Origin of the sequence: Allopseudospirillum japonicum (genome assembly GCF_900108915.1) — a bacterium.
Classification (GTDB): Bacteria; Pseudomonadota; Gammaproteobacteria; order Pseudomonadales; family Halomonadaceae; genus Pseudospirillum; species Pseudospirillum japonicum.
The window spans coordinates 115,343-203,771 of the sequence record NZ_FNYH01000004.1 but is presented as its reverse complement, the minus strand read 5'-3'; the positions used below and the strand labels follow the sequence as shown (position 1 = coordinate 203,771).

General features: G+C 45.8%; 82 protein-coding genes and 4 tRNA genes (1 of these 86 only partly in view). 49 read left to right on the top strand and 37 right to left on the bottom strand.

The features are described from left to right. Nucleotides 1-135: 135 nt before the first annotated feature. Nucleotides 136-1,020 carry a 23S rRNA (guanosine(2251)-2'-O)-methyltransferase RlmB gene (rlmB, locus tag BMX05_RS06005; protein ID WP_245710456.1) on the bottom strand — a complete coding sequence of 295 codons (885 nt, stop codon included), beginning with the start codon at nucleotides 1,018-1,020 and terminating at the stop codon, nucleotides 136-138. A gap of 15 nt (nucleotides 1,021-1,035) precedes the next feature. Then, nucleotides 1,036-3,699, bottom strand: coding sequence for a ribonuclease R (gene rnr / locus BMX05_RS06000; protein ID WP_093309057.1), 2,664 nt, complete (start codon nucleotides 3,697-3,699; stop codon nucleotides 1,036-1,038). A 141-nt stretch (nucleotides 3,700-3,840) separates the two neighbouring features. Here rnr and BMX05_RS05995 point away from each other — a divergent pair. From BMX05_RS05995 to BMX05_RS05975, 5 genes are all read left to right on the top strand, one after another. Beyond that, nucleotides 3,841-3,927 (top strand) — tRNA-Leu (locus BMX05_RS05995). Between the two features lie 99 nt (nucleotides 3,928-4,026). Then, nucleotides 4,027-4,113, top strand: a tRNA-Leu gene (locus tag BMX05_RS05990). Nucleotides 4,114-4,163: 50 nt separating this feature from the next. After that, a tRNA-Leu gene (locus BMX05_RS05985) sits at nucleotides 4,164-4,250 on the top strand. A gap of 118 nt (nucleotides 4,251-4,368) precedes the next feature. Continuing rightward, a complete protein-coding gene (locus BMX05_RS05980) occupies nucleotides 4,369-6,714 on the top strand; it encodes a 1-acyl-sn-glycerol-3-phosphate acyltransferase (RefSeq protein ID WP_093309056.1) in 2,346 nt (781 codons plus the stop codon). 5 nt (nucleotides 6,715-6,719) lie between these two features. Next, on the top strand, nucleotides 6,720-7,988 hold the full coding sequence (locus tag BMX05_RS05975) for an MgtC/SapB family protein (RefSeq protein WP_093309055.1): 1,269 nt from the start codon (nucleotides 6,720-6,722) through the stop codon (nucleotides 7,986-7,988). 55 nt (nucleotides 7,989-8,043) lie between these two features. Here the strand turns inward: BMX05_RS05975 and BMX05_RS05970 are convergent, their stop codons facing one another. Beyond that, nucleotides 8,044-8,517: an Rrf2 family transcriptional regulator gene (locus BMX05_RS05970; protein WP_093309054.1), complete on the bottom strand. Its 474-nt coding sequence runs from the start codon at nucleotides 8,515-8,517 to the stop codon at nucleotides 8,044-8,046. Between the two features lie 402 nt (nucleotides 8,518-8,919). Between BMX05_RS05970 and BMX05_RS05965 the strand changes: the two genes are divergently transcribed. Beyond that, nucleotides 8,920-9,213 carry an Rdx family protein gene (locus tag BMX05_RS05965; protein WP_093309053.1) on the top strand — a complete coding sequence of 98 codons (294 nt, stop codon included), beginning with the start codon at nucleotides 8,920-8,922 and terminating at the stop codon, nucleotides 9,211-9,213. Between the two features lie 10 nt (nucleotides 9,214-9,223). On the opposite strand, the gene BMX05_RS05960 is transcribed toward BMX05_RS05965, so the two are convergent. The 15 genes from BMX05_RS05960 to iscR all read right to left on the bottom strand — a co-directional run bounded on the left by BMX05_RS05960 (nucleotide 9,224) and on the right by iscR (nucleotide 22,722). After that, nucleotides 9,224-9,748: a HugZ family pyridoxamine 5'-phosphate oxidase gene (locus BMX05_RS05960; protein WP_093309052.1), complete on the bottom strand. Its 525-nt coding sequence runs from the start codon at nucleotides 9,746-9,748 to the stop codon at nucleotides 9,224-9,226. Between the two features lie 69 nt (nucleotides 9,749-9,817). After that, on the bottom strand, nucleotides 9,818-10,210 hold the full coding sequence (locus BMX05_RS05955) for an RNA-binding S4 domain-containing protein (protein ID WP_093309051.1): 393 nt from the start codon (nucleotides 10,208-10,210) through the stop codon (nucleotides 9,818-9,820). 1 nt (nucleotide 10,211) lies between these two features. Further along, on the bottom strand, nucleotides 10,212-10,880 hold the full coding sequence (locus BMX05_RS05950) for an HAD-IA family hydrolase (protein WP_093309050.1): 669 nt from the start codon (nucleotides 10,878-10,880) through the stop codon (nucleotides 10,212-10,214). Nucleotides 10,881-10,901: 21 nt separating this feature from the next. Further along, on the bottom strand, nucleotides 10,902-12,425 hold the full coding sequence (der, locus tag BMX05_RS05945) for a ribosome biogenesis GTPase Der (protein WP_093309049.1): 1,524 nt from the start codon (nucleotides 12,423-12,425) through the stop codon (nucleotides 10,902-10,904). 115 nt (nucleotides 12,426-12,540) lie between these two features. After that, complete coding sequence (gene bamB, locus BMX05_RS05940; protein WP_093309048.1) at nucleotides 12,541-13,689, bottom strand: outer membrane protein assembly factor BamB; 1,149 nt, start codon at nucleotides 13,687-13,689, stop codon at nucleotides 12,541-12,543. Between the two features lie 54 nt (nucleotides 13,690-13,743). Next, nucleotides 13,744-14,394 (bottom strand): YfgM family protein, encoded by a 651-nt coding sequence (locus tag BMX05_RS05935; protein WP_093309047.1) that lies wholly within the window; start codon nucleotides 14,392-14,394, stop codon nucleotides 13,744-13,746. 30 nt (nucleotides 14,395-14,424) lie between these two features. Further along, on the bottom strand, nucleotides 14,425-15,708 hold the full coding sequence (gene hisS / locus BMX05_RS05930; RefSeq protein ID WP_093309046.1) for a histidine--tRNA ligase: 1,284 nt from the start codon (nucleotides 15,706-15,708) through the stop codon (nucleotides 14,425-14,427). Nucleotides 15,709-15,768: 60 nt separating this feature from the next. Further along, the gene (ispG, locus tag BMX05_RS05925) at nucleotides 15,769-16,866 is read right to left on the bottom strand and encodes a flavodoxin-dependent (E)-4-hydroxy-3-methylbut-2-enyl-diphosphate synthase (protein ID WP_218138992.1); all 1,098 of its coding nucleotides are present in this window, start codon (nucleotides 16,864-16,866) and stop codon (nucleotides 15,769-15,771) included. A gap of 27 nt (nucleotides 16,867-16,893) precedes the next feature. Further along, complete coding sequence (locus BMX05_RS05920) at nucleotides 16,894-17,880, bottom strand: RodZ domain-containing protein (RefSeq protein WP_093309044.1); 987 nt, start codon at nucleotides 17,878-17,880, stop codon at nucleotides 16,894-16,896. Continuing rightward, complete coding sequence (gene pilW, locus BMX05_RS05915) at nucleotides 17,873-18,640, bottom strand: type IV pilus biogenesis/stability protein PilW (RefSeq protein ID WP_177166808.1); 768 nt, start codon at nucleotides 18,638-18,640, stop codon at nucleotides 17,873-17,875. Before pilW ends, BMX05_RS05920 begins: the two co-directional genes overlap by 8 nt. Nucleotides 18,641-18,721: 81 nt before the next feature. Continuing rightward, a complete protein-coding gene (rlmN, locus tag BMX05_RS05910) occupies nucleotides 18,722-19,885 on the bottom strand; it encodes a dual-specificity RNA methyltransferase RlmN (protein WP_245710491.1) in 1,164 nt (387 codons plus the stop codon). Nucleotides 19,886-19,982: 97 nt separating this feature from the next. Beyond that, nucleotides 19,983-20,411 carry a nucleoside-diphosphate kinase gene (gene ndk / locus BMX05_RS05905; RefSeq protein ID WP_093309041.1) on the bottom strand — a complete coding sequence of 143 codons (429 nt, stop codon included), beginning with the start codon at nucleotides 20,409-20,411 and terminating at the stop codon, nucleotides 19,983-19,985. A gap of 311 nt (nucleotides 20,412-20,722) precedes the next feature. Beyond that, nucleotides 20,723-21,046 carry a HesB/IscA family protein gene (locus tag BMX05_RS05900; protein WP_093309040.1) on the bottom strand — a complete coding sequence of 108 codons (324 nt, stop codon included), beginning with the start codon at nucleotides 21,044-21,046 and terminating at the stop codon, nucleotides 20,723-20,725. 23 nt (nucleotides 21,047-21,069) lie between these two features. Next, on the bottom strand, nucleotides 21,070-22,209 hold the full coding sequence (locus BMX05_RS05895; RefSeq protein WP_245710454.1) for a cysteine desulfurase family protein: 1,140 nt from the start codon (nucleotides 22,207-22,209) through the stop codon (nucleotides 21,070-21,072). Nucleotides 22,210-22,242: 33 nt separating this feature from the next. Then, nucleotides 22,243-22,722: a Fe-S cluster assembly transcriptional regulator IscR gene (iscR, locus tag BMX05_RS05890; RefSeq protein WP_093309038.1), complete on the bottom strand. Its 480-nt coding sequence runs from the start codon at nucleotides 22,720-22,722 to the stop codon at nucleotides 22,243-22,245. A gap of 343 nt (nucleotides 22,723-23,065) precedes the next feature. Between iscR and BMX05_RS05885 the strand changes: the two genes are divergently transcribed. The 3 genes from BMX05_RS05885 (at nucleotide 23,066) to BMX05_RS05875 (ending at nucleotide 27,514) form a co-directional block, all read left to right on the top strand. Then, nucleotides 23,066-24,022, top strand: a complete 957-nt coding sequence (locus tag BMX05_RS05885; RefSeq protein WP_093309037.1) for a putative metalloprotease CJM1_0395 family protein — start codon at nucleotides 23,066-23,068, stop codon at nucleotides 24,020-24,022. A gap of 203 nt (nucleotides 24,023-24,225) precedes the next feature. Beyond that, the gene (locus tag BMX05_RS05880) at nucleotides 24,226-27,036 is read left to right on the top strand and encodes a bifunctional diguanylate cyclase/phosphodiesterase (protein WP_093309036.1); all 2,811 of its coding nucleotides are present in this window, start codon (nucleotides 24,226-24,228) and stop codon (nucleotides 27,034-27,036) included. Between the two features lie 25 nt (nucleotides 27,037-27,061). Beyond that, entirely contained in the window at nucleotides 27,062-27,514 is a 453-nt protein-coding gene (locus BMX05_RS05875) for a hypothetical protein (protein WP_093309035.1), read from the top strand. A gap of 18 nt (nucleotides 27,515-27,532) precedes the next feature. On the opposite strand, the gene dnaB is transcribed toward BMX05_RS05875, so the two are convergent. The 5 genes from dnaB to rpsF form a co-directional block, all read right to left on the bottom strand. Beyond that, a complete protein-coding gene (gene dnaB, locus BMX05_RS05870) occupies nucleotides 27,533-28,930 on the bottom strand; it encodes a replicative DNA helicase (protein WP_093309034.1) in 1,398 nt (465 codons plus the stop codon). 112 nt (nucleotides 28,931-29,042) lie between these two features. After that, complete coding sequence (gene rplI / locus BMX05_RS05865) at nucleotides 29,043-29,489, bottom strand: 50S ribosomal protein L9 (RefSeq protein WP_093309033.1); 447 nt, start codon at nucleotides 29,487-29,489, stop codon at nucleotides 29,043-29,045. A gap of 33 nt (nucleotides 29,490-29,522) precedes the next feature. Then, entirely contained in the window at nucleotides 29,523-30,371 is an 849-nt protein-coding gene (locus BMX05_RS05860; protein ID WP_093309032.1) for a hypothetical protein, read from the bottom strand. 78 nt (nucleotides 30,372-30,449) lie between these two features. Beyond that, the gene (gene rpsR / locus BMX05_RS05855) at nucleotides 30,450-30,677 is read right to left on the bottom strand and encodes a 30S ribosomal protein S18 (protein ID WP_093309031.1); all 228 of its coding nucleotides are present in this window, start codon (nucleotides 30,675-30,677) and stop codon (nucleotides 30,450-30,452) included. 31 nt (nucleotides 30,678-30,708) lie between these two features. Beyond that, nucleotides 30,709-31,134 carry a 30S ribosomal protein S6 gene (gene rpsF, locus BMX05_RS05850; RefSeq protein WP_093309030.1) on the bottom strand — a complete coding sequence of 142 codons (426 nt, stop codon included), beginning with the start codon at nucleotides 31,132-31,134 and terminating at the stop codon, nucleotides 30,709-30,711. A 610-nt stretch (nucleotides 31,135-31,744) separates the two neighbouring features. Between rpsF and BMX05_RS05845 the strand changes: the two genes are divergently transcribed. From BMX05_RS05845 to BMX05_RS05835, 3 genes are all read left to right on the top strand, one after another. After that, nucleotides 31,745-33,667: a PrkA family serine protein kinase gene (locus tag BMX05_RS05845; protein WP_093309029.1), complete on the top strand. Its 1,923-nt coding sequence runs from the start codon at nucleotides 31,745-31,747 to the stop codon at nucleotides 33,665-33,667. A 134-nt stretch (nucleotides 33,668-33,801) separates the two neighbouring features. Next, nucleotides 33,802-35,085 carry a YeaH/YhbH family protein gene (locus BMX05_RS05840; protein WP_093309028.1) on the top strand — a complete coding sequence of 428 codons (1,284 nt, stop codon included), beginning with the start codon at nucleotides 33,802-33,804 and terminating at the stop codon, nucleotides 35,083-35,085. Continuing rightward, nucleotides 35,082-36,608 carry a SpoVR family protein gene (locus BMX05_RS05835; protein WP_093309027.1) on the top strand — a complete coding sequence of 509 codons (1,527 nt, stop codon included), beginning with the start codon at nucleotides 35,082-35,084 and terminating at the stop codon, nucleotides 36,606-36,608. Before BMX05_RS05840 ends, BMX05_RS05835 begins: the two co-directional genes overlap by 4 nt. 70 nt (nucleotides 36,609-36,678) lie before the next feature. Here BMX05_RS05835 and BMX05_RS05830 read toward each other — a convergent pair whose 3' ends face one another. Next, entirely contained in the window at nucleotides 36,679-37,860 is a 1,182-nt protein-coding gene (locus BMX05_RS05830; protein ID WP_093309071.1) for an acetyl-CoA C-acyltransferase, read from the bottom strand. 213 nt (nucleotides 37,861-38,073) lie between these two features. Here BMX05_RS05830 and BMX05_RS05825 point away from each other — a divergent pair, with 213 nt between their 5' ends. From BMX05_RS05825 to BMX05_RS05810, 4 genes are all read left to right on the top strand, one after another. Next, on the top strand, nucleotides 38,074-38,655 hold the full coding sequence (locus BMX05_RS05825) for a TetR/AcrR family transcriptional regulator (RefSeq protein WP_093309026.1): 582 nt from the start codon (nucleotides 38,074-38,076) through the stop codon (nucleotides 38,653-38,655). A 292-nt stretch (nucleotides 38,656-38,947) separates the two neighbouring features. Beyond that, the gene (locus BMX05_RS05820; protein WP_093309025.1) at nucleotides 38,948-40,621 is read left to right on the top strand and encodes an AMP-binding protein; all 1,674 of its coding nucleotides are present in this window, start codon (nucleotides 38,948-38,950) and stop codon (nucleotides 40,619-40,621) included. Between the two features lie 81 nt (nucleotides 40,622-40,702). Continuing rightward, nucleotides 40,703-41,464 carry an SDR family NAD(P)-dependent oxidoreductase gene (locus BMX05_RS05815; protein ID WP_093309024.1) on the top strand — a complete coding sequence of 254 codons (762 nt, stop codon included), beginning with the start codon at nucleotides 40,703-40,705 and terminating at the stop codon, nucleotides 41,462-41,464. A gap of 69 nt (nucleotides 41,465-41,533) precedes the next feature. Beyond that, entirely contained in the window at nucleotides 41,534-42,691 is a 1,158-nt protein-coding gene (locus BMX05_RS05810) for an acyl-CoA dehydrogenase family protein (protein WP_093309023.1), read from the top strand. Nucleotides 42,692-42,753: 62 nt separating this feature from the next. On the opposite strand, the gene BMX05_RS05805 is transcribed toward BMX05_RS05810, so the two are convergent. After that, the gene (locus BMX05_RS05805) at nucleotides 42,754-44,133 is read right to left on the bottom strand and encodes an RNA-guided endonuclease InsQ/TnpB family protein (protein WP_093309022.1); all 1,380 of its coding nucleotides are present in this window, start codon (nucleotides 44,131-44,133) and stop codon (nucleotides 42,754-42,756) included. Nucleotides 44,134-44,210: 77 nt separating this feature from the next. On the opposite strand from BMX05_RS05805, the gene tnpA reads away from it, so the two are divergent. The 3 genes from tnpA to folK all read left to right on the top strand — a co-directional run bounded on the left by tnpA (nucleotide 44,211) and on the right by folK (nucleotide 45,798). After that, entirely contained in the window at nucleotides 44,211-44,666 is a 456-nt protein-coding gene (gene tnpA, locus BMX05_RS05800; RefSeq protein WP_093309021.1) for an IS200/IS605 family transposase, read from the top strand. Nucleotides 44,667-44,837: 171 nt separating this feature from the next. Then, complete coding sequence (gene folB, locus BMX05_RS05795) at nucleotides 44,838-45,227, top strand: dihydroneopterin aldolase (RefSeq protein ID WP_093309020.1); 390 nt, start codon at nucleotides 44,838-44,840, stop codon at nucleotides 45,225-45,227. 1 nt (nucleotide 45,228) lies between these two features. After that, nucleotides 45,229-45,798 carry a 2-amino-4-hydroxy-6-hydroxymethyldihydropteridine diphosphokinase gene (gene folK / locus BMX05_RS05790; protein WP_093309019.1) on the top strand — a complete coding sequence of 190 codons (570 nt, stop codon included), beginning with the start codon at nucleotides 45,229-45,231 and terminating at the stop codon, nucleotides 45,796-45,798. On the opposite strand, the gene BMX05_RS05785 is transcribed toward folK, so the two are convergent. Beyond that, nucleotides 45,752-46,927 (bottom strand): tRNA nucleotidyltransferase/poly(A) polymerase-related protein, encoded by a 1,176-nt coding sequence (locus BMX05_RS05785; protein WP_093309018.1) that lies wholly within the window; start codon nucleotides 46,925-46,927, stop codon nucleotides 45,752-45,754. The genes folK and BMX05_RS05785 overlap by 47 nt on opposite strands. Before the next feature lie 246 nt (nucleotides 46,928-47,173). Between BMX05_RS05785 and BMX05_RS05780 the strand changes: the two genes are divergently transcribed. The 5 genes from BMX05_RS05780 (at nucleotide 47,174) to trmA (ending at nucleotide 51,568) form a co-directional block, all read left to right on the top strand. Next, entirely contained in the window at nucleotides 47,174-47,815 is a 642-nt protein-coding gene (locus BMX05_RS05780) for an LPP20 family lipoprotein (protein WP_093309017.1), read from the top strand. Between the two features lie 70 nt (nucleotides 47,816-47,885). Then, nucleotides 47,886-49,106, top strand: coding sequence for a flagellar assembly protein T N-terminal domain-containing protein (locus BMX05_RS05775; RefSeq protein ID WP_093309016.1), 1,221 nt, complete (start codon nucleotides 47,886-47,888; stop codon nucleotides 49,104-49,106). Nucleotides 49,107-49,172: 66 nt separating this feature from the next. Further along, nucleotides 49,173-49,249, top strand: a tRNA-Ile gene (locus tag BMX05_RS05770). A gap of 317 nt (nucleotides 49,250-49,566) precedes the next feature. Further along, nucleotides 49,567-50,424, top strand: coding sequence for a glutamate racemase (murI, locus tag BMX05_RS05765; protein WP_177166807.1), 858 nt, complete (start codon nucleotides 49,567-49,569; stop codon nucleotides 50,422-50,424). A gap of 22 nt (nucleotides 50,425-50,446) precedes the next feature. Then, nucleotides 50,447-51,568, top strand: coding sequence for a tRNA (uridine(54)-C5)-methyltransferase TrmA (gene trmA / locus BMX05_RS05760; RefSeq protein WP_093309014.1), 1,122 nt, complete (start codon nucleotides 50,447-50,449; stop codon nucleotides 51,566-51,568). 715 nt (nucleotides 51,569-52,283) lie between these two features. Here trmA and serS read toward each other — a convergent pair. From serS to BMX05_RS05735, 4 genes are read right to left on the bottom strand one after another with little or no spacing between them, the layout of a single operon-like run. Then, a complete protein-coding gene (gene serS, locus BMX05_RS05750; protein ID WP_093309012.1) occupies nucleotides 52,284-53,555 on the bottom strand; it encodes a serine--tRNA ligase in 1,272 nt (423 codons plus the stop codon). A gap of 42 nt (nucleotides 53,556-53,597) precedes the next feature. Then, nucleotides 53,598-53,981 carry a fluoride efflux transporter CrcB gene (crcB, locus tag BMX05_RS05745; RefSeq protein ID WP_093309011.1) on the bottom strand — a complete coding sequence of 128 codons (384 nt, stop codon included), beginning with the start codon at nucleotides 53,979-53,981 and terminating at the stop codon, nucleotides 53,598-53,600. 10 nt (nucleotides 53,982-53,991) lie between these two features. After that, nucleotides 53,992-54,684, bottom strand: a complete 693-nt coding sequence (lolA, locus tag BMX05_RS05740) for an outer membrane lipoprotein periplasmic chaperone LolA (protein ID WP_093309010.1) — start codon at nucleotides 54,682-54,684, stop codon at nucleotides 53,992-53,994. Nucleotides 54,685-54,687: 3 nt separating this feature from the next. Then, nucleotides 54,688-55,440, bottom strand: a complete 753-nt coding sequence (locus tag BMX05_RS05735; protein ID WP_093309009.1) for a DNA translocase FtsK 4TM domain-containing protein — start codon at nucleotides 55,438-55,440, stop codon at nucleotides 54,688-54,690. Between the two features lie 198 nt (nucleotides 55,441-55,638). Here BMX05_RS05735 and cysB point away from each other — a divergent pair, with 198 nt between their 5' ends. The 3 genes from cysB (at nucleotide 55,639) to BMX05_RS05720 (ending at nucleotide 58,546) form a co-directional block, all read left to right on the top strand. Continuing rightward, on the top strand, nucleotides 55,639-56,610 hold the full coding sequence (cysB, locus tag BMX05_RS05730; RefSeq protein WP_093309008.1) for an HTH-type transcriptional regulator CysB: 972 nt from the start codon (nucleotides 55,639-55,641) through the stop codon (nucleotides 56,608-56,610). A 74-nt stretch (nucleotides 56,611-56,684) separates the two neighbouring features. Beyond that, on the top strand, nucleotides 56,685-57,887 hold the full coding sequence (trpB, locus tag BMX05_RS05725) for a tryptophan synthase subunit beta (RefSeq protein WP_093309007.1): 1,203 nt from the start codon (nucleotides 56,685-56,687) through the stop codon (nucleotides 57,885-57,887). 113 nt (nucleotides 57,888-58,000) lie between these two features. After that, nucleotides 58,001-58,546, top strand: coding sequence for a hydrolase (locus BMX05_RS05720; protein ID WP_093309006.1), 546 nt, complete (start codon nucleotides 58,001-58,003; stop codon nucleotides 58,544-58,546). 51 nt (nucleotides 58,547-58,597) lie between these two features. Here the strand turns inward: BMX05_RS05720 and hslO are convergent, their stop codons facing one another. The 3 genes from hslO to BMX05_RS05705 form a co-directional block, all read right to left on the bottom strand. Further along, nucleotides 58,598-59,476, bottom strand: coding sequence for an Hsp33 family molecular chaperone HslO (hslO, locus tag BMX05_RS05715; protein ID WP_093309005.1), 879 nt, complete (start codon nucleotides 59,474-59,476; stop codon nucleotides 58,598-58,600). Between the two features lie 14 nt (nucleotides 59,477-59,490). Beyond that, nucleotides 59,491-59,781, bottom strand: coding sequence for a late competence development ComFB family protein (locus BMX05_RS05710; RefSeq protein ID WP_093309004.1), 291 nt, complete (start codon nucleotides 59,779-59,781; stop codon nucleotides 59,491-59,493). A gap of 90 nt (nucleotides 59,782-59,871) precedes the next feature. After that, a complete protein-coding gene (locus BMX05_RS05705) occupies nucleotides 59,872-61,878 on the bottom strand; it encodes a cation:proton antiporter (RefSeq protein WP_245710452.1) in 2,007 nt (668 codons plus the stop codon). 780 nt (nucleotides 61,879-62,658) lie between these two features. On the opposite strand from BMX05_RS05705, the gene BMX05_RS05695 reads away from it, so the two are divergent. The 3 genes from BMX05_RS05695 (at nucleotide 62,659) to BMX05_RS05685 (ending at nucleotide 65,136) form a co-directional block, all read left to right on the top strand. Further along, nucleotides 62,659-63,207, top strand: a complete 549-nt coding sequence (locus BMX05_RS05695) for a hypothetical protein (RefSeq protein WP_093309002.1) — start codon at nucleotides 62,659-62,661, stop codon at nucleotides 63,205-63,207. Nucleotides 63,208-63,238: 31 nt separating this feature from the next. Next, on the top strand, nucleotides 63,239-64,231 hold the full coding sequence (locus BMX05_RS05690; RefSeq protein WP_218138991.1) for an FRG domain-containing protein: 993 nt from the start codon (nucleotides 63,239-63,241) through the stop codon (nucleotides 64,229-64,231). Nucleotides 64,232-64,920: 689 nt separating this feature from the next. Beyond that, nucleotides 64,921-65,136: a DUF2256 domain-containing protein gene (locus BMX05_RS05685; RefSeq protein WP_317622218.1), complete on the top strand. Its 216-nt coding sequence runs from the start codon at nucleotides 64,921-64,923 to the stop codon at nucleotides 65,134-65,136. On the opposite strand, the gene BMX05_RS05680 is transcribed toward BMX05_RS05685, so the two are convergent. Next, a complete protein-coding gene (locus BMX05_RS05680; protein ID WP_093309001.1) occupies nucleotides 65,115-65,990 on the bottom strand; it encodes an alpha/beta fold hydrolase in 876 nt (291 codons plus the stop codon). The two genes, BMX05_RS05685 and BMX05_RS05680, sit on opposite strands and share 22 nt — an antisense overlap. A 108-nt stretch (nucleotides 65,991-66,098) precedes the next feature. Between BMX05_RS05680 and pabB the strand changes: the two genes are divergently transcribed. Together pabB and BMX05_RS05670 are read left to right on the top strand one after the other, a co-directional pair. Continuing rightward, nucleotides 66,099-67,457 carry an aminodeoxychorismate synthase component I gene (pabB, locus tag BMX05_RS05675; RefSeq protein ID WP_093309000.1) on the top strand — a complete coding sequence of 453 codons (1,359 nt, stop codon included), beginning with the start codon at nucleotides 66,099-66,101 and terminating at the stop codon, nucleotides 67,455-67,457. A 24-nt stretch (nucleotides 67,458-67,481) separates the two neighbouring features. After that, a complete protein-coding gene (locus BMX05_RS05670; protein WP_093308999.1) occupies nucleotides 67,482-68,345 on the top strand; it encodes a hypothetical protein in 864 nt (287 codons plus the stop codon). A 149-nt stretch (nucleotides 68,346-68,494) separates the two neighbouring features. Here BMX05_RS05670 and BMX05_RS05665 read toward each other — a convergent pair whose 3' ends face one another. Beyond that, the gene (locus BMX05_RS05665; RefSeq protein ID WP_218138990.1) at nucleotides 68,495-68,698 is read right to left on the bottom strand and encodes a PA3496 family putative envelope integrity protein; all 204 of its coding nucleotides are present in this window, start codon (nucleotides 68,696-68,698) and stop codon (nucleotides 68,495-68,497) included. 136 nt (nucleotides 68,699-68,834) lie between these two features. Between BMX05_RS05665 and BMX05_RS05660 the strand changes: the two genes are divergently transcribed. The 17 genes from BMX05_RS05660 (at nucleotide 68,835) to phaC (ending at nucleotide 86,661) form a co-directional block, all read left to right on the top strand. Beyond that, the gene (locus BMX05_RS05660) at nucleotides 68,835-69,041 is read left to right on the top strand and encodes a DUF4177 domain-containing protein (RefSeq protein WP_093308998.1); all 207 of its coding nucleotides are present in this window, start codon (nucleotides 68,835-68,837) and stop codon (nucleotides 69,039-69,041) included. A 101-nt stretch (nucleotides 69,042-69,142) separates the two neighbouring features. Then, the gene (locus BMX05_RS05655) at nucleotides 69,143-69,355 is read left to right on the top strand and encodes a hypothetical protein (protein ID WP_093308997.1); all 213 of its coding nucleotides are present in this window, start codon (nucleotides 69,143-69,145) and stop codon (nucleotides 69,353-69,355) included. A 134-nt stretch (nucleotides 69,356-69,489) separates the two neighbouring features. Further along, nucleotides 69,490-71,124: a CTP synthase gene (locus BMX05_RS05650; protein WP_093308996.1), complete on the top strand. Its 1,635-nt coding sequence runs from the start codon at nucleotides 69,490-69,492 to the stop codon at nucleotides 71,122-71,124. A gap of 6 nt (nucleotides 71,125-71,130) precedes the next feature. Then, complete coding sequence (kdsA, locus tag BMX05_RS05645; protein ID WP_093308995.1) at nucleotides 71,131-71,997, top strand: 3-deoxy-8-phosphooctulonate synthase; 867 nt, start codon at nucleotides 71,131-71,133, stop codon at nucleotides 71,995-71,997. Between the two features lie 108 nt (nucleotides 71,998-72,105). Then, complete coding sequence (gene eno, locus BMX05_RS05640; protein ID WP_093308994.1) at nucleotides 72,106-73,398, top strand: phosphopyruvate hydratase; 1,293 nt, start codon at nucleotides 72,106-72,108, stop codon at nucleotides 73,396-73,398. 175 nt (nucleotides 73,399-73,573) lie between these two features. Then, nucleotides 73,574-74,935 (top strand): NAD(P)/FAD-dependent oxidoreductase, encoded by a 1,362-nt coding sequence (locus tag BMX05_RS05635; protein WP_093308993.1) that lies wholly within the window; start codon nucleotides 73,574-73,576, stop codon nucleotides 74,933-74,935. 12 nt (nucleotides 74,936-74,947) lie between these two features. Beyond that, on the top strand, nucleotides 74,948-75,271 hold the full coding sequence (locus BMX05_RS05630; protein WP_093308992.1) for a hypothetical protein: 324 nt from the start codon (nucleotides 74,948-74,950) through the stop codon (nucleotides 75,269-75,271). Nucleotides 75,272-75,474: 203 nt separating this feature from the next. Beyond that, nucleotides 75,475-75,858: a hypothetical protein gene (locus BMX05_RS05625; protein ID WP_093308991.1), complete on the top strand. Its 384-nt coding sequence runs from the start codon at nucleotides 75,475-75,477 to the stop codon at nucleotides 75,856-75,858. Nucleotides 75,859-75,935: 77 nt separating this feature from the next. After that, entirely contained in the window at nucleotides 75,936-78,230 is a 2,295-nt protein-coding gene (gene metE / locus BMX05_RS05620; protein WP_093308990.1) for a 5-methyltetrahydropteroyltriglutamate--homocysteine S-methyltransferase, read from the top strand. A gap of 75 nt (nucleotides 78,231-78,305) precedes the next feature. Continuing rightward, the gene (locus BMX05_RS05615) at nucleotides 78,306-79,853 is read left to right on the top strand and encodes a 2-isopropylmalate synthase (RefSeq protein WP_093308989.1); all 1,548 of its coding nucleotides are present in this window, start codon (nucleotides 78,306-78,308) and stop codon (nucleotides 79,851-79,853) included. An 18-nt stretch (nucleotides 79,854-79,871) separates the two neighbouring features. After that, entirely contained in the window at nucleotides 79,872-80,678 is an 807-nt protein-coding gene (locus BMX05_RS05610) for a hypothetical protein (RefSeq protein ID WP_093308988.1), read from the top strand. An 89-nt stretch (nucleotides 80,679-80,767) separates the two neighbouring features. Then, nucleotides 80,768-81,295, top strand: coding sequence for a ribosomal protein S18-alanine N-acetyltransferase (gene rimI / locus BMX05_RS05605; RefSeq protein ID WP_093308987.1), 528 nt, complete (start codon nucleotides 80,768-80,770; stop codon nucleotides 81,293-81,295). Between the two features lie 9 nt (nucleotides 81,296-81,304). Continuing rightward, nucleotides 81,305-82,402 (top strand): chorismate synthase, encoded by a 1,098-nt coding sequence (aroC, locus tag BMX05_RS05600; RefSeq protein ID WP_093308986.1) that lies wholly within the window; start codon nucleotides 81,305-81,307, stop codon nucleotides 82,400-82,402. Next, a complete protein-coding gene (locus BMX05_RS05595) occupies nucleotides 82,402-83,589 on the top strand; it encodes an MFS transporter (RefSeq protein ID WP_093308985.1) in 1,188 nt (395 codons plus the stop codon). Before aroC ends, BMX05_RS05595 begins: the two co-directional genes overlap by 1 nt. 79 nt (nucleotides 83,590-83,668) lie before the next feature. After that, nucleotides 83,669-83,929 (top strand): DUF6489 family protein, encoded by a 261-nt coding sequence (locus tag BMX05_RS05590; protein WP_093308984.1) that lies wholly within the window; start codon nucleotides 83,669-83,671, stop codon nucleotides 83,927-83,929. Between the two features lie 411 nt (nucleotides 83,930-84,340). Next, nucleotides 84,341-84,712 (top strand): phasin family protein, encoded by a 372-nt coding sequence (locus BMX05_RS05585; protein ID WP_093308983.1) that lies wholly within the window; start codon nucleotides 84,341-84,343, stop codon nucleotides 84,710-84,712. An 83-nt stretch (nucleotides 84,713-84,795) separates the two neighbouring features. Next, complete coding sequence (gene phaC, locus BMX05_RS05580; protein ID WP_093308982.1) at nucleotides 84,796-86,661, top strand: class I poly(R)-hydroxyalkanoic acid synthase; 1,866 nt, start codon at nucleotides 84,796-84,798, stop codon at nucleotides 86,659-86,661. 145 nt (nucleotides 86,662-86,806) lie between these two features. Here the strand turns inward: phaC and BMX05_RS05575 are convergent, their stop codons facing one another. Both BMX05_RS05575 and BMX05_RS05570 read right to left on the bottom strand, forming a co-directional pair. After that, on the bottom strand, nucleotides 86,807-88,219 hold the full coding sequence (locus BMX05_RS05575; RefSeq protein ID WP_093308981.1) for a hypothetical protein: 1,413 nt from the start codon (nucleotides 88,217-88,219) through the stop codon (nucleotides 86,807-86,809). 44 nt (nucleotides 88,220-88,263) lie between these two features. After that, nucleotides 88,264-88,429: the end of a tRNA dihydrouridine synthase gene (locus BMX05_RS05570; protein WP_093308980.1), read on the bottom strand. The gene runs 851 nt beyond the window's last position; 166 of the gene's 1,017 nt are visible here — the last part of the coding sequence; the start codon falls outside the window, past its right edge — the gene reads right to left on this strand; it ends in the stop codon at nucleotides 88,264-88,266.

Sequence of the window (88,429 nt, the reverse complement as noted above, 5' to 3'; positions counted from 1 at the left end):
TGGAGCGACTGGAGCGGGGACAGCGGCCTAAGCCACTGTCTAGTGAAGGCGTGACGAAACAGGAAGGTTCTCGGGGTGACTCAAGAACCCTCGCCTAAAGCGCGAAGCGCGGCGGGCGGGGAGTGTCAGTGGGAGTTAATGACTTGCTTGGAGGAGTTGTCGCTGGCGCACGAGCTCATATAAACAAACGCCAGTGGCTACAGAAACATTTAAGCTGCTGACTTGGCCACACATAGGGAGCTTGACCAAAAGATCACACTCTTCACGGGTTAAGCGGCGCATACCTTTACCTTCAGCGCCCATCACTAGGGCCAAACCTTGTTGTACCGGCACTAGGGTACGGGCATAAATATCTTGTTCGGCTTCACCTGCAGTCCCTATAATCTGCAGATGAAATTGCTTTAATAAACGCAAAGTCCGCGCAAGATTAGTCACCCTAAAAACAGGCACCAATTCAGCGGCACCGCAAGCGACCTTACGCACTGTCATATTGACAGGCGCACTCTTATCCTTGGGCACAATCACCGCTTGCACCCCTGCTGCTTCTGCGGTACGCAAACAAGCCCCGAGATTATGCGGATCTGTGACCCCATCTAATACCAAGATCCAAGGCTGACGCTGTGCCAACAACCAAGTTTCTAGATCTGCTTCCGTCAAGGGTGCTTGCGCACGACAAGCCGCGACAATACCTTGATGTGTACACCCAGGTAACCAAGCATCGATTTGCTGGCGAGTCACCAAGGTTACACTAGCGCCTGCTTGTTGTACTTGGGCGATTAAGGCTTGGTATTTGGCTTCTTGCTCACGGCCTTCTTGTACCCAAAGCCCTTGGACCTTTTGGGCATACGTTTGCAAATAAGCCGTCAACGCATGCATGCCAAAAATCACTTCCTCTTGTTCACGCCAAGGCGCTGATTTTTCTGCCTGTTTTGCTGCAACGGCTTGATGTTTACCTGTATGTTGGCGAGCTTTTGCCTGCCTTGGTGGGCGTTTACCGCTAACCGATGTTTTCACGTGCACTGATGATGTCCTAGATTAAGGGGCTTTTTTGGTTTTTTTCTTGCAAGATTTTTTGGCCTCAGCTTTTTTCTTTTTTGGCTTTTTTTTCTTGCTTGCCTTGGGCTTATGCACTTCTTGAGCTTTTGTGGCCTCGGCAGCTTTTTCGGCTTTTAAACGCGCGCGTTCATTTTTACCCAGACGTTTTTTCTTCTTTTTCTTTACTGGCGGCGTATCGGCAGCAGCCAAAATGTCAATTAGCAAAGGATACTGAATTTCTTCAGCGCTTGCTGCTTGCGTGTGTTTTTGAGCAGGAGTTTCGCTTGGCGTTGGCTTATTTGTGGTTTTATTAGCACGTCTTGGTGTTTTAGGGGTTGGTGTTTTACTTGCTATGGGTGTTTTTGCCGGACGTCTGGTGCGAGTACTCAGGGGATTTTGTACGAGGTCAAAATCAATTTTGCGCTCTTCCAAGTTGACGTTAGCAACCCGAACTTGTAAATGGTCACCAAGGCGGAAGCTACGCCGCGTATGTTCGCCAACAAGACGTTGTTTATCCGCTTTAAATTCATAGTAATCTGCGGGTAAATTCGAAATGTGAATTAAGCCTTCCACATAGATAGCATCAAGGCGTACAAAAAGCCCAAACCCTGTCACGGTCGTGACTGTCCCTGGGAAGCTTTCACCAATATAAGCACTTAAATATTCGCACTTAAGCCAATCTTCCACATCTCGAGTCGCCTCATCCGCACGGCGTTCGGCCATAGAAACATGCTCGCCTAGCACAAGTAAAGTTTCAAAATCATAGGGATAACTGAGATGCTGTGCTTTAACTGGCTGATTTTCACCTCGCAATACATGAGCGCTTGCTCGTTGCGAGTCAAGCACACTGCCAATCGCGCGATGTACTAACAAATCCGGATAACGGCGAATCGGTGAGGTAAAATGCGCATAAGCTGGGTAAGCTAAGCCAAAGTGGCCTTCATTTTCTGGGGAATACACCGCTTGGGATAAAGAACGCAATACCATACTTTGGATAATTTCGCGGTCAGGACGCTCGCTAATACGCGCCATTAAAGCTTGGTAATCCTGCGGGCTGGGTTGTTCGCCCCCACCCAGCGTTAAGCCTAACTCTGCAAGAAAACCTTTCAAACCTTCTAATTTTTGCGCTTTGGGGCCTTCATGGACACGATACAAGCCTGGGATTTTATGCTTGATCAAAAAACGTGCTGCAGCAACATTTGCGCATAGCATACATTCTTCAATGAGCTTGTGGGCATCATTACGTTCTACTGGGATAATGCGTTCAATTTTACGCGCTTCACCAAAAACAATGCGGGTTTCTTGGGTTTCAAAATCAATCGCCCCGCGTGCTTCACGCCCTGTACGTAAGATTTGATATAAAGCATGTAAAGCCTGTAGCGGTTTGACTAGCTTAGGATAAGCTTGGCGGAAATCTTGTGCACTTGCTGAATCTGGCTCGGTCAATAATGCGCCCACCTGAGTGTAGGTCAGGCGTGCATGAGAACGTATTAAAGCGCGATAAAAACGGTAACGTGACAGATTACCGCGCGCGCTGATATTCATCTCACAAACCAGCGCATAGCGATTTTGTTGCGGATTAAGCGAGCATAAACCGTTAGATAAGGCTTCAGGGAGCATAGGCACGACTTGCCCCGGAAAATACACTGAGGTACCTCTTTGATAGGCTTCCTTATCCAAGGGGGAATCCATCTCTACATAGTGAGAAACATCCGCAATGGCAACATAGAGTTTCCAACTCCCGGAAGGCTGGCGCTGACAATAGACAGCATCATCAAAATCTTTGGCGTCCTCACCATCAATCGTCACTAGCGGCAAATCGCGTAAATCAATCCGTCCATCGGTTATCTGGTCGGGAACGTTTTGTGCAAAACTGGCCGCTTGTGCCAAGACCTCTGGTGAGAAAGTATGAGGGATATCATAAGTACGTAACGCCATTTGAATCTCTAGGCCTGGATCCATCGCATGACCAAGCACTTGGATGACCTCCCCCATAGGGGCTTGCTGAAAGTCAGGCTGACGGTGCAGCTTGATTTCAACCACTTGACCATCAAGCGCATCCAAACTCGCACCGGCAGGGATTAACACGGTATGGCGTAACCGTGGGTGATCAGGCACTACTTCCCCAAAGGTTTCTTTTTGATAATAGTGACCAACCAGCTTCTGGGTATGACGCGCAACAATCTCAACCACGCGTGCTTCTTGACGTCCACGACTGTTGTAATGCGGACTTTTGTCTTGAATTAAAACTTCATCCCCATCAAATAAACGCTGCATCTCATATGGGGATAAATAGTAATCTTGGCGCTCTTGTTTAGGTGCAATTCTCCCTTGGCTATCCATAGGCAAGACAAAACCATAACCCTCTTTGTGAGCCTGTACACGGCCACGAATCAGATGCATCTGTTCAATCAAGCCAAAGGCTTTGCGTCGTGTTCTGAGTAGTTGTGCATCACGACACATGGCCATCAAACGCCTGCGTAAAGCTTCAATTGCTTCAGGCGCTTCCAATCCAAACCCTGTACAAAGCTGCTTATGTGTGAGGGGTTTACCTGCTTGTTGTAAAGCCACCAAAATGTACTCCCTGCTCGGTACAGGGTGTGTGTAAGTTTGCTGCTCACGTTCAGCAGCTGGGTCTTGATTCAGTGGCCAAGTCACTGTCATAAATTTGATCTCATCCATTATTTTGCAAAAATTCTGTGCGCGTGCACTTGCTGATAGGCACGTAGGCTTTTGTTCGGCGTCATCTTCGATTAAAAAAAAGTTGCATAGGTAGCAAACTTACCTATAATACGCCTCCGAGTTGCCCAGATGGCGGAATTGGTAGACGCGCTAGCTTCAGGTGCTAGTATCCGTACGGATGTGGAGGTTCAAGTCCTCTTCTGGGCACCACTTTAATTCTGTTTCGATGTGAGAAGTCTAACTGCTTCTTAGTGTCGTGCCTAGTATTGAAGTCTAATTCCTTGATGTCACAAGTATTCAGTCTAACAAGCCCAGATGGCGGAATTGGTAGACGCGCTAGCTTCAGGTGCTAGTATCTGTACGGATGTGGAGGTTCAAGTCCTCTTCTGGGCACCAAATTTATCTTAAGATAAATTGCCTGACGAACTGAATATTTGCTCTAGTATGCCCAGATGGCGGAATTGGTAGACGCGCTAGCTTCAGGTGCTAGTATCCGTACGGATGTGGAGGTTCAAGTCCTCTTCTGGGCACCATCTTCAAAAAATCTCTCTCTATTTCCTTGGCTCAACAGCCTGCTAGGCTTATTGATCGAGCCTGTTATCATGCAATACAAGATTCCCGTTTATCCGTTTGGCTAGGGTGCCTGTTTGCATGAAATTTTTCTCCTCATTTGCACATCGAATCGCCGCTTGGCGTGCACATCGCGTGGTTCATCGTTGGTCGATCACACATTATGCTTATACGCCGAGCAAAACACTGCCGCTTTCTGCAGAGAGTCCCTGCTGTCATTTGCACCTCTATGTTGGGCTGGATCCTTGCAGCAATTTGCCGATTTTAGCCAAGCTGTGCCAACAAATGACAGGGCTGACACCTTGTACGCAAACACAAGATCTAGACCCACACGCATCCCAGATCGCTTACGTTTTGTCCTATCAGCAGCAAGATTTAAAACAATGGCGCGCGCTGTTGCAATGGATCCAAGCACATCCGCAAGTGAAAGTGAGTGTCCAAAGTGTGCATCTGCATTGGGGACGTAATGCCAATGCGTTAGCTAGCTGGCCTGCTCCTTTGCTTAGGTATACATATGCCCATTTTTCCTGGATGCGCCTTCAACACAGCAGTGGTCGACGTTTATATGTGCAGTGGGGACGTCCTTGGCCGCTTAAGTTAACGCAAAATGCCGATATTATTGCGGAAGTCGGGCGCTTAGGGCGCTTTTGTCGTTGGCAATTTCACTTAATGCGCCGCCAGCTATTGGGTGCACCTGCGCCCGATACGGCCCGTAGTTTATCGCAAATTCTCACTTATCCACCTTTGCAAGCCGATTTGGCCTTGCATGCAAGTACCCCCGAATTAGTTCAAAAAAAACTACAGCATTATTTTACCGAGATTCGCGCGGCTTTAAGCTGGCCATGGATTCGGCGTTTTGAAACCAGTTTAACTTGGTTATGGCAAACAGCTTACCAAGGTATTGAGATACAAGGCGCACAAGATTTACCGTCACTGGCTGCCTCACACACTCTTGTATATGTGCCTTGCCATCGCAGCCACATTGATTATTTACTTTTATCTTATGTGTTGTTTCATCAAGGGTTGGCGGTGCCTTATGTAGCGGCTGGCGTGAATCTTAATATTCCTCTCCTTGGTCCGTTATTAAGACGTGGTGGTGCCTTTTTTATGCGGCGTAGTTTCCGTCAGCAGGGTACCTATCCACAAGTCTTTGCTGCTTATTTAACCAGCCTACTAGCGCGCGGTCAGCCAATAGAATTTTTCATCGAGGGAGGGCGTTCCCGCAATGGACGTTTATTAACTCCACGTTTGGGATTAGTGTCTATGTGTGTGCGTGCTGCTTTACTCAAACCAAAGCGCCCACTTGCTTTTATACCCGTGTATATCGGGTATGAAAGTGTGTTCGAATTGCCTGCTTATTTACAACAATTGCAGGGTTTACCTAAGCGCAAAGAATCCTTACCCCATTTATTGGCGAGTGTGATGCGCTTGCGCCCCCCTTTAGGACAAGTCCAAGTGAGTTTTGGCCAACCTCTGGTGCTGGATGCATTTTTGCAACAGCAAACTCCCGAGTGGCGTGCTTACAAAGGTCAAGGTATTCCTGAGGACAGCGTGCCTGCCTTTTGGTCGGCCAGTCTCCAGCGTTTGGGGGATGAGCTACGTTTGGGAATTGCAGCCGCGACTCAAGCACAAGCCATTGATTTACTTGCACTGGTATGGACAAGCTTCACTTATACGCAGGCAAGCCAATTAACGCCAACACAACTTGATATTGTGTGGGATGATTACCGAGGCTGGTATCCTCAGTATGCCAAAACTAGCTATCAAGATGCCTGCCAAGCAAGTTTGCATCCTATCTCCTACACTCTACCTGATACCGATCTCTATCAAAGGCTGGCATATCACAAAAATGCGCTGGCGCCGCAACATCTTCTCCGTGCTCATCTTTGGTTGTATTTACACAGCCAAGGGGGGCAAGCAAGCGAATTGGCGACTTTAGCAGCCTTAGAAAAGCTTTGGCCTCATTTGCAAGCAGAATGGCCTTTGCCACCGTTGAAGCTGCAAACACTTCGCTCAACTGTGGCTGCTTGTCCTTGGATCAACCAGCAAGCACAAGATTATCAGCTTTTAGTCACTGATGCGCATCAAGTGATTGGGCAAAGTTTGCAGGGGTTAGTGTATGCCACTTGGATACGCTTTTATTTGTTGTTAATCGCTTCTCAAAACTATCCCAAAGATCAACAACAAGCCCAAGCCTTCGCCTTGCAAGCTGCACGTGCTTGGGCACAAAAAATACACGGGCCTTGGGTGGATTATGGGGATGCGTACTTGCTACAACAGCAAGCACAACAGATACAAGCAACCGTCGCACAGTATGGTTACTTCAGCTTAAGAGGTTGTTTGCAATTTTCAGGGATTCTCACCAGAAAGCAACGTCGCGCACTGCGACAGCATGTTCAGGCTTTGCTTGATGCCCATGGAGGTTAATACAGATGCAAGAGACACTCAATCAAGATCTAGGATTACTCGGTGTGGCCTTGGCAATTGGCTTGTTAGTCGGCGTAGAACGTGGTTGGCAGTTACGCCATAGCGAAGATGGCCAAAGGGTCGCCGGTTTACGTACTTATGCCTTAATTAGTTTATTAGGTGCTGTCACCACGTTGATTGCAAAAGATGTAGGTGCTTGGATGCTAGGCGCGGCTTTTTTAGGATTAGCGGGTGTGCTAGTGATGGCCTATCAACATAACCCACACCATACCAAAGATATCAGTGTCACTTCCTTAATTTCCGCCTTACTCACCTTTGCTTTAGGCAGTCTGGCCGCTTTAGGCTATGTGATGGAAGCATCAGCCACGGCCGTAGTTGCGACTTTAGTTTTAGCATTAAAAACTGTATTGCACCGCTGGTTATGGTTGATCGAGCGCCAAGAGTTATGGGCCGCTTTAGAGCTTCTTTTGATTTCCGTGGTGATTTTGCCCATCTTGCCTGATCGTGGTATGGGGCCTTGGCAGGCACTCAACCCTTACGAAATTTGGTGGATGGTGGTGTTGATTTCCAGCATTTCTTTTGTTGGTTATTTCGCCATGAAATTTGCTGGTGCTCAGCGCGGACTGATGGCAACCGCTTTATTTGCTGGTTTGGTTTCTTCTACCGCCTTGACATTACAATTTGCGCGACTTGCGCGTGAAGATGAACGCCTACACCCAATTTTAGCCGGTGGCATTTTATTTGCCTGCGGCACCATGTTCCCACGTGTGTTATTAGTCGCCAGTGTGATTAATCCTGAGTTATCCGCCTCCTTAGCCATGCCCATGCTCTTGATGGGGGCCTTTGTCTATTTACCTGCCATTTTCTATTGGTGGACAGGTAGCCAAACTTTGATTACGGATGTGAAACGCCCTGCAAATCCTTTATCTCTCACCTCTGCACTTATGTTTGGTGCCTTGCTAGCAGGGATTTTATTACTCTCGCAAGGGTTGCAACTTTGGTTGGGCGAGGCAGGGATTTTATTAGTGGCTGCAGCATCTGGCGTAGCGGATGTTGATCCTATCAACTTATCCTTATCACGCATGAGCCGTGATGGTGGTTTAGGGCTAGATATTGCTGTGCTAGGGATTGTGATTGCAGCTTCAGTGAATTCCTTGCTCAAAGCCTCTATGGCAGGGGTTTTAGGTGGGAAAGGTTTAGTACAAAGAGTGTCTATCCCCTTATTTTTAGCCGTGGTGAGTGGTTTACTGGCCGCTTGGTGGTTGAGTTTCTAAGTGTCAACAGGTTATCCCCCCAAATTGGGGGGATGGCAAGCAAGTTACCGCATGATTAAGACGCATCCATAATTTGTAGCGGTAAGACTTCATCAAAAGAGGCATCGAGATTTAAAAGCACTCGCATATCTTGAGGATTACGCAATAAATCCTGCAAAGTATACTCGTCAACCACCTGTAAAAAAGCTTCGCGTGCACGCGCTAAAATAGGTTTAAGTTCACACGCACCCGTTAAAGGACAATAAAGCTTATTACAATTGACAATGTCTAAGCTGGTTTCAAAATCACGGATCACTTGGCCTAAGTTAATAGTTTGGGCTTCACGCTCTAAACGTAAACCACCGTATTTACCGCGTACCGTTTGGATATAATCCATTTGTCCCAATTTGTGGACAATCTTCATTAAGTGATTACGCGAGATATCAAAGTGCTGGGCAATATCACTGATGGTGACTAACTCATCAGATTTTTGGATACCCAGAAACATTAATACGCGCACCGCGTAATCTGTTTGTCGGGTGAGTTGCATACCTAAGCTTCCTCCATTTAGGGTGTGCAAAATATGTTGCTACCTAATCCCGTCAAGTTTCTCAAATAAGAAGGCTTGGGGGTGCTCAAATTCAAGTGTACCTCGGTTAACTTGATTTTTATTCGCCAATAGATTTTTAGATAGATATAAAAAAATCATAAACTAGCATCCTGTAATAGCAAAAAATCAGAGTAAACGCCTATATATCTAGAACAGGGATTTAGGCTACAACTTTAGTTATCATATCGCTAAAAGTGGCCATCGAACAGCATGATTTTGTATGCAAAGCAGTAAAAAGTTTACATAGATGTTGTCTTTTTACTCAACACTGAGTCTTTTAGAGGGGAAAACGTAAAAGAAATGCAAACATACGTATCTACGCAGCCAGAGACTACTGCGACTATGAGACCTAAGGCAAAAATTGAAATTCACTATTGTTGTCAATGCCAATGGTTATTACGTGCAGCTTGGATGGCACAGGAACTCTTATCTACCTTTGCCGACGATCTTGAAAGTGTCGCTTTAGCTCCAAAAAGTGGGGGGACTTTTGCTATTTACTATCAGCAAGGCGAGGATGTCCCTGTATTGATTTGGTGCCGTCGTCGTGATCAGGGGTTTCCACCGATTAAAGCCCTCAAGCAAAAAGTACGGGATCTGCTGGATCCAGAACGCTTCCTTGGGCATTTAGATCGGTAGAAACACCAACTCATTTACCTGTATTTTGTTGCCATTTTGACCAGTCAGATCCTTGCAAATCAAAAGCCTTGCCAAAGCCTTGTACATAATGGATCTGGTGTGCATCTAATCGAAATAAATAAAAATCTGGTAACTGACGCAACATAGAAACCAAGGTGCCGTGGCGTTCGCGTAATGCATCGAGCTGGCGACCGTAAACGGCATCCTCTTGTGCAATCGCAGTAGCTATCCCTTGGTAAATCAAACGCTCGCGTGCATAAATTTGTTTACTGGCGCTTTCGTCTGCAATCAACATCCAAGAAACATGCGGGGATTTCAATAAGTTTCGAGTATGTTGTGCCAACTCACTAATAAAAATATAAAAACAACCGCGACTTTCAGCGACAAAAGGCGTGTAGCTGACCCAAGGCAATTGTCCTTCACCCAGTGTTGCCAGCTGCAGGCTTTGGACATTTGCCAGCAAGCTATCAACCTTATCAAGGAGATTGTCATCGGGTGTTTTGCTCATTTCCGTAGTGGTTTGTGTCGGTTCCATGCGAGACCTCAGCCATGGCAAAATAAAATAAAGTGAACTCCCGCTTCAATCGCGACAGATAACAAAATATTAAGGTGTTTGCTGTTGCCATTGTTCCAATTGGCGACGCTGTTTTTTATTAGGGCGCTGACTTGTTTCTGGTGCCAGCCCTAACTCACGAGCTAGACGCCTTTGCTGTGCTGCCTGTTGACGCTTTTGTTGGCTTGCAGGCGTCTCTTGATACAGGGTTTGTGCCTCTGTTGCTGAGCGTCTTTGTTCACTAACAGCCAATATTTCTACTTCAAGCTGGTCCCAACCTTGAGGGAGGTGCAATAAAGCCCCAATTTCCACTTCCTTGCTTGGCTTGGTTCTGTTGCCTTGGTAGCGTACTTTGCCACCTTCAATGGCTGCTTTAGCAAGGGTGCGTGTCTTAAAAAAGCGTGCGGCCCAGAGCCATTTATCTAAACGGACTTTAGTGCTCATTTTAATCACCTTGTGTTCTCTGTGGCAGTAAGCTAGCAAAGGCATGCACTGCTGGGTATTCGCTTAGTTCGCGTTTTGGTGAACGCATATCGGGCTGTGCGATGGTAAGCAAATAGCGAATACCAAAGGCTTGCGCGCTGGCAAGCACGTCTTCGTTATCATCAATCAGTAAGGTATGCTGAGGATCAAAACCAATTTGGGTTTGCAATGCGTGCCAAAACTCAGGCGCTTCTTTGGCAACACCTAGATCTGCTGAGCTCACCACATGGTCAACATAAGGCTGTAAATCCACTAACTCTAGCTTGAGCGCTAAACTCTGCCGATCCGCATTGGTCGCTAGCGTCACTCTCGGATGGGCCTCTTGCAACCAGCGCAGAAAATCTAAGGCATCGCTACGAAAGCCAATCAGGTGTTGCACCTCGCGTTTTAAAGCCAGAATATCTACATTAAATTCACGACTCCAATAACTTAAATCATACCAAGCCAGTTGCCCTTTTTTTGCCATCAAACGTTGAATGACAGATGAATGTGCTTGTGCAGCCTCAAGTTGATGTAGCTGTGCATAGCGACGTGGTAAGTGCTCCAGCCAGAAATGGCTATCAAAATGCAAGTCTAATAAGGTGCCATCCATATCGAGTAAAACGTCTTGAATTTTGTGCCATTCCAGCATGAATTTGTCTCCTAAAACGGATTATTTACGACGTGCACGGCGTTCTGCGCGAGCTTCAGCAGTGCGCTTAAGCTGACGTTTTTTGGCCGCGTCTCGGCTATCTTTGACTTGTGGATCGAAGGGATTATCACCACTGCGGAATTCAAAACGCAAAGGTGTTCCTTTGATTTTTAAAATCTTACGGAAGGTATTCATTAAATACCTCTTATAACTATCGGCAAGCACTTGGGTTTGATTACCGTGTACCACAATTAAGGGCGGATTTAGGCCACCTTGGTGTGCATATCTCAGTTTAATCCGCCGCCCTTTGACTAACGGTGGTTGATGTTCTTGGACAACATCTTCGAGCAAACGGGTTAAACGATTGGTACTCCAGCGAGAGAAGGCACTACGAAATGCCTGATCGATGGAAGCATATAAGTGGCCAACATTGGTGCCATGTAGTGCAGAGATAAAGTGAATATCCGCATACTCAACAAAGCCCAAACGACGTTCAATATCTTGCTTGAGTTCTTGGCGTGCTTCTGGGGTCATACCATCCCACTTGTTGACGGCAATCACTAGGGCACGTCCTGATTCAAGAATAAAATCGAGTAGATGCAAGTCTTGCTCTACTAAACCAACCCGTGCATCTATCACCATCACAGAAACATGACTATCACGCACGGCCTGCAAGGTTTTGATAATCGAGAATTTCTCCGCAACCTCAGAAACATATTTACGCCGCCGAATCCCTGCAGTATCCACAAGTAAATATTTGCGTTCATCACGTTCATAAGGGATTTCTATCGCATCCCTTGTCGTACCCGGCTGATCAAAAACAACCACACGTTCTTCACCCAAGATACGATTAATGAGCGTGGATTTACCGACATTCGGGCGTCCAACTACACTGATGCGAATTTGCTCTTCATCAAGATTGAGTTCACGTTTAAAAGGATCTGCCGCTGCATCCATCTCTGGTTGAGCTTGTTCTGCCAAGGCTTGTGCTTTGCGTTTACTCGTATACAAAGATTCTGCTTGCGCTTGCGCTAGCACTTCTGCCATGGCTTCTGGGCGCAAATCTAACAAAACGTTTTGAATCATTTGGGTCACACCGCGCCCATGCGCAGCCGCAATCGCTACAGGCTCGCCAAGGCCTAGTGCGTAAAACTCAGCACTGTAAGTATCTGCATCCAAGCCGTCCGTTTTATTGACTAGTACCCAAGCTTGTTTACCTTGCTGACGTAAATGTTGCGCAATCATCTCGTCTGCTGCTGTCATGCCTGCACGTGCATCCACTAAAAATAACACGGCATCTGCTTCTTGAATGGCGAGTAAAGATTGGCCTGCCATCAAAGCGTCTATACCTTGCTCATCCCCACTAATACCACCGGTATCAATCAGTAAATAGGGAATCCCACCAACACGGCCTTCACCATATTTGCGATCACGGGTTAAACCGGGTAAATCAGCAACCAGCGCATCACGGGTGCGTGTTAAGCGGTTAAATAAGGTAGATTTGCCCACATTAGGGCGCCCAACTAGGGCAATAACCGGATTCATTATCTTGATCTCGTTCGTACTTAAACTGTATTTGTGCTTAGACTGAAAAAGGCAAACTCGTCATGTTTGAGTTTGCCTTACAATCATTCAGCGCGTGCCACACAAGGGGCAGACGTTAAGGTTGGTTTGTTGCGAATTTCCAAAGATGCAAATCACCTTCAGTCGACAGGCTGATCACTTGATCTTTCCAGCGTAATAAAGGGGCCTGAATGGGCGCATCCGCTTGTTGCGCACGTGCGACAAGGCGTCCATCTTCTGTCGCAAGGACATGGAGATACCCTTGGTAATCACCAACAGCAAGATGCCCACTGTCGAGGAAAACTGGCGCACTTAGACCACGTCCGCTTAATTGATCTTGAATCCATAAAGTACGCCCAGAATAAGCATCCAAAGCAACTAGATGACCGGCTTCGTTAACATACACTAGGGTACCTGAGTCAACGGCTGCACTTAAATAACTCGAGGCTTCCACTGCCCAACGCGGTTCACCGGTCAAAGGATCAACGGCGGCCACTTTACCTCGGTAACCTGTGGTATATAAAGTGCCTTGACTGAGTTGCGGCTGTCCACTGATATCTGTCATTTTCTCAATATCTGTGCGTCCTTGTGGCCAGCTAATACGTACATCCCAGCGTACATAACCATTACGATTATCTAAAGCCAGTAATTTACCTTCAGGCGTACCAACATAAGTGAGTAGGTTGGTCACTAAAGGCGTACGTTCAGCACGCAAACTCAGGCGGCTCGCTTGTTCACTATGATGCCAAGCTAATTTACCTGTGAGACGTTTAAACGCCCAAACATCACCAGAGACACTTTGTACCACAACTAAATCTGCATTTGCTTGTGGTGCACCTAAGACCTCAGCCTTAAGTGCCGTTTGCCAATCAGTGGCGCCTGTTTGTGGGTTTAGCGCGTACAACTGGCCATCTGCAGAAACTACAAAAACTTGTTGGGCATCGGCATACACACCACTGCTAATAGGTGTTTGTAAATCCTGTACCCAAATTTTTTGCCCTTGCGCAAGATCCCAAGCATACACCTGCCCCTGTGCATCCGCAGCATACAAAGCATCCGCATATAAGGCCATTTGGTGCACATAGCCCCGCCCTTGGCTCCCTTGCGTTTGCCAGCTTTCTTGTAAATCGAGCTGCCATTCTGCCTGAATTTTTGCCAGCGGGGTCGGTGGGTATTCAGGTTCAGGTGTTGATGCACAGCCACCGAGTAGCATCAGTAGACCAGTACCTAGGATCAGATTACGCATAAGGATAAACTCCAGCTTTCACGCCTAGTTATCGCAACTAGGCCAAGTCGAGGATTAGGCCGCAGGGGTGGCGCTTTCAGTGACTGGCGGCGTCAAATTATCACGCTTAATCGACAGCCAAGGGTGCGTATTTTGTGCATTGGGATATTCAAGCGCTTTACTATAGGCTGTGTAAGCACCTTGCGAATCACCTTGTGCAAGCAAAATATCTCCTTGAATGGCGAAACGTTCTATCTGTAAAGCTTCCAGCTTCACGCCTTCCAATAGTTGCAACGCACCACTTGTGTTCTCTTGTGCTGCCAAGATACGCGCTTGTCTTAAGATAGCAACTTCCTTGATTAAAGGATTTTGACTAGAAGCCTGCACAGCTTGTAGCCTTTGTTGTGCTGTTGCTAAATCATCCTGAGTCACAGCCGCTTGTGCTTGTAAAAGCAAAATTTGATCTGCATATAGGCTGTTTGGGTAGTCAGTTAAAATGGCCTGTGTTTGTTCTTTCAGGTCGTCTAAAGACTGACCTGCATTGAGCTGGCTGATCACCTGTTGATAAGCATCCGAGGCCGTTTCCAACTTGCCAACTTGCCAATCTTGATAGCCACGCCACGCCATGCCAGCACCAACACCAATAGCAATAATCAAGGCCCAAGATTTGCCTTGCGTATTCCACCAATGCTTGATGGCTTCTAACTGTTCTTCTTCGGTACGCATATTAATCCTGTTTTGCTTATCCTGCTGTGATTAGGGGCGCAAAGCTTGTTGTAAATAGGCAGCGACTTCGCTAACAGCAAGGGTCTCTTGCTCTGTTTGATGACGCAAAGGTTTAATATTGACCACACCTTCGGCCACCTCCTGCTCACCTAAAATCAAGGCGATTTGCGCACCACTGCGATCGGCTTTCTTTAATTGATTTTTGAAACTGCCACCACCACAATGGGTTTGGATACGCAAGCTGGGCACTTCGCTACGTAGACGCTCTGCAAGCAAAAATGCATGTTCATCTATTCCAGCACCAACTGCCACCAGATAAACATCCAAATGTCGATCTAAGTGTGCTGGAAAAGCTGCCAAAGTGTCTAACAATAGGAGCAAACGCTCAACCCCCATCGCAAAACCAACTGCAGGGGTTGCACGCCCACCCAATTGTTCAACCAAACCATCATAACGCCCACCAGCACATACCGTCCCTTGCGCACCAAGGGCTTGCGTTGTCCATTCAAAAACGGTTTTGCCGTAGTAGTCCAGTCCACGTACCAAGCGCGGATTGATCACATATTGAATCCCAGCGGCATCCAATAACGAACATAAGCCTTTAAAATGGCTTAAACTTTCTTCATCAAGATAATCATGAAAGTTAGGCGCTTGATCTAAAAGCGCTTGGGTGCTGGCAATTTTAGAATCTAAAATCCGCAGTGGATTGGTATGCAGGCGCTTTTGGCTATCTTCATCCAAGGCAGCAAGGTGTTGGGTTAAATAAGCGACAAGTGCCGTTTTATATGCTTGGCGAGCCTCTGCTGAACCCAAGGTATTGAGCTCTAAAGTTAGGGCTTGGCTAATACCGAGTTCTTGCCATAAACGTGCACTCATTAAGATCAATTCCACATCAACATCTGGCCCTTGTAAGCCAAAGGTTTCTACCCCGATCTGATGAAACTGACGATAGCGGCCTTTTTGTGGGCGTTCGTAACGAAACATAGGCCCCATATACCAAAGCCGTTGCGTTTGGTTATATAAAAGGCCGTGTTGCTCACAGGCACGCACACAGCTAGCGGTACCTTCTGGACGCAGGGTAAGGCTTTCACCATTACGATCTTCAAAGGTATACATTTCTTTTTCGACAATATCGGTAACTTCACCAATAGAGCGTTTAAATAAAGCCGTCTGCTCTAAAACAGGCATGCGTATTTCACGATAGCCATACCGTGCAACCAAGTCACTGACTTTCGTTTCCAAATACTGCCAACGCGCAGACTGTTCAGGCAAAATATCATTCATACCGCGAATGGCTTGTACTTTTTGTGCCAAAACTAGATTCTCCAAGCAATCAAATCACTGTAAATTGTCAAAGGCTGTCTCAATAGAGGGTTAACCTTTGGCGATCAAGGCGTCTTGTTGCGCTACCTGTTTGCGAATGCGCGCCTCTAGCGTGTCTAAAAGTGCTGCATTATCCACCTTAGATTCAGGCTGCCCTTGGGCATAAATCAAATTCGGTGTCCCACCGGTGAGACCAATATGAGCTTCGCGTGCTTCTCCAGGGCCGTTGACAACACAACCAATAATGGCAACATCTAAAGCCGTGCGTACATCTTCCAGACGGGTTTCTAACGCATTGACTACAGAAATCACATCAAAATTTTGGCGTGAACAACTTGGGCAAGCAATAAAATTGATCCCACGACTACGCAAGCGTAAACTTTTGAGTAAATCAAAGCCGACTTTCACTTCTTCTACAGGGTCTGCTGCTAAAGAGATGCGCAAAGTATCACCAATCCCTTCCATCAAGAGTAGGCCCAAGCCCACCGCAGACTTGACTGTGCCTGAACGTAAACCACCGGCTTCCGTAATTCCCAAATGTAAGGGTTGCTCGATTTGCGAGGCAATTTGCCGATAAGCGGCTACCGTCATAAAAATATCAGACGCTTTAAGGCTTAACTTGTAATTTTGAAAGTCCAAGCGATCTAAAATATCAATATGACGCATGGCGGACTCAACCAAAGCTTGGGGGGTTGGTTCACCATATTTTTTTTGTAAATCTTTTTCTAAAGAACCAGCATTGACACCAATACGAATAGGTATATTGCAATCGCGAGCGGCACTTACAACAGAACGGACTCTATCTTCACGGCCAATATTACCGGGATTAATACGCAGACAGTCCACGCCTAACTCAGCGACACGCAAGGCAATTTTATAATCAAAGTGGATATCTGCCACCAAAGGAACTTCCACCTGTTGGCGAATCTTGCCGAAGGCTTCTGCAGCGTCTAAAGTTGGTACAGAAACCCGCACAATATCCGCACCAGCTTGTTCAAGACTGCGGATTTGCGCCACTGTCGCTGGCACATCGCATGTTTCCGTGTTGGTCATACTTTGCACACTAATAGGGGCATCGCCACCAACAGGCACCTTTCCGACATAAATTTTACGCGATTGACGTCGTTTGATAGGAGATGGAGTTTGCATACTCAGCTCAGTGAATCCATAAGTAAATTAAGCGCCTACATTAAAACGCGCGGTTCCATTGGCACGGACATGCTCTGCAACAGAAATTTCTTCGCCCTGATAATACACACGCACACCGCCACCATTACCAATATTCAAGTTAAAGGGTGCGCGACCTTCTAAAGTCACTTCTTCACCTTGCTGACGGATACCTGAAAGTAGAGTTTTATTATCAGCATCTTTAATCTGTAGCCAGCAGCGTTCTTTAAAAACCAAAACCAGTTTGTTCTGTGCATTAGCCGCTGCCGCTGGACCTTGAGTATTTTCTGGTGCCGCTGATGCTTGATCTGTCGCAGTTTCCTCAGTCTCTGGTGTGGCAGGTGTTTCTTCTGTTGTCGCTTGCGCTTCCTGTGTGGTACTGACTTCCGTTGCCTCTGCATCCGCTGTTGCCTCCTCCTCTGTCACCGAAGGATTCGCTGGATCTTGTGCAATTTCTGGGTTAGGAGTGGCTTGCGGGCTTGTCACAGGTTCAAGGATAGTGCGCCCATCTAGGGTATCGACAGCAATCGGTGCATTATTATCATTAAGCATGGCAACCACTTCGCTTGGATTGCGGCTTTGCCACCAGAAAACAGCTAAACCCACAACCACCACAACGACCAGCAAGGTCATAATTTTGGGGGCCCAAGTGCTTTCTTCACGTTCTGGCTTGATGCTTTGTAAAGGGCTATGTTGGGGTTCTGCATCTTGTTCGGCGAAATAGTGGTAATAGGCCGTCATGATTTCATCAGGGCCGATATCTAACAAGCGCGCATACGTGCGCAAATAACCACGCACGAAAGTTTTGCCAGGCAAAATATCAAATTCATGATTTTCTAATGCAGGGACATACGAGGGTAATAGATTCAGTTTCTGGCAAACTTCTTCTTGTGTCCAGCCACGTGCTTCACGGGCAGCACGTAAAATTTCTCCAGGACGCTTAATCTCAGGTGTGGATGATTCCTGTGTAGATGGGGCTTCCGTTTTTTCACTCATGATGCAAGGAATCCTTATAGTGTAAATACTCAGGTGAATCTGGATAAACTCGGGCAAGATGCTTAATCACCTGAGAAAGCAAAGCAGGGGTTTGTGGCAAGGCATCCGCAATTTGGATGCCTAAACCTAACCCCTCAGCATCCACATTGCCCAAGTGATAATAATGCTGAAAATGCTTCCAAGCGGTGACATAGTCATGATCTTGAGAATATAAACGTGCTAACTGCAGATGTACACGCGAATTCTGAGGTTCTAACTGAAGTGCACGGATAAAGGCCGCTTGTGCCGCTTGGGTACGTCCTCGTTGTAATTGACAAAGACCAATGTTTTCAAAAATACGTGCCCGCTGTGGATAGAAAGTGTCTTGGGATGCGCGTTCAAATTCAGCACAAGCAAGCGCATATTTTTGTTGTCGATATAAAAAAACACCGTAATTATAACGTGCCAAGGTAAATTCTGGTTGTGCTTTAAGTGCTTGCTGAAAATAAGTTTCAGCCAACCGAGATTCTTGTTCGGTTTGATAAATCAGCGCCATCCCTTGCAAAGCTTGTGCGTGTTGCGGGTTGGATTCCAAAACACGTGCAAAGGCGTAGCGAGCACGTTCTAAGTCTTGTTTTTGCAAATACCCAATGCCTAAGGCGGTATAGGCTTCTTGCACATTTTGAGCGCTTTGTAACTTTGGAGAAGGTGCCATAGAGCCACAAGCACCTAGACTGATACTCAAGAAAAGTAAGCTGATATAAGCGAAAATCTTGATCATCAGGTTCTCCATGTCGTAGACAGCTTGGTTAAACACAAGACGTTAAACGCAAAATACAAGTATCAGGTCACGCGGTTATTTCTAGGGCGCGGAAGTCGCGATGACCTGCTGATATTTTGCACTGCGTCGTGTTTTATCCTGCACTTGACCTACTAGTTGCCCACAAGCGGCATCAATATCATCACCACGGGTGGAACGAATCGTAGCCGTATACCCAAGATCGTACAAGGCTTGCTGGAATGCCATCACACGGTTACGAGAAGGCTTTCGATACTGAGTATTTGGGAAAGGGTTAAAAGGAATCAGATTAATTTTGCACGGTAAGCTTTGCAAGCGCTGTGCTAACACCTTGGCATCTGTGACGCTATCATTGACGCCATCAATCAAGGTGTACTCTATGGTGATCACACGCTTATCCCCACATTTTTTTAAGTAACCTTGGCAAGCTGTGATCAAAGCATCAATGTTGTATTTTTTGTTAATCGGTACTAGCTCATTTCTTAGTTCATCGGTTGCCGCATGTAACGAGATAGCCAAAGAAACATCGATGTCATCACCAAGGCGCTCAATCATAGGCACCACTCCAGACGTCGACAAGGTGACACGGCGCTTTGATAAACCGTAGCCTTTATCGTCCAGCATCAAACGCATGGCATCGAGTACAGGTTCATAATTCAGTAAAGGCTCGCCCATTCCCATCATCACCACATTGGTCACTGGACGGTTACTGGTATCTTTACGTGGCCCAAAGGAACGCTGCGCGACCCAAACTTGGCCAATAATTTCAGCCGCAGATAAATTACGCTGAAAGCCTTGTTTACCTGTGGAGCAAAAGCTGCAATCAAGTGAGCACCCGACTTGTGAGGACACGCATAAGGTCCGCCGATGACTTTCCGCTGGAATTAACACGGTTTCAACATAGCTGCCAGCATCCACCTCTAATACCCATTTGCGCGTGCCATCTTCTGAATAGTGGTGGTACACCACCTTAGGCGCACGAATTTCGGCAACCTCGCTCAGGCGTTGACGCAACCCCTTACTTAAGTCCGTCATTTGACTAAAATCATCGACCCCATAATGGTGCATCCATTTAAGCACTTGAGTCGCACGGAAACTTTTCTCGCCTAAAGTTTGAAAAAAGTCGATTAACGCTTGGGGCGTCATGCCAAGAAGATTCGTTTTCTCTGTGGTCGCAGAGGCAAGATCTGCAGCATCAGTGGCTAAAGATAAGGAAGAAGACGGCATAGACATAAAGGTATCTTTAATTGGGCAGGAGGAAACCGAAGAGCCAAGGCCAAAACCTAATCTAGACTAGATTTTGGCCAGATGATGCAGTTGTTAATTAGTCGCGCGGACAGATTTCATCATCACTAAAGAAGTAGGCCACTTCGCGTTCTGCAGAGGTGGCAGAATCTGAACCGTGAACCGCGTTGGCATCAATAGAAGAAGCAAAATCAGCACGAATACTGCCTGCCGCTGCTTTTTGCGGATCAGTCGCGCCCATCAGTTCACGGTTGCGCGCAATGGCGTCTTCACCAGCCAGTACTTGAACCATCACTGGACCGGATGTCATAAAATCAACCAAGTCTTTAAAGAAAGGACGCTCTTTATGCTCCGCATAAAAACCTTCGGCTTGCTCACGTGATAGATGCTGCATTTTAGCCGCAACGATGCGCAGACCTGCTTTTTCGAAACGAGCATAAATTTCACCAATGACATTTTTTGCAACGGCGTCAGGTTTGATAATAGATAAAGTATGTTCAACAGCCATGAGTTGATCTCCATATAAAAAACCGGTGCGCACCTAGTTCAAGCAGCGCCCAAGAAAAGAAAGTATAGCATTGGGACCTTGGGTAATTGAGATTTCATCCCTATTTTACTGGCATTTTGATACTCACCAGTGTTGACACGCTTATTAGGATGTCAATACAGGAAAAAAGTGCGTATCTTTTGCAAGGAGGTCAACAAAATCACACAAGCGTCCTGCCGAAACAATTTAAGGCCGGCATTATACGCTGTCCCATCCCAAAAGCCTATCAAGTAGGAGGTAAGACGCTCATTGGGTTTTGAGCTCACGCGAGGTCAGATGTTAAAACTTTCACCACAGCCGCATTCATCTTTGACATTTGGGTTATTAAAACGGAAAAAGCGATTTACGCCTTCTTGGACGTAATCAACCTCAGTACCATCAATTACCTTGAGGCTTTCCGTATCGACAAGTACTTTGACCCCTTCTTGCTCGAAAACTTGATCTTTTTCATCTATATGTTCAGCAAAATCAAGAACATAGGCATAACCAGAACAACCGCTCGGTTTCACTTTGATACGCAAACCTATACTTTGGGTTTGCTGCTGTAAACACTGCTGAACATGTGCTAATGCGCTGGATGTTAAACGAATGCCCATGAGAAAACTCCTTTAATGATGGATTATGAACCTCTTAAGCGCTTGACGGCTGCTTTTAATTGCTCACCTGCAATCTGAATTTCTTGCACCTTGGTATAGCGGCCCATACTAAGACGGATAGACGCCAATGCTTGTTGGCGTGTTAAGCCGATGGCGGTTAATACATAAGAAGGGTCTAACGTGGCTGAATTACAAGCAGAGCCTGTAGACAGTGCTAATTCAGGCACAGCCATCAGTAGCGCTTCTGCATCAATACCCGCAAAAGTTAGACTGACAATATGGGGAGCTTGGTGATTTTCATCGGCCCCGTTGACTTGCCAATCATGCAAATCAGATAAGATCTCTAGCAAGGTCTGTCTTAGCCTATACGCATGCGCATGGTCTTCTTGATAGCAAGTGTGTGCAAGCTGCGCTGCCTCTCCCATACCGACTAATTGGTGGGTTGCCAGCGTTCCTGAACGCATCCCTCTTTCATGCCCACCACCATGCATTTGCGCTTGCAAACGTAAGCCTCTGCGTACAAATAAAGCACCAACCCCTTTAGGGCCATACATTTTATGAGCACTTATTGATAGAAGATCTATCCCTTGCAACGCTTGCAAATCGAGTGGAAATTTACCTACGGCTTGTGCAGCATCCACATGAAAATGCGCCGGATGAGAAGCCAGATGTGCGCTGATATCCGCAATAGGGTTAAGGCTACCCAATTCATTGTTGACATACATTAAAGAGACCAACAAGGTATCTTCACGCAAAGCTTCAAGCACTTGCTGTGTTTGAATACGTCCTTGGGCATCTGGCGCTAGATAGGTCACTTGATAGCCTTGCTGTTGCAATACTTTGCAAGGATCTAAAACCGCTTTGTGCTCAATTTGAGAGGTAATCAGGTGACGCTTCTGTGGAAATTGCGCAGCTAAACCTAAAATTGCCAGATTATTCGCCTCTGTAGCCCCAGAAGTCCACACCAGCTCACGAGCATCGGCCTTAATCAAATCGGCAACTTGCGCGCGCGCGTGTTCGACGGCTTGTTCTGCTTGCCAACCTAACATATGCGAACGTGATGCAGGGTTAGCAAAACAACCTTCTAAGGTCATAAATTGCAGCATTTTTTGCGCAATTTCTGCACTTATCGGTGTAGTTGCAGCATAATCTAAATAAATCACCTCAAGCTCCTTGTTATCTCTGTAAATGACACATTAAGAAGAGGATAACAGAGAAATTGGGGTAAATTGATCCTGAGATGCCAGTTTGTGAGCTGAAGTGCGACACCCTTGTTGTTGCTGTTCGACCAGCTCGGCCAAGGTAATGGCGCTGAGAAAATCATGAATTTGTCGGCTAAGACGACACCACAGGTGGTGCGTTAAACAGGTATCACCTTGGCGACAATCACCACGCCCATTACAACGAGTTGCATCAACCGATTCATTAACTGCATCAATCACTTGTGCAATAGAAATGGTATCACTTGAGCGGCTCAAGCGATAACCCCCTCCCGGGCCACGAACACTGATTACAAGATGCTGACGCCTTAATTTCGCAAAAAGCTGTTCTAAATAAGAAAGAGAAATTTCTTGGCGGCGAGAAATATCTGCCAAGCTAATCGGGCCGGACTCTGCATTCAGTGCCAAATCCAGCATGGCGGTGACTGCATAGCGTCCTTTAGTGGTCAGTCGCATAAGGGAATACCTGTTGTGCTCATCAAGATGGGTCATAAAATTGCGGCTTATTAACAGGCATTATGCTAAGACCTAGTATTATGGTCAAGTTTATCAAAAAACTTGTGTGTATAAGCTATCTTTTATTGGTAGGAGCTTACATCTTCTTGTGAAAAATAGAGTATACTTAGCATCAGACGCATGCGAGAGGCATCCCAGAATTTTATGCTAAGTGCATGCATAGGTGATTTAGGTAACTTATCCGCGCTAAAAGGCTCAAGATTGATCAGTTTTGGTCGTTTTATAGGGAAAGATTTCTTTTGCGAGCCTAACTTTAGGGCGACTAACTTACGAGGCCCGCCCCATGCGTGCTACATCCACAGGTAACGACAATTATTACATGCAGCTTGTTCGCCGCTACCAACAAACGCCTCAGGTCACTCCAGCACATAAAGCTGGAGCCAATCAGGCTGCCTCGGCAAATCAAGTGGGTTTTCAGCAAGCTGTTCAAGCAATCTCTAGTTCATCACAAGCGCAGGAAGTGCAAAATACACGTCATACTAAAGATGCAAGTGCCGCTAAGGGTATCAGCACAAAAACTAGTGCCACTGATAGTCAAGCGCAGGAAGCGGCCACTTATGGCCGTTTTTCTGATGATGAGCTAGAACAAAAACGTCAAGCCTTAGCAAAACAGCAACAGCAAATTGAGCAAGAGCAAGAAGCGATTGTGCGCGAACTCGCCGCGCGTGATGCTGAGGTACGTCGCCACGAGCAAGCCCATGCTGCTGCAGGCGGTGAACTTGCTGGTTCACCTCAATATGATTATGTTGAAGGCCCAGATGGGCGTCAGTATGCTGTCAGTGGTGAGGTTGACATTCAGTTCTCGCCTGTCAGTGGTGATCCGGAAGCGACCTTGCGTAATGCTGAAAAAGTCATGCAAGCCGCTTTGGCACCAGAGCAACCCTCATCGCAAGATAGACGTGTGCACGCCGAAGCCCAAGCAGTCGTCAGTCAAGCACGTGCTGAAATAGCACGCCAGCGTACAGAACAGCAAGCGTTACATGGTCGTGCTGGTGCATCTTTTACCTTCTCCGGCACACCGGTTGAGTCTGCGAGCGCAAACAAACAAGAAGACGCAGGTTTACCGAGTATCCAGTTTGCACGCAAACGGCCACAATCTTTGCAGGTAGCAAGTATTCGTCCTGCTTTTCCTAACGATGCCTATTCACCTCTAGGGCAAATTCTCTTTTCGCACCTTGTAGGTATGTCAGGCGCACGCATGCCTTATCCTTCGGGTAGTTTGCTCAATTTATCCGCGTGATATTTGATAAGTTCACAAATTGATGCAGTATCAACCCTTCTTTTCTATTGGGTATTTGCTAGCATGCTGCACGCATGTTTTCTAAGTCGACTAAATTCAGGACAAGGCCCTTGTGTGCCCTTTTGCAGATGGACTCTTTGCTTAGGTAGGAAAACGGGAACCAACGATTGAAACCTTCTCAAGACAAGAGCCTTAAGTTATCTATGTGGTCTTTGCGAACCCTTACCCCTTTTTTAGCCGTCACCTTGTGCAGTATTGCTGCGTTAGTGGCGATTTTACTTGTGGCTGCCAGTCGTTTAGACCAACAGGCGGCACAAGAAACGGCCCATCGTCTAGAGGTGGCTTTGCAAGAAGTGCAAGCGAGTTTGCGTGCCCAAGCACAACAGGGAGCAGCTTGGCTAAGTTTATTACCTGATACCCCATCACCAGCTGCTGTCAATCCACGTTTACAAGCAAGTATGGGATCCACGTGTTTATTATTGCTCGATCGAGAACTGAGCTTATTAGCACGTTATACTTGCGCTCCTGAATATAAGCATATCCAGAAATTACCACCACTCAAATATACGGCACCACAGCAAGGCAGTTTATTAATAGAAGCAACCCCCTATTTATATGCTTTGGCTCCTGTACCTGCACAAGATGCGCGGCGACAATTACTACTTAAATTACAAGTAGTTGATACATTTTGGTTACAACATCTACAAGCAAATTATCGACTTCCTGAATTGCAGTTCAGCACCTTTCGCCCAAGACTTAAAGACATGCAGGGCCATGCCTTATATTCACCAAGTCAAGATGTGGTCGGTTATCTGGTATACACACGTCCTACACCGGGGCGTGATTTAGTACGCAGTGTACTGATGCCCTTATTTGCAGGCATCTTGTTGATTATGAGCATTGCATTAATCATGGCGCGCCAAATGGCCCAATTAGTGCGCCAACGTGAGAAAAGCCAAACACGTTTACGTCATGTGATTGATCTTGTCCCTCATATGATTTATGCCCGTGACAAATACGGACGCTTTATTCTGGCCAATCATGCCACGGCAAAGCTTTATCATTGCTCACCTAAACAAATGATAGGGCGTACTGTCGGTGAGCTAACCAATGATCAAGAAGCCCACCAGCAAGCCCAGCGCAGCGATCGCCAAGTCTTGGATACAGGACAAGCGCGCAATATGGAAGAAGAACGTATTCGCAATGCGCAAGGTGAAGAACGCTTATTTCATACGAGTAAATTAATTTATCAGGATGATTTAGGTTTTAATTCCGCAGTGTTAAGTGTGTCGATTGATGTGACGCAACAACGTCAGCAAGAACTCAAATTACGCTTACTTTCCAATGCGTTAGAACACAGCGGTAGTGCTATTTTGATTGCTGCGCGCCAAGGTGAAATCCAGTATATCAATAATCGCTTTGCCGCTTTAACTGGCTATGCCCCAGAAGAAGTCACAGGCCAGCCCATTCAGCATTTATTTAATGCCAATACACGCCCAGAAGCACGTATGCGCATTTGGCGCAATTTACGCAAATATGGTCATTGGCGAGGTGAGGTACAGTTTCAACGCAAGGAAGGTGCACCTTACTGGTCTATGGTTTCCATCTCCCCTATACGTAATCGCAAGCAAGAAATTACCCATTACGTCGTAGTGAGTGAAGATATCAGCGAACTAAAGCGCGCCCATCAACAGATGGAAAAACTGGCTTTTTATGACACTTTAACAGGATTAGAAAACCGCCGTTTATTCCGCGAGCGTCTCAAACAAGCCATACGCGCGGCAAAACGTACCCGTGAACAGGCCGCGCTGTTATATCTCGATTTAGATCGTTTTAAACGCATCAATGACACCTTGGGCCATGATGCAGGGGATCAGCTTTTAGTCACAGTGGCGCAACGCTTACGCCGTTGTGTACGCAGTTCAGATAGTATTGCGCGTTTAGGTGGTGATGAATTTACGGTACTTTTGCCGCAGCTCCAGCATTTAGAACATGCGGCCATTGTGGCAAGAAAAATCATTGCCGCGTTAACCGATCCAATTCAACTGGGAAATCACAATGTGATTGTAACTACCTCGATTGGAATCACTTTGGCCCCAAATGATGGCGATGATATCACTGAGTTAATGAAAAATGCTGATTTGGCTATGTATCGCGCTAAAAGCGAAGGCCGCAATAATTATCAATTTTTCACCGCAGAGATGAACTTGCGCGCTTCTGAACAGCTGATGCTAGAAAGCGAGTTACGTCATGCGTTAAAGCGCCACGAATTTAGCCTAAGATACCAGCCACAAATTAGCTTATCGCAAGGACGTGTCGTCGGTTTAGAAGCTTTAGTACGTTGGGAGCATCCTGAGCGCGGCACTATTTCCCCTTTAGATTTTGTGCCTGTCGCCGAGGAAACTGGCCTCATTGTCGAGTTAGGCTATCAAATTCTTGAGCAAGCTTGCCAAGATGCAGTGAAGTTCCAACATTTACTGGGAGAGCCAGTATATATGGCTGTCAATATTTCACCACGCCAGTTTAGAGATATTGAGTTAGTGGAAGCCATTCGAGCCATTTTGCAGCGTACTGGGCTCAACCCGCATCAACTAGAGCTAGAAATTACCGAGTCCACCTTGATGGAGCAAATTGATCAAAGTTTACCTATGATGCATGATTTGGAGCAGTTAGGCATTTCTTTATCTATTGATGATTTTGGAACTGGTTATTCTTCTTTAAGTTATTTAAAGCAACTGCCTGTACATTCCTTGAAAATTGATCGCTCCTTCATTCAAGAAATTCCACATGATCAAGATGATATGAGCATTATTAGTGCAGTCACTGCAATGACGCAAAAACTAAAAATTGCGGTCGTTGCCGAAGGGGTAGAAACACGCGAGCAACTTGATTTTCTGGCAGACCATCAATGTGATTTGATTCAGGGTTATTTATTTAGTCCGCCAGTCACAGCACAAGAGTTGGCGGAACGTTGTGTTCAAATCCGTCAGCAGTTACAACAATGGCAGGCTTAAACCCTTATTTTTGGAGATCAATTGAATGAATCAGGTGCATTTTAAACAGGCTGCTTGGCCGAATCAGCAAGGGCCTTACTGGGCGTTATATGTCAGCACACAGGAAGATTTTTTACTGGCTTTACAAGAAGGTGAGCCTGTCTATCATTTAGGGGTTTTTGCTGATCAAGCGACTATCGCAACCATGCAAGCACGCTATTTGCAGGAAGCAAAAACCTGTATTCAAGTACGCCTAGATGATCAAGACGTCCAAGCTTGGCTAACGCAAGATGCACCTGCCCCCGCACCTGTAGGTCATTTTGGGACGGCTTTTAGTGGATATGTGATTCGAACGCTAACAGAAGATTTACAGGCATTAGAGATTTTTTATACTGCGGATCTGCACCAAGAAACCTTGGGAGCAGATCAAGCACCTATCATGTGGCAACGCATGTATCAGCATTATGATACCCGCCGTCTGCGTTGCGCTTTATGTTAAAAACGCAAGGTGAGATCTTTATTGATAAGCTTGTGCATAATCTTGCAAACTCTCATCTGCCAGATTATCAAAGCGGGTAAACTGGCCACAGAAGACTAAATGTACGGTTCCTGTTGGCCCATTTCTTTGTTTACCAATAATAATTTCTGCTAGTCCTTTATTTTCTGGATTATCCTTATTGTAAACTTCATCACGGTACACAAAAGCAATCAAGTCAGCATCTTGCTCAATTGCACCTGATTCACGTAAATCCGACATCATAGGGCGTTTATTTACCCTTTCTTCAACCTTACGACTGAGCTGGGATAAAGCAACCACAGGGCATTTAAACTCTTTGGCAAGACTTTTCAGCGCACGCGAAATTTCGGAAATTTCTGCTGTACGGCTTTCCGCACCTGGTACCTGCATCAGTTGCAAATAATCGACCATAATCAAAGCAGGGTTTTGCCCTTGCTCACGGGCAATACGGCGTGTACGGGTAAATAAATCGTTTGGACTTAAACCAGCAGACGCATCCACAAATAAAGGCTTGCCCTGCAACATATTCATCACGCTGGTGATTTTAGGCCAGTCGTTATCTTCTAGCTGTCCTGTACGTACACGCGTTTGATCAATCCGCCCTAAAGAGGAAAACATACGCATCATCAGCTGCTCGGCAGGCATCTCTAAAGAAAAAACCACCACAGGAGCACTGGTATGCAGGAGGGCATTTTCAACCAAGTTCATCGCAAAGGTTGTTTTCCCCATGGACGGACGTCCAGCAATAATCGCTAATTCACCTGCTTGCAGTCCTGAGGTCATGCGATCTAATTCATCAAATCCAGTACCCAGCCCAGTTAAACCACCTTTTAATCGGTACAATTCATCTAAACGATTAATCGTACTAGCTAAAAGCTCAGACATGCCTAAAGCTTTATTCTGCTGCGATTTTTGCTCATTTAACGCAAAAATGCGCCTTTCTGCTTCATTGAGTAAGGTTTCTGCACTCGCGTTATTATAGTTTGCTGCTTGATCTGCAATTTCATTCGCTGCTTTTAATAAGCTACGTACGAGATAATATTCATGGATAATATCCGCATATGCACTAATATTTCGTACACTGGGTGTATTTTCGATTAGAGCACTTAGGTAATTCATACCACCTATTTGTTCGTCTTGTTGCTTATTTTTTAAATAATCAAAGACAGTAATCAAATCGACGGCTTTTTGTGCGCTAATTAAATCAGCAATAGCTTGATAAATTTGGCGATGTTCTAAACGATAAAATTCGTGGCTACTAATTTTTTCTTGTACCTGCTCCCAAACCTCCTCATCAATCAAAAGTGCGCCTAACACAGATTGCTCAGATTCCATTGAATATAAAGGTGTTTTGCTAGGATGAGCGGCGGTCGGCATAAGCGAATGCTGAGCATGCATAAAAAATCACCTTTTTGGGTCATCAGGCAAGACAAAAAAAGGCATAGACGAAAATGTCTATGCCTTTGAGTGTTTCCACTATGTGCGATTAGTAAAAATCGCTTAGTTGAAATTATTCAGCAACAACGATCACACGCACCAAGGCATCAACTTCTGGGTGTAAATGAACACGGATATCGTACTCACCTACAGTGCGAATAGGACCGTCAGGCATACGCACTTCACTTTTCGCTACTTGGATACCTGATTGGCTCACAGCTTCTGCAAGATCACGTGGACCAATAGAACCAAACAATTTGCCTTCATCACCGGCTTTTGCAGAGATCGACAATTCGATTTCGTTCAAGCCTTCTGCGCGTGCTTGGGCGTCTTCAAAGCGCGCACGAGCAGCTGCTTCGAGTTCTGCGCGACGCTGATCAAAGCCTGCTTTGTTTTCTTCAGTGGCAGGCACTGCTTTACCGTAAGGCAATAAGAAGTTACGGCCATAGCCATTTTTTACTTTAACGACGTCGCCTAAGCCGCCTAATTTACCTACTTTCTCGAGTAGAATAACTTCCATCTCGTTAACCTCTCGTTTGCTCCTAACAAACTGCTATTTGGATACACGGCCGCGAAAATCGACCCAAGTATCTATTACAGCTGCCAGAATCAATAACAGAATAAGGGGAGGCCCTACAAAGAAGATGCCTGCATATACAAGCACGATCCAGGTACTTCCCATGTCTTTGATCGTTAATACACCGTGCACCAAAGCAAGCCCTGCCAAAATCAAAGGGATGCTTAACAAAGGTATTAAAAATACCCCAGAAGCTCCCAAACTAGGCGCGAGCAATATTACCAAAACTAAAGTGAGCATTTGCCAAGACTTAAGGCGCAGTGCTTTAAATTCTGTGCCAAAGCCACCTGGGTTAAACAAATGCGCCTGCCAGTAACGCGCTAGCATCAAGCTAGCGAGCAAAAAGATCAACTGTACAGCACTGATTAACCCTTCAATGATGCCAGCAAGTGCAGTTTGCACATCAAAGCTAGCACCCAAGCCAAGCTCAGACCAATCCCCAACGGCTTGTGTCTGTAAGTTTTGCAATAAGGCTTGCATGACCTCAGGTGTTAACCACTGGATGTTTATGGACACTAAAGCCATGTAAGCCGTGGCTAACATCAAGGTTTGCGGCCAACTAATGCTTGCACGCAAGTACACGGCTAATAGCCAAGCACCCAGCACCATAATTAAGGTCGTTGGGTCGCCTTGTTGCCACCAATACAGGCTAGGTAACAAGGCAGCTGCCAACAAGTTTGCACCTTTGGCTGCCCCCTGACGCAGACTGACCAAAGCCACAAGGGCAGCGCTAAGCCAAAACATAAAGGGTATAGCCGCGGATAAAGCAGCAATAAACATCCCTTGAAGCGGGCTTTTGAGTGCAAACTCGGCGAGTACTCGCATGATAAGCCTAAGCTGGTAACTTGCGCCTTTAGGAAATTAGCTGCCTAAAGTGCGCAGAACTTGCCTGAATTCAGGTGTTTATAGGTGACGATCAGTGTAAGGCAACAAAGCCAAGTAACGTGCACGTTTAATTGCAGTGGCTAATTGACGCTGATAACGTGCTTTGGTTCCTGTAATACGGCTAGGAACAATTTTACCTGTTTCTGTGATGTAGCCTTTCAAAGTTTCGATATCTTTATAATCGATTTGCTGAACGCCTTCAGCGGTAAAACGGCAGAACTTACGACGACGGAAAAAACGTGCCATGAGTTACTCTCCTAAAGTTAAGTGGATGGGATTAATCGTCAGACGCGTCTAAATCGTCGTCTTCGTCTTCATCGTCATCATCGCCTGCAGCAGCGGCACGTGCTTCTGCACGGTCGTCACGCTTACGCTCATCACGTGCAGGTGCAGACATGATAGGAGAGGCTTCAGTAACGGCTTCATCCGTGCGCAGGATCATGTTACGGATGATAGCGTCGTTATAACGGAAAATATCGCTAAGCTCATCAACAACATCACCTGTTGTTTCTACGTTCATCAAGACGTAGTGCGCTTTGTGCAATTTGTTGATTGGGTAAGCAAGGTGGCGACGGCCCCAATCTTCCAAACGATGTACTTGACCACCAGATTCAGTCACCATGGTAGTGTAACGTTCGATCATCGCTGGAACTTGTTCACTCTGATCAGGGTGAACCATAAATACGATTTCGTAATGACGCATTATAACTCCTTGCGGTTTTGCAGCTTCTTTTCCCTAACAAACCTTGCTAGCTAGCAGAGATGGTGTGAAGGTAAAGAAGCAAGGAGGGAAGATAACCTGTAGACGGGATACGTAGGACAGATTACAACCGAATTCGAAAATTGCGGAACCTAGCTTCAAGCAAGGTACCCTAATAAAACAGCGGCGGCAATTCTAACTAGCTCCTGCAAGGAGTGCAAGTGTTAATCGAGTTGCTAAAAAAGCAGCTTGCTTGCCTCAAGCGATTTCTACCCGAACAAAGTGTCATTTAGTAGATATCTTTTTCTTTAACTCTGTACAAGTGCTCAATTAATGCTACATTCATAACAATCATCAAGAGTTTTAATGATAACTTCATTAACAATAGTGCCATACAATCGTGCTAGCTTGATGAGTTGACTTGTTCACCCTATCGTGATGATCAACCTAGAAAGCAGTTAGAATTCTTTTCTAGTTGGTTTCTAGTGAGCCAATGCTCACCGAGCCTTGTGTTCTACCTATAGCAGATCCACAGACAATTTATGGTTCCTTAGGCTAGTTGCAAGCGCCCTTTTGCCTGTAGACGCAGCCGAGGCCATCGAGGAGGCGACTTATGAGCATCTTTGAGCATTTTCAAAACCGCTACGAGCGTACCTGCCAAGAAGAATATTCATTGCAAGAATATTTGCAATTATGTCGTGATAATCCAAAAGCCTACGCCAGTGCGGCAGAACGCTTGCTGATGGCCATTGGTGAGCCAGAAGTGATTGATACTTCACGGCACCCACGGCTATCGCGTATTTTTTCTAATAAGGTGATTCGTCGTTATCCAGCCTTTACTGAATTTTATGGCATGGAAGAGGCTATCGAACAAATTGTGTCTTACTTCCGCCATGCAGCGCAAGGTTTGGAAGAACGCAAACAAATTCTATATTTGTTAGGGCCTGTCGGTGGAGGCAAATCCTCGTTAGCAGAACGTCTTAAAGCTTTAATGGAACACGAACCCTTCTATGCTTTAAAAGGCTCCCCTGTTTACGAATCCCCTTTAGGTCTTTTTGATGCAGAAGAAGATAGCGATTTGCTCTTTAATGAATATGGCATTGCCAAGCGTTATTTACGTGCCATTCCTTCCCCTTGGGCAGTCAAGCGCCTGCGTGAATTTGGTGGCGATATTAGCCAATTTCGTGTCGTTAAAGTGTATCCCTCACGGATGAATCAAATTGCGGTCGCTAAAACCGAGCCTGGTGATGAAAATAACCAAGATATTTCCTCTTTGGTGGGTAAGGTCGATATTCGTCAATTAGAACATTACGCACAAGATGATCCAGATGCTTATAGCTTCTCAGGTGGCCTATGTCGTGCCAACCAAGGGTTACTTGAGTTTGTCGAGATGTTCAAAGCCCCCATTAAAGTCTTGCATCCTTTGTTAACAGCCACGCAAGAGGGCAATTACAATCCAACCGAAGGCATGGGTGCTATTCCTTTTGATGGGATTGTCTTGGCCCACTCTAACGAAAGTGAATGGCAAAATTTTAAAAATAATAAGAAAAATGAAGCCTTTCTTGATCGGGTTTATATCGTCAAAGTGCCGTACTGTTTACGTGTCAGCGATGAAATTAAAATCTATCAAAAGTTACTAGAGACCTCTTCTTTGAAAGAGGCACCGTGTGCTCCTGATACCCTCAAAATGCTGGCGCAATTTTCTGTATTATCACGACTGAAAGATCCAGAAAACTCCAGTATTTTCTCGAAAATGCGCGTCTACGATGGTGAAAATTTAAAGGATACAGATCCTAAAGCGAAATCTATTCAAGAATATCGAGATGATGCCGGCGTCAATGAAGGAATGAACGGTTTATCCACCCGTTTTGCCTTTAAGATTTTGTCACGTGTTTTTAACTTTGACACCACAGAGGTCGCTGCTAACCCTGTGCACCTTTTGTACATTTTGGAGCAGCAAATCGAGCAAGAGCAATTTCCCGAAGAAACACGCGAACATTATGTACGTGTGTTAAAAGAGTGGTTAGCACCGCGCTATATCGAGTTTATTGGTAAAGAAATCCAGACCGCTTATCTAGAATCTTATAGTGAATATGGACAAAATATTTTTGATCGCTATGTCACTTATGCCGATTTCTGGATTCAAGATCAAGAGTACCGAGATCCAGAAACTGGGGAGCTTTTCGATCGTAGTGCTTTAAACGAAGAGCTAGAAAAGATTGAAAAACCAGCAGGGATTTCTAACCCAAAAGACTTCCGCCATGAGGTAGTGAATTTTGTCCTTAGAGCACGGGCACAAAATAACGGCCACAACCCCAGCTGGCAAAGCTATGAAAAACTCAAAAGTGTCATTGAACACAAGATGTTCGCTAACACAGAAGAATTGCTGCCGGTCATCTCCTTTAATGCGAAAGCTTCTACATCGGATCAGAAAAAGCATGAAGATTTTGTCGCTCGTATGAAGGCACGTGGCTATACCGAAAAACAAGTGCGTTTGCTTTCCGAGTGGTATCTGAGAGTGCGTAAATCCCACTAGGCCGCAAACATAAAGGGGCAGGCTGGCTGACCAAACTGCTCCTAAAAGGTTGGTATCAAGGCGCTGCTACCAAAGTACACAAGCAAAAATGTCAATATAAGGTGCAGCTACTTTGGGCAGGGGGAGCAAAATGTATGAGTTATATTGTCGATCGTCGCCTGAATGGGCGCAATAAAAGCGCCGTGAACCGTCAACGTTTTTTGCGGCGTTACCGAGAGCATATTCGTAAAGCGGTAGCAGATGCAGTCAATCGGCGCTCTATTACAGATATGGAGCGTGGTGAAGAAATCAGTATTCCAACACGTGAAATTGATGAGCCCAATTTTCAGCATGGACAAGGTGGGCGTCGTCAATATGTACATCCTGGCAACCGTGAGTTTCACGCAGGTGATCGTATTGCACGTCCTCCTGCAGGTGGGCAAGGCCAAGGCGGTGGCGGTGGTTCTGGATCTGCAAGTCCCGATGGTCAAGGAGAAGATACCTTCGTATTTTCACTGACTCGGGAAGAATTTTTAGACTTTCTGTTTGATGACCTAGAATTGCCCAATCTTGAGCGTACCGAATTGGCGCAAATTGAGCATACACGTCAAGTCCATGCTGGCATTATTCGTGAAGGAACACCCTCACGAATCAATGTAGTGCGTTCTATGCGTTCTGCTTATGGCCGACGTTTAGCCATGGGTTCTAGTCTACGCCAAGCCCTGAAAGCCGCTGAACAAGAGTTGGCACACTTGCAAGCGCAAGCGCCTGTCGATCTCCAAGCAGTCGCTGAATTGGAACAACAAATTGCACACTTGCAAAAGCGTTTACAGAAAATCCCGTTTCTTGACACCTATGATTTACGTTACAACCATTTTGCACAAGAGCCGGTGGCATCCAGTCAAGCGGTCATGTTTTGCATTATGGATGTTTCAGGTTCGATGACTCAAAACCACAAAGACATTGCTAAACGCTTTTTTTTATTACTGTATCTATTTTTAGAGCGCCATTATGAACGCATTGATTTAGTTTTCGTGCGTCACCATACCAGTGCGCGTGAAGTGAATGAGCAAGATTTTTTCTACTCACGTGAGACCGGCGGTACTATTGTTTCCAGCGCCCTCAAGCTGGTCAATGAGATCATTGATAAACGGTATCCTACCAGCTTATGGAATATTTACTGTGCACAGGCTTCCGATGGTGATAATTGGGATGATGATTCCAGCCAGTGTGCCAGCTTATTAGAAGAGGCTTTGCTGCCCAAAGTACGCTATTTTGCTTATGTAGAAATCACGCCGCACGAACATCAAGCATTATGGCAAGAATACGAGCAAATCCGTGCCCAGCATCCAGAACGTTTTGCGATGCAACAGATTGTGGACCAAAAAGACATTTTCCCAGTATTTCGTGAGCTCTTTAAGCGGAGGGCCAGTCTATGAGTCCAACGTCTTATACTACCAAGAAAGACAAACAACCACTGTCTAACACCTCTGAGTGGACCTTTGAACTGATCGAAGCCTATGACCAAGCTTTTGCTCGTTTAGCGCGTGAGTATGGTTTAGACACTTACCCCAACCAAATTGAGATTATCTCCAGTGAACAAATGATGGATGCTTATGCAGCAATTGGGATGCCTGTAGGTTATCATCATTGGTCTTTTGGTAAGCATTTTCTTTCTGTAGAGCAATCTTACAAACGTGGACAAATGGGACTTGCCTATGAGTTAGTGATTAACTCTAATCCTTGTATTGCCTATCTGATGGAAGAAAATACCCTGATGATGCAGGCTTTAGTGATTGCACACGCGTGCTACGGTCATAATAGTTTCTTCAAGAACAACTACTTATTCCAAACTTGGACTGATGCCAGTGCCATTATTGATTACTTGATGTTTGCGCGCCAATACCTGAGTGAGTGTGAGCAAAAATATGGTGTCGATGCCGTAGAAAATTTGCTCGATGCCTGCCATGCCTTGCAAAATTATGGGGTAGATCGTTATAAGCGTCCTGTACCCATTTCTGCAGAAGAAGAACGTAAGCGTCAAGCCGAACGTGAAAACTATCTACAACAACAAGTGAATGCTTTATGGACGACGATTCCGCAAGCTAGAGATAAACAAGCGGATGCTCAATCTCCGCCACGTTACCCCACAGAGCCGCAAGAAAACCTTCTTTACTTTATTGAAAAAAATGCACCCTTATTGGAACCTTGGCAACGTGAGGTGGTGCGTATTGTGCGCAAAATCGCACAATATTTTTACCCACAACGACAAACGCAAGTCATGAATGAGGGCTGGGCGACCTTTTGGCACTACACCCTAATGAACCGCTTATATGATGATGGCTTGGTCACTGAGGGGTTTATCCTTGAATTTTTGCAATCACATACCAGTGTGATTTATCAACCGCCTTTTGATAGTCCTCATTATTCAGGGATTAATCCTTACGCACTAGGCTTTGCAATTTACACGGATATTAAGCGTATCTGCGAGCAACCAACAGAAGAAGACCGACAGTGGTTCCCCGAAATTGCTGGGGCAGATTGGTTAGAAACCCTGCATTTTGCGATGCGTCATTTTAAGGATGAGTCTTTTATTTTGCAGTATCTCTCACCCAAGGTGATGCGTGATTTGCATCTTTTCTCTGTGTTAGATGATGATCAAAAAAGTGAGCTCGAAATTAGCGCGATTCATGATGAGATGGGGTATCGAGAAGTGCGGCGTTTGTTAGCCAGTCAATATAATTTGAGTTTGCGTGAGCCTGATATTCAAGTGTGGAATGCCGACATTCGTGGCAATCGCTCTTTAACTTTACGACACCAGCGTAGCCAACGGCGCCCGTTAGATAAGCATACTTTTGCCGTGTTGCGACATATCCATGCGCTTTGGGGTTTTCCAGTACATTTGCAAAGCTGTGAAGGTGAAGAAGTAATCGTTAAATACCAATATCCACATAGCCATTAAAGGCTTTTGTGATCCTACCTATAAAAAACCGCTTACTTTGAGTAAGCGGTTTAGGCAGATCAAAATCAGCTTAAAGCAATTCAATCGCAACGGCAGTGGCTTCCCCGCCACCGATACATAAAGAAGCAATCCCTTTACGCTTACCTTCTTGTTGCAAGGCATACATCAGGGTCACAAGAATACGCGAACCGGTAGACCCGATAGGATGGCCTTGCGCACAAGCGCCTCCATAAATATTGACTTTTTCATGAGGAATATTTAGCCCATCCATAGCCAACATGGTAACAACAGCAAAGGCTTCGTTGATTTCAAATAAATCAACGTCATCTAGGCTCCAGCCAGCTTTGGCAAGTACTTTTTCAATCGAGCCAATTGGTGCCAAGGTAAACTCGGACGGCTCACGTGAATTAGTTGCGTGTGCGACAATACGCGCCATAGGCGTAAGACCACGGGCTTTTGCAGTGGATTCACGCATCAACACAAGCGCAGAAGCACCATCAGAAATCGAACTGGCGTTCGCTGCGGTCACAGTACCATCTTTTTTGAATGCAGGACGCAAACTAGGGATTTTCTCAATGTTGGCATTGTGTGGCTGCTCATCATCCACCACTTGCACGTCACCTTTGCGTGTGCTGACAGTGACAGATGCCGTTTCTGCTTTTAACTTACCTTGCTCAATCGCAGTTTTTGCACGATTGAGGGATTCAATGGCAAATTGATCCATAGATTCGCGTGTGTAACCGCGCTCATCAGCGATATCTTGGGCAAACACCCCCATCAACTTGCCTGTACGCGCATCTTCCAAACCATCAAGGAACATATGATCTTTGATTTCACCATGCCCTAAACGCAAGCCAGCACGCGCTTTAGTCATCACATAAGGCGCATTACTCATGCTTTCCATACCGCCTGCAACCATGATGTCATTGGTGCCAGCTTTGATCAGATCGTGCGCTAACATGACGGCTTTCATGCCAGAGCCGCACAATTTATTGATTGTGGTTGCACCTGTTTCTACAGGAATACCGGCTTGCATCATCGCTTGACGCGCAGGGCCTTGTTTTACACCACCGGGCAAAACACAGCCCATAATCACTTCTTGAATATCTGCCGGTTGCAAACCAGCACGTGCAATGGCTTCTTTAATAGCAACTGCGCCTAGTTCAGGTGCCGTCATGCTAGCAAAACAACCCATCATACCGCCCATAGGAGTACGCGCACCTTGTACAATAACGATGGCATCTTCTTGCATAAAAACCTCTTTAATCTTCTGATGATGAATAACAGCCATAATGACATTATTTCCATGACGTATACGTTAACGTCAAGCATTAATACCTAAATCACTGAATACAAGCTTGAGCTGAACCTTGGCTTATCCCAGTCAATAGGTTGACCTCTACCAGTGGACTATGCTTAATTTTAAACACTTTTTATCTAAAACCGAGCAAGCGCTAGAATAAGAATGACTCTAACTAATAACTCAAAACGACGCAAGGAGCTGGTTGCCATTGCAGCTCGCCTCTTTTTTGAACAAGGCTATGAGCGCACTACAGTGCGAATTCTCGCTGAGGCGATGGGGATTAAATCAGGCAGCCTCTTTCACCATTTTACTGACAAACAGGCCATTTTATGTGCAGTGATTGAAAGCGGCATGCAATCTGCCATGCAAATTGCTCACGAAGCTTTGGAAGGTGTACAAGATCCACAGGATAAACTTTTGGCCTTGACCAAGGCGCATTTAAGTACCTTGCTCACAGATAGAAATGCACATGTGGTTGCCTTGTATGAATGGCGCAGTCTCACGCCTGAGTCCCTGCATCATTTAGTAGGCTTACGTGATGAATATGAAAGTTTATGGCGTAGTGTGATTCAGGAATGTATCCAAGCCGATGTGCTGCACGGGGAAGAGAGTGTTGTAAGACACTTTGCTTTAGGTGCTTTAAATTGGACAGTGCAATGGTATGACCCTCAAGGTCAGCGCACGCCAGATGACCTGGCATTGGCTTTGGTGAACTTATTGATGGATCGAACGCATTTCAACTAGAGCATCTTGGCTTTTACATTAAAATACGTTAGATTGAAGCCAAACCAAGCGCTTGCTAGTTTGAATAGGGTGCCCATTAACCCTAGCTTAGGGTACCTTGCAGGCTAAAAATCTCTTGGTACATCCAAAGTATCCCTTGGCCAGCAAAATTTGATCTTAAAGGGGGCTTGCGTCCCCTTTTTATTTAGCGTTAGATTGACGTTAACGTTAAAGTCATTAAGCTTTGACGCCTTTTTCCGGTACTGCGGATAACAAGAATAATAGACCTACAGCATCTTCTAGGAGAGAGCAGATGACGCTAAATACAACACACTATGCCGCCTTTATGGCAGAATTTTCCCTTGATTCAGTAGAAGCTTTGATGCAAGGGAGCTTAGAGCAGGGCTTTAATGCTTATGTGGAATGTTGTGCTAAGCATATAGAAGCAGGTAAAGCAGAACGTATTGCTTTGCACTATGAAGGGCTAGAAGGTCGCCAGCAAAGCTATACCTTCGCGGAGTTAGACGCTAAATCCGCGCAGATGGCCAATTTATTGCAATCGCTTGGGGTGCAAAAGGGTGACCGTGTTGCCTGTATGCTCTCACGTACACCAGAGTTGTTATTTACTGTACTAGGTGCATGGCGTTTGGGTGCTGTCTATCAGCCTTTATTTACCGCTTTTGGTTATGAAGCATTGGAATATCGCTTAGGTCAAGCACAAACCAAGGTTGTACTCACTGATCCTGCCAATCGTGACAAATTCAAACCAATTAGCCAGCTCCCTAAGATGGTGCTTGTGGGCACAGAAGCAGAAGCACAAAACTGGGGTGATGTACACTTTGCAAGTGCTTTTGCAGAACAATCTACCGTATGCGAACCTGTGATTGTCAGTGCAGAAGATCCTTTCTTACAAATGTTTACCTCAGGTACCGTAGGTAAGGCAAAAGGGGTTGCGGTACCGACAAAAGCCTTGCTCGCTTTTTATCTCTACATGCGTTACGCCATTGATTTGCGTGATAACGATGTCTATTGGAATATGGCCGATCCAGGTTGGGCATACGGTTTGTATTATGGTATTACTGGACCTCTACTTTTAGGTGTAGGCACCCACTTTAACGAAGCCGGCTTTACTGCAGAAAACACTTTAGATTTCCTAGTTCAACGTAAGATTACCAACCTAGCTTCTGCACCAACTGCGTATCGGATGATGAAATCCAGCGGTATTTTCGAAGGCCAAACGGATCAGCTGCAATTACGTGTAGCTAACTCCGCTGGTGAGCCTTTGAATACCGAAGTGGTCAACTGGGTTGCAGATGTGTTGGGCTGTTCAGTGATGGATCAATATGGTCAGACTGAAACTGGTATGACCTGTTGTAACCATCATGCACTTGAGCATGAAAAGCATGTCGGCGCTATGGGCGTCCCTTTACCGGGTTATCGCCTTGCAGTTTTGGATAACGAATTTAAAGAATTGGGTCCAGGCCAAGAAGGTGAGCTTGCCATTGATATGGAAAATTCACCGGCTTTCTTCTTCCAAGGTTACACTTGGCAAGAGAAAAAACCCTTCCACGGTAAGTATTATCTGACCGGTGATGTCGTTTACGAGCGTAATGATGGGACTTTCTGGTTTGATGGCCGTGATGACGACATTATCACCACCGCGGGCTATCGCGTTGGCCCAACCGATGTAGAAAATACTGTACTAGAGCACGAAGCTGTCGCCGAATCGGCCGCAGTGGGTAAACCAGATGATTTACGTGGCCACATTATCAAATCTTATGTGGTGCTTAAATCCGGCTATCAAGGCTCAGATGCCCTCGTCAAAGAAATCCAAGCTTTAGTACGCGAACGTTTAGCCACCCATGCCTTCCCGCGTGAAATAGAATTTGTTGCGGAACTTCCTAAGACCCCAAGTGGTAAAATCCAGCGCTTTATGCTACGGAATCAAGCCGCTAATGAAGGTGTCATTAAAAACCCACAGGCATAATGAACAGTCGTTGAGGATGCTGCGGCATCCTCACACAATCAATTTGATATTCACTTTCCCCTCGCTTTGGAGACCTCAAGGATGCAAATTGCACAAGGTACATTTTTAGTGACAGGCGGTGCTTCAGGTTTAGGTGGTGCGACAAGCCGTCACCTCGTTGCACAAGGTGCGAATGTTGTTATTGCGGATATTAATCGTGAAGGGCAAAAATTGGCCGCAGAGCTCGGCGAGCAAGCCAGTTTTATCTGTACTGATGTGACTTCAGAACAAGATGTACGTAACGCCGTGAATCTGGCTGTGGAAACTTATGGTCGTTTAGATGGCGTAGTGCACTGTGCAGGTATTGTAGTTGTGCAAAAGGTCCTTGATCGCGAAGGCAATCCTGGCGATTTAGAACAGTTTGCCCGCGGCATCAAAATCAATCTTGTTGGCACTTTTAACGTGAATCGCTTGGCTGCTGCGGCTATGGCTAAAAATCCTGCACAAGATTCAGGCAGCAAAGGCGTGATGATTAATGTCGCTTCAATCGCCGCTTTTGATGGTCAAGTGGGACAAGCCTCTTATTCAGGCTCCAAAGCTGGGGTTGTTGGTATGACGTTGCCCCTTGCGCGTGAACTTTCACGTCATGGCATTCGCGTGATGACCTTAGCACCTGGGGTCTTTGAGACACCTATGATGAGTGATATTCCCGACGAAGCCGTACAACAGCTTTCTGCTGCGGTTCCCTTTCCGAAACGTCTCGGTAAACCCGATGAGTTCGCTCGCTTGTGTGCGCACATTATCGAGAATGACTACCTCAATGGTGAAGTCATCCGCTTAGATGGTGCCATTCGTATGGTGTGATACCTGTGCCAATAAAAACCTCTCGCACAAAGAGGCTTTTGCTCTAGATGACCGATTGAGGAAATACGCATGGATTTAGCTTTAACCCAAGAACAAAGCATGATCCAAGAAACCGCGCGCCGCTTTGCTGAGGATGTCCTCGCACCGCGCGCTGCGGATTTGGATCGTACCCAAGATCTGCAAGTATTAAAAGATAACCTGAGCCAGTTGGCTGAATTAGGCTTTATGGGCCTGAATGTAGATGCAGATTACGGCGGCACGCAGGCAGGTGCAGTTGCCTTTAGCCTTGCCGTCACTGAGGTGGCGCGCGCGTGTGCTTCCACTGCGGTCACTATGTCTGTGACCAATATGGTAGGCGAAGTCATCCAAGCAATAGGTTCAGAAGCACAAAAGCAAACTTATCTGCCTAAATTATGTTCAGGCGAATATGCTGCAGGTAGCTTTTGTTTATCTGAGGCGGAAGCCGGTTCTGATCCTGCCAATATGAAAGCAACTGCAACCCGTGACGGTGACGCTTGGATACTCAATGGTGCCAAGCAGTGGATTTCTAGCGCGGAATATGCAGGTGTTTTTGTTGTCTGGGCAGTCACTGATAAACAAGCCCCAAAAGGCAAAGGGATTTCCTGCTTTTTAGTACCTGCAGATACCCCAGGCATTCGTATTGGTAAAGCCGAAGATAAAATGGGCCAGAAAGCCTCGGCAACGAATGAAGTAGTGTTCGAAAATTGCCGCATTCCCGCTGATGCCTTGATGGGTAAGGAAAATGATGGTTTCCGCATTGCAGTAGCCGAGTTAGCTGGTGGACGTATTGGTATTGGCTCTCTTGCTTTAGGTATTGGCCAAGCGGCGATGGATTATGCCCGTCAATATTTGCTAGAACGCAAACAATTTGCTCAGCCTTTGGCAAACTTCCAAGGATTGCAATGGATGTTAGCCGATGAGTACACGAATTTAGAAGCCGCCCGCATGTTGCTGATGAATGCCGCTTGGCGTAAACAATCCGGCTTAAGTTTTGCTAAAGAAGCCTCGATGGCGAAAGTTTTTGCCTCGGAAAAAGCCAATGCAGCCTGTTACACCGCACTACAGATGTTAGGCGGTAATGGATATATCAAGGAATATCCATTAGAGCGTTTTACACGCGATGCTCGCGTGACTTCTATTTATGAAGGTACTAGCGAAATTCAACGTGTCATTATTGCGCGTGAATTACTACGTGAAATTAGCTAGTGGGCACGTTTGATGTGTGTGAACTACTCGCAGCTAAAGCAGCGAGCTTCCAAGATAACGGCCTAAGCCGCTAACTTTTCTTTTTTGACGCTTCGTTGGACACTGCTAGTCGAGCTTTTGGCTCGGCTAGTCTTACGATTGCCTCCACGTCCACTATCTGACTTGAGTTGTAAAACCCCATCGTCAGACAACACGGTTCCAGTGTCTAAAATTAGATTTATAGCCCGTTTCTTAATGACCAATGATGCGTTGTTATCCGCATTGTCAGTATTGCCACAGTGACCGCACACAAATAATTCTTGTGATTTACGGTTGTCGGGGTGAGTGTGATCGCACTTAGCGCACTCCTGACTGGTATACGGGGCGGGAATTTTGAATACGGCTTTACCCGCTTGGTAAGCCTTGTATTGGGTGTAGGTTTCTATCATGTGCCAACCAACGTTTAGGATAGACTTGTTTAGTCCTGCCTTTTGCTTGGCTTTGTTCGATATGTATCGACCTTGCTCGTCCTTCCTAGCCTTTGGCTTGCGCGTCATGCGTGAGGTACTTAGTGCCTCGAAAACAATAACCTTTGCTTTGCAATCGACTAGTGAACGACTTGCCTTATGTGCGAAATCGTTACGGATGTTCGCCTTTTTTGCATGATGCGTGGCAATGCGATGCTTGGTTTTATTTCGGCGGCTTGAGCCTTTTTGCTGGCGTGCTAGCTTGCGTTGAAGTCGCTTAATGTAGCGGTCAGATTTGCTCATATGCTTCTTCTGGTTATCGCAGAAGTCGAACGTCATTGAGCCAGCATGAGCAGGAATCGCAACACCACGGTCTACGCCGATAGTGTATTCTTCCAAATACTCTTTGGTTGAGCCTTGCAGGAAGGCTAAGTGTTCAGCGTTGCTTAATAACTCTGACTCATCCTTTTCGTTCTCGTAGCAGAAAGACACATAATATTGACCACGTTCTTTACGCACATAAAGCGAATTCGGGATCTGGAACTTAGCATGTGCTTTAAACGACAAGTAGCCAATATTATTGGTCTTTGTACCGATAAATAGACGTAGGTTTCCATCTTCGCAACGGTCGAAACGAAATACCTCGCGAGTAAGGTAGAGACTACCGCGATCAGTTTTAGGTTTGCGCTTAGGTCGCCCACACGCACCTTTCATGAATTTTTGATAAGTCTGATACCAGTTAACCGCACTGTTGCGGATAATCTGGCTAGGACATTTGTATAGCCACGGCGTGAGCTCTTTGGATTTGAACTGAGAGGTTTTCTGATCAATCGGTGCATAAGTGCCAATCGGGTAATACTTCCTTGCAAAAGTGCGATAATACCTTTCCTCATCCACTTTGGCATTCCAAATGCTACGCGCACAGCCCATCCACTGGCTTAATACCAGCTTTTGGCCTGATGTAGGGTTAGCGCGTAGCTTGATGCCAGTGAGCACGGTGTTTCTCCTTTATTGATTTCTGTGCGAATGCTATTACACTGCGCTTACGGTTGTCAATCTAGTATGAGGTTGTTATGTACGAGTGGAGAACTGGTAGAAGCTGCCTTTTTAAGAATAACGCACATCTAGTGTTTGTTACTAAATACAGGCGCGGTGTGTTCACTAAAGAGATGTTGGATAGAACGAAAGAGATCATGGAAGAAACCTGTCAACAAATGGATTGCGAGCTTTTAGAGTTTGATGGTGAGCATAACCATATCCACATGGTGATCTCTATTCACCCAAAGGTGGCGGTGTCTAACCTCGTCAGCAAGCTAAAAGGGAAGTCGTCATACACGCTTAGACGTGAATACTGGGATCGCATTAAAACCATGCTTTGGGGTAATCACTTTTGGTCGCCTAGTTATTGTGTCGTGTCATGTGGTGGCGCGAGTTTGGATGTTGTTAAGCAGTACATCGAAAATCAAAATACACCGCCAAGTGAAAGAGCCGTTAAAACTTCTCGCGCTTTAAGTCAAATAAAAGACTAATGACCTCTTGCTTGACTCGCCCTTAAAAGGGCGAGATTGCGCAAGCTTAATGTTCAACCCAAATCCCGTGCCAATGCACGGGATTTTTTTGTCTCTGTGTTAAGGTCGCCTATCGGCCACACCTTGGGTAGAATAATGCCCTGGTTTTAATTCCACAGACGCTAGGGCATTATGGATACTATTTTTATTGAAGGCTTAAAGGTCACGACCTTGATCGGGGTGTATGATTGGGAACGTACTCATACCCAAGATTTACAAGTCGATATTGAGATCAACACAGATTTAACAACGGCTGCTCAGACCGATCAACTCACAGATACCTTGGATTATGCCGCAATTGCACAAGGCGTGCAGGCACTGGGCGCAAACAGCCAGTTTGAATTACTAGAAAGTTTAGCGCTTGCCATCATTGATAAGATCTTTACCTTCGAACACACGCCTATCCGTATTGAATCTATAAAAGTATGCATTCATAAGCTGGGGTTAGTGCCCGATACCCAAAGTGTAGGCGTGCGTTTAGTCCGCGAACGCGCACAGATTTTGGCCGCAACAAGGATTTAAAATGACACAAGTGTATTTAAGCTTGGGCACCAACCTACAACCTCAGCATCATTTACGCTGTGCCCTCGATGCTTTACATGCGCGTTTTGGTGAACTAGCGCTTTCGCCTGTCTATCAATGTGCGCCTGTGGGTGTCAGTGGTGCCGATTTTCTTAATCTAGTGGTTGGTTTGCATACCCAAGAGGCCATCTTTAGCCTATATAGCTACACCAAAGCGGTAGAAGCGTATTATCGACGTACGGAGCCCAAGCACACCAAGACTTATACACGCGCTTTAGATATTGATCTGCTCACCTATGGCGAGACTTGTGCCTATCAAGATGGACGCCAACTACCTTGCAAAACTATCTTACAATATGACTTTATCTTACGCCCCTTAGCAGATTTAGCTCCGCACGAGTATCTACCAGGTCAAGATGCCACTTATGCGCAACTCTGGCAAACCGATGCACATCCTGAGCAAAAGCTCCAGCAAATCGATTTTCATTGGCAACCTGCACACCTTTGGCCACAAGATCCCCAACTTATTGCTTATCTAGCTGAGCTAACCAAAGCGCCTGTATACACTTAAGCCTTGCCTGCTGTAAGGCATTTCCTAATGCGGCACCTTGATAACCTAACGCCTGTAATTGTTTAACCTGAATCGCTTGTGCTTGTTGATAACTGTTTTGTAGCTGATCGAGTATTTGCGGATGATCGGCCCATAAAACGCGCATCCAAGCCAAATATTGCTGGAATCTTAACGGCTTGCGCCATGCGTCTACATGATTTAAACAAGCAAAAGCCCAGTCTGCACCTGCATGCGCTTTCAGCGCTGTTTTAGGTAAGGTTAAATCCGCAAAAGTTTGCAGAGTATAGGTATAAAACCACTGGCTATGCAGGGCAAATTGGCGAATATGCTTGGGTACCTTTAGCCTTTCTTGTACCTGCTGCCATGCGGGTTCCGGCATACACAAACCGAGGCCAGCCCATAAAGCGGCTAGATGCTGCGCCTGGTCGCGACCATAGGCTTGTGCTTGAGTCGGTAGCACATGCAAAAAATCGGTATAGCGCTGCAAAGCAGTTAGATCAAGCTCGGGCCAGTAAAGCGCTTGCGCATCCACTTGCGCTAATACTTGAAAATATACCTCTGGCGAAGGACTTAACAAGGCTTTGCAGGTTTCCTTCCAGACACGTTCTTGGGCAAGGTGTGCCAACTCACCTTGTGCGACTAAAGCTCGCATCAAAGCCAGAGTTTCCGGTGCGATTGTAAATCCTAAATGTGCATATCGAGCGGCAAAGCGTGCCACTCTTAATACGCGCAAAGGATCTTCAATAAAAGCTTCTGAGACATGGCGCAAAATCCCTGCCTGCAAATCTGCATAGCCTTGATAAGGGTCGATTAACTTGCCTGTATCACTCAGTGCCATAGCATTAATAGTTAAATCGCGACGCTGCAAATCCTGTTCTAGAGAAACATCTGGTGCAGCATAACAAGTAAACCCATGATAACCATGACCTTGCTTACGTTCCGTACGTGCTAGTGCGTATTCCTCCTTCGTTTTAGGGTGCAAAAAAACTGGAAAATCTCGGCCAACCGCTTGATAACCTTGTGCAATTAAGGCTTCCGGTGTCCCACCAACGACCACCCAATCACGCTCCTGTACTGCTAACCCTAATAATTGATCGCGTACAGCACCGCCAACCAAGTAAACTTGCATAGCACCCCCTAAAAATTAATTTTTTCTATCCATGGCCGTTAAATAAAGACTTATCAAGAAATCCAGATACACTAGCATTTTGGATGTCGACATCGAACTTGCCCCCCGTAGCCCATAAGACGGGGTATTTCACGACATCCCCATAAGCTTTTGGTATAGTGCCTGCAAAACCGCGCGCTTTTTATACCTGATTTTATTGAAGTCTGCTTGCTTGCACCTGCAAAGATTACTGAAGGAGTTTAACCTATGAAGCCAACCTTGCTTGCTGCTGCTGTTATTTCCAGTGCCTTAGTACTGAGCGGTTGTGCAGGAACGACCGTAGTTCACAACCAAGCCACCGCGAATGCTGTTGCCAATGTGCATGATCTAAAACTTATGTATCCTGATCCTGTCGTGGTCCGTGTGACAGGCTATGGTGCACCTTCCAATAATGCGCGTTTAAATACGACTCAAAAACAACTCCTAGCCATGCGGGCATCTAAGCTCGATGCTTACCGCTCTTTAGCAGAACGTGTTTATGGTATTCGCTTGCAAGGTAACTCAACTGTAGAAAATATGGCCAGCCGCAGCGATGTGTTCCGTGGTTATGTCGATAGTATCATTCGCGGTGCCAAAGTTTTAGAAGTCAATGAGTTACGCGGTGGCAGTTATGAAACTGTGATGGAATTAGTCTTAGAACCAGCCACGCGTTATTGCTTAGATCACTTTGTGACCACAACAGGCATACAGGCACACCCTTACTGTATGCGCACCAGCGTACATGGTGAAATGCCACAACAACGTGGCGTTATTTATGATTCCGCCGTTGCCACGCCTATGGGATCAACCACGGTTATTTCTCCTGCGACTGTGACAGGACGCACCAGTGGCCATTACGCGGTGGAATAAGTCTTTATCACTAACCCCTTAAGGGGGTTAGTTGTTTACCTTGATCAAGTTTTCCTCAAGAGACCTGCCTATGCGTAATTTCATTCGTCTTTGCAGTGCTGTGGTGCTGTGTTTTTCTGTATTGGTGAGCCTGCCTGCACATGCAATTTGGATCGAAGCGACAGGCAGCGCCATGATTCAACATCAAGATTTGATTAGCGCACGCCGTGCTGCAATTCGTGATGCGATTGCCCAAGCGACCTTACAAGGAAGTGCTTCTGTTTCTAGTCATCAGCGGATGCAAGATGGTGCTGTTTCCGTCGATAATTTAAGCGTGAGCTCTGAAGGACGCGTACGCAATTTAGAAGTACTCCATGAGCAAGTGCGTGGTAATGTCCTTTATTTAAGCATCCGTGCCGAAGTGGTAGAAAGTGACTCTTGCGGGGGTGAGTTTAGTAATGGCTATCAACGCAGTGTCGCAATTAGCAGCTTCCATTTAGATCAACCCGCGCAAGCTAGCATGGGGGGGTTAGCGGATGTCATCCAAAGCTTACCACGTGAATTAATCCGTAGAATGGAAAATAAAAAACACCTGCGCGTTTTAGATGCGGTGCGCTTTCAGGTACAACCCGATCCTGAAAGCATGCCGACACACATCAACCGCCAAAACCAGCTGACAGATGTATTAGAAGTCGCTACCCAAATGGGCACCCAATATGTGATTTCTGGCGCGATTCGTTCTATGGCGATGGTCAATCCTCGGTTAGCACAAGAACGTCCGCGTTTGCCCGGCTTAATTGAGTCCATTCGTTATGATGAGGAACGTTTTTTACGTGAATTCAAGCTCGATTTGTACATTTATGAGGGCTTTAGTGGCGCTTTAGTTGGCCAGCGCCAATATAAACTGACCGGCCATTGGCTGGAAGATCGCACGTTAAAAACTGGCTTTGCTACGCCCGGTTTTTGGGGTAGTGAGTATGGTCTAAAAATCGATCAGCTCCTCGATTTAGTAGCTATGGATGCACACCAACTGCTCGGTTGCCAACCTTTTATGACCCGTATTTTACGCACACAAGAAAAAAACTTGTATCTGGAAGCAGGTTCCAGTTCTGGATTACAGCCTGGCGATACCCTCAGCTTGTATCGTATTAGCACCTTCTTTGATGCACAACAACGCGCTTATCGCGAAATGGAAAGCGTAGATATGGTCGTCACTTTGAAAAAAGTGCAGCCGAATTTTTCTGTTGGAGAAATCCCTGCTTTACCTGTGAGCATGAATATTCAGCAAGGTGATATTGTGGTGGCTTGGTAAATATTTTCCCCCTTAAGGGCTAGCTTTAAGGGGAAATACCTTTTATAATATGCCGCGATTCAATCAGGGCCTATAGCTCAGTTGGTTAGAGCAGGGGACTCATAATCCCTTGGTCGTAGGTTCAAGTCCTACTGGGCCCACCATCAAGGTCGTTAGTGCCTTCCTAAGCGTGTATTGTTTACGCTACCTTCTTTGCGATTGCTTATTTCAGTTTTCTATCTTATGCAGGCTTCTTGAAAGACCTGAATAACTATCTTGAGTCCGTATCCTACTTGATCGCTCGGGTGGCCATCCTATCAATAGACCTCTATTGCTCTTCTCTTTATCCAGATTGTTGGTCTTTGCCTTGCAAGTGCCCACTTCGTCAGAGCAGTTAAGGACTCGCGTGTCTTTTCCTAGGTCGGAATGTTATTCTTGTGTTTTCAGTAAAATGCTTTTGCCAAGCCCCTAGGATATGAGTATGCCTCGCTCTTTTACCCCTATATCTCTTGCGCCTGTGCTCGTATTTGATTCTGGTATGGGTGGCTTAAGTATTGTCCAAAGCTTACGTCATGCGTGTCCTCAGCTCGAAATTAACTATGTTGCTGATAATGCTGCTTGCCCTTATGGACTTAAGGATGATGCTTGGTTAATCGAGCGTATTTTGAGCGTTTTACATACTTGCTTGGCACAAGCCCCCGCAAGTGCTCTCGTCCTTGCCTGTAATACCGCCAGCACTCTAGTTTTAGAGCAACTAAGAGCCGTGCTCGCTGTGCCCATTATTGGTGTAGTGCCTGCTATTAAACCTGCTGCCCAAATCAGTCAAAATCGCTGTTTCGCCTTACTAGCAACACCAGCGACGATTCGTCGCCCCTATACAGATGCTTTAATAGCAAGTTTTGCCGCTGACTGTGAAGTGGTACGCTTAGGTGCTGCGGATTTAGTTCCCTTGGCAGAAGCCAAGTTAGCTGGTCACCCAATCAAGCCTCAGGCATTAATGCAAAGTTTACAGCCTTTATTATTGCATCCGCATTTAGATACAGTCGTACTCGGATGTACACATTTTCCTTTATTATTAAGTGAGCTCAGCAGCCTAGCCCCTCATTGGCAATGGGTCGATTCTGGGGCAGCGGTGGCACGACGCACGTTAGAAGTGTTAGCTTTGCACTATACTTATCCACAAATCCCTATGCAAAAAGGTGGGCATGTCTGGTTCACCGACACCCAATCCGGACAGGCACGTGCACAGTTAGCGGCCTGTTCGCAAGCCTATGCATTACATCTGCATCACCACTTAATCCCTGAAGTTACTTTGGATTCCCTAGAATCAAGTTTCTAGGTTTTTTAATCGAGGTTTGTTTGTGAGTCTACCCCAAGTCGATCCTACACAATATCCACAACTGCTTGCTGACAAAGCACAAGCACTCCAACAGCATTTTGCGCTCTTTTCTCCTCCTGAGTTAGAGATTTTTCCGTCAGAACCCAGCCATTACAGAATGCGTGCAGAATTTCGTCTTTGGCACCAAGATGAAGACTTGTACTATGTGATGTTTGATACAGACAACATGGATGCACGCGGTAAACCCGCACGGGTCCGTATGGATACTTACTCTGTCGCAAATCAGCTTATTAATCGCTTAATGCCCGCGTTACTAGATGCCATCCGCCACTGGCCACAGTTGCGTCATAAACTATTTCAAGTCGAGTTTTTAACTAGTACCACAGATCAGGCCGTGATTAGCCTAATTTATCACCGCCAGCTCGATGATACTTGGGAAGAAGCTGCCCATGCACTGCGCCAACAGTTAGCGCCTTTAGCTACTGAACTACATTTAATTGGGCGCGCGCGCAAGCAAAAAAAAGTGGTGACACAAGATTATGTGATTGAAAAATTTGTTGTGGCAGGGCGTACTTTACAATATCAGCAAGTGGAAACTACTTTTACCCAGCCAAATGCCAGCGTGTGCCAACACATGTTAAGTTGGGCACAGGAAGTCACTCAAGGGTTAACTGGGGATTTACTAGAATTGTATTGTGGTAATGCCAATTTTAGTCTTGCACTGGCAGAGAATTTCCCACGGATACTCGCCACAGAAATATCCAAAACCTCTGTAAAATCTGCTGCCTATAATTTAGAGCTTAACCAAATAGCCAATCTACAAGTAGCACCTATCTCAAGTGAAACCCTAGCACAAGCTTTAGCAGGCGAGTTAGCAGAAAGCCGTAAGATTCAGGCCTTGAAATTAGCAGATTACCAATTTTCGACTGTTTTGGTCGATCCACCGCGTGCTGGCTTGGATGAAGCGACCTTGCAGCAGGTTTCTAGCTATAAAAATTTACTCTATATTTCTTGTAACCCAGAAACCCTAGCGGCTAACTTGCACACGTTAACGCGCACACATGTCATTAAGCGTTGGGCATTTTTTGATCAATTTCCCTACACGCACCATGCTGAAATCGGCGTTTTTTTACAGCCTAGATAAAATTCAGGCACAGAAAAAGGGCGACATATTTGCCGCCCATATTTCGTCCATTGCCTCTCCCCAGCTAAGCATCCATCCTAGACACTGTCCTTATTTTTACGTGGTGTCTTGTCCTTGATTGGCTTCCTAGCGCAAACACCCCTTGGCTCTCCTTGATGCTTATCCTAAGCTTACTTTCATCCTGAAAGTCTTTCCCTTCCTTTGAGCTTCCTTTGCTTTCCCTAAACACATCTTCCTGATGAAAAACGCGTCCTTCGCTTTGTGCTCCCTGTGATACTCCTTGCACTTTAGTGACATCCTGTCGCTTGTGTACCCTACTCTATTATCCAATAGCTCCTTGGTGCGTGTCCTTACTTGGGTATCCTTACACCCTTGACATCCTATCTATCCTTAGTATTCTTCCTTTTTGATCCCTGCCTTTTTACTTCCCTCAACCCGCATCCTAATCTAGGTTTTTTCCTTAAGGGCTTTTGCCTTTCCGTGTCCTTGTGTCCCTGCCCATGACTTAATACTAGGAGACTTCTCCCTAGACTGCAAGGGGGTGATATTTGGGTTTACCACCTTTCATGTATAAAAAAATAGATTAAAAATCAAAGTCTTGCTGTTTTTAACCTACAAAATACAGGTTTTTAATACTGCTTCTACTGCTGTTCGCACACACCCCTTGTATGCAATTGCGTACAAGGGGTGTCCCACTTTTGTTGAGTTAATAGGATTAAAGGCTAGTAATACCCCCCATATAAGGATGCAAGGCTTCAGGAATAAGCACGCTGCCATCGGCTTGCTGGTAGTTTTCTAAGATCGCAAGTAGGGTGCGTCCAACGGCTAGACCAGAACCATTAAGCGTATGCACTAGTTCGGGTTTACCCGTTTCAGGATTGCGGAAACGGGCTTGCATACGGCGTGCTTGGAAGGCTTCACAGTTAGAAATAGAAGAAATTTCTCGGTAGGTATTCTGGCTAGGTAACCAAACTTCAATATCATAGGTTTTCGCAGCAGAGAACCCCATATCCCCAGTACATAAGGCAACCACACGATAAGGCAAGCCCAAAGTTTGTAGGATGGTTTCTGCATGGCCAAGCATCTCTTCCAAGGCCGCATAGGAATGTTCAGGATGTACAATTTGCACCATTTCTACTTTTTCAAATTGGTGCTGACGAATCATGCCACGGGTATCACGCCCGTGTGAACCGGCCTCGCTACGAAAGCAAGGTGTATGCGCAGTCAGGCGCAAAGGTAGGCTGGCTGCTTCAAGAATTTCGCCCCGTACTAGATTTGTCACAGGCACTTCTGCAGTAGGAATCAGATAATATTCTTGTTCGCCCTGCAGTTTAAATAAATCTTCCTCAAATTTAGGCAGTTGTCCAGTGCCCTGCAAAGAGTCACGATTTACCATATAAGGGGCATAAATTTCCTGATAACCATGTTGTTGTGTGTGCGTGTCCAACATAAATTGGATCAGTGCACGATGCAGGCGGGCCAAACCACCACGCATCACGGCAAATCGTGCCCCTGTAATTTTGCTCGCCGCTTCAAAGTCCAATCCTTGAAAGCCTTGTCCTAAATCCACATGATCTTTTACTGCAAAATCAAAGGTGGGAATCTCTTTCCAACGCTTTACTTCTAGATTATCCGCTTCATTACGGCCTTGGGGCACAGACGCATGCGGAATATTAGGCAAACCAAGTAAGAGGTCGCTGAGATCTTCTTGTAGTTGATTTAAAGCTTGTTTGGCTTGGTCTAATCTTGTGCCTAAATCACTGACTTCAGCCAGTAAGGGCGCAATATCTTGTCCAGCTGCTTTGGCCTGACCAATCGCTTTAGAGCGTGTGTTACGCTCATTTTGCAAACTTTCCGTTTGGGTTTGCAATTGGCGACGCTGTTCTTCTAACGCATTAAAAGCAGCAATATCTAATTGAAAGCCGCGCGTACTCAAAGCTTGAGCCACACTTTGAATATCTTGACGCAAGAGCTTGGCATCTAACATAAAAATCCTTAATAATTTTGCGATTAAATAAGAGGAAAAAAATTACATAGCAAAACACCAACGGCCTAGGCCAATCCCCAAGGCAAGACTGCCTAAACCTAAGATCAGGCTTGTGCCCATATAGAGGAGGGCGAATGACCAACCTTGATGTTGTGCTAATTGTAAACTTTCTAATGCGAAGGTGGAAAAAGTGGTGAAAGCCCCCACAAATCCCGTCATACAAACGGCTTGCCAATGTGGGGCCGTTTTTAAGAACTCCACCAGCCAAACAAACAAAAAACCGAGCAAGAAGCAGCCTAATACATTGACGCTTAAGGTTCCCCACGGGAAGGCACGCCCTAGGTGCCCACTCACCCAAGCAACCCCTGCATAACGTGCTAAAGCGCCAAAAGCACCACCCAAGGCAACGGCCCACCAATATTGCATGCTAGGTTTCTCACTCTGTAGTTAGGCTTTGCGGCTGTGGTGGACTTTCTGCCTGTAAAGCACGAATCACCTCGGTATTTTCTGGAATCTGGAATTCAAACTGGCTAGGATCAAGCTCAGGATTGAGGTGTACTCGATCTAAATCAATCCGAGTTTGTTGCCCTAAGGTATCTGCAAAGGTCAGTTGGTCAAGCACCCCATCGACAAAACGAACTTGCAAATGGGTAAATAAGTTAGTCTCAGTCAAGGGGACCAATTGGAACATTTGCACTGCTTTGGCTGTGCCACCGAGTTGACTTACCTGATAGTGGCGACTGAGCTGCTCAAAATTACCAAGTAACACAGCAATTGGGGTTTTATGGGCTTGTTCATCCAAAGTATGCAAACTGACCTGCTCAAGATCTGGGTCATACACCCAAAGTTGCTGACCATTACTTACAATTTCCTGCGGAAAAGGGGCCAACGTTTGCCAATAAAAATAATGTGGGCGCTCCAAAGCTAAATAACCACTGACTTGCTGTATTTGAGTGCCTCTGGCATTTAAAATCTGCTGAGTAAAATGCGCACTGAGCGCGTGCATTTTTGTCAGATGTTGATGCAGGGCTTGAGCATCTCGGTTCGCAGCTTGTAGGCTACCTAACGTACTAAGGAGCATAAACAAAAGCCCAGCAGTAACCTGACATAAAGCCTTTAGGCGTATCATAAATTAAGATCCTTTTGATGAGTACGAATCAGGCGGATCATAAGGCGTATAAGCCTCATGGCTAGGGTATTGATGCGCAAGTTCATGCTGAAGTTCTTGGCGCTCTTGTTCCAACTCATACCATTGGCCTTGAATCAGGTTCCAGATGCTCACCAAAGCAAAGCCAATTTCATCCATGACCCTAAACCAAGACACGCCTGTTAACAGCACCCAACCAGCCAGCAAGGCAATAAAAAATAACAAGGTTACCCCCCAAGTACCAAGCAAAGGCCACAAGAACTGCAACAGGCTTTCACCCAACAAACCACCTGAATTAAAAGGAAAATTATTGGGCGTATGATACAAATATAATGCGGATAATGCACAAGCAGCCAATAAGATAGCCACGGCACCAAAGACCTGTAAAGCCAGCATGAGAGGATCAAAATCCGTATGACGCATCGGCATTAAAGCTAACCAAATACCCCACCAGATCAGCAGAAAAACGCCCATATAAGCGCCATAACCTAAGACACTTAAAAGCACATCTGCCAACCAAGCACCTGTCATACCCAGCCAATTTTCTACTTGGGTGAATTCGTTGACATGTGTCCATCCAGGATCTTGTGCAGAAAAACTGAGTAAGGCTGTCAACACATAAGTCGCGCAAGCAAACAAGGCAAGGGCAGCCAACAAAGGCACACCATGCGCCATATGACGCCTGAGCCAACGTAAAGCGTAAATGAGTCCTGTGTAAAGACGTACACCTAGGGACACGTGAAATCACCTATTACAAAGATCAATGGGAAAGGGACGAACATTCTAGTTTAGAGTATTTGTTGCTCAGCATTAAAGGCTTATCGGCGCAACTTCTGTTCACATCAGCACACGCTGTGTTCCTCCTAAGCTTGTGATGCGCTTTAATATAGCTTAAAGTAATGTAATTATTATTTTTTATTCCTTTAGGGGCTAAAAATGAAATTACAGCAGTTACGTTACATTTGGGAAGTTGCCCACCATGATCTCAATGTCTCTGCAACAGCACAAAGCTTATTCACCTCTCAACCTGGGATTAGTAAGCAAATTCGTCTTCTAGAAGATGAACTCGGCGTTGAAGTCTTTGCACGCAGTGGTAAACATCTCACACGGATCACCCCAGCTGGACAAGCCATTATCGAGTTAGCCGGCGAAGTGCTGCGTAAAGTGGAGACGATTAAAAAAGTAGCGCAAGAGTTTAGCGATGAGAAACGTGGCAGCTTATCCATTGCCACCACACATACCCAGGCGCGTTATGTACTCCCACCGGTCATCCAGCAATTCATTCGTAAATACCCAGAAGTTTCCTTGCATATGAAGCAAGGCACCCCAATGCAGATTGCCCAAATGGTGGTTGAAGGAGCGGCAGACTTTGCCATTGCTACCGAAGCTATCGCCCTTTTTAATGACCTCATTATGCTGCCTTGTTATCGCTGGAATCGTTGTATTCTCGTACCCAAAGGCCATCCTCTAGCACAAAAAGAGCTCACTTTAGCTAATTTGGCCAAATACCCCATAGTCACTTATGTGGCTGGTTTTACAGGGCGCTCCAAGCTAGATGATGCTTTTAAATCACAAGGGCTCACACCGAAAGTGGTGTTTACTGCGGCGGACTCAGATGTGATAAAAACCTATGTACGTCTTGGTGTTGGCGTAGGTATTGTGGCACGTATGGCGGTCGATGAAGATAAGGAACCCGATTTGGTCGCTTTGGATGCCAGCCATTTGTTTGAATCGAGTATCACCCGAATTGGGATCCGTCGTGGGACTTTTATGCGCGGCTATATGTATGATTTTGTACAAAAAACAGCCGCGCACCTCACACCAGAAGTGGTTGACCGTGCCCTTGCGTGTGCCAATCGGCAAGAAGTGGAAGCCTTATTTGCCCAGCAAAGGTTGCCTGAATACTAGAGGCCAGTGTACTGCAAAGCGTATACTTGTTGCCCTCTCACAAAAGATCACATCAACCACCAAGGAAAGCGGATATGACCTCTGTAGACACCCTAATGCAACCTGATGCCCAAGGTTTTTTTGGCCCATATGGCGGGCAAGCCGTCCCTGAGCATCTAAAAAAAATTATGGATGAAATCGCCCAAGCCTATGTGGAAATTAGCCAAACTCAAGCCTATCAGGATGAATTAGCCGAGTTATATCAATATTATGTGGGCCGTCCCAGCCCTATTTATTTTGCTAAACGCCTGAGTGCGCATTGTGGCGGTGCACGTATTTACTTAAAACGTGAAGATTTAAACCACACAGGTGCCCATAAAATTAATCATTGTTTAGGTGAAGCGCTTTTAGCTAAGCATATGGGCAAAACCAAAGTCATTGCCGAAACGGGTGCAGGCCAACATGGTGTGGCTTTGGCGACCGCTTGTGCTTTGGTCGGTTTACCTTGTGAAATTCATATGGGTGCGGTCGATATTGCTAAAGAGCATCCTAATGTCACCAAAATGAAAATTCTCGGTGCCCGCCTGATTAGTGTGACTCGTGGCACCCAAACCTTAAAAGATGCAGTCGATAGTGCCTTTGAAGCTTATCTAGAAGACCCACAAAACTTTATCTATGCCATAGGTTCTGTCGTCGGTCCGCACCCTTTCCCCATGATGGTACGCGATTTCCAATCCATTATTGGTCGTGAAGCGCGCACACAATTCCCACAACTCACCGGCCGCCAACCAGATTATGTAGCCGCTTGCGTGGGTGGTGGTTCCAATGCGATGGGGATTTTCTCCGGTTTTCTCGACCTGCCCGAAGTGAAGTTAGTCGGTGTTGAACCTGCCGGTCGGGGCTTTGCGATCGGTGATCATGCCGCGACTTTAAGCTATGGCCAACCCGGTACCATGCATGGTTTCCATTCCTATATGCTGCAAGATCCCCAAGGCGAGCCGCTACCAGTGCATTCGATTGCTTCTGGATTAGATTACCCTTCTGTAGGGCCCCAGCATAGTTATCTCAAAGATTTAGGCCGTGCAGAATATCATGCGGTGGATGATCAAGCTTGTTTAGATGCCTTTATTAAACTCTCGCGTATTGAAGGCATTATTCCAGCGCTAGAATCCGCGCATGCACTGGCTTGGGCCATGCAAAAAGCGCCAGAACTGGATGCAGATGCTTGTATTTTAGTGAACTTATCTGGTCGTGGCGACAAGGATGCTGATTTTGTCGCTGAACAGCTTGGCCTCTAGTTAGTCTTTATATTTCAATTAATTAGGCTCGGTTTTCTCCGAGCCTTGCTATTTGCTAGCAGATTGCGCAAGATGACAGACGATGACAATAACAACTCAACAGGATGTGAACTATGCGTATTTATGCGGAGCGTTCTTTACTGCTGGTAATCGATATCCAGCAAGCGCTAACCCCTGCCATTCACCAAATTAGCGAAGTGGTCAACCATACACGCTGGTTGATCCAAATTGCCCGCGAACTGGACATTCCAGTACGAGCGACCGAGCAATATCCACAAGGTTTAGGTGCCACAGTTACGCCCGTGGCTTCCTTATTACAAACCCAAGAAATTTGGCAAAAAGAACACTTTAGTGCCTTGTATGAACAGCAGATTGAAGACGGACTGGCACAACTAGGACGTCAACAAATTATTCTGGTGGGCACGGAAACCCATGTGTGTGTTCTGCAAACCGCCCTTTCCCTTTTAGAGAAGGGTTATCAAGTTTTTTTAGTTGAGGAAGCTTTAGGCTCTCGACGACAAACAGATAAACAAGCGGCCATGACACGTTTACGTCAAGCCGGTGCCGTGATTGTCACTCGTGAGATGGTGGCATTTGAGTGGTTACACAAATCACGTACAGAAATTTTCCGCAAAATTAGTAAAAATTATATTCGCTAGATTTTAGAGGTACTGCGTCCTCGCCCCTAGGTAGCGAGGACACATGCCACATTAATGTACACTCAAGTATGGGCGCAAATCCTGCTCGGTGAACACATATTGAGTATGACAAAATTGGCACTGAGTTTCGATTTGGCCCTGTTCAGCTAATATACTTTCCACTTCCTGCGCACCTAAACCAAGCAAAGCATCTTGTGTCCGTTCCCTTGAGCAAGTGCACGCAAACTGTAGCGTTTTTGCCGGAAAAACACGCACGGTTTCCTCATGGTATAAACGATACAGCACAGTTTGTGCTTCCAGCTGTAAGGCTTCTTCCGCTTTTAACGTGTCTGCTAATTGAGTTAAACGTGACCAAGCATCCTCATCATCACCGGCTTGCATGGGTAAACTTTGTAAGAGTAAACCGGCTGCGCGCCCTTGCGCTGGATCGGCCATCAACCAAAAACGTGTCGGTAGTTGCTCTGATTGACTAAAATAATCTTGCAAACATTCCGCTAAATTTGGCGAGCTTAATGCCACAATCCCTTGATAACGTTTGCCTTTTTTGGGATCTAAGGTAATCACTAAGTGCCCTTGATCACCCACCAGATCGCCTAAACTTACTTGGGCTTGTGTTTGTATCTGCGCTGCTTGCCAACGTGCTAAAGCGCGCACATCTCCCCCAGGGTTAGATTCTGCCATCAATAAAGAAACCGCTGCAGAGGAACGCACTTCTAAAGATAAGGTACCTTCCAGTTTTAACGTTTCCGTAATCAAGGTCACCGCAGCTAATAGCTCACCCAGTACTTTTTGAATACCTACAGGATAAGCCTGCTGTTTGATAATCTGTTGGTAACTGGTTTCCAGTTGCACAAGTTCACCGCGCACTGGCGTACCTTCCACTAAAAAACGTTGAATCTGATCAAAATTTTGGGGTTCAGCAGTAGACATAAAGGGACTCAAAGCTATTGCGGACGAATATGAAGCTGACCTATATATTCCGGAAAGCGACTAACACGCTCAATCGCATTATTTAAAGCGGTATCAATGCGTGCTTGCATACGCTCATATTCGTGTGGGCTGAGAAAAAACGCCATATCCACATCAAAACGAATATAGCGAGGTTCAAGTTGGTTCAGGGTCAAGCAAAGCACATCTTCAATAAAATCTTGGCTTTGCCCAGCAAGGCGTGTGTCTTCACTAACACGATCGCGTAGCAGCTTTTCATAATAATTATGGATATTTTCAATGCGCATGGCCCACCCCCTGTTATTTCTTAAAATCAGCAGGTGCCCCAAGTATCCACTTTCTGATATAGGGGTGGACCTGCTTATCTCAAGTATAGCTTAACGGCTTAATAAGCGGTTTTCTGCTTCTTCGATATGATCCGCTAAACCGGTTAAAATCACCGTATCCCCAGATGAGAGGATTTGTTCCAACTCTGGCATACTGATTTCTTGTCCGTCGGCTGCCAGTAATAAGCTAGAGACCTCAATTCCCAAAGGGGCTAGATTTAAATCCCCGACACAACGTCCACAAGCCCAAGCATTCTCTGTCAGTACCACAGGGTGGCGTCGTACCAAGGGCGTGCCAGTTGCATCTGCTACGGAAGATTGAGTGCCATGATAATAGCCCCGCAATAATTGGTAACGCTCGCTACGTGCGCTACGAATGACATGATTGACGCGACGGAATGGAATATTCGATAGCAAAAGCGAGTGATACACTAACATCAAGCCGCCTTCTAAGACCTCAGGGACAACCTCAGTCGCACCTGCATGTTGATAGAGCTCCAAATCACTATCATCTTTCGTACGAATTAAGGTAGGCACCTCGATAGCTAAATGCTTCAAACTATCCAAAATTTGCAGGGTAAAATGCTTGTCATTGACAGTCACCACCACTAAACGGGCCCGCGCAACGCCTAAAGCCTCTAAAATTTCGTGCCGACTAGAATCACCATACACCACATGTTCACCTGCACTCGAAGCCTCGTGCACACGTACTGTATCCATATCTACTGCGATATAGGGGACATCTTCTTTTTTAAGAAAACGCGCAATGGTTTGCCCTACCCGCCCAAATCCACAAATCACGACATGATCTTGCATTTCTGCGGTGGCTTCTGCCAAAGCAGCGTTGGAATGCGGAATTTGATCGTCAGCAATATTTTGATTTTTGGGCAATAAACGACGACTAATCAAGCCGCTGTTTTTAATCAGCATGGGGGTAACGACAATGGAGGTAATCACAGTCGCAATAATAATCGCCACATGGGATGGACCTACCAGCTCATGCTCAGAGGCCAGCGCAAGCAACGCAAAACCAAACTCACCACCTTGCGCTAAAATAATCCCAGTACGTATAGAAGTATCTGCAGTTTTGCCCATCAGACGTGCTAAGGCGGTGATCATGATGAACTTCACCAGCATAAGCACGAGAACACTGACAATCACCCAGTGAATGTTGCTGAGTAAGACATTCAGATCCAGCAACATACCGACACTGACAAAGAAAAGCCCGAGCAGAATATTACGGAAAGGACGTATATCCGCTTCAATTTGGTGGCGGTAGTGGCTCTCACCTAACATCATACCGGCAATAAACGCGCCTAGGGCCATGGATAAACCGATTTCATGGGTAATCCAAGCCGAGGTCAAAGCGACTAATAAGACAGTGAGTACAAACAACTCATCCGAGTGCGTATTACTAACTTCATGGAATAAGGCAGGCATTAACCATTTGCCCACTGCAAGCAAGAAGACAAATAAGCCTATCCCTTTCAGCACCATGAGTAACAAAGAGAAAGATAAACTTTGATCTGCACTACCGGCTAATGCAGGTACCAAAATTAAAAAGACAACGGCGGCAATATCTTGGAAAAGTAAAATACCAATCGAGGCATGCCCATGCGGGGTGTTGATTTCTCCCCAACGTGTCAATTCTTGCGACACAATCGCCGTTGAAGAGAGCGCCAAAGCACCGGCGGCAATCAGGGCAGTTTCCCAACTCATGCCTAAAAAGTGTAGAACTACCCAAAATAACAAGGTACATAAAACCACCTGAGCGCCACCTAAACCAAAAACGGTTTTGCGCAGGGCATACATACGAGGAAGGGAAAATTCTAGACCTAAGGAAAAAAGGAGGAAGACCAAACCAAACTCGGAAAGAAAGGCAATATTTTTACTTTCTTCAATCCAGCCCATCGCATGTGGACCAATTAAACAGCCTACCGCAAGGTATGCCAGTACGGGTGGTAAACGCCAGCGACTAAAAATTGCTGAAGCAACAACGGAGGCGCTCAGAATCACCATCACATCATTAAAGGTTTCTGCTGCGATTGCTAATGCCATAAAAGATCTCAAGTAGACTAAGAAGGAGTAAGCCTAGACGAGCACAAGCCAAAGCTATGAACTTAAATATACATTGACTTATCTATCGATTTAAAAATGGCATTGTAACCAAAATTCTGGGTATCTGTGGGAATTCTTCGTAAAATACCGCTTAAGCTACTCAATCTGCACCTCACTGGGAAGAGGTTGCATTGATATCTGCCCGTGCTAAAGCACGGGGATTCCCTCTACAGGACGGCTATGCCTAACCGCAAGTGTGTTCTTGGCCGCATTACCCTGAACTGCCGATGACGTTGTTGATGACAGAAGATAAAGCGCTTCATCCAATGAATATAGGTTTTTTCTGTTTGCATCCTGTAGCCGCGCCGTCATCCCTCTGACCTGACACTTTGCAAAATTTTCCAAAAATGGACTGTTAACCATAAATCACCCTCCATATGATCTTTGTGTTTTTATGGTTCAATATAATACTGTACATTTTTGGTCTTACTAAAAAATGTGCTCGATTTACCCAGCTTAAATGCGCAGTTTACAGGTACGGTGCAATGGGATAAATTGCAAGATCAATAAATGATAAAAGTTGTGGCCGGAATAACAGGCGCACGGCAGCTCTTAAGATAAAGAGTGTGATATCGCGCATGCACGTTTAGCAGGGAAGCAGTCAGATCAGAAAATGGATTTTTCCTTTCTTATCAAAGTACCACTTCCAAAGTTGTCGTTATATTGAAATCGGCGAAATAAGCGTGCCTGATATGAAAGTGTTATACGTAAGGAGAGATAATGAAGTTAGCAGTATTTGTTGGCATATTGGTATTATCAACCTTCTCCTTTGCAGGAGGATATTACAATCCAAGCATTGATACCTATGATCCTGAAACAGGCTTGTATTTCAAAAGTGTTGAAAGTGAGAAGAAGTCTGGATTTTTAAGCAGCGGCGGTGACTCAATTGTAAATCTGTATATTTACAACCCTGAAACCAACGAAGGGAAATACCTTTTTCCAAAAAAAGATAATTTCCAGGTGGTCGCGCTAGCCTTTGAAACATCTGTAGAGAATGGAGAGGTTAAATTTCATATTGACTATGCTTCGCCAATAAAAAACAACAATGGTATTGCTTCGCGGGAACCAAAATCTAAGATGCTAATACTGACACGTAATGTGGAAACAAAGCACGAAACATTTTATTTTGCGGAAAAAGATGGTTCTAATCTAGTTAAAGGGAAAACGATCTTACCTTCAGATAGTTGGCATATTGATGTAAAAAATTCAGTTGTAAGAGTCCTACGGCAAGATGGTTTGGAGATAACAATGGAGAGTTTCTCGTGGTAACGTATAACAAACCAAGTTAGCAGGATTTATTTTGCTGTCGCTTCGCTCCAAAATGCAAAATAAACCTCTGCTTAAGGCGTTAAATTTTTCAGGAATAGACCACCCTATGTACAACCTACTAGTAACCGCAATAGAAGGCGCTTGGGACCAAGGTTTTTATGAGTATGATAAAAGTCGCTTCCTTGAATATACGAACGAGACTATTGCGTCTGCTTTTAAAAGGTTAAGTGACTCTCACATCAAAAATCTAAAAAGCTACCCTTGTCTATTTGCATATGAAGGGAAAAATTCGAATACCCGAATTGGTTGTTTGACTTCTATTACAGAGCGTGGCCGCAATCTCCTTATAGAATTTGAGCTCGAACAAGATGTAGAACCAATACCATATTCCCAAATCCAGCCAATCGCCACATTGCTAGATATACGTGAGTGGGAAATGAACAGGACTCATTGGGCGGTAAAAGACGAGGATTTGTTTCAGAGACTTCAACATCAAGGGATTCTCGAACCTGATAAGCAAATAAAGACCACTAAGCTGGATCGACCTATAACTGAAAAATCCCCAAATCCTAAGGTAAAAAAGGTCCAAGGGTTTATTGGAAAGGTTTTGGGCCTTGAGCAGGAAGATGGTTATGAAGTGTTTTATCGTGGCCACTCAAATAAGAAGCAATACAAGTTGGAACCTTCACTGTTTAGGAAAGATGAAAAAGGTAACTATCTTTACAAAGACAATGAACATATTTTGTACAGAGAATTATTGGTCTCTAACTCCGCCGACTTTCAGTCAGACATTTACACGCTTGATCGTCTTGTGAGGATGCAGCATTACTCATTGCCGACAAGACTGCTTGATATAACTTCCAATCCTTTAATTGCTCTCTATTTCGCGTGTAAATCATCCATCGACGAAGAAGGCGAAGTCATTATTTTCTCAATCAAACGAGAAGACATTAAGTACTTCGATTCAGATTTAGCTAGCTGCATTGCTAATTTGGCACGCTTACTGCAAACCGAGAAAGAATAAATAAACTTTGAAGAACAAGGTTTTAATGAACAAAAAGCAATTAAGCGATTACTTCACTTTATCAGAGAAGAAAAACCATTCTTCGAGCCAATAATTATATCGGATGACTTGAGAAAAATAATTTGCGTAAAAGGAAAACAGAGCAATGATAGAATCTCATCTCAGTCTGGCGCATTCCTTTTGTTTGGGTTAGATACAGTCTTTGATGAAGAGGGTACTACGGAAATCAAATTATCAAGAATCACTGTCGCGAACAAAAAGGCTATTTTGAAGGAGCTGGATCTATTAAATATCAATGAAAGCACAGTATTTCCATATATTGAAAACTCTGCAAAATATATTTCGGACAAGTTAAAATCTAACGATACATTGCAAGGAGAGTGAATACTTAAGATAGTAAGGTCTATTTTTCCTGATGATTTAAAAGATATTCTTGCTATGTATTATGAGTATATTAATAACACTTTGGTAGATCTTTCGTTCCAAGACAATGATCAGAAATTTAACCACGTACTGAAAAGCACAGCTCTGAAGAATCAAAGATATTTTTGGCGAAAAAAGACTGCAAGCCAGTTGAGTGTACTGCATTTATAGGAAAAAACGGCACGCTTCTTATGTTGGCCCATCAGCTGGAAAAGGCATACCCTTAGATTGATAAGGTACCGAATCACACCTAGGCCTCGTATACCATGCGCTTTATTTTTACCGGCATATTTGCTCAAACAGGTGCCAGCATGCATAAAAAACCTTACTTAGAAGAGAAAATCTGTTGTGTCTGTCAGCGCCCCTTTGCTTGGCGCAAGAAATGGTGTCTTGTATGGGACGAAGTGAAGTATTGCAGTCAAGCTTGCCGCCGCCAGCGGCAAGGCAATCGAAACAACCATCAAGCCCCATCCGCTAAATAATGCATCATCCAATGGGCCAAACGCTTAGGTTTTTGATAAGGCAAGGCATGATCTGTGCCTGCAATTTCGATACTGGCCCAACTGGGGTGTTGCTGGCTTAAGTGTGCTTGATAAGCGCGTAAAGGCGCTGGGCTACGGCCACCATAAAAACACACCACTTGGTTTTGTGCAGCCAGTAGCGCCGCCCTGTCCAAAGTGTGTACCGCATGTGTCACTGCATCTAAAGCATAAGAAAATCCTAATACCCTATGCGCTAACCGATGCAAGGTGGCTTGTTCCACCCGCGTACTTTGCGAACGCAAAGGAGCAATTAAATCCAAAAATTCTGTTATGCCTGCTAACTGGGTGGCAGGTACGCGCATCTTCGCTGCAGCTTGCGAGTACCCTTGGCGAACCTGACGCATTAACTGCACATCTTCACGTTCCAATAACGCAGGTTCGATCAGAAAGGTATGCTTAATTTGATTACCCAAGGCTTGTTTGAGGAGCATGGCAATCAAGCCCCCAAACGAGTAACCGATCACATCAAAGCTCTCCCAGCCTTGTTGTGTTAATAAAGCTTGTATATCTGCACACACTTGGTGCACATCAAAGGGAGCCTCTGGATGCTGAATGCCCACGCTGGCACCCATACCGCGCAAATCAGGGACCAAATATGCCGGCCATTGATGGCCAAGATAATGGATAAGGGGCTCCCAAGTGGCTTGGCCTGCGACGCCAGCACCGTGCAACAACAATAAAGGACGCGGGTGTGATGACGTCTGATACGCTTGGTATAAATGATAATGCAAGTGCAGGTCCGCCAAGGTGAGTTGGGTGCTATGCACTTGGAAATGAGCAAGGGACGATGACATAAAAATTTTTAACCTAAGACAAAATAAAATCAGCGTCTAGATTAACACTTTTCGGTGTTAATTCTGGTATGCTTGCGCGCTTGCATGCCATTTTGTAGGTTAGGAATCATGTCGCTATCTCGACGCCCGTTACAACTTCCCTATACTTCAGGCCATCAATTATTTGAACTTGTACGTACTCAAGCACATCCTGTACTGCTTGATAGCGGTCAGTTTGATTCACCCAAGATATCTGCGCCTTTTGGACGCTTTGATATCGTCAGCGCGAATCCACAAAAGCTATGGCGTACCTCCTCCCCCAGCTTGCCTGCTAATTGGCAAGACCTCGAACCACAACGGACACCCACGGATGCAGCCTGCGCACATTTGCCTTTTTGTAGTGGTTGGATAGGTTATCTTAGTTATGATGCAGGTGCTTGGTTTGAGCCTTCCTTACCACGATCCACCCAAACTGAGGTTGGCCTACCTTTAGCACACTGGGGCTATTATGCTTGGGCTTTAGTCACAGATCACCAAGCACAAACCACGCATTTAGTCGGCGATTATTCCACGGACTTTGCCCAGCAACTCAGCACTCAGTTAGCCCAACCCAAGGCGCCTTTAGCAAAAGATTTTTCCTTATTAGCGCCTTTCCGCTCTAATATGGATTTTGCCGCTTATGCTCGGGCTTTTGCACAAGTGCAGGCTTATTTACAAGCAGGCGATGCTTATCAGATTAATCTTGCTCAGCGTTTTTGCGCCCCTTATCAAGGCGACACCTGGAGTGCTTATCTGGCGTTACGACAAGCAACCCCCGCACCTTTTGCAGCCTATTTAGATTTAGGGCAGGGCCAAGCCGTGTTAAGCCTCTCACCTGAACGCTTTTTACAAGTTGATCCTCAAGGCAAGGTACAAACCAAACCGATTAAAGGCACGCGCGCGCGCGGACGCACGCCCGCAGAAGATGCGGCTCTGGCACAAGAGCTACAACAGGCGTCTAAAGATCAAGCCGAAAACTTGATGATTGTTGATTTATTACGCAATGATTTAAATCGTGTGTGCCAAGCGCATAGCGTCAAGGTGCCACATCTATTTGCGTTGGAATCTTTTGCTAATGTGCACCATCTTGTGTCTACGGTAGAAGGCCAGCTGACACCACCCTATGCTTTATTACCCTTGCTAGCAGCAAGCTTCCCCGGTGGATCTATCACAGGAGCACCCAAAATCCGCGCCATGCAAATTATTGATGAGCTTGAACCCCACCACAGGAGTTTATATTGTGGGGCACTAGGTTATTTAGATGACAGAGGCCACATGGATATGAATATTTGCATTCGCACTTTGATTGCAGACCAAGGGCATCTGTATGCTTGGGGTGGCGGTGGTTTGGTGGCAGATTCTGAGTGCGCCGCCGAATACCAAGAAACATTGGTAAAAGTCGGGCGTTTATTGCAAGCTCTTGATCCTGAGTTTGCGCCTTTGAGTTAACCGCAACAATAAGGTGAGCAAGGTATGCCAAGGGTTTTACAAGCGGGACATCCCCAAAGCCTACAACAAGCGTTAGGCACGCAAGTCATTGCGATTGCTGCTTTTTATCAACACCAGCTGGAGCCTTACGCTTTAGGAGCACATGTATGCGCGGTTGATATTTTGCACGATACCCGCCTTAGTTTGTATTGTCCGCGTGGTCATGCGTTGCAAGTCGGGGACTTGCTCACCTTGCATTTAGATAATCGTACGGGTGTGGATGAGTATGATGCTGACCTGAGTGTGTATCGTCTTTCTTATAAAGCACGTGTGGCACAAGTACATTCTGTACACCATCTAGAAGTGGAAGCACGCGAATTTAGTATGGTCTACGGAAACGAGGTGGTATTAGCATATCAAGCCCCAGATTATCAGTATCCGCCAGATCAACGCCCCGCCCTTGTCTTACCGAACACCCCTATGACCCATCTAGCGGCACTGAATCCTGATGAGCAAGATAACAAAATCGGCGTTTTGGTTACCGGAGCACAAAAACAACCGCATACCAGTGTGATGGCTTTTTTATCCACGCAAGCAGATGATGTGTTTTTAATCTCGCATCCGCAAAGCTTTAAAATACAGCTATTAGCACGCGACCAACGCTGTTTGTTTGCAATTGATGAACGTGCCAGTTTTACCTTTTCTCGCGTGCTCGATTGGAACTACGAGCTATTAGCAATGCAGGCTTATCAAGTGCCTAAAACACATCCAGCCTATTTAGAGATTCAGCACGCCTTTATTGATAAAAATCCTTGGGAAGCTGGTTTTTTCCTCGATCCACAAGTCAGTATGTACCATTTAAAATATGTAGAAACCTTATGTTCAGGGGAAGCCAGTCAGCATTTGTAAATATTTTGTAGTTGACTGCTCCCCTCCCTAAAGGAAGGGGATTCCCAATTCATCGAGAACCGGACACGGAGACTGACCCCATGCCACCCCTCCCTGCCCTAAAAGGACGGGGTTTCCCGCGCAAAATTGATGAAAGCGCTCAAAGATGCCTACTCGTCATCGTCATCATCGTCGTCATCAAAATCGTAATATTCTTGTAATTGTTGCTGGAGGCGACGTTCTTCTAAGCGGGCTTCGATCTGACGGCGACAGGCAAGAGAAGGCGTCTCTTTAGCCGAGCTGGCAAAATCTTCATCGTTGACAGCATCATCAAAGACATCATCATCAGTATAGGAAATTTCTTCTTGACCCATAAGGCGAACACCCTAAATATGATTACATAAAACAAGCTTAGAAATAAGGAACTACAAGTTTGCCTATATAAAACGATTTAGCCGGCGGGTAAAGTAGAAAATTGATTTTTTTGCACTTCAGATAGGATGAACATCAGTGAAAGAATACAAGGTTGTGGTTTATCGGGAAGGTTTACTAGGCTCTTTGTTTTTGGGACAGTCGAAAGTCGACCCTGAAGGCTTTAGTGAGTTTTTAAATCGACATGCCCGTCAAGGTTGGCGTGTGGTCACCATGGAACGTGAAGTCCGGCGGATGTTATTATTTTTCCAACGTGAAGGTTTTTTAGTGGTGTTGGAAAGATAAAAGCCTGCAATCCCGACTGTACCGCTTGGGTTCCTCCTTGTGACAACCAAGGGGGAAGATGAACAAGCCTCCCATTAAACCTTCCAATAAAGGAGATCAAGATGCGGATTGCCGCTTGGATTAGTATTGCTGGTATCCTGCTGGTCACCTGTATTTTGCTGGCCCAGCTTTGGGGCCTGTCTCTAGATCCTGAGTTAGTATTCAAACTAGTGGTCACTTGTGGTTTGCTCATATGCGCTTCGGGCTTGATCGCTTTGATCCAACGCGAAACCAAAAAACATGAATCTGCCAAAGACCAAGACTATTTCAATTAAGGTATTTTTTACCCTTGGCTTTTTCCAAAGTTTTGCTAATTGTCGATACCCAAGAAATCTGCTAACCTGCAACCCCATCTAAAGCACGCCCCTCCATCAGTTAAAACACCTACAAATCACCAGACAGGATCATCATGACGCGATATATTTTCGTCACCGGCGGTGTCGTATCCTCCTTAGGTAAAGGCATTGCCTCTGCCTCTTTGGCGGCCATCTTAGAAGCCCGTGGTCTTAACGTCACCATCCTTAAGCTTGACCCTTATATCAATGTTGACCCTGGTACTATGAGTCCTTTTCAGCACGGTGAGGTCTTTGTGACCCAAGACGGTGCTGAAACGGATTTAGACCTAGGCCACTATGAGCGCTTTATTCGCACTCCCATGACACGACGCAATAACTTCACTACAGGTCGTGTGTATGAGCATGTACTGCGCAAAGAAAGACGCGGCGATTATTTGGGCGGTACAGTGCAAGTCATCCCGCATATTACCGATGAAATCAAGCGTCGCGTGCTCGATGGGGCACAAGGGCATGATGTGGCCTTGGTTGAGATCGGTGGCACCGTTGGCGATATTGAATCTTTACCCTTCCTTGAAGCCACACGTCAATTAAGAGTCGAGTTGGGTTCAGATCGCGCTCTCTTTATGCATTTGACCCTAGTCCCTTATCTGAAAACCGCCGGTGAAACCAAAACTAAGCCAACACAACACTCCGTTAAAGAGCTGCGTTCTATCGGTATTCAACCCGATATTCTCATTTGCCGTTCCGAAGTCACTTTAGAAACAAATGAACGCCGCAAAATAGCCCTCTTTACCAATGTGGAAGAGCGCGCTGTCATTGCTTTACCAGATGCTGACACTATTTATCATATCCCCCAAATGCTACATCAGCAGGGGCTAGATGAGATTGTGATGACGCGTTTTCGCCTCAAAGGTCAAGAAGCTGATTTAAGCGAATGGAACGCGGTTGCAGAAGCTAAGCTCAATCCACAGCATACAGTTAAAATTGCCATGGTCGGTAAATACATGGAATTACTGGATGCCTATAAATCCTTAATTGAAGCCATCAGCCACGCTGGGATTCATACACGTACCCGTGTCGATGTTGAATACATAGATTCTGAGCGTATTGAACGTGAAGGCACCGAATGTCTACAAGGTATGCAGGCGATTTTAGTGCCTGGTGGTTTTGGTGAGCGGGGTGTCGAGGGCAAAATTGCAACCGTACAATATGCGCGTGAGCATAAAATTCCTTATCTTGGGATTTGTTTAGGGATGCAAGTTGCTGTGATTGAATTTGCCCGCCATGTCGCTGGTCTGGCTGATGCACATTCTACCGAATTCAATGGCCAAGCTGCGCACCCTGTCGTCGGCCTGATTACTGAATGGCAAACTGCCGATGGGCAGCGTGAAACCCGAGATGTCAATACCGATCTCGGTGGCACCATGCGTTTAGGTGCCCAAGATTGCCATTTAGGCGTTAACACCAAAGCACGTGACATTTATGGGGCAGCAACCATTAGTGAGCGTCACCGCCACCGCTACGAAGTGAATAACCATTATGTACCTCAACTACAAGCCGCTGGCCTAGTGATTTCTGGGCGTAGCCAAGATCATGCGCTTGTTGAAATCGTCGAGTTACCACAAGAGGTACACCCTTGGTTTGTAGCTTGCCAATTCCACCCAGAATTTACCTCAACCCCGCGTGATGGACATCCTTTGTTTACCCGCTTTATTCAAGCCGCGCTTGCCCAGCCAACGCAGGAGTAAATACGTATGTCTAGTCAACACTCGGTTTACGTGAATCAAATAGAAATTGCCAATCATCAACCCTTGGTTTTGATTGGTGGTTTAAATGCCTTGGAACGCCTGGATCTGACGTTAGAAGTTGCAGAAACCTTTGTAGAAGTTTGTCAACGTCTGCAAATACCTTACATTTTTAAAGCCAGTTTTGATAAAGCCAACCGGACCAGTATTCACAGTTTCCGCAGTGTGGGCCTTGATGAGGGTTTAGCCCAGTTGGCTGAAGTCAAACGCCAATTTGGCTGCCCTGTCATCACAGATGTGCATACCCCAGAACAGGCAGCCCCAGCGGCAGAGACCTGTGATATGTTGCAGTTGCCGGCTTTTTTAGCCCGTCAAACGGATTTGGTACAAGCACTAGCCGCCAGCGCACGCCCAATCAATATCAAAAAGCCACAGTTTCTTGCCCCTGAGCAAATGGCACATATTTGCGAAAAGTTTCGCGAATCAGGTAACAATGACCTTTTGCTTTGTGAGCGCGGCAGCTGTTTTGGCTACGATAATCTCATTGTTGATATGCTGGGTTTTGGGGTGATGCGGCGTGTGACAGGCAATCGCCCCATGATTTTTGATGTCACCCATGCCCTGCAACAACGTCACGCAGGCAGCGCCGCCAGTGGTGGACGCCGCCAGCAATTACCTGAACTAGCACGTGCAGGGGTGGCATTAGGATTGGCGGGCTTATTTTTAGAGGCCTATCCAGATCCACAACAAGCACCTTGTGATGGCCCAAGTGCTTGGCCTTTGGATCGCTTATATGATTTGCTGGCCCCTTTACAAGAGTTAGATCGACTGATCAAAAGCCAAACACCGCTAGTTATAGATGAGGATGTCGTTTAGGCAAGCATTTGGGAAACCTCAATAAACTGCGTATAATTTGCGCCGTTCAACCCTTATTCTAGGATGGATTCCTGTCCATCCGAGCATTTTATCGTGTGGAGACTGTGCATGAGTGCGATTAGTAGCATCAAAGCCCTTGAAGTTTTAGATTCTCGTGGTAACCCAACCGTGATGGCAACTGTCACCTTAGAAGATGGCAGTACAGGCAGTGCTTGCGCGCCTTCTGGTGCCTCTACAGGCTCACGCGAAGCACTGGAATTGCGTGATGGCGATAAAAGCCGCTATCTAGGCAAAGGGGTATTAAAAGCCGTTGAGAATATCCAAGGTGCCATTGCACAGCATTTACAAGGCATGAACGCTTATGATCAAGCGGCCATTGATCGTGCCATGTTGGCGTTAGACGGCACAGAAAACAAAAGCCATCTCGGTGCCAATGCCATGCTCGCCGTCTCTTTGGCAACCGCTAAAGCTGCTGCGCAAAGCAAGGGTATTGAGCTCTATGCCCATATTGCTGAAATCAATGGTACGCCAGGCCAGTATTCGATGCCTGTTCCTATGATGAATATTCTCAATGGCGGCGAGCACGCAGATAATAATGTAGATATTCAAGAGTTTATGGTGCAACCGGTCAGTGCTACCAGTTTTGCCGAAGCGTTACGTGCTGGTGCCGAAATTTTCCATGCTTTAAAAGCGGTACTAAAAGCGCAAGGCTTAAACACGGCCGTAGGTGATGAAGGGGGATTCGCACCTAATCTTGCTTCCAATGCCGATGCGCTTAAGGTGATTGAGCAAGCCGTTGCGGATGCGGGTTATCAGCTGGGTGAGCAAATCACTCTAGCGTTAGATTGTGCCTCTTCTGAGTTTTATGCAGAGCAAGAATATCGTCTCTCAGGTGAAGGCCGTAACTTCAGCGCGCAAGGCTTTAGTGATTATCTGGCTGATTTATGTGACCAATATCCCATTGTTTCCATTGAAGATGGCCAAGATGAATCCGATTGGGAAGGCTGGCGCTATCAAACCGAAAAACTCGGTCAGCGTATCCAGTTGGTAGGCGATGACTTGTTTGTTACTAACACCAAAATTCTTGCCAAAGGCATTGCAGAAGGCGTGGCTAACTCCATTTTGATTAAACTCAATCAAATTGGCACCCTGACCGAAACCTTAGAAGCCATCAAAATGGCAAAGGATGCAGGGTATACCGCGGTTATTTCACACCGTTCTGGCGAAACCGAAGATACCAGTATTGCCGATTTAGCCGTGGGTACCGCAGCAGGTCAGATTAAAACCGGTTCTTTATGTCGTTCGGATCGTGTTGCGAAATACAACCGCTTATTGGTCATCGAAGCCCAACTTGGCAGCCAAGCCCCTTATGCCGGTCGGGGCGCGATCAAAGGTCAATAAAGCTTTAAGCATCAGCGTACACCAAGGTCACTGTTTATCAGTGGCCTTTTTTTGTGCTTGTCGAAAGCACTTCGCTAAGACAAAAGAATAAGCTAATAAAACAGTGATTAAAAAAATATTTTCTAATATAGTATAGGTTAAACAAAAACAAGAAATGGCGACGGAGGAGTATCCTATGCCCCCTTTACCTTCCTCATCTTCTCCCAAACAATCAATACAAGTAGCTGCCCCACAAAACCCACAAAGACGTCAACTGATCCAACTTGGCCTAGGTGCACTTGCGTTATCTGCATTACCTGCAGGTCAGGTTTTAGCACGTCCAACGAGCCAAGCACGCATTGTCATCCTAGGTGCAGGTGCTGCCGGCACGGCTATGGCCAATCGTCTATACAATGCCCTCGAGGGCGTTAAGATTACGATTGCAGGAGCACGTCAACAACATTTATACCAACCTGGATATACGCTCGTTGCTTCTGGATTATGGCCACAAGATCAGGTTGCTACGGCAACCGCAGATTGGATTCCTGCAGGTGTCCATTGGATTCCCGCAGATGTCGCCGAATTTATGCCAGATCAGCGCCAAGTCAAATTACAAGACGGACAAACGCTAGCTTACGATGTGTTGGTGATTGCTACAGGTTGCCAACTCAATTACCAGCAAATTGAAGGCATGAGCACGGATCTTATCGGCAAGCACGGTATAGGTAGTGTGTACGCTAGTCCGCAGGCGGCGACAGCAACCAATCAACAAATTGAAAATCTGCTACAAAAAGGCCAAGGGCGCGCGATTTTTACCCTCAGTAATACGCCGATTAAGTGTGCCGGCGCTCCTTTAAAAATGACCTTTACGACCTTGTCACGCTTAGAAGATAGCGGCCAACGCGAGCAATTCCAGGTCGATTTTTTCACACCCTATGCCAATAAAGTATTTTCTGTCCCTGTTTACAACCAATTTGTTTTAGAACGCTGGCAAGAACAGCAAGTTGGCTTTCACGATCAACGTGTGCTCACAGCTATAGATGCCGGTAGCCAAATGGCGACCTTTACTCATGCTGATGGCAGTACCCAGCAAGAAAAATACGATTTTATTCATGTGGTACCACCGATGAGTGCACCCGATGTAGTGCGCTCTAGTGAGCTCGCTTGGCAACAAGGACCCATGGCACATCAATGGTTAGAAATCGACCAATATAGTCTACAGCATAGGCGTTACCCAGAAATTTTCGGGGTTGGGGATGTGATAGGGACACCTTTTGGGAAGACAGCTGCCAGTGTTAAGAAACAAGCCCCAGTTGCAGAAGCGAATATTTTGGCTTTTCTTGCTGGACATCCCCTCACAGCCAAATACGATGGTTACACTTCCTGCCCTATGATTACCAGTATTGGTAAAGCGATCCTCGCAGAATTTGGCTATGAAGGTAAATTAATGCCTTCTTTCTCCTTTATTAGTCCAACAGAAGAATCTTGGGTGGTCTGGGTGATGAAAGAGAAAATGTTGCAGCCCGCGTATTATGCCATGCTAAACGGACAAGTATAAGGAGAAGCTATTATGACATTTGCTGGTGTAATAACCATTATTTTATATGCACTTGCGCCTTATTGGTGGTTACTTGTACTACTTTTACTCGCTTTAATCGGTGCGCAAGTTTTAGGACGCCATCATCAAGGGACACGCCCGCGCTTTTTATATCCACTCTGTGTGGCAATTGGTTTACTCACTGCATTAGTCGCACCTTGGATCACAGGCTCCTCTTTAAATTATGTACAGACAAGCACAGACATATTGACACTACTGGCTGTGATGCTCGGAAGCGGTTTCTATGCCTTTTTGCTTTTAAATCCCTTATTGCGCATTTCTGATACATCTCATTAAATATTTATTGTTACTCATCTTAATGAGGTTTGACCAAGGGCAATCTAACGCCCTTGGTTGACAAGCTATTTTCCTTCGCAGTTTTACGTCAAAATCTGCACCTTTATTCATTATTAATTACAAAATAATGTGATATGCACAGAGATTAAGATAATAAAACTTTGTTATAATATTTTAATTATTATTAACAAAAAAGGTTATTTATGAAGCAAGCACCTCACTATCTAATCCAGACATTATTTTCCATATTTTGTCTCCTCTTGTATCCTTTCAGCAAAGAAGTACAGGCTTCAGGATCCGATCTTGGTTTAGTGGTGCGTGAAAATGTATGTGCGCAAGGCAACTTAGTGATTAAAACCCGCGAAGGCTGGTTTGTTGGTGCGCAACATGCGCAAGGTGCTTATTTTTACGTCGGTGATGTGGTGACAGGGACTTTAACCAAAGAAGGTACCGCCTCTGTGTATCAGCGTGGACGTGATTTTGTCGGTCAGTATCGCTTACTAGAAACCCAACTGAGCTTACGTGATGCCATTTACCAAGTGTGTGACCAAGTCCGTTTAGAAATTTCTCATGCAGAAAATTCATAAAAATTTGAATTTTTATCGTTTTTCTTCAATTTAAAAGCCCTTTATGCTGATGGCCATTCATTTAAGGAGGCTGTCAGATGATTAAAATTCATAATTTAGGATTCCCACGCATTGGCGCACAACGTGAATTGAAATTTGCGCTAGAAAAATTTTGGCGTGGCGAAATCAGCGAGCAAGCATTAGAAAATACAGGGGCCGAGCTGCGTGCACATCATTGGCAGGTACAGGCTGATTTAGATCTCGTCCCCGTTGGTGATTTTTCTTTCTATGATCATGTATTAGATATGAGTTGCTTGCTAGGTCACTGGCCTGAGCGGGTACAAGGCTTATCTGGTTCTGAGTTGGATCAATATTTCCGCGTAGCCCGTGGTCGCTCAGCCCAAGATAGCGATTGCCAATGTGTGGCCGCAGGTGAGATGACCAAGTGGTTTGATACCAATTATCATTATATTGTCCCTGAATTTAGTGCAGAGACAGCTTTCAACCTCAACCCTCAACGTTTACTAGCACAAGTCAAACAAGCGCAAGCCTTAGGTCATACCCCGAAAGTTGTCATTCAAGGTCCAGTGACTTACCTTTGGCTAGGTAAAAGTAAAGATGCCACTGATAAACTCACTTTGTTGCCTAAATTATTAAGTGTGTACGCACAATTGCTTCATGCACTCGCACAAGAAGGCGTTCGCTGGGTGCAAGTGGATGAAAGCGCTCTAGTCACAGACTTAGATAGCCAATGGCAACAAGCTTTCACCAGTGCTTATCAGTATCTGGATGCGCTTACCCACAAGCCGAACCTTTTGTTAACCACGTATTTTGGTGATCTGGCACAGCATTTGGATTTAGCCTTAAGCTTGCCTGTACAGGGGATTCATCTTGATGCAGTGAAGGCTCAACATGAAATTACCCAAGTGCTCGCTGGTTTAGGGGATGAGAAAATCCTTTCCCTAGGTGTGATTGACGGTCGTAATATTTGGAAAACGAATCTCACCGCCACACTTGCAGCGCTTCAACCAATTGCTCAAAGTTTAGGTGAGCGTTTGTGGTTGGCCCCTTCTTGCTCCTTATTACATGTGCCAGTGGATCTAGCACAAGAAACCCAACTTGATCAAGAAGTTGCTACTTGGCTGGCTTTTGCGGTGCAAAAATTACAGGAGTTAAAAATCTTGCAGCAAGCGCTTAATCATGGCGAAGCCTCGGTTGCGCAAGATTTAGCAGATAATCAAGCCGCAATCCAAGCACGCCGCCAGTCTAAACGCGTCCATAAACCAGAAGTGCAAGCCCGTCTAGCACGTATCACGCCTGAATTAGGTCAACGCCTGAGCCCTTATGCACAACGTGCGCCACAACAGGCACAGAAACTCAAATTACCTCTTTATCCAACCACCACGATTGGCTCGTTCCCGCAAACTGCAGACATTCGCCAAGCACGTCGTGACTGGCGTCTAGGGCGCTTAGATGAGCCCACTTATCAAACCCTCATGCGTGAACAAATCGCCCATGCGGTCAAGGTACAAGAAGATTTAGGCTTAGATGTACTCGTACATGGTGAAGCCGAACGTAATGATATGGTGGAATATTTTGGTGAGCAGCTCGAAGGCTATATTTTTAGCCAAAACGGCTGGGTACAATCCTATGGTTCCCGTTGTGTTAAGCCACCTATTTTGTTTGGTGATATTGAACGCCTGCAACCTATGACTTTGGAATGGATCCGTTACGCGCAATCTTTAACGGATAAGCCAATGAAAGGTATGCTCACAGGGCCAGTCACCATTTTAAATTGGTCTTTTGTGCGTGATGATCAACCCAGATCCACCTCCTGTTACCAGTTAGCTTTAGCCATTCGTGATGAAGTGTTGGACTTGGAAGCAGCAGGGATTCAAGTGATTCAAATTGATGAAGCTGCCTTGCGAGAAGGTCTACCCTTACGTGCTAGCCAATGGCAAACTTACTTAGATTGGGCCGTACAGGCTTTCCGTATCACAGCCAATGGCGTCAGTGATCAAACTCAGATCCATACCCATATGTGTTATTCCGAGTTTAACGATATTATCCAAGCGATTGCTGCTATGGATGCGGATGTGATCACGATAGAAACATCGCGCTCAGATATGGAGTTATTGCAAGCCTTTGAAGATTTCCATTACCCGAATGAAATTGGCCCAGGCGTGTATGATATTCATTCCCCCAATATCCCCACACAAGCGGCGATGGAAGCTTTAATGCGCAAAGCAGCCGATTTCATTCCTGCACAGCGCCTTTGGGTCAATCCAGATTGTGGCCTCAAAACCCGCCAATGGTCAGAAGTTCTGCCCGCATTGGAAGCCATGGTAAAAGCCGCACAAGCCCTACGTGTGCAGGCACAAGTCACCGCTTAACACAAGCGCACTTGTCTTTGTTGGAAATATGATAAACTCCTGTCATCCTTAGCCTAAGTGATGATGGGAGTTTCCATGAGCAAAGACGCCTTAATTATTTTTGATACTACCTTGCGCGATGGTGAACAAAGCCCTGGCGCCTCCATGACCAAAGACGAGAAAGTCCGCATTGCCAAAATGCTAGAAAAAATGCGTGTGGACGTGATTGAAGCCGGTTTTGCGATTGCCAGTCCTGGCGATTTTGATGCCGTCAAAGCCGTTGCCGAAGCCGTGCAAACCAGCCGTGTGTGTTCTTTAGCACGCGCACTCGAAAAAGATATTCAAGTCGCTGCCGAGGCACTGCAACCTGCCGCTTTAGGACGCATCCACACCTTTATTGCCACCAGCCCCATTCATATGCAGTACAAACTGCAAATGCAGCCAGAACAAGTCATTGAGCAAGCTGTACATGCAGTGAAAACTGCACGTAACCTGATTGATGATGTTGAGTTTTCTTGTGAAGATGCTGGACGTTCAGAGATTGATTTTCTGTGCCGCATTGTAGAAGCTGCGATTGCTGCCGGCGCACGCACCATTAATATTCCTGATACCGTAGGTTATGCGAGCCCAGAACAATTTGGCCATACGATTGAACAGTTAATTACCCGCATTCCTAATGCCGATCAAGCCATTTTCTCTGTGCATTGCCACAATGATTTGGGTTTAGCGGTTGCTAACTCTTTAGCTGCCGTACTCAAAGGTGCGCGTCAAGTCGAATGTACCATTAATGGTTTGGGTGAGCGTGCAGGCAATGCCGCGTTAGAAGAAATTGTAATGGCCGTGCGTACTCGTGCGGATATTTATCCTGTTGAAACTCGTATTGATCCTGTCCATATCGTCCCCACCTCGCGTACGGTTTCTACCATTACCGGCTTTGCCGTCCAGCCTAATAAGGCCATTGTGGGCAAAAATGCTTTTGCACACGAATCCGGCATTCACCAAGATGGTGTACTTAAACACCGCGAAACTTACGAAATCATGCGTGCCCAAGATGTCGGCTGGCATACCAATGCCATCGTGTTAGGTAAGCACTCAGGTCGTAATGCCTTCCGCACTCGCTTGCAGGAGCTAGGTATTCACTTTGAAACTGAATCTGAACTCAACACAGCGTTTACCTTGTTCAAGCAACTGGCAGATAAAAAGCACGAGATTTATGATGAAGATTTGCAAGCGTTAGTGACAGATACACGTGCGGCTAATGCTGCAGAGCATTTCAAACTCATCACTTTAGAAGTGCAATCAAAAACCGGCGAGATTCCAGAAGCTAAGTTAACCTTAAGCATTGAAGGCCAAGAAAAGAGCGTCAGCGCGCAAGGTTCTGGCCCAGTTGATGCGGTTTATAAAGCGATTGAAACCCTAGTCGATAGTCAAGCATCGCTTGAACTTTACTCAGTCAATGCTATTACCAGTGGCACAGATTCCCAAGGGGAAGTCACTGTGCGTCTAGAAAAAGGCGGGCGTATTGTCAATGGGCTGGGTGCAGATACAGATATTGTCATTGCCTCGGCCAAAGCCTATATCAATGCGCTGAATGCTTTATTTGGTGCCCACGAGCGTACGCATCCACAAGGCACAGGCGTTTAACCTAAATTGAGGTCAGGCATGGGTCAACAAGTACAGCGTTTGCACTATTTACAGGCCTTTGGTATTTGTCAGTGGGTGCCTAGGGTGCGTTTACCTTATGCTGCTCCTAGCCCAGTCTGTGCTTGGCCTCAACCGCAAAGCCCACACGCACGTGCGCAGGATTATCGCCAAACCTTACTTAAACGCGCTCACACCCAAACGCTTGCCAGCGCAAGCGTTCAACAAACATCAACAGCCAAGGTAGCACCCACAAACAATCCCTTGCCAACCTCAAAGGCACAGGATACAGACCAAGCACAAGCCCCCGCTTCTGTTGCTGCCTCGCCTTCGATTAAGCTAGTCACTGAGCAAGCACCAGCACAGCCCACCCAAGCCCAAACCGAGATTCACCTTGATTTAACCTTGGATGTACTGACTAATGGATGGTGGATTTTACGCACAACACCCAGTGCGGCTCAAAGACGCTTACAACAAAAGCTGTTGGCCCAAATTCTGTTTGCTTGGCATCCTCAGGTGGACTATCTGACCAGCCAGCGTTTTGTATGGCCTTTTCCTCATTTGCCCGTCACCGAGATTATGCGCCAACCAGAACAAGCACGTTTAAGTCTCTACGCCTACTTAACTGGGCACCAGTTTAAAGCGATTCCTCGGCATCATCTTTTAGTCTGTGGTGATGAATTAACGACTTGGATTCACTCCAGCTTGGACTATCATCTATGGCCCAACTTAGATACTTTATTAAAAGATCCACAGCAAAAAGCTCGTTTTTGGCATCAACAGCAAGCTTTGCGTGCGCAGTTTGCTGCTAGCCCTTTATTGCTTTAAATCGGCTCATCCTTCACTGTGGAATTGATACGGTTTGTGCATGCCGATCGGTTAGCTTGACAAAACCCCTTGCGTTTAGGAATCACAGGATGTCAATTCACACCCCTTTGGCTTATGGCATAGAGTTTTATGCGCCAAGTCTGGATGACTTGCCGCTATTGCTTGCAATTGAAGAAGCCGCACACTTAGGTGGCTGGCGTCAACACGCGCTTGCAGAAGCTTTACAACAACATCAAATCACAGGCGCTTACACACAAGATGGTGATTTGATGGGCTTTATCGTGGTGCGCTCGATTTTAGATGAAGCCGAATTATTGGAAATTGTGGTCGACACCCCTTATCAAGGTCGTGGCGTTGCACACGCCCTAATTGCTCATTGCACGCAAGCACTGCAGATGGCTGCTGTGACCTCATTATTTTTAGAAGTACGTGCTTCCAACCACAAGGCCTTGCATTTTTATCAAAGTGTTGGCTTTGCTGAAACTGGACGGCGCAAGGGTTACTACCCACCTTTACATATTGAACATTTGCGTACCCTAAAAGAAGCCATGGAAGCGCGTGAAGATGCCATCCTCATGCGCCTTGATTTGCCTACACACATTGCATCGGATGTTTGAGGAAATATTATGTCTGGGAACACCTTCGGTAAGCTCTTTACAGTCACCACTTTCGGCGAAAGCCACGGCCCTGCCCTAGGAGCCATTGTGGATGGTTGTCCACCGGGGCTGGCCTTAAGTGAAGCGGATTTACAAGCGGATTTGGATCGACGTAAACCCGGTACTAGCCGCCATACGACGCAAAGACGTGAACCAGATCAGGTAAAAATTCTATCTGGTGTGTTCGAAGGTCGTACCACAGGCACACCCATAGGTTTGCTGATTGAAAATACGGATCAAAGATCAAAAGATTACGGCAAAATTGCACAACAGTTTCGCCCTGCACATGCAGATTATACCTATTGGCAAAAATACGGTATTCGTGATTACCGCGGTGGTGGTCGAAGTTCTGCACGTGAAACCGCTATGCGTGTGGCTGCAGGTGCTATTGCAAAAAAATATCTTGCACAAGTGTATGGTGTACAGGTGCGCGGTTATTTGTCCCAATTAGGGCCAATTTGCTGTCCTTTGGTTGATTGGTCTTTGGTCAATACCAATCCATTTTTTTGCGCTAGTGCAGAGCATATTCCGCAGTTAGAAACTTATATGGATGCCCTACGCAAAGAAGGGGATTCGATCGGTGCCCGCTTGCATATCCAAGCCGCCGGCGTGCCTGTTGGCTGGGGAGAACCCATCTTCGATCGCTTAGATGCAGATATTGCGCATGCGATGATGTCGATTAATGCGGTCAAAGGCGTAGAGATTGGCGCAGGTTTTGCTTGTGTCACCCAAAAAGGTACAGAGCACAGAGATGAAATCACCCCAGAAGGTTTTGTATCTAATCATGCTGGCGGCATTTTAGGCGGTATTTCCAGCGGACAAACGATTGAGGTCAGCATTGCTTTAAAACCAACTTCCAGTTTACGTATTCCAGGGCGCAGCGTCGATATTCATAATCAAGCCTGCGAGATTATCACCACAGGCCGCCATGATCCTTGTGTCGGTATTCGTGCCACCCCGATTGCTGAAGCCATGTTAGCCTTAGTACTGATGGATCACGCCTTGCGTCATCGTGGCCAAAATGCACTGGTCGACTCAGGGACTGCCAAGATTCCAGCGGGGCAATAATGGCACTGCCTGTCAATCTTCCTTATTGGCGCTTAGCAGGTATTTATGCCTGCTATTTTGCACTTTTAGGTGTCCTCAATCCTTATTGGGGTTTGTATTTGGACTCGATCGGGTTCACCCCTGTACAAATTGGCCAATTAATGGGCATTTTGCTCGCGACTAAGCTGATCGCGCCCAATTTATGGAGTTTTTGGGCCGATTATAGTGGCCACCATATTCGCATTATGCGTTTAGGCGCTTTCCTTACGGCACTTTCCTTCACAGGTATTTTTTGGCACGACGGCAATTTTTGGACGCTTGCTTGGGTCATGTTTGCCTTTAGCTTTTTCTGGAATGCCATTTTGCCCCAGTATGAGGTCATCACTTTAGTAGCCCTCAAAGGCCATGAAGCACATTACAGTCGCGTGCGCGTTTGGGGCTCGGTTGGTTTTATTATGGCAGTCTTAGGTTTGGGCGTTTGGCTAGATCAGGCTCCCATACAGACCTTGCCTTGGTGGCTTTGGGGTCTGATGTGGGCCTTACTGATATTTAGCTTCACCTTACCTAAGCTAGCTGCAAAATCTCAAGAAGTTTCCCAAGATGAGCAAACTTCTCTAGCACAAACGCTCAAACGGCCGCAAGTCTGGGTAATTTTGCTATGTGCTTGGGCAATGCAAGCATCTCACGGGCCTTATTACACCTTTTATTCTTTATATTTAGAGCAAGAAGGGTATTCACGTACCTGGATTGGTAGCTTATGGGCCTTGGGTGTAGGGGCTGAAGTCCTCGTATTTTTAGTTATGCATCGTTTGCTGCCTGCGCTCAAAGCAGAAGGCCTTTTAGTATTAAGTTTAGTTTTAGCCAGTGTTCGTTGGTTTGCTTTGGCGTTAGCCCCTGCACATTTGATGTTTTTGATTCCAATACAAGTGCTACATGCTGCAACCTTTGGATGTTTTCATGCAAGCTGCATTGCTTTAGTGCATACTTATTTTCCTAAAGCGCAAGCGGCACAAGGCCAAGCTTTATATTCAAGCGTCGGCTTTGGGGCAGGGGGTGCCGTAGGAGCCACACTCGCTGGGTGGCTATGGCAGGCCTATCCCCCAAGCTGGAGCTTTTTGTCTGCGGCGGCTTTAGCCGCTGGCGCAAGTTTACTGGCTTGGCACATCTTACTTGGACAAACCTTGCATTCACAGGGTATTGCGCGTTAAAGTCAAAATAACAAGTTAGGACGGTTAGGCGTTTTTTGTAAATTTAAACACATTGTTTTTCAAAGGGTTGGATAAAAACATGAAATTAAATGTAGAAGTGGATATGACGCCTGAGGAATTTCGGCGTGCCATGGGTTTACCCGATGTACACCTATTTCAACAAGAGTTAATGCAAAAAATTCGTGAGCAAATGGAAGCAGGTGTTGATGGTTATGACCCTTTATCTTTATTTAAACCCTTTATTACTCAAGGTTTTGATTCTTTAGAATCTTATCAAAAACTCATGATGCAAGTATTGTCTAACTATTCTCCTATGGGGACTTCAAACAAGCGTTCATAATGCTTGTTTGGTTATTTCCTATCTTATAAGTCCCTGCTGGTCGCAGACAGGGATTTTTCCGCCTAAATAAGCAGAAATCTAATTTTTATGCTGCTAACTTTTTGTCTAGCCTAGTTATTTTATTTTTAACTTAGGTAAACTTAGGCTTTGGTCTTAATTCTTACAAAACCTTGATTTGATACTTGTACTTTGTCCTCATGTCTGCAATATTGGCATAAATATTTCATACACATGACATCCAGGCAGGTACACTTTTATCCTTTTGAATCTCAAATTCAAATTTTTAGTGTTCATGTCACGGTTTTGCAACTATTGCAGCGCAATATAAGCACTAAACCTTGGTATCAAGGGCGCTTATCGGCGTTTTTGTAATTTTTGCATCCTTCAGTTAATCGAGTTACGAGGTATCTTATGTCGACTCAACAAGAGAAAGTAATGAACGCCTTTGCAGAGCAAGCTAAAACCATGTACACCCCTTTGCGTAAAATTAACGCACTTTTATTAGAAAACATGGAAAAAATGACAGATTTCCAGTTGGATGCACTGCGTTCTTATAGCCAGATGGGTGTAAACCAATTGAAAGGCGCTAGTGAGTTAAAAGATGCTGAAAGTATGCGCGAATACACCAGCACACAAGCAGAAATGATGAGTACAGTCAGCAAGAAAGTGCTAGAAGACGCCAAAACTATGGCAGAGATGGCCGTTGAGTTTAAGCAAGAAGTTGAAAAGATCATGGAAGAAGCACGTTCAACAGCCTTTACTAAGCCAGGCGAAACCAAGTAAATAAGGAATCACGCCGAGTTTGTGCACCGAATGCGTTTCGGTGTGCTCTTGGTGAGCATCAGTATCAAGGCTAAGGGGCAAGCATGAGTAACCAATCTGAAAATACAAGCTTTAACGATTTTGTTGACCCAGCAGAGATGTGGTCTATGGTAGGTCAAGTCAATCAACAATATCAGCGTTTGATTGAACAACTGGTAAACCGCAAGGGCGTGAGCGATCCTTCTTTGTCTGTGCTTTTTAACATGACAGAGACATTCCAAAAGCTTAACGAACAACTTGCTGTCAACCCCTTGGCGCTTTTCGATGAGCAAATGGCTTTGTGGCAAGGCCAAATGCAGCTATGGCAAAATACAGCACGCCAGATGCTCGGTGAAAAAGTCGAGCCGATTATTGAGCCAGCACGTGATGATCGCCGCTTTATCGATCCTGAATGGAACGATAATTTACTTTTTGATTTTATTAAGCAGTCTTATCTGTTATTCGCACGTTGTATGCTTAACGTGATTCATAGCGCCCAAGGCATGGACGAGAAAAGCAGCCAAAACCTTGACTTTTATGCGCGTCAATTCGTTAACGCGATGTCGCCTTCCAACTTCGTTGCTACCAACCCAGAAGTTTTGCGCAAGACATTGGCAACGCGTGGTCAAAACCTAGTGAAAGGGATGGAGCAGCTGATCGAAGATATGCAGCGCAGCTCTGAAGGTCTGAATATTTCAATGACGGATTTTTCCGCATTCGAACTTGGTAAAAATGTCGCCACCACACCTGGGAAAGTGGTGTTCCAGAACGACATGATTCAGCTGATTCAATATCAGCCTACCACAGAAAAAACCTTCAAGACGCCTTTGTTAATCGTACCACCCTGGATCAACAAGTTTTATATCTTGGATTTGCGCGAAAGCAACTCCATGGTGAAATGGATGGTTGATCAAGGACATACAGTCTTTATTATTTCCTGGGTCAACCCAGGTCCAGCACAAGCACAAAAAGGCTGGGCGGATTACATGAAAGAAGGTCCGCTCGCTGCCATGGATGCGATTGAGCAAGCCACAGGTGAGAAGAGCGTTAACGTGATCTCTTACTGTATCGGTGGTACTTTGACGGCAAGTACTATGGCGTACTTGGCTGCGAAGAAGCAAGCAAATCGTGTTAACTCAGTGACTTACATGGCAACCTTGCAAGATTTCACCGATCCTGGCGAAATTGGGGTTTTCATCAACGAGGCCACCTTAAAAGGCATCGAAAAGCAGCTTGATCGTGATGGTTATCTTGATGGCCGCGCGATGGCGATGAGCTTTAATATGTTGCGTGAGAATGACCTTTTCTGGTCTTTCTTTATCAACAACTACCTCAAAGGTGAGCGCCCTCAAGCGTTTGATCTTCTGTATTGGAACTGTGATAGCACCAATATGCCAGCAGAAATGCACAAGTTCTATCTACGTAATATGTATGTAGAAAACAACTTGATTCAAGGCAACATCGAACTAGACGGCGTGAAGATTGAGCTTGGCAACATCAAAACCCCAGCTTATTTCGTCTCAACAATCCAAGATCATATTGCCAAATGGACTTCGACTTACGGCGGCGCGCGCGCTCATGGCGGCCCTGTGAAGTTTGTACTTTCTGGTTCTGGACATATTGCAGGGATTGTTAATCCACCGAACAAGAAAAAATACGGTCACTGGACCAACGATAAGCTCCCTGAAACACCAGATGCTTGGTTTGCCGGTGCACAAAAGAACGAAGGTTCTTGGTGGCCGAACTGGCAAGAATGGGTCACCAGCAACAAGTATGCGAACTTGGAAACTATGGTTGATGCACGCGAACCAGGTACAGGCAAGCTAAAAGCACTTGAAGATGCACCAGGCAGTTTTGTGAAAACCAAAATTCCTGATGTGATCGCTGCAGCGGAAAAAGCAAAAGAAGCTGAAAGCGCCGAAGCCAAGTAACTAGATCGTCAGACACTGATGATAAAAAAAGTAAGCCCCTAAACCTTAGGGGCTTTTTTTATTCACAGATCTAACGCTGCCATCTCCGGTGACAAAGCCGTAGCGAAGCGCAGGTTTTGGCATCCGGTACATGGCTTGGTTAGATTTATCCTACTCCCAGAAGCCGTTTATATGCACTGTCTTTGCCTAAATTCGGGATTTGCGCATCGGTAGCCCCTTGTATCTGAGTGAAGGCCTGCTGAGTGACTTGATTAGTAGGAGGCGCCAATCGCCCTAGCAATGCCCTGAAATTTGAAGGACAGGATCCTAGTCCAATACGGGATGAAAATTCTCGATCGGTTAAAAGACATGCCACCTCTCGCAACTCGGCCTCACCAAATTTCATTATCAAGCGTTCGTAATACGGTACAGCCATATCTGACACCCCATGACCGTTTCCAATTCGAGCCATCACAAGTGTCTTAACATAAGATTTTCGAACGGCATCAGGCACCGTGCCAGCAGAAGAAACGTAGGCTTCAAGAGCTCGAGCATGAGCAGGCTCGTTGTGAAAATTATTAAATCCAGTATGGGCGGCAAATAGGCTGTCAATTTTGTCAGCCATTTCTAGCGCAAGCGTATCATTTGGAAGAAACGGTAGGCCTCCAACAACGGAAAGGAACTCGTTGGCAGCCTCTTTCCTATCTACCTCCCCGTTTGATGCAAATGTTGCGTATTTAAAGCCACACTCGTATTTGACTTCATCCGGCGCAACAGTCCACGCTGAGCCAGCCACCAACTTGATGTTACTTTTAATCTGAACTGCCGTATCTTTGGTTGTGTACATACCAAATAAGGTTCTAAGTACGGAAGTTGCCAACTCGGGAGGTAAATTCTCGATTCCTGCCCGAATATACAGGGCGTCCTGTTCAGTGAGTGTGGTATTTCTAATACTGTTAAGAAAACGTTTGACCTCAATTACAGGCCCTTCAGGCTCCTTTGCAATGACCTCTCGAATACAAGTCTCCAGCCAGGATATTAACTGAAAGCCTGTGAGGTCATTTTGGTTTGGGTGCGCTGCGCTAGCCCAATTCCGCATATCCCTTATATAGTCTAAGTGCTTGTAACCAATATCAGAAAGTATTCCTGTTAGATGGCAGCCCCGTATCAACTCCCACTCTTCTATTTTTTGAAGATCATCTTCATCTTTCAGTTTTGCTCTGCGCTTGGTATCTGTTACGACACTGTCATAAAAATACTCTAAATCAAAACGTGCCACTTTATTTCGAAGGTTTACAACAGTCTCGTCCCAGATGAAGTTAAGGGCGGCATCAAACAATCCTGCCCCGCAGGCAGCAATAAATTTTGACAGATAGATCGATGTCGATTTCCGATTAGCATCGATCAACTCGATCACATCAGGCACGTTAGCAATCACCCGTTGGCGCTCTTGAACAGGAACTAGGACATGCTGATTAGGCAACCCAAGCTCACCCAGATACTGCGTCAATCCCGCTGTAAATTGATCAACACTAGTTGCCACTTCATCTTTTGATAACACTTTTATCTCTTTGGTCAAAACAACCTCCTTCTTTGTAGCAACGGAAATCTAACAAGGAATCTTTAAGCTAGATAAGGGCTAGGGATTGTTTGTTGCAGTTGTACCAGTGTTTTAGGACAAGCCTGTGCACGCAAAGCATCGAGCAAACTAGCTAAATCCCTCATACGCTTAAGTGTCTCAAAAGCCGCTGCGGCTGGCGCAAAACCCTTCATTAAAGCCAGCCATTGC

What these genes read in the sequence shown, in the direction of transcription:
- kdsA (WP_093308995.1), top strand. Translation starts at nt 71,131, where the DNA reads ATGTCTAGTCAACACTCGGTTTACGTGAATCAAATAGAAATTGCCAAT.
- trpB (WP_093309007.1), top strand. Translation starts at nt 56,685, where the DNA reads ATGACCTCTGTAGACACCCTAATGCAACCTGATGCCCAAGGTTTTTTT.
- BMX05_RS05825 (WP_093309026.1), top strand. Translation starts at nt 38,074, where the DNA reads ATGACTCTAACTAATAACTCAAAACGACGCAAGGAGCTGGTTGCCATT.
- BMX05_RS05970 (WP_093309054.1), bottom strand. Translation starts at nt 8,517, where the DNA reads ATGCAACTCACCCGACAAACAGATTACGCGGTGCGCGTATTAATGTTT.
- BMX05_RS05820 (WP_093309025.1), top strand. Translation starts at nt 38,948, where the DNA reads ATGACGCTAAATACAACACACTATGCCGCCTTTATGGCAGAATTTTCC.
- serS (WP_093309012.1), bottom strand. Translation starts at nt 53,555, where the DNA reads ATGTTAGATGCCAAGCTCTTGCGTCAAGATATTCAAAGTGTGGCTCAA.
- BMX05_RS05975 (WP_093309055.1), top strand. Translation starts at nt 6,720, where the DNA reads ATGCAAGAGACACTCAATCAAGATCTAGGATTACTCGGTGTGGCCTTG.
- BMX05_RS05935 (WP_093309047.1), bottom strand. Translation starts at nt 14,394, where the DNA reads ATGCGTACCGAAGAAGAACAGTTAGAAGCCATCAAGCATTGGTGGAAT.
- BMX05_RS05710 (WP_093309004.1), bottom strand. Translation starts at nt 59,781, where the DNA reads ATGCGCATTGAAAATATCCATAATTATTATGAAAAGCTGCTACGCGAT.
- BMX05_RS05705 (WP_245710452.1), bottom strand. Translation starts at nt 61,878, where the DNA reads ATGGCATTAGCAATCGCAGCAGAAACCTTTAATGATGTGATGGTGATT.
- BMX05_RS05665 (WP_218138990.1), bottom strand. Translation starts at nt 68,698, where the DNA reads ATGGGTCAAGAAGAAATTTCCTATACTGATGATGATGTCTTTGATGAT.
- BMX05_RS05960 (WP_093309052.1), bottom strand. Translation starts at nt 9,748, where the DNA reads ATGGAACCGACACAAACCACTACGGAAATGAGCAAAACACCCGATGAC.
- BMX05_RS05860 (WP_093309032.1), bottom strand. Translation starts at nt 30,371, where the DNA reads ATGCGAGTACTCGCCGAGTTTGCACTCAAAAGCCCGCTTCAAGGGATG.
- tnpA (WP_093309021.1), top strand. Translation starts at nt 44,211, where the DNA reads ATGTACGAGTGGAGAACTGGTAGAAGCTGCCTTTTTAAGAATAACGCA.
- murI (WP_177166807.1), top strand. Translation starts at nt 49,567, where the DNA reads ATGCCTCGCTCTTTTACCCCTATATCTCTTGCGCCTGTGCTCGTATTT.
- BMX05_RS05635 (WP_093308993.1), top strand. Translation starts at nt 73,574, where the DNA reads ATGCCCCCTTTACCTTCCTCATCTTCTCCCAAACAATCAATACAAGTA.
- BMX05_RS05920 (WP_093309044.1), bottom strand. Translation starts at nt 17,880, where the DNA reads ATGAGTGAAAAAACGGAAGCCCCATCTACACAGGAATCATCCACACCT.
- BMX05_RS05950 (WP_093309050.1), bottom strand. Translation starts at nt 10,880, where the DNA reads ATGCTGGAATGGCACAAAATTCAAGACGTTTTACTCGATATGGATGGC.
- BMX05_RS05585 (WP_093308983.1), top strand. Translation starts at nt 84,341, where the DNA reads ATGTCGACTCAACAAGAGAAAGTAATGAACGCCTTTGCAGAGCAAGCT.
- crcB (WP_093309011.1), bottom strand. Translation starts at nt 53,981, where the DNA reads ATGCAATATTGGTGGGCCGTTGCCTTGGGTGGTGCTTTTGGCGCTTTA.
- rnr (WP_093309057.1), bottom strand. Translation starts at nt 3,699, where the DNA reads ATGACAGTGACTTGGCCACTGAATCAAGACCCAGCTGCTGAACGTGAG.
- BMX05_RS05900 (WP_093309040.1), bottom strand. Translation starts at nt 21,046, where the DNA reads ATGGGCATTCGTTTAACATCCAGCGCATTAGCACATGTTCAGCAGTGT.
- BMX05_RS05615 (WP_093308989.1), top strand. Translation starts at nt 78,306, where the DNA reads ATGAGCAAAGACGCCTTAATTATTTTTGATACTACCTTGCGCGATGGT.
- ndk (WP_093309041.1), bottom strand. Translation starts at nt 20,411, where the DNA reads ATGGCTGTTGAACATACTTTATCTATTATCAAACCTGACGCCGTTGCA.
- rpsF (WP_093309030.1), bottom strand. Translation starts at nt 31,134, where the DNA reads ATGCGTCATTACGAAATCGTATTTATGGTTCACCCTGATCAGAGTGAA.
- bamB (WP_093309048.1), bottom strand. Translation starts at nt 13,689, where the DNA reads ATGCGTAATCTGATCCTAGGTACTGGTCTACTGATGCTACTCGGTGGC.
- phaC (WP_093308982.1), top strand. Translation starts at nt 84,796, where the DNA reads ATGAGTAACCAATCTGAAAATACAAGCTTTAACGATTTTGTTGACCCA.
- rimI (WP_093308987.1), top strand. Translation starts at nt 80,768, where the DNA reads ATGTCAATTCACACCCCTTTGGCTTATGGCATAGAGTTTTATGCGCCA.
- BMX05_RS05815 (WP_093309024.1), top strand. Translation starts at nt 40,703, where the DNA reads ATGCAAATTGCACAAGGTACATTTTTAGTGACAGGCGGTGCTTCAGGT.
- BMX05_RS05595 (WP_093308985.1), top strand. Translation starts at nt 82,402, where the DNA reads ATGGCACTGCCTGTCAATCTTCCTTATTGGCGCTTAGCAGGTATTTAT.
- BMX05_RS05840 (WP_093309028.1), top strand. Translation starts at nt 33,802, where the DNA reads ATGAGTTATATTGTCGATCGTCGCCTGAATGGGCGCAATAAAAGCGCC.
- BMX05_RS05650 (WP_093308996.1), top strand. Translation starts at nt 69,490, where the DNA reads ATGACGCGATATATTTTCGTCACCGGCGGTGTCGTATCCTCCTTAGGT.
- metE (WP_093308990.1), top strand. Translation starts at nt 75,936, where the DNA reads ATGATTAAAATTCATAATTTAGGATTCCCACGCATTGGCGCACAACGT.
- BMX05_RS05670 (WP_093308999.1), top strand. Translation starts at nt 67,482, where the DNA reads ATGCCAAGGGTTTTACAAGCGGGACATCCCCAAAGCCTACAACAAGCG.
- der (WP_093309049.1), bottom strand. Translation starts at nt 12,425, where the DNA reads ATGAATCCGGTTATTGCCCTAGTTGGGCGCCCTAATGTGGGCAAATCT.
- BMX05_RS05980 (WP_093309056.1), top strand. Translation starts at nt 4,369, where the DNA reads ATGAAATTTTTCTCCTCATTTGCACATCGAATCGCCGCTTGGCGTGCA.
- pilW (WP_177166808.1), bottom strand. Translation starts at nt 18,640, where the DNA reads ATGATCAAGATTTTCGCTTATATCAGCTTACTTTTCTTGAGTATCAGT.
- BMX05_RS05810 (WP_093309023.1), top strand. Translation starts at nt 41,534, where the DNA reads ATGGATTTAGCTTTAACCCAAGAACAAAGCATGATCCAAGAAACCGCG.
- eno (WP_093308994.1), top strand. Translation starts at nt 72,106, where the DNA reads ATGAGTGCGATTAGTAGCATCAAAGCCCTTGAAGTTTTAGATTCTCGT.
- iscR (WP_093309038.1), bottom strand. Translation starts at nt 22,722, where the DNA reads ATGCGACTGACCACTAAAGGACGCTATGCAGTCACCGCCATGCTGGAT.
- aroC (WP_093308986.1), top strand. Translation starts at nt 81,305, where the DNA reads ATGTCTGGGAACACCTTCGGTAAGCTCTTTACAGTCACCACTTTCGGC.
- cysB (WP_093309008.1), top strand. Translation starts at nt 55,639, where the DNA reads ATGAAATTACAGCAGTTACGTTACATTTGGGAAGTTGCCCACCATGAT.
- BMX05_RS05955 (WP_093309051.1), bottom strand. Translation starts at nt 10,210, where the DNA reads ATGAGCACTAAAGTCCGTTTAGATAAATGGCTCTGGGCCGCACGCTTT.
- BMX05_RS05695 (WP_093309002.1), top strand. Translation starts at nt 62,659, where the DNA reads ATGAAGTTAGCAGTATTTGTTGGCATATTGGTATTATCAACCTTCTCC.
- BMX05_RS05680 (WP_093309001.1), bottom strand. Translation starts at nt 65,990, where the DNA reads ATGTCATCGTCCCTTGCTCATTTCCAAGTGCATAGCACCCAACTCACC.
- BMX05_RS05830 (WP_093309071.1), bottom strand. Translation starts at nt 37,860, where the DNA reads ATGCAAGAAGATGCCATCGTTATTGTACAAGGTGCGCGTACTCCTATG.
- BMX05_RS05685 (WP_317622218.1), top strand. Translation starts at nt 64,921, where the DNA reads ATGCGCTTTATTTTTACCGGCATATTTGCTCAAACAGGTGCCAGCATG.
- dnaB (WP_093309034.1), bottom strand. Translation starts at nt 28,930, where the DNA reads ATGCATGCTCAGCATTCGCTTATGCCGACCGCCGCTCATCCTAGCAAA.
- ispG (WP_218138992.1), bottom strand. Translation starts at nt 16,866, where the DNA reads ATGCAAACTCCATCTCCTATCAAACGACGTCAATCGCGTAAAATTTAT.
- BMX05_RS05610 (WP_093308988.1), top strand. Translation starts at nt 79,872, where the DNA reads ATGGGTCAACAAGTACAGCGTTTGCACTATTTACAGGCCTTTGGTATT.
- folK (WP_093309019.1), top strand. Translation starts at nt 45,229, where the DNA reads ATGACACAAGTGTATTTAAGCTTGGGCACCAACCTACAACCTCAGCAT.
- BMX05_RS05655 (WP_093308997.1), top strand. Translation starts at nt 69,143, where the DNA reads ATGCGGATTGCCGCTTGGATTAGTATTGCTGGTATCCTGCTGGTCACC.
- BMX05_RS05875 (WP_093309035.1), top strand. Translation starts at nt 27,062, where the DNA reads ATGAATCAGGTGCATTTTAAACAGGCTGCTTGGCCGAATCAGCAAGGG.
- BMX05_RS05880 (WP_093309036.1), top strand. Translation starts at nt 24,226, where the DNA reads ATGTGGTCTTTGCGAACCCTTACCCCTTTTTTAGCCGTCACCTTGTGC.
- BMX05_RS05835 (WP_093309027.1), top strand. Translation starts at nt 35,082, where the DNA reads ATGAGTCCAACGTCTTATACTACCAAGAAAGACAAACAACCACTGTCT.
- BMX05_RS05590 (WP_093308984.1), top strand. Translation starts at nt 83,669, where the DNA reads ATGAAATTAAATGTAGAAGTGGATATGACGCCTGAGGAATTTCGGCGT.
- BMX05_RS05885 (WP_093309037.1), top strand. Translation starts at nt 23,066, where the DNA reads ATGCGTGCTACATCCACAGGTAACGACAATTATTACATGCAGCTTGTT.
- pabB (WP_093309000.1), top strand. Translation starts at nt 66,099, where the DNA reads ATGTCGCTATCTCGACGCCCGTTACAACTTCCCTATACTTCAGGCCAT.
- folB (WP_093309020.1), top strand. Translation starts at nt 44,838, where the DNA reads ATGGATACTATTTTTATTGAAGGCTTAAAGGTCACGACCTTGATCGGG.
- BMX05_RS05720 (WP_093309006.1), top strand. Translation starts at nt 58,001, where the DNA reads ATGCGTATTTATGCGGAGCGTTCTTTACTGCTGGTAATCGATATCCAG.
- BMX05_RS05625 (WP_093308991.1), top strand. Translation starts at nt 75,475, where the DNA reads ATGAAGCAAGCACCTCACTATCTAATCCAGACATTATTTTCCATATTT.
- BMX05_RS05630 (WP_093308992.1), top strand. Translation starts at nt 74,948, where the DNA reads ATGACATTTGCTGGTGTAATAACCATTATTTTATATGCACTTGCGCCT.
- rplI (WP_093309033.1), bottom strand. Translation starts at nt 29,489, where the DNA reads ATGGAAGTTATTCTACTCGAGAAAGTAGGTAAATTAGGCGGCTTAGGC.
- rpsR (WP_093309031.1), bottom strand. Translation starts at nt 30,677, where the DNA reads ATGGCACGTTTTTTCCGTCGTCGTAAGTTCTGCCGTTTTACCGCTGAA.
- BMX05_RS05775 (WP_093309016.1), top strand. Translation starts at nt 47,886, where the DNA reads ATGCGTAATTTCATTCGTCTTTGCAGTGCTGTGGTGCTGTGTTTTTCT.
- rlmN (WP_245710491.1), bottom strand. Translation starts at nt 19,885, where the DNA reads ATGCCGTCTTCTTCCTTATCTTTAGCCACTGATGCTGCAGATCTTGCC.
- BMX05_RS05785 (WP_093309018.1), bottom strand. Translation starts at nt 46,927, where the DNA reads ATGCAAGTTTACTTGGTTGGCGGTGCTGTACGCGATCAATTATTAGGG.
- BMX05_RS05780 (WP_093309017.1), top strand. Translation starts at nt 47,174, where the DNA reads ATGAAGCCAACCTTGCTTGCTGCTGCTGTTATTTCCAGTGCCTTAGTA.
- BMX05_RS05845 (WP_093309029.1), top strand. Translation starts at nt 31,745, where the DNA reads ATGAGCATCTTTGAGCATTTTCAAAACCGCTACGAGCGTACCTGCCAA.
- hslO (WP_093309005.1), bottom strand. Translation starts at nt 59,476, where the DNA reads ATGTCTACTGCTGAACCCCAAAATTTTGATCAGATTCAACGTTTTTTA.
- BMX05_RS05965 (WP_093309053.1), top strand. Translation starts at nt 8,920, where the DNA reads ATGAGACCTAAGGCAAAAATTGAAATTCACTATTGTTGTCAATGCCAA.
- lolA (WP_093309010.1), bottom strand. Translation starts at nt 54,684, where the DNA reads ATGATACGCCTAAAGGCTTTATGTCAGGTTACTGCTGGGCTTTTGTTT.